Here is a 106,544-nt window from a genome sequence, read left to right as displayed (position 1 = left end):
GAGAGGTGGTGCAGGTCGGCCATGAGGAGCATGTTCTCCTCGCCGGTGATCAGGCCGTCGACGGCGGAGAACTGCCCGGTGACACCGATCGCGGCCCGCACTGCCTGCGGGTCCGCGGCGAGGTCGTGGCCCGCGACCTGCGCCTGCCCGCCGTCCGCGGTGATGAGCGTGGAGAGGATCTTCACGGCGGTGGTCTTGCCCGCGCCGTTCGGACCGAGCAGGGCGAAGACGGACCCCGCCGGGATGTACAGATCGATGCCGTCGAGGACGGTCTTGTCGCCGTAGGACTTGCGCAGACCGACGGCGGAGACGGCGGCGGGCGACTGCGCGCGGGTCTCTCGATTGGACGTGGGCATGACAGACGAAGGCATGGAGCCCTCCCGTTCGAAGGGTGAAGTGGCACGTGGCCGGGGCGTGGTGGGCGAGCAGACGTGACCGGTGTTCAGGCCGTTCAGGCCTTGGCGCGGCGGATGTCGATGTTTCCGTGCCGGGTACGGGCGCGGATCTTGACGGTGTCCTCGGTCCCCTCCGGGGCGTCGGAAGCGGTGAGCGCGTTACGAACCTGGCCCGAGCCGGAGTTGACGTCGAGCCAGGCGGCCGTGCCCGCGCGGACCCCGATGTCGATGGCGCCGTAGCTCGTCTCCAGCTGGGCTGTGCCGCGCGCCACCTCGCCCACGCGGAGGGTGCCGTGGGCGGTGGTGGCGGTGACCGAGTCCTCGGCGCGCCGGATCTCGATGTCGCCGTTGGCGCCGCTCACCCGGACTTCGCCGGTCACGGCGTCGACGGTCGTGGTGCCGTGCGAGTTCTTCAGGACGGCGGGGCCGTCGACGAGGCCGACGCGCAGGCTGCCCGAGCTGGTGGTGATCTCGGCCAGGCCCTCGACCCGGTCCACGCTGATCGAACCGTGGGAGGCCTTGAGCCACAGAGGGCCGGTCGTGTCGAGGCGGACGTCTCCGGACGAGGTCTTCACCCGGACCTCACCGAGCCGGCCCTCGCCGAGCACCTGGGCCCAGGCGCCGGTCATGTCGATGCGGGAGCCCGTGGGCAGTTCGACGGTCACGTCCACGGTGCCGGTGCGGCCGAGCAGGTTGGCCTTGGGCGTCCTGACCGTCAGTGTGCCGCCGGCGTACGTGATCTCGGTCTGGTCCGCCGTCCGCACGTCCATGTCCTTCTTCGGGTCACGGGGCACGACCGCGACCACCGTGTCGAGGCGGTCGCCCGCGGTGAACTGGATGGAACCGGCCTCCACGTGTGCGGAGACAGAGATCGATTCGGGAGTGTCGAAAGAAGGCATGGCTGTCCCGTCCTCTTGGGTCTTCAGGGCGTCCCCGCTGGTGGGACGTGGTGTGGGTGAAGCGGTGCCGGTTTGGGTGCGCTCAGCGCACCCAGCCCGTGAAGCTCTGTCCGACGGTCCGGGTCTTCTCCGTCGTGCGCGGCTGTGCGCCGCCGTCGGCCGCGGCAGACACGGCGCGGACCACCCACGCGTTGACCGACAGGCCCTCGCGGGCCGCTGCCTCCTCCGCGCGGGTCTTGAGGTGGGCCGGCAGGCGCAAATTGACGCGGGCGGTGCCGCCCTCATCGCTGTCGGCCCCGGCCGGGGGTCCGGAGGATTCGAAGGGTGCGGACGGTCCCGTGGAAGCGCCGCTGTCGCCGGGCGGCGGTGTCACCACGAAGTCGGGATCCAGCCCGCGCAGCCGTACGTCGACCGAGCCGGGGGCGAGTTCGCGGGTGATCTCGTCCATCGCGGCGGAGAGCACGTTGAGCATGGTCAGCCGGATCGCCGACTCCAGGGGAGCGGTGAGCCTCTCTGCCAGCTCGCGGGCTTCGTCGCCGCCGGCTTCGGCGGCCACCGCCAGGTCGCGGCGGATGGTGTCGACGTACGGGGTGAGGTCCATGACGCCATCATGGCACCTTCATGGCGCCAAGCGCAAGGGTGGAAAGGTGTTGCTGGATCTGCATGACATTGAAACCGCTCTGACCTGCGAAGATGGCGTGGCGCCTGTGGCGGCTGCGGTGACGCCATGTGTGTGCATGCGTGGTAGGTGGCGCGGAGTGGCGCCAGGTGGTGCCGAGTGGCGCCACCTGGTGCCAGGCGGTGCGGAGGATGTCAGGTCCAACCGGGCACACACGACGCGACGGACGGGACCGGAAGGCTTCGTCAATGAGGCGTCAAGGGTCGGGCGTGCGGAGTCAAGGGTCCGCTAACGGATACCTCCGGCCCGCTGGGGGCGGGCATAGCGTCCTCGGTGTGCCCCCGGCCGCCCGTGGTCCGGGGATGTGTCCGTCTCCATGAGGAGTGCCATGAACGACAGCCAAGGCCTCGACGACCCCGACCCCCTTCAACCGTTCCGGACCGGGGCGTTGTTCGTCCCCGTCCGGCAGGGGCCCGCGGGCTGCTGCGCCCGCCTCTTCCGTACTCCCCTCGGTGCCCGTACCGCGGTCGCGTTCACCGACGAGCGACGGCTGACACTCACCCTGGGGCGGCGGCAGACCTGGATCCGGCTCTCCGAGCCGGCGGTACGCGCCCTCGTCGCGCCTCTGGGAATCGTCGACCTCGTCGTCGATCCGCTGCTCGCAGCCCCAGGGCCCCGTGACGCCTCCACCGCCGGATTCGCCCGCCGTCCGGCCGGGGATCCACGCCCGGCCCGCCCGCTCCGCCCAGCCGCCGCGCGGCCGCTGTCTCCTGCGTCCACCTCTTGACCCGCTGGGGGGAACACCATGACCACAACACTGCCCGGACCGCCGGCCACGCCGCAGGCCGCTTCCGTTCCGCCGGACAACGCCGCGAGTCTGTCCGTCTGGCCCGCTTCGGCGCGACTCGCCCCCCGGGGCGATGTCGCGGTGGGCGGCGTCTCCCTCGTCGAGGCGGCCGAGCGGTTCGGCACCCCCGTCTACCTCCTGGACGAGGGGGAGGTGCGGGACCGCTGCCGCGCCTACGTGCGCGCCTTCCCGGACACCGACGTCGTCTACGCGGCCAAGGCATTCCTGTGCCGTGCCCTCCTGCGCTGGGTACGGGAGGAGGGCCTCGGCCTGGACGTGTGCTCCGCGGGCGAGTTGGAGCTCGCCGTCACCAACGGCTTCCCTCCCGAGCGCATCGTGATGCACGGCAACGCCAAGAGCCCGGACGACCTGAGCGCCGCACTGCGCCTGGGCGTCGGAAGGATCGTCATCGACAGTGCGTGGGAGATCGCACGGCTGTCCGCGCTCGTTCCGGACGGCGCCCGCCAGAAGGTGCTGGTGCGCGTGGTCCCCGGGGTGAGCGCCGGCGGTCACGCGGCGATCCGTACCGGCACGGACGGCCAGAAGTTCGGGCTCTCCCTCACCGACGGAAGCGCCCAGCACGCCGTCGCCCGCATACTCGGTCAGCCGCGCCTGGACCTGGTCGGACTGCACTGCCACATCGGTTCGCAGATCAGCACCGTCAAGCCCTACCTGACCGCGCTCCGGCGGATGGTCGGGCTGCTCGCCCAGATCAGCCACCAGCACGGGGTCGCCCTGCCGGAGCTGGACATGGGAGGCGGACACGGCGTCGCCTACCGGCCGGGGGAGACCTCCCTCGACATCGCGGCACTCGGCGCGCGCATCCGCCGCGAACTGGCGTCGAGCTGTGCGGCGGCCGGTATACCCGTGCCCCGGCTCACCATCGAGCCCGGTCGCGCGGTGGCCGGTCCCGCAGGCGTCGCGCTCTACAGGGTGCTCGCCGTGAAGAGGACGGGTGACAGCCTCTTCGTGGCCGTGGACGGCGGAATGAGCGACAACCCGCGGCCCGCCCTCTACGGCTCCCGCTACGCGCCCCGGCTCATCGGCCGCCGTTCCACCGCCGAGCCGTGCACGGCGACCGTCGTCGGACGGCACTGCGAGGCCGGCGATGTGCTCGCCGCCGGCGCGGCCGTGCCGGGTGACATCCACCCGGGCGATCTCCTGGCCGTTCCGGTCGCCGGTGCCTACCACCTCTCGATGGCGTCCAGCTACAACGCGGTCGGCCGTCCCCCGGTGGTCGCCGTCCACGAAGGCCGCGCGCGGATCCTGATACGCCGCGAATCCCTGGCCGACATCAACGGCCGCGACATCGGGCTGTGAACCATCGACGGAGGTTCGGCGGGACGGGTGCTGGTGGAGGCCGCCACCCGGGACGACGACCTCCTGGCTGTCGGGACGGGGCCGCGCCGACGGCAGCACGACCGTGCCGTGAGGGAAGGCCGTGCGGCCCCTCAGCCGAGCGGCTCGAAGGGGCCCGGGGGTTCGCCCGTCCAGCGGTGCAGGCGGATCGCGCCCTCCTGCTCGACGACGCCGTCCTTCTCCACGGCCCGGCCCTCCGCGACGTAATAGCGGCCATCGCCCAGCGCGTCGAACCCGTAGCTGCCGTGGAACTCCCAGCCGCGGATGCCGGTCGCCTCGTCGCGCAGGCCGGCCTCGCGGAGGGTGAGGAGCCTGCCGGTCTCAGGCGTGGGCTGCCCCTCGATCTCTCCGCGCACCGGCGCGGCGGAGCCGTCGACCGTGAAGAACGAGTAGTTCGGGAAGCCCTCCTTCCTGCCCTTGTATACCGCCATGATCCAGTTCCTGGTGTACGGGTCGTACTGGAGGTTCTGCACGCCGTAGGTGGTGTTGCCGGTGCGGACGAAGAACTTGCCGTCATGGTGCCGGGGGCCGCTGTGGTGCGGGGCGTCCTGGGAGAGAGGTCGTGCGTACCTGCCCCAGGCCCTGATGTCGTACTGCAGGATCACCTGGTGGTCGTTGTCGGCCCGGCCGGTGTGGGAGTAGACGCCGTACGCGACCTTCAGCGTCTGCCTGCCGCCCCGCTCGCCGAACTCGGGGCCGAACGACACCCCGTCGATGCCGCTGCACCCGTAGCGGTGGTCGAGGGTGTCGGCGGTGTCGCCGTCGAAGACGCCGTTGCCGTCCATGTCGGCGGTGAAGTCCTCGGCCACCTCGTCGAGATGGACCGCGGTCACGACGCCGTCCCGCTCCGCGTTCATCCCGACCCGGTCCATCTTCCGAGCGTCGAACACGGCGATGTAGAACGATTCCGCCGCCTTGTACTCGAGCGATCCGTAGACCCTGCCGTCCCGCTCGTCGACGTCGATGTCACCGAGGTGGCCGGTGAGGCCCTCGACGGTCCCGAGGACCTTGCCGGCCAGGTCGGTCTTGACCAGCTGCTGGGTGAACGACCAGTAGACGAAACCGCGCCCCCGGTCCACGGTCACGCCCTGGAGATGGCTGGTCGGCCACGCGCCCCCGTAGACGTAGGACGGCAGCCCGGGCGGTCGGCCGCCGCGGTCGCTCCCGGCGGCGACGCCGGGGGAGGGGGCGGCGAGGAGGAGGGCCGGGACGCCTATCCCGGCGACGAGTACGGTTCGGAACATCCGGAGCTTGCGGCGCACGCGGTTTCCTTTCCACGGGAACGTGGGACTTGCTCCAACTCCCTTCGTACGTCCGTCATGACCAGGTCCGCAGCACCTCCGGGTTCGCACAGTGGGCCGGGGCGCGGCCGGCCAGGAAGCGGGCGACCTCAGCGGCCACGAGGGCCGACGCGTTGTGGGCGGTCTGCTTGCTGGCGCCCGCCAGATGCGGGGTCATGACGACGTTGGGGGTACGCCGGAACCGGGAGCCGGGCGGCAGCGGCTCCTCCGGGTAGACGTCGAAGGCCGCGCCGAAGAGGCGGCCCTCGTCCAGGGCGTCGCAGACGGCGTCGTAGTCGAGCAGGGAGCCACGGGCGCAGTTCACGAGTACGCCGCCGGGCGGCATGAGCCCGATCATTTCTCGGGAGAGCAGGCCCTCGGTCTTCGGAGTGGCCCGGGCGTGCACGGTGACGAAGGACGAGCGGCGCATCAGCTCGGGGAGGTCCACCCGCTCCGCCGGTCCCAGGACGGCGTCGTCGGCGTACGGATCGGCGACCAGGACACGCGCGCCGAAACCCTGGACGATCCGGGCCACCCGGGAGCCGATGGCGCCGTACCCCACGATGCCGACCGTGCCGCCTTCCAGCTCGGGTCCGACGCTGTCGTAGCGGTAGTAGTCGCCCCGCCAGACGCCCGCCGTGAGGTCCTGATGCGTGGCGGGTACGCGGCGGGTGGCGGCCAGCATCAGGGCGACCGTGTGCTCGGCGGTGGCGGTGGCGTTGCGGCCGGGGGCGAAGGTGACCGCGACACCGTGCCGGGTGGCCGCCGTGAGATTGGCGTTGACCGGGCCGCCCCGGCCGACGCAGAAGAGACGGAGCCGTGGGCTCGCGTCGAGGACCCGCTCCGTCAGCGGTGCCATCTGGGTGACGCAGATGTCCACCCCGTCCAGGGCCTCGATGAGCTGGTCCTCCGTGCCGGAGGCCTCGTGGACCTCGGCCACCGCTCCGAAGGGCTCGACGGGCCAGGGCAGGGTGAGTTCACGGAAGGTGGCCTCGGGCGCCACCGGCCGGAGACGGTCGGTGAAGAGGGAGTTACGGACGAAGTGGTCGCCGGCCGCGAGGATCGTGGTCACTCGGGTACTCCTGGGGTCACGTGCTGGTTCAGCGCCAGCAGCGAGGGTGTGCCGTCTCGGAGGATCAGTTCGTTCAACGCGCAGTTGGCCAGGTAGGGGAAGACACGGCGGTAGTCCCGGAGCGGAATGCCGAGCAGCCGGCAGAGGGCGAGCCGGATGGCGGTCGAGTGGGCCACGACGAGGACACGTCCCTCCTGGTGACCGGCCCGCAGACCGGCGAGGAAGCCGGCGTACCGCTCGCTGACGGCGACGGGATCCTCCCCCTCGGGAAAGTGGTTCCCGACCGGGTCGGCCTCGAATGCCTTGAGCGCGCCGGGCAGGCGCTCGCGCATCTCGGCGCGGGTCATTCCTTCGGCGATGCCGAAATCGAGCTCGCGCAGCCGTGGTTCGAGATTCAGCGGCAGACCGGCGCGGGCCGCGCTCCCCTCCGCGGTCTGCCGGCAGCGTCGCATCGGTGAGGACCACACCGCCGTGAGATCCGCCCGGCCCGCCCAGGAAGCGAGCCCGGCGGCCTGGGCGCGGCCGTGCTCGGAGAGAGCGATGTCGGTGGCCCCGGCGTAGCGGTTCTCGGCGTGCCAGACGCTCTCCCCGTGCCGTACGAGGAAGACATGGAGGCTCATCATGCGGTCCCTTCTCGTGCGTGGGCCGCGACGGTCCCGGGCAGCCAGCCACGCTGGACCAGCAGATCGAGCAGCCGGGCGTAGCCCTCGTCATGCGCGGATCGGTCCGAGGTCCGTGGCTCCAGCACCCGGTCGGGCCGCACCATCGCAGTGGCGGCACGGTCCAGACCGCCCGGATCCCCGCAGGCGGATGCGGCGAGAACGGCCATGCCGAGGGCGGGCTGGGCATGGCGGGGCAGGGACACGGGCCGGCGCAGCACATCGGCGCGGAGCTGGTTCCACACCGGGTTGCGGGTCGCGCCGCCGGTGAGGACGACGGTCCCGTCGGTGGGGGCACCGAGCAGGTCCACGTAGTCGAAGCAGAGGCGTTCGAGATAGGCGACGCCCTGCATCAGCGCGGCGAAGTCCTCGGCGCGGCCCGCCGGTTCCCGGCTGCGGAACGCGACGGCCTCCGGGGCGACGAAGGGGAATCGCTCACCCGGTGAGACCAGCGGGTAGCGCAGCAGCCCGGTGGGCAGCAGAGGCGCCGCCTCGTCGGTCAGCAGGTCAAGACCGACGCCGGGGAACTCCCGGGCGACCAGGCCCGCACCGGTGCTGGAGGCCCCGCCGGGCAGCCAGTGGCCGGAGGGCGAGCGGTGGGAGTAGACGACACCGTTCGGGTCGTGCAGCAGTTCCTCGGTGACACCCTTGAGCACGAGCGTGGTGCCCAGGACCGAGTTCCAGCTTCCCACCGCGGTGGCCCCGGAGCCCAGTTGGGCCGCACAGCCGTCCGTCATCCCGGCGACCACGGGAATCCCCGGGACGAGCCCGCACTCCGCCGCGGCACCGGCGCAGACCTCGCCGATCAAGGTGCCGGGCAGCACCAGACCGGGCAGGACACCGGGGGGGATCGCCAGCGCGGCGAAGACCTTCTCCGGCCATGACACCGTCGCGGCGTCGGCCCCGGACTTGAGGGCGTTGCTGGTGTCGGTGGGTACCTCGTGCCCGACGAGCCTGCGGTTGATGACGTCGTTCTGGTGCGCCAGGCGCCAGCCGTCCGCCACCGCGTGCGGATACCGGTCGAGCAGCCAGCGGAGCTTGGGAAGCCCCCAGGAACGCTGCATCCGCCGGTAGCCGGCCTTGGCCCACTGCTCCTCGCCGAGCGCGTTGACCTGCTCCGCCTCCACGGTCGCGCGGCCGTCGTCGTACATGAGACCGGGGGCGGCGCACCTGCCGTGCCGGTCGGTCAGCGTGACTGTTCCGGAGGTCGCGTCGACGGCCACGCCGCGGATGCGGCGCGGGTCGGCGCCCGCGGCGCAGGTCTGCCCCACGGCCGAGCAGACCGCACGCCACCACTGTTCCGGGTCCTGTTCATGGCGCTCGCCCCGCCGGTTGCTGGTCAGCGGCGACGACCCCGACCCGAGCAGCCGGCCGTCCGAGGCCACGGCGACCGCGCGGACCCCCTGGGTGCCCAGGTCGATGCCCAGCCAGAGATCCTGGCCGGCGCCGCTCACGCGCCCGCTCCGCCGACGAGACCCACGCCGTCGCGTCCTAGCGCCCAGATCGGCCGGTGCAGCTCCCGCAGCCGGACGAACTCCTCGTAACGAGCACCCACGGAACGGCCCTTGGCCGGGTCCGGCTCGCAGGTCGCGGAGATCCGTACGTGCCGTGCCGCCGCGGTCGCGAAGTCGGGCTCGCGGCCGGTCGCGACCATGCCGGTCAGCCAGGCTCCCCGGGCCCCGGTCTCCGCGTCGGCGGGGATCGCCACGGGGAGGCCGACCACATCCGCGATCAGCCGCGTCCAGTACGGGCTCCGGGCGCCGCCCCCACTGAGGGTCAGCAGCTCCGGGGTGGCCGCGGAGGCGGCCAGACAGTCGCGGATGGCCATGGTGGCGCCCTCCACCACCGCCCGGGCCACGTCCTCCCGGCCGCTGTCCAGGGACAGGCCGGACAGGGAACCGCGCGCTCCCGGGTCGAAGAACGGGGCGCGTTCCCCGGCCGAGGAGACGTAGGGCAGGAACCGCACTCCGGCCGTGTCCTCGGCACCGCGCTCGGCCAGGGCCATCAGGTCCGCGACCGAATCGAGCCCGAGGAGCCGTGCGCCCCAGTGCAGCATGTCGCCGCCGCTCATGGTGGGGAAGGCGCGCAGGTAGTGCCCGGGGACGCCCAGGGTGACGGTGATGCCCACCGGCTCGTCGGTGAGCACACAGCCGGCCGAGTCGGTGACGATCTCGGTGGACAGCGTCGTGCCGAGCACGGTGCAGGCGCGGCCGGAGCTGACGGCGCCGGAGCCGATGGCGGTGGCGCAGATGTCGTAGGGGGCGAGCACCACCGGGATGCCCTCGGGCAGCCCCGTCGCGGCGGTGGCGGCGGTGCTGAGCGCGGTCACACGGTGGTCGTCGTCCCGCAGCCCGGGCAGCAGGTCACGGGCCCACTCCACGCCGTACAGCTCGAACAGCCGGTCGGACCACGTACGCCGCCCGATGTCCAGGAAGGGCGCCGACGCCTCGGACTCGTCCACGGCCGCTTCCCCGGTGAGCTTCAGGAAGAGCCAGCCGCCGCAGGTCAGCAGGTGGCGGGAGCGGCGCGTCCGGTCCGGGTCGTGCTCCCGCATCCAGGCCAGCACGGCGTTGGGCATGCCGGTGGACAGCCGGGAGCCGCAGATCCTGAAGGCCTCCTCCAGGGTGCCGTCGCGCTCCCACCCGGTGACCAGGTCGGCGGCCCGGCCGTCGTTCCACAGCACGGCGGGGCCGGTGGGCCGGCCCCGGCCGTCGACGAGCCATGCCCCGTCGCCCTGCCCGGTGACAGCGACCAGATCGGGCGGCTCGGGCAGCGCGGCCACGACTTCGCGGACGGCGGAGACGACCGCCTCCCAGACCTGGTCCATGTCCTGCTCCGCCAGACCCGGCCGGGGCCGCAGCACCCGCGTCGGCCGGTGGCAGACCGTCAGTTCCCTTCCGTCCGAGCCGTATCCGACCACCTTGACCGTGGTGGTGCCCGCGTCGATGGCCAGCGACGTCATGCCCTCAGCCCCTTCCGTGCGCCTGCCGCGAGCGGCGGGCGGCGGAGTCCAGGGCGACGGCGACCAGCAGCACGCAGCCCGTGATGATGAAGCGGTACGAGGAATCGAGATTGAGCAGGGTGAGCCCGCTGGAGATCGACTGGATGACGAGCACGCCGAGGAGGGCGGCGAACGCGGAACCACGGCCGCCGAAGAGGCTGGTCCCGCCGATCACCGCCGCGGCGATGGCGTTCAGGTTCACGTCCGAGGTGCCTGTGCTCTGGTTGGCCGCCGCGAGACGGGCGGCGGCCAGGACCCCGCCGGTCGCGGCGAGGGTGGAACACATGACGAACGCCGCGGTGTACACGCCGCGTACGTCGATACCCGCCCTGCGGGCGGCCTCCGCGTTGCCGCCCACCGCGTACAGGGACCGGCCGAACCCGGTCCGGGTGAGGACGTAGTGCAGGACCAGGACCAGGACGACGAAGAGCACGAACATCCACGGCACACCACGGGTGCGGTTCAGGTAGTACGCCGCGAACAGCAGCGCCGCCGCCAGGGCCAGCGACTGGACCGCCAGCCAGCGCGGCGAGACGGACGACAGCCCGGCACGGCGGCGGCTGCGGGAGCGGGCCAGGCCGACGGCGAGGAAACCGCCGGCGGTCAGAAGCATGAGGGCGTAGGCCAGCGCGTCGGGGACGAACCACACCTGGGCGAACTTCACCAGGGCGGAGTCGTACGGCAGATTGATGGCGTTCTGGCCGCGCAGCAGCCAGAGCTGGGTGCCGAGGAAGGCGAGCAGGCCACCGAGGGTGACGACGAAACTGGGCACGCCGAAGCGGTTGAGTATCTGCCCGTAGACCCAGCCGATCAGCGCACCGACACCGGCCGCGATCAGGACCGCCAGCCACACCGACTGCTCGTGACGGACCATCACCACGCCCGTCGTGGCGGCGGCGACCCCGCTCACCGAGCCGACCGACAGGTCGATCTGGCCGACCAGCAGGACGCACACGATCCCGAGAGCGATCACACCCAGGGACACCATGTCGAAGGACAGGTTCACGAGGTTGGTGCTGGACAGGAAGGTCCGGTTCAGCGACTGGAAGATCGTCCAGATCACCACGACACCGGCGACGACCGGCAGCATGCCCAGGTCGCCGGACCGTGCCCGGCGGACCGTGCCCCGGACGCTGTCCCGGAAACCGTGCCGCGCCGCCGGAGGCTCGTCCTGCGGGGCGGTGGCCGCCGCCACCGGAGAACCGAGAGAGGTCACGACTGTCCCTCCTCTTCCCGAGAAGCGACCGCGCGGCGCGCGGCACGCTGCGAAACGGCATTGTCGGAGGCGCCGGTGATCGCGGCGACGACCTCCTCGGACGACACCTCCCGGGCGTCGAACACACCGTTGTTGCGCCCGAGCCGGAGCACGGCCACCCGGTCGGCGACCGCCCGGACGTCCTCCATGTTGTGGCTGATCATGACGACGCCCAGCCCCTTGCCCCTCAGCCGCTCGATGAGGTTGAGCACCTCCGCGGTCTGCGCGACACCGAGGGCTGCCGTCGGTTCGTCGAGCAGGACGACCTCCGGCCAGCCGAGCAGGGCCCGGGCGATCGCCACCGTCTGCCGCTGACCACCCGAGAGAGCGGCCACCGGGACGTCGAGCGTGGGGATCCTGGCCCTCAGCTCACGCAGCAGTTCCCAGGACCGCTTCTCCATGGCGACGTCGTCCAGCATCCAGGGGCGCAGCTCCTGGCCCAGGAAGAGATTCGCCTTCACGTCGAGGTTCTCGCACAGCGCCAGGTCCTGGTAGACCGTCGCGATACCCAGCGCGTGCGCGGCGCCCGGGGAGTCGAACGAGACCTCCCTGCCGTGGAAGGAGACCGTCCCCGCGTCGGGCGCGTACACCCCGGAGAGGATCTTCACGAGCGTCGACTTGCCGGCGCCGTTGTCCCCGACCACGGCCACCACCTCACCGGCCGCGACGTCGAGATCGATGCCGCTGAGCGCGGCGACCGCGCCGAACTGCTTGCTCACACCCCTCAGCGACAGCACGACCGTCCCGTCCGTTCCCGGGCCCGTCCCAGGCGGACCGGAGGCCGCCGGGATCGCGGAGCTCGTCATGGGTCCCCTCTCTCGCTCCGGCACAGGACGCCGCTACTCGATGCCCAGACGCCGGCAGTCGTCGGCGTACACGCGGGTGCAGACATCCGCGGGCTCGAGCACACCGCCGGGGCCGAAGATGACCTCCTTGACGTTCTCCCGCGTTACCACCGTCGGTTCGAACAACCGCGAAGGCGTGTCGAAGAGCGTCGAGTCCCCTTCGGGCTTCTCACCCTCCATCAGCTGATGGGCGGCCTCCGCCGCCGCCTCCGCGACCGTCTTGATGGGCTTGGAGATGGTGTTGTACTGGTCGCCCGATACGACGCGCTGGACCGCCGCCAGCTCGGCGTCGTTACCCGTGACCGGAGGGACCTTCACCTCGGCGCCCTTGAAGGCCGCGATCACTCCGCCCCCGGTGCCGTCGTTGGCGGCCACCACGCCGGCGATCCGGCCGGGGTACTGGGCGATCTGCCCGCTCGCCCACTGCTGCGCCTTCTCCGGTGACCAGTCCGGCGTGTCGTACTCGGCGAGCAGTTCGAATCCGCTGCCGTCGATCGCCTTGTGGATGCCCTTCTTGATCAGCCCGGCAGCAGCGTCGGTCGGAGACCCGTTGACCTGGAGCAGTCCGCCCTTCGCTCCCGTCTTCTCGAGGCGGCCGACCAGCGACCGCCCGATGGATTCGCCGATCGCCTCGTTGTCGAACGAGACATAGAAATCCGCGGCCTTCTTGGTCACCGGGCGGTCGTAGGCGATGACCTTGACGCCCTGGGAATGCGCCATCTGCACGATGGTGGACGCGGAATCGGAGTCGACCGGGTCCAGCACGATGACCTTGGCGCCCTGCGCCATCGCGGAGTTGGCCTGCTGCTGCTGCAACGAGGCGTCACTGTCGGCGTTCTGATAGATGACCTCGCATTCCTGGCAGAGCGCCCCCATGCGCTTCTTGAAGAGGGGGGCGTCGTACTGCTCGTACCGGGTGGAGGCGAGGTCAGGCATCAGGAACGCGACCTTGCCCGGGCCGCTGCCCCCGCCGGAGCCGGCCGTGCCGCCGGGCTCCTCCGCACACGATACGAGCGCGCCCATGGCGAGGATGCCGGTGAGAGCGAGACGTGCCGGTCTTCTCATGTTCCACTCCCTGCGCATCGACACTGAAGGCAACGCTCAGGAAACTCAGATGTTTCATTTGTGTCAACGGACCGCAGTAATTGAACAATTGCTGTGCTGTTTCCCCGGCATTCGATGTTCGCTCGGCGTTTCGGGATCACGGCATGCGGGGTGCGGACTCCGGCCGACGGCCTTCGTTCCGCAACGGGGCCCCGGCGGCGGCAGGGGATGTGCACTTCACAGAAAACGAACAGGAGCGCCCGTGGGAGCAGAGGACCGGCAACCGGCCGACATGAGCGGCAGGAAACCCCGCGAGCGGAGGGAGCGGATCAAAGCCCGTGTCGTTGACAGGGGTTTCGTCCGGATCGAGCAGCTGGCGGACGAGCTGGGCGTGACCGCCATGACCATCCGCCGGGACCTCGACCACCTCCAGGACCGGGGCTGGCTGAGAAAGGTCCGCGGGGGCGCGACCGCACAGCCCTCGACCGCCTTCCACGGCGACGTACGCCACCGTGCCCGCGCCATGACGGCGGCCAAGGAGGCCATCGCCCGCGCCGCCCTGCCTCTGGTCAAGCCCGGCCAGGCGGTCGTCATCGACGACAGTACGACGGCTCTGGCGCTCACCCGTCTCCTGGACCGGCACGCCCCCTTGACCGTCATCACCAACTTCGGTCCCGTCACCCAGACGCTGGCCGGCAGCCCGGGCATCGAGCTCATCTCCCTGGGCGGCACCTACTACCCCGCCTACGACGCCTTTCTCGGCCTGCGCACGGTGGACGCCGTGACCAGTCTCAGCGCCGATCTGCTCTTCGCCTCCACGACCGCCATCACCCGTGGCCACTGCTACCACCAGTCGCAGGAGACGGTGGCGGTGAAGCGAGCATTGATGGAGGCGTGCGCACGCAAGATCCTTCTGGTCGACCACACGAAGTTCCGGCGGCGCGGGCTCTACCAGCTCGCCCCCGTGACCGCCTTCGACCTCGTCATCGTCGACTCGGGCATCCCGGCCTTCGACCTCGACGCCCTCCAGGCCGACGGCGTCGAGGTACTCGTGGCCCGCTCGGAAACGCCGTGGCCGTAGCCGACGGCACGTGGCGTCCGCGGCCCGGTCCAGCGACGGGGGCGGGGCCGACCGGCGCCGGGGGACGGTGGTGGCAGGAGCCCCGCGGCGCGTCGTGGTCGACGACGGCGTGCGGGGCGGGCCGCTGGGATGACGAGCAAAGTCCCGTCGGGCAGGGAGCCGAGCGGGATCTGGCGCAGGTCGCCGCGCAGGACTTCGGGCCGTGCCGTCGAGCCGTCGCCCGGGACGTCGAGGAGCAGCGTGCCGCCTGGCCCAGTACGCGCGCCGCGTCGGCGCCCTCGTGGATGAGCGCGATACCGACCCGGTGCATCTGCGGATGATCCGCGGCAGCCGCCGCCCTTCGACATCATCGATCTCACGGACCTGCACCCGTATCACCACCCCACCCGGAGAGGGTGACTGTCACGCGCGGCAGTGACCCGCTTCAGTTGGCCGGTCAGTGTTCGAGTTGGCCAGTTGGGTCTTCTGGGTCTTCTGCACGAGGGTGATGCTCTGCGGTGATCTGCCAGAACTCACGCAGAGCGCTCACGAGCGCTTCGGGCGCTTCCTCGGCAATGTGGTGGCCGGACTCGATCGGGCCGCCACCCAGCCAATCGCCTGACCAGTCCCGCCACACGTCCAGCACATCGCCGTACAGGTCCGCCATGTCGTCGCGAGTGGCCCACAACACCTGGAGCGGGCACCCGATACGTCGGCCGGACTGCTGGTCGGCGTCGTCGTGCTCCCGGTCGACGCCCAATCCGGCTCTGTAGTCCTCGCACATGGCGTGCACGGTGGCCGGGTCGTGGATGGCACGCCGATAGTCCTCGTACGCTTCGGCCCCCATGTGTTCGGGAGTGGCCTTGTACCAGGCGTCGGGGTCCGCGTTGATGATCCGTTCAGCTGGCTTGTCGGTCTGTCCCAGAAAGAACCAGTGCCACCAGCTCGCGGCGAACTTCGCGTCGCAGCGTCGCAGTGCCTCGCCGATGGGGACGGCGTCTAGCACGGTGAGAGCTGAAACCGCTTCCGGGTGATCCAAGGCGAGGCGAGCGGCTACGTACGCTCCCCGGTCGTGGCCGACAACGGCGAATCGCTCATGGCCCAGGCCTCGCATCAACGCCAAACAGTCCTCGGCCATGGCGCGTTTGGAGTACGGGCGGTGCTCTTCGTCGGTCGGTGGTTTCGAGGACTGACCGTAACCTCGCAGGTCGGGGCAGACGACTGTGTGCCCGGCGGCGACCAGGTGCGGTGCGACGCGGTGCCACGTCGCATGCGTGCGTGGATGACCGTGCAGGAGCAGCACTGCCGGGCCGCTGCCGCCATGACGCACGTGTAACTGCGCCCCGGCCCCCTCATATCGCTTCAGGTCGAACTCAGCGAACATGGACCCTCCTACGACTGTGGTGTCGCCATTCACCTGCCCCTGGATCACTCCCTCCACCCGTGTGTCAGCCGCTCTTCCCGCCGCGCCACTCAGGTGGCCGACTGACACTCTCAGCCACAGCCGCCGGGCGCGGCACCGGCGTCCTGCCCCGGCGAGGGCGGCGTCGTCCGGGAAGGTGCCGAGGGGCCGGGGCGCGTCACCGCAGGGGCCGTCCCGGCGTGCCGGCCCGCAGGGTACGGGTTCGACGGCAACTGATGCTGCCGTCGAACCCGTACCCCTGCGGGCGTGCGGCGCCATGAGCCCTTACCCGGGGAGCACGGACAGGGTCCTGAGGCGTGCGTGACCGCGGGTCCAGCCCGAGACGTCGAGCGCCACGTAGCGTGCCGTGGTGCCGGCTGTGAGGCCGGTCGCGGTGGTGCGGCCCCGCAGGGCCCCACCGGGCCGGTAGGTGACCCCGTCGTCGCTGAACTCGACGGTCGTGTGCGGGATCCTGCTCGTCGTCCACTCCGCGAGGACCCGCTCGACGGGGCGGGCGGAACCGAGGTCCACGACCATCCGGGCCTGGTCGGATCCGGGGGTCCACGACGTCTGCCGGTCACCGTCGACCGCGGCCGACGGGTCCGACATGCCCGCCGGGCGCGGTGCGTTGGGGAACGTGTCGCATCCCAGCGCGGCGTCTTCGAGCGGATAGGGGACGACGCCCCGCACCGACACCGTGGCGGTCCGGCCTCGGCGCAGTCGGACCTTCGTGCGCCGGCCGTCGCCCGCGGTCACGAACAGGTCGCACGACGGCCCGGTGAGCCGTACGGTCGAGGCGTCGACCACCTCTGCCCGGACACCGGGCGGCACCGTTTCTCCTGTCACCGGACGCAGGGTGAACCGGGCCGCGGCGACAACAGCGGTCGCGCCGCCCAGTTCGGCCGCGAAATCGGTGCCGGAGGAGGTCACCGTCTGCGAACCGGCGTAGAGGACGAGGTCGGGGCCCTGCCGGGGCAAGGCCACCACGGTCTTCACGGCGTCGGTGGAGAGGTTGAAGAGACTCAGGTGCCCGCCCGCGGTGCTGGCGTGGACCGCGGAGTTCCCGGCCTGTGGTGCCTCGCGGGACGCCGCCGCCCTCAGCGCGTCGGGGGATCCCGTGGGATGACCCTCGATGGTGAGGGCCTCGGCGGGACCGTCGGACAACACCACCGTGTCGCCGTAGACGGCGAGGGGATTGGAGCCGCCACGGACCACCAGTCCGGCCCTTCCGTCCACGGAGAGCCAGCCGCCGCTGCTCGTGAGTTCGGCCTCGGGGAAGTGGGTCAGTTCGGTCCAGTGCTCGCCGTCGCCGGATGCCTGTATCAGGTACCGGGCCGCCGCCGCGGACTCCCACGCCAGGCTGACCCGGTCGAAGGCGACGGAGCTGCCGAGGTCGACCGTCAGCCAGCTGTCCTGGCGGTTGCGTTCGGCTATGGCGACCGCCCAGCGTGTGGTGGCGTCGCCGTCCAGCACACATGCCGCCTCCCTGCCCGGCGCCGCCGACGAAGCGGTGGCGGTGGTGCCGCGGGCGAGATCGGGTCCGTCCGCGCCGTCCCGGACGGAGAACGCGTAGAGGGAGTACCCGTACTGAGGGTGTCCTGAGACGCCCTGCATGCGGAGGAAGCGGTGCGAGGCGCGGGGGAGCACGAGGGTGTCCACCCGGGGCCCGGCCCCGCCCGAAGTGTTCCCGCTGTCCTTCGACTTCACCTGGACCGAACCCTCGGCAGAGGTGTACGTACGACTGCCGTCCAGACCCGCCAGCCCCGGCATCGTCAGATTGTGAATCTGGAGGTGCCCCTCACCGACGGCCGTGCCGCTCGTCGCGTAGACGACCGCGCCGGACGGCAGGGTGGTGAAACCGGCTGTACCGGACTCGAGTTCGAGCACGGTGGCAGTCGCGTCGATACCGTCCCGGACCTTCCGGTAGGTCGTGACCGAGCGGCGCAGCACCTTGCCGCCGGTCGAAGGCAGGAACATCGGGGTGTTGCCGCTCAGTGCGAACAGCCAGTCGTCATGGGCGGGCTGCCATGCGAACTTGACGAAGCCCGGCTTGCTCACCGACGCCGCCCAGGCCGCCGGGGTCTGCTGGACCACCAGGCCAGGGCCCTCGGCGAAGTCCCGCACCCCGGATGCCTGGGCGTAGAACTCCTCGTCGGACAGCGGTGCCACGGCGCCGCCGTGCGCCGCCCGCCAGCGGTGCAGCAGATAGCTGATGGCGATCTCGGCCCTGGCCTCCGGTTCGTACTTCGCCTCGCCCGAGAACTTGGCGAGCCGGTACTCCGGGGCGTACGCCTGGTAGGGCGCCAGCCGCTTCGCCATCGCCGCCTCCGCCCAGGCGGCGGCGCGGTCCCCGGTCACCTGGGCGAGGAAGGCCAGCGGGATCACATCGCGTCCGTAGAGGTGTTCGCGGTCCGCCACCATGGGCATCAGGGGTTCGCCCGCGTCGCTCATCACCATCAGGAGAGTGCGCCACAACGGCCCCGCGTTCGGCTGCGCCGTCAGGACCTGCGGCATGGGACGGCCCGCGGTGATGAAGTGGGCGGCGTTACGGCCGGAGGTACGCCACAGCTCCTCCTGGTAGTGCGGGCCGAAGGAGTTGTGGTTCTCGACGATGAACGTGTCGTAGAGATTCGTCGCGGTGTTCGCCTGTACGGCGACTCCGTCGACCAGGGCGGGATTGGCCAGGTCCGCGGCGGGCAGGCCTGCTTCGTTCCGGGTCCACCGTCCGAAGGCCGCCGTCCACTCGTCGTGCCGGGCATCGTCGGTGGCCCAGGCGAGGCCCGGTGCGAGCGACTGTGCGTAGACGCCCATCTCCTCAAGCTTCGTGTCACCGACGAAGCCGCCCTCGAGCCCGTTCGGCGTCCAGCTGCCGGAGCCGGGATCGGTCCCGCTGCCGAGGGCGGTGGTGTACTGAGCCTGTTCGCGGGCGATCGTGTCGACATTCCGCTGCGTGGTGGCGTCCAGCTGATCCCAGAGAAGCCGCGCGGCGAGCACGAAGTACAACTGGAAGGTCGTGTCGAAGAACAACGTGCGGCCCCACTCCGTGCCTCCTGTGAGGCGATTGGAGGCGGCGAAGTGCTTGATGGTGGCCATCGTGCGGGAAAGCAGTTCGTCCTTGCCGATGCCGGCACGTCCGGGGTCGTAGGACCCCTGGGTCAGGAGCACGGCGTTGCCGAGCACGACGGCGAAGCCGAAGTCCTTGGCGGTGTAATGGCCGAGAGCGGAGTCCCATTGCGTCTCCGCCCAGCGCGTGTGCGTCAGCAGCACCTGGTAATAGGTCTCTGCGATGTCGTCCGTCTCCGAGGCGCCGTGGTGACCACCGAGGGCGGCAGCCGGATCCGCCACCGCCATACCTGGCAAGGCCAGAGAGCCGGCGGCCAACAGCCCCGTAAGGCCCGCGAGTTGGACGAACCTGCGCCTGTCGAGGGTGGTCGGGTCATCGGTCATGGGGCCCTCCGGAGCTTTGACAACGTTGTCAGGTCGAGATCGTGGTCATCCTTTCCCCTGGCTCTGTGCCCGTCAAGGGGTCTGCCTCGTTACGGCCGCACGGGGAGGGAAGGCGGCGGGGCGGCTGCCTGAAGCGTGGGCCGTGGGGTGGGTGATGTCGAGGAAGTGTGTGCGCCGGATGGCATGTGATCTTCTTATATGAAGTCGGTGTTAGCCTGCCTGCGGTCAAGATCGAACGCATACGGGGGAGACGCGGTGGGCTTCGACGGCTACCAGGCCAAGGCGGGTATGACCGGCCAGGCCCTGCAACTCGACGACGCCGGTACGGATATGGACGGCGTCAGCTCGGCCGTCAGGTCCCGCACCAGTTACTCGTACGACGAGGCCGGCGGCGATGACGCCGCGTCGGCGCTCAACGCGTTCGTCAAGGCATGGGAGGCGGAGGCCAAGACACTGGCATCGGCGTTGCACGAGCTCGGTGGCAAGGTGCAGCTGGCCAAGAAGGCCTACGGCGGTACCGACGGTCTGGTGAGGACAAGCGTGTCCGGTGTCTCCGTCGATGACGTGAGCAGGCCCACCGTCGCACCGACGCAGGGCGGGCGCAGCTCGGTCCTGTCGAGCTACTGAGGAGTGCGCCGGTGTCGTTCTTCCCCTCTCCCTTCGACTCCCCTTCCGTCCGCCTCGCGTGGCTCGCCGGGCTGTCCAAGAAGCTGCTCGGTGCCGGGAGCAAGAACGAGGTCCTCGACCTGATAGACGACGCCCTCTCGGTGCCCGCACCGGGCGGGGACCGAGGCGTCCTGGAAAGCCTGGCAACCCTCTACCGAGGCCAGGTCGGCAACGTCGGCACCGTCTTCGACCAGGTCGACCGGGTGGGCCGCAAAGGCCTTCCGGAGGTGTGGGTCGGCGACACGAGCGTCCTCGCCTCCGACGCGGTGAAGGCCGCCGGACGCGCCGTGACCCAGATGAGCGAGGCGTTCCATGAAGGCGCCTCGGTGCTGCTGACGTTGGCCGACGCGATCGGCGCCGCGCAGCGCCAGGACGAGCGGGGCCGTGGACAGCTGGTGGAGCAGAAGAACGCCCTCGGCGGCAGGGACGGCTTCTTCGACGACATGCACGAGAACGACGAGGAGGAGTGGGACCGCGCGAACGCCGCCCACTACAGCTCCTACGCCGTCGATCTGATGCACACCGCCGTCTCCGACGCGCAGGAGGCCACCCGCGTCGCGGCCCGGGACCTGAACAAACTGGCCGCAGAGGCGCGGGCCGGGAAGATGGACACCAGCGAACTGACCGCCGTCGACAAGCTGATGCTCGCCGACACCGGTGTCGCGGGCGCCGACGCCGAGCTGAACGAGATCCTCACGGCCGCCGAGCTGGAGCGCACGTCGGCGCGTATGGACCTGCTCAGCCTCGACGACGAGATGGCCATGGAGCGGATGCTCGCGAAGTCGGAGACCCCACAGGAGCGGGCCTACCTGATGAAGGCCCTGGCGGCCGGCCACAGCGTCGCCGAGATCGGCACCTTCCAGGACAAGATCCACGGCAAGGACCCCGAGTGGATGCGTCGGCACCTCACTCCGGTGGTCACCGCCACGGACAGCATGAACGACGAGGGCCTGGCGGCGAACGGCTCGAACAACAACACGGACTACGTCACATTCGACGGCCAGCGGTGGATCCAGGGCGGCGACGGCTCCGAGGGCACCTGCGTGGCCTCGTCCACCGTCACCTCACGCGCGATGGTCGACCCCCTGTACGCGCTCGAACTCACCGGCGGTCCCGACGGGCAGGAGGACGACCCCGACGCCTTCAAGCAGCGGCTGGTGGCCGAACAGCACCGGCTGCACACCGAAGGCGAAGGCGGCGAGAAGTGGACCGGCATGGGGCCCGAGGGGCAGGAGCGGATCAACGACTCCGCAGTCGGCGGTGCCACCGGCAGTGACTACGAGCGCCAGGACCTGGACAGCGCCGCCGACCGCAGGGCGGTTCTCACCGAAGTCGAGAAGTCGGTGGCGCAGGGTCATCCGGTGCCGGTCGACGTCTCGGGTAAGGACGGCGCACACGCGATGACCATCATCGCCCAGGAGGGTGACATGCTTCAGGTGTACAACCCCTGGGGCTCGACCACCTGGGTCAGCGAGGACGACTTCATCAACGGCCACATGGGCAAGGCTTCCGACAGTGATCTCCCTGATGCGTACAGCGTCTATCTTCCGCGGTAGCAGGGGCGGTGCCGCGATGGCGGCGGCCGCGCTGCTCGCTCTCGCCACGGGCTGCGGCTCGGGCACCGACGAACCGGCCGGCGGCTCCACGAGTGCCTCGGGCCGCCCCACGAGTTACACGGTGAAGGACACCGACATCACAGCCGAGCCGGGCGAGCGCTTCACGCTCACCGTCGACCAGAACGCCTCCACCCGCGAGTACTGGTACCTGGTCGACCCCGAGCCCGACAGCTCGGTGCTCGTCAGCCACGGCCGTGACCACGTGTCGGACTCCGGCGACGAGCCGGTGGCCGGTGCCGGCGGACGGCTCGCCTTCACCTTCGAGGCCAAGGGCAAGGGGACCACCCACTTCACGCTGCTGCACTGCACCTTCACCACGTGCCAGGGCAACACCTCTGACCTGCCCCCCGAGACGGCCGGGCCCTCCGCCACCCCGACCCCGGGGGCGACCTCTCCCTCCCAGGCTCCCGAGCGCATCACCTACACCGTCACCGTCGACTGAACCGCAGCTGACCGGTCAGCGAAGACGAGATACCCGAGGTCCCGCCATGAACGACGCCCCGCACCCGCCGGACCGCACGGACGACGAGCTGGCCCTGCTCGACATCCCCGTCCTGCTGCGTTACGGCCTGACCGCCGGCCCCGGCCACCGGCGCACCGCTCTGTTCGGCGACGGCGCCGCGGCCGCGGCCGTCGTCCTCGACCGCCTCGGCACCGAGCCGCGCTCGGTCGCCTTCCTCGCCGACACGGTGCGCGCCGGCGGCCTGGCCCACGCCGCGGAGCTGCCCGAGCCCCTGCCCGGCCGGGAGGCGGCCGTACTCGTACGGGAATGGCTGCTGGCCGGCACCGAACTCGTGGGCGGGGTCGCGGCCGACGACACCGCGGCAACGTGGCTCCGCGCTGTCGCGACCGTCATCGAACTGAAGCAGCTGGCCCGGGCGCGGGGCCGAAGTGCGTGATCCGGGCGGTCGATCCGACCCGTCAGCGGGGGACCGGTGGTCCCTGTGCGACGCCGGAGCCGCACGCTAGAAGTAATGCTTACGCCCGCCGACCTTGCGCCCGCTTGCACCGAGGAGCCACAGGATGGCGCCCACCACGACGAGCACACCACCGATGGTCGTCAGCAAGGACATGCCGACCAGCAGGCCGATTATGAGCAGAATGACACCGAGCAGAATCATGGCAGTTCCTGTCGTCGAGGTATGTGGGCGTGTACGGACACCCACTTCGCAGCGGTCTCGTCGCGCCCGACCGGTACGGCCTGGCTGACTTCGAGCCACAGCGGGTGGGTCTCTTGCTGCGCTCATCCTGGTGCCCCGCGACATCACGTTCATGCACACATCACGGTCACAACGAGATCCGTGAGCTTCACGATCGCCCCGAGGAGCAGACAGGGCGTCGAGACGGACACGCGGCGGGCCCCGCCTCACCTGCTCGGGACCCGCCGCGCGCGACGAGGTCTAGACGTACGGGATCTTCACGACCGCCGCGTCCGTGCCGGTCTGCACCTGGGACGTGCCGTTGCCCAGCGCGTTCCAGATCTCCAGGCGGACCGTCCCGCCCCTGAGGTTCCCCAGGCTTCCGGTCACCGCTGAGGTGCCCACGGCCTGGGTGTACTCCTCCCACCCCGTGACCGGGTCGGTCGCGAAGTAGCGGAAGGTCTCGGTCCGGTCGAAGGTGCCGTCGCCGGTGAGGTCGTAGCTGATCCTGACCTGCGGGGCGAGCCCGACCTTCGTACCCGCGTCGACCCGGAGGCGGAACGCGGTGGACGCACCCGCCGCGAGTGTCCCGTCGACCTTCTTGATCTCGTAGACCGTCGGCTTGTACGGCGTACCGTCCCGGTTGACGCCGTCCGCCGAGGCCAGCGTGTCGGCTCCCGCCGCGCCGTCCGTGGCGGTGGTGAGGGTGCCTCCGGACTTCAGCCGGAAGGTGTTGCCGGTGGACGGGCCCGGCTCCTCAGGATCCGGGTCGGGGTCTCCGCCGCCGGCGCCCGTGCCGGTGGCCGTGGAGCGGGCCGGGACGGAGAGGGTCTTGCCGTCGGAGAAGGTGACGGTGCGGGCGGTGGAGTCGTAGTTGTGAGCGGCGTAGGTGCGGACGCCGTTCTTGGTGAAGACGGCGGACGTCGGGATGTTCCCACTGACCGTCATGTCGGGTGCGCCCACGGTGTCGAGCGTGGTGATCCAGTGGTACGTGTGCGCCTTGGACTCACCCTGCTCCGGGGTGTAGCCCGCGTTGCCCGCGTCCCACTTGGCCTTCGCCAGGGCCGGATCGGCCAGCGACTCGAACTGCCACAGCAGGTCGCGCCACTCGACGGCCGGTCCGCCGTTCTCCCGCTCCATCTCGGCGATGTTCCGCTTGACGGCGGCCTTCTCGCGGGCCAGGTGGAGCGAACCTCCGGTGACGGGAAGGACGTTGATGCCGTGGATCTCCTCCGGGTTCGCGGTCCACCAGGTGGAGTACGCGCCGCCGCTGCCCCACACCATGCCGACCGTGTCATGCCCGAAGGAGCCGGGGAAGACCTGCTGGTCCGCGTCGAACCAGTACTGCGTGATCGCTTCCGACTCGGTGGTCAGCAGGAAGCTGCCGAGGTCGCGCAGTCCGGCGTCACCCGTCGCCGCGCCCCACAGGACGAGGCCCGCGCTGAGGTTGACGGACTCCGACGAGGACTCCTGGTTGTTGCCCGCCGCGAAGCCCTGGTGGCCGGAGGCCCAGCTGTGGCCCGCGTACACGTCGAAACCGCGCAGGAACGGGTACGCGGTGTCCGTGCGGCTGGGGTTGGCGGTGTCCCGCACCAGGGTCTTGACCATGGTGCCCCAGGCGGAGTCGGCGGCCCATGCCTGGTCGTACTGGGCGACGATCGCCGCCGCGTACACGTAGTAGCTGTAGTGGAAGTGGTGGTCGTTCAGCTCGGTGTCGCTGCCGTACGAGGCCGGGTAACCGGTGAGCGTCTTCCAGGCCTTGTCGTAGCTGAACTCGCTCGCCCCGCCGGCCGTGAACCACTCCTGGAGCCGGCCCTTCATCAGGCCGAGCAGCTTGTCCCGGATGCCGGTCTGGCCGATCTGGTCGGCGACGGGCACCAACTGGGCGAGTCGGCCGAGCGCCTTGCCTGTCCAGTACGTGTCACTCGCGCCGGAGAACGGGTCCGAGGCGTTCGCCACCTCGTTCAGGTATCCGGTCAGCCGGGCCTTGTCGACCCCGCTGGAGGCGGGCAGGGCGGGCAGCACGCCCTGGTTCTTCTGGCTGGTGGTGAAGGACGCCGACTCCCGCACCTTCATGGTGCCGCGCGGGGAGACGTACGTGTACGGCGTGAGGGCGTCCGTGGTGTGCAGCCACTGGTGGCGGTACAGCGCCTGGAGCGTGCCGCGTTCGGTGCCCTCCTTGGCCTCCGTGGTCAGGCTGTAGGTCGCCTTGACCGTGCCTCCGGTGGATTCCCAGGCCACCTTGGAGCCGGTGACGAAGCTGAAGGCGTACTTCCGGTAGGTCGCGAGCGCGTCCGTGGACGGCAGTACCGCGAGCGAGAAGTAGTCCTTGCCGCCGAGGCCCGCGGTGATCGTGGAGCCGGAGACGGCCCAGTCGCTGCCGGTCGGGGCGAACAGCGCGTAGTGGTGGCCGGAGACGGTGATGCCGAGGACGTTGCCGTTGTCCGCGAAGACCGTGGGGGCGCCGGCCGTGGTGATGCGGGCATCACCGCCGGAGCCCTTGGCGTACACGAAGGGCATGCCGTGCCCGATGGTCGTGCGCAGGGTGCGGGTGCCGTCCGACCAGTAGGGGGTGACCGTCCAGTCGGACCAGTCGTCGGCCTTGGTGTCCGGGGAGTTCAGACCGCTGAGGCCGACCGTGAGGTCCGCCTTGTGCGCGTACTCGTACTGGCGGCCCTCGCCGACGACCGCGGGCGTGGTCGGGTAGCCGACCTCCAGTCCGCCGGAGGTCGCCTGATAGGTCAGCGGGTGCCCGTACATCGGGGTGGAGTGCGGGTTGTCGCCGTAGCGCTGGTAAGCGAGGGAGGACCACCAGTCGTTGGTCGGGACCGGCCTGTCCTTGGCCGCCGCCGTGAGCTTGGGTGTGACCGGCGCGCCGGTGTTGGTGGTGGGGCCGGAGGTACCGGCGGGGCGGCTGTCGGTGTAGCTGCCGGCACCTGCGGGGATGGTGGCGGCTGCCGCGGGGGACGCGGCAGGGCCCAGACCCACAGCGGCCAGAGCGAAGGCCAGGATCGTCGCCGCTACGGGTCTGGAGAGGGAGGCTTGCATGGGCAGCACCTCGTCATGTGGGGACAGAGAGTGCGTGAGAGCGCTCTCAGGTGCCACGGAACGTAAAACCTTTGAAACATGAGTGTCAATAGCGTTGACGCATCCGGTTCTGGGCGTCACGCAGGGGCGTCGTACGTTCGACACTTGACAGGGGGAGGGCGCTCGGAGGCTTTCGGGGGCACAGGTCGTGAGGGCGCGGGTTTTTGGTGGTACTCGCTACCTCTTCGAGGAGGTGCGGGGGTGTGACGGCGGGGGCGGCGGCGACGAGTGGCGTGCACTTCGTTCCGTGGGGACCATGGGTACAGGGCTGCCGGTTCCGCCTCGGCTGCATTCGCCCGGCCGGCACGCTTCAGAGCCTCGAGGAGCGCCGATGGTCGGTCCAGCGGGCGTGTTCGACGCGTTGCGTGAGCGCGCGGGCGAGCTCCTGTTCGAGCGGGTCGCCGGTCCGGACGGCCCCAGGAACAGGGACGCGATCCACAACACGCCTGGCCCTCGCTGGTTCCCGCAGGACAGTCCGGTACGCCGTGTTCACGGGGACAGCGCGATGTTCATCGGCGGACTGTCCGCATTGCTTCTGCAGTCTCTCCATCCCGTGGCCATGGCCGCGGTGTCCGCCCATTCAGGGTTCAGGGGAGACCCCTGGGGGCGGCTGCAGCGCACCAGTACCTTTTTGGCCACCACGACGTACGGCACGGCCGAGCACGCGGAGTCCGCCTGCGAGCGCGTCAGGGGCGTGCACGCGCGGATCCGGGGCGTCACCGACGAGGGCGTGCCGTACCGCGCCTCCGATCCCCACCTGCTGGAGTGGGTGCACGTGGCCGAGACCGAGAGCTTCCTCGGAGCGCACCAGAGGTTCGGGGCGCGGCCCCTGACGGAATGCGAATGCTCCCGGTACGTCGCGGAGATGGCCCGCGTCGCCGAGGCGCTGGGTGTCATCTCCCCGCCTCGATCGACCCAGGCCCTGCGTGCGCGCCTGGAGGAGTACCGAGCGGAGCTGCGCTGTACGCCGCAGGCGCGGGAGACCACTCGGTTTCTGCTCCTGCGGCCACCGGTACCTGTTGTCGCGCTGCCGTTCTACGCGGCCCTGGCGGGCAACGCTGTCGCCCTCCTGCCCCGCTGGGCGACCGGCGAACTGGGCCTTCCGCGCTGGGGGCCGGGGGAGCGTTGGGTGTTGATGCCGGCGGGGCGAGCGGCTACAGGTCTGATCGGATGGGTGATGCGCGGGCCCAGGACGGAAGGCGGTCCTGAGTGACCCGGAGCCGCCTGAGTGTGCCCGGCTCCGGGGCCGGCCCCTCCACCTTCTCGTCCGCTGCCCGCCCGGCCTCACCGGGCCGGAATGTGCGCCGCCGCGAACCGCTGCCCGGCCATGCCGAGGCGTTCGTACGCGCTCCTGGGACACCGCTGTGTCCCAGCACGCATCGCTCACCGCCGGAGAGACGCTGGTCACGGATCCCATGTGCACGGTGCGTCCTGGGCGCCACCGGCCCGCCGGAGCGGCGTCGTGGCGCTCCGCTCCGGCTGGACGCCTTTGTCCGCTATGGTGCGCCGGGTTCGTGTGCGGGTACAGGGCAGCGTGCTGCCGGCAAGGAGCGGACGATGAACGAGGTGGGGGCCCCGGCCGGTGGCGGGCAGTTGAAGCGGCGTCTCGGGACGGGCGACGCGGTGCTGATCGGGCTGGGCTCGATGATCGGGGCCGGTATCTTCGCCGCGCTCGCTCCGGCGGCCCGGGCGGCCGGGTCCGGGCTGCTGCTCGGGCTGGCTCTCGCGGCGGTGGTCGCGTACTGCAACGCGACCTCCTCGGCACGCCTGGCCGCCCGCTACCCGGCCTCCGGCGGCACCTACGTATACGGCCGCGAACGCCTCGGTGACTTCTGGGGATACCTGGCCGGCTGGGCCTTCATCGTCGGCAAGACCGCCTCCTGCGCGGCCATGGCCCTCACCATGGGCACCTACGCCTGGCCCGCACAGGCCCACGCGGTCGCGGTCGCCGCCGTGGTGGCGCTGACCGCGCTGAACTGCACCGGCGTACAGAAGAGTGCGCGGCTGACCCGCGTCATCGTCTCCGTCGTCCTGGCGGTCCTTGCCGCGGTGGCCGTCGCCACGCTGACCTCCGCCGGCGCGGACACCGCCCGGCTGGACATCGGTTCGGACGTCACCACCGGCGGGGTGCTCCAGGCCGCGGGCCTCCTGTTCTTCGCGTTCGCCGGTTACGCGCGCATCGCCACCCTCGGAGAAGAGGTCCGCGACCCGGCCCGCACCATCCCCCGCGCGATCCCTCTCGCCCTGGCCATCACCCTGGTCGTGTACGTCTGTGTGGCCGTCGCGGTCCTGTCGGAGCTCGGGCCCGACCGGCTCGCCCACACCGGCGAACCGCTCGCCGAGGCGGTACGGGCGGCCGGCGTCCCCGCCCTGGCCCCCGTCGTGCGCGTCGGTGCCGCCGTGGCCGCGCTCGGGTCCCTGCTCGCCCTGATCCTCGGTGTCTCTCGCACCACCCTCGCCATGGCCCGCGACCACCATCTGCCCCGCACCCTGGCCGCGGTCCACCCACGCCACGGCGTTCCCCACCACGCTGAATTCGCCGTCGGCGCGGTTGTCGCCATCGCCGCCGCCACCGTCGACGTGCGCGGTGCGATCGGCTTCTCCTCCTTCGGTGTGCTGGCCTACTACGCCATCGCCAACGCTGCCGCCTACACCCTCACCCCGGCCGAGGGCCGCCCGCCGCGCGCCGTGCCGCTCCTCGGCCTGACCGGCTGCGCGGTCCTCGCCTTCGCACTGCCGCCGGCCTCCGTCATCTCCGGCGCCGCCGTCCTCGTCGTCGGCGCTGCCGTCTACGGCGCACGAAAGGGACGCCTACCCAACTGATCACCAACAGGGTCGGGAATGTGCCTCAGAGCCCGAGCTTCGAACAGCGCCCCGGTACTCGGCGGCGTCTAACGGTCTTCAACCGGCGCCGAATGCGCACTCATTCGCCCGAGAAGGGGCCGGCCGGTGCGGCGGGCGCGGGTCGCAGCCAGCCCGCCGAAGATCATGCTGATCAGCCCCACCGTCGGACGAGCCCCGATGAGCCGGTCGTCGCGAGCGTCGCGTTCCTCCCGCGTCTCGCCTTCCCTTTGTCGCTAACGTGCGTCGCCGGCCGGGGAAGCCACCGGGTGAGCCTGTGCGATCAGGAGCGCGACATCGTCGTGGTCGCCCGGGCGCCGCAAGGTGTCCAGGAGGTGCCGGCAGGTCGCGTCGAGAGGCCGGCGTGGTTCGTCGAGCGCCTGGAGCAGGGCGCCGAGACGCTCGTCGATGGCCTGGTCACGCGTCTCGACGAGACCGTCGGTGTAGAGGAGGAGCCTGTCCCCGGGCATCAGGTCGAAGGTGGTGGTGTCGAACCGGACTCCGCCGACGCCAAGGGGCGCCCCGGCTTGGAGGTTCAGGAGTTCGGGGCCTCGGCCCGGGCGTGCCAGGACGGGTGGCAGGTGCCCGGCGTTGGCGACGCGGCAGCAGTGCTGGTGCGGGTCGTAGACGGCGTAGAGACAGGTGGCGAGGGAATGCCCGAGTCCGGCGGTGAGCTTGTCGAGGTGGCGGAGCACCTCCTCGGGCTCCAGGTCGAGGTCGGCGTAGGCGCGGGTGGCTGTGAGCAGGCGCCCCATCGTCGCCGCGGCGTCGATCCCGTTGCCCATCACGTCGCCCACCACCAGGGCGGAGTTGTCGCCGGACAGGGGGATGACGTCGTACCAGTCCCCGCCGATCTCGCTCGATGCCTGCGCCGGCTGGTAGAGCGAGGCGACCTCCAGGCCGGTGAGGCGGGGAGCGTGGGTGGGCAGCACGCTGCGCTGGAGGCTTTCGGCGGAGTCGCGCACGCTCTGGAACCAGCGGGCGTTGTCGATGGCGACGGCGGCCCGGGCCGCCAGTTCCCGGACCAGCAGGAGATCGTCCTCGTCGAAGGGGGCGTCGTTGCGGGCCCGGATGAGGTCGATAGCGCCGAGGACCTGGTCGCGGGCGATCAGCGGCACGGCGAGATAGGAGTGGACGCCGGCACGGGCCAACGCGGCGGCGGCGTCCTGGTCACGTGCGATGCGCAGCAGGTCCTCCGGGCCGGTGCGGGGTACGAGGACGGGCCGGGCGGTGTGCACGCACCGGGTGATCAGGCGGTCCGGGCCGTACGCGGCGACGCTCCCGACCGCGTCCGCGGCGGCGGTGGCCTCGTTGGGGTAGGCGGCTGCGACCGCAAGCGCGCGGAACAGCTCGGGGCCGTCGTGCCGGTCGTCGGTCCGGCGGCAGGCCAGGGCACTGTCGAGGACATCGACCGCCACGACGTCCGCCAGTTCGGGGACGGCGACCTGCGCCAGCTCCTGCGCGGTCCGCTCCACCTCCAGCGTGGTCCCGACGCGTGCGGAGGCATCGGCGATGAGTGCCAGCCTGCGCCGGGCCCGATCCGCCTCCGCCGCCGCCCGGTGGCGCTCGGTGACGTCGACGACGGAGTTCGCCACCCCCACCACCCGCCCGGCGGGGCCGTGGAGCCGGTAGTACGACACCGACCAGGCATGGTCCTCGTCGGGGTCCGCGGGGGTGCGGCCCACGAGATACCGGTCGATCACAGGCGTGCCGGTGGCCAGCACCTCACGCATGACCTCCTCGACGGTGCCGACCGTGGGGGAGCTGTGGACGTCGCGGGGGTGCCGCCCGAGATGGTCGGCGGCCGGGAGCCCGTTCATGCGTTCCAGCGCCGGATTCACCAGAAGATAGCGGAGGTCGGTGTCCAGCAGGGCGATGCCGACGGGCGCCTGGGACACCAGCTGTTCCGACAGCGCCAGCTTGTTCTCCACCCGCTCCAGTACGCGCTGTTCGGCGGCGATACCCAGGGCGTACACATCGCCCAGGTCGTCCTGCAGCCGCACGTTGCGGAATTCCACGAGCTGGGTGCTGCCGTCCTTCCGCCGGACGGGAAACGCACCGGCCCAGCTCTTCCCCGAGCTCATCACCTCGGCGAACAACCTCGTCGCGAGCTCACGGTCCTCCTCACGCAGCAGGAGCCGAGCAGCGTACCGGCCCAGCGCGTCCTGGGAGGAGTAGCCGAAGACGTCGGTGGCCTGCGGGCTCCAGAACACGATCCGTCCGGTGACGTCCAGCACGATCGCCGACACGCCGAGCAGATCGAGCAGCCCTCCTGCCGACGACGACCAGGCCTCGGGCAGACCGGGCGCCGGTCCTCGGCCCTCGCGGGATTCGCGGCTGTTCATCCGCGGGGCCCCCTTCCCTGCGGTGCCCCTGAAGGTCCGCGTCGGCGGCTCATCTCTCCATGGTGCTCTCGGCGCCGCTCCCGCACGAACCGGGTGGCGCGGGGTGCCGGAGGATCACGAGGAGAGGCCAGGCATCCCGCGACCGTCCTCCGACAACGGAGGGGTGACGGCCGGTGGTGGGCCTGGGCGCGGTCGGCGCGGAGCAGGGCGTTGATGCCGGTGGAGTCGGTGAAGGTGACGTGGGAGAAGTCCACGACGGCGCAGGGCAGCCGGCCGGTCGCGGTGATGGCCGTCTCGAGGGCGGGACGCTGTTGTAGTCCATTTCCCCCGCGGGGGCGAGGACCGTGATGCCGCGCTGGGTGACGGACGTACGGATTCGCGTGCGCTCGCTGGGCGAGATGCCACCTTTCCGTGCGGCTGCGTGCCGCCCGCCGCCGTAAGAACCGCCTGACTCAGGTCGGCGCCGTTGTCCTCTCGGTGTGGACTCGGGCAAGGTCCGGCCGGGGCGGGAGATCAGACGACCATGAGGTGGGCGCGTACGGTCTTGCCCCGGTCGTCGGTTTCGATGCTGACCTTGGCGCACAGGGCCAGGACGATCTCCAGTCCGTGCCGGCCGATGCGCCGGGGGTCGAAGGGCTGCGCCCGCGGTGCCCTCCCCAAGGTGTCGGACACGGCGATCTCCAGCACACCGTCCCGCAGGTCGAGGGCGAGCGTGCACGGACCGGGCGCGTGCCGTACCGCATTGGTCACCAGCTCGCTGACCACCAGCAGCGCATCCCCCCGCTTCACACCCGCCACCGCCACGCCCCGCACCACAGCCCGGTCCAGAAACGTCCCGGCAAAGCTGCGTGATTCACCGATCAAGGGCGAACCGTCGTACGAGACCGCTGCCCTCAGCCGGGCCCGCCGGGACATCGTGCTCCTGTCCTGTGGCATCTCCTGCATCACTGCTTCCCCATCTCGCTCGCCGGGCCTCAGCCGGCCGCTCACCGCAAGGCGTGGGCGATAACCGCCGTCCACCGGCCGACTGTCACACCGTCTGCATGCTGTCCGTGCCCCCTGATCTCCATCTCCCTGCATCGCATGTGCCCGCCGTACGGGTTCTCACGTATGGCGGCCGCCGATACCGGTGGTGCTTGCGGTGACGCCTCTACGTCGCCTACGTCGCCTTTCGCATCGCTCGTTCTTGCCCGCCCGTCGTCAGGCGCTCCTCTTCGTCCCTCAGCGAGGTCCTGGCCGCGGTCGTCTCCGTGGCCACCTCGGGCCGCACATGAAGCACCTTCCCACCGGTGTTCGGGCCGGCCCGGCAGGGCTCATCCCACGCCTACCGCTCGACCCGAAGAGGCGTCTTCTAAGCTGTGGACGATCAACACCCCTGGACCTTGCAGGGTGTTGCGCGAGAACCATGGGGAGGGCGGACGATGTCCGGGACCAGTAAGCGGTACGTACGAAGATCGATCGGTGCGGGCCTGTGCACCGCGGTGGTGGGGGGAATCCTGCTGGCCCCGGGGTCAGCCACCGCCTCGGACGCGAAACCCGTCGCGACGGCCCGGGTGCCGTCCGTGCAGGGGGCCGGCGCGGACACGTCGCGGAGTGCCGCTCTCGGCGACGGCGAGCGGCTCAGCCTCGTCGACGGTGATGTGCGCATCACGGACAGCGGCACGGCCGACGCCAGGACTTATGCCTTCGGTTCGGCGAACGGCGCTCTCGAAGTGCGTCCGACCGCTCTGCCGAGCCCGGTACCGCCCACCAAGGTGCCCGTTTCGACCGCCAAGGCGGCCACGCCCGCTGCGGCGGCCTCGTATTCAGTGAAGCTGAACATCACCAACGCCGACGTGACGTCCAAGAGCTTCTACGTCTGGAACAGCAAGACCTGGACGTCGTACGCCGTCGACAGCGATGCCGTCGGCCCGTCCGCGTCCGTCAAGCTTCCGCCGGGCGACTACTTCTCCGTGGCGCTGCACAGCGACTGGCAGCGCCCGTCCTACCTCCTGACCCGCTCCTTCAAGGTTGGAACGGCCGCCACGACCGTCTCCTTCGACGAGCGTGCGGCGAAGGAGACCGGCATCAAGGTCGACGACACGACGGCCGCCCGTGAGTCCTCCGCCGTGTGGATCTCGGTGCCCGGGAACCAGCTCGCCGGATTCGCCGGGTCGGGTGCGGACAAGGTGTACGTCACCCCGTTCTCGCAGACCGGTGTGGCGCTGCGGATCCACGATGTGCTCAGCCGCAAGGGCAGCACCGCGAGCACGCCGAGCCCCTTCCGCTACGACCTCACGCACGCCTTCCGTGACACGGTGCCCGCCGCTCCGTACGCCTCGGTGAAGCGTGCCTCGCTCGCCAAGACGGTCACCCGCGTGAATGCTCCGGGCACCCGGACCACCGCCGTGCTGCAGACGGTTCCGGACGTCGGGGAGTGGACCGGCGTCTATCTGGGCTCGGCCGTGCCCGTGGCGAACTCGGTCACCGAGTACGTCACGCCCGGCGTCTCCTACGGCAGGTTCCTCTCCTACGGAACCGGCGACTACTCCCTGCAGCTACCGACCCGCACCCTGGCCGCCGGCACCGCGCCCCCGGAGACCGTCGGAGCGGCGCCGCTGCAACCGGTCCGTATCGAAGGCGGCGGGTCCCAGCGGCGGGGCAACACCGTCACGCTGAGCGAATCCGCCGGTCTCGGCGACGCCGCCGGACACTACGGCTCCGACAACCGGTCTGCGGTCTCCTACCGGCTGACGGGCGACGGCGTGACCTATGCGGAGAGCACCGGCGCGGCGATCAACCAGTCCCTGGGGGCCCAGGTCCCCTCAGGCTCCAGGACGTACGCCCTGGAACAGACGATCAGTCACCGCGTGCCGTATCGGAAGCTGTCCACGACAGTGCGCAGTGAGTGGACGTTCACGTCCGACACCACCTCCTCGGCGACCGCACTGCCGCTGGTCGACAGCCAGGTGAAACTCACGGGACTCAACGCCTCGAACCGCGCCGTCACGGCCACCCCGGTGACCGTCACCGCCACCGCCGGCACCCTCGCGCCTTCGGCGGCGGCGTCCGTGACCGGCATCGAGTACTCCGTCGACGGCGCGGCATGGACCTCTCTGCCGCTCACCGGCGCCACGGCGTCCCTGACGGTTCCCGCCACCGCGGCCCACGTCTCGCTGCGCGTCACCGCCACCGACGACCGGGGCGGCCGCCTGCGTCGCACCATCGAGCGCGCCTTCGCGGGGCCGGGAACCCAGGGCGACGAGACGGTCGGCTCCACCCGCATCTCGAAGGTCGTGGTCAACGGCGGCAAGGCGGTCGAGTTGTCCGACCAGCCGCTGCAGGAGTTCAAGGCGACGTTCACCGCCACGGATCCGGCGGGCATCGCGAGCGGCGACATGTACCTGTACCACGGCTCGTACGACGCTCCGGACGGCGTGCTCTACGGCTCCTGGCCGGCGACCTGCACCAAGGTCAGCGCGACCACCTCCTCGTGCGAGACCCATTTCGCCTACGTCTCTCCCCGTTGGACCCTCGGTCTCAACGCGCTGGCGGGCACCTGGAAACTCGCGGCCTGGGCGGAGTCGGCGAACAGCAAGAGCCTCACCGACCTCCACGCCGCTGCATCGGTGAACGTCCAGCGCGACTCGGCCCAGACCGCCAATGCCGCGCCGGAACCCGTGGCCAAGGGCAAGACGATCACCGTCACCGGCAAACTCTCACGCGCCAACTGGGAAACGGGCGGCTACCACGGCTACTCCACCCAGCCGGTCCGGCTCCAGTTCCGTAAGAACGGGACGACGACCTACTCGACGGTGAAGACGGTGAACACGGACAGCGTCGGGAACCTCAAGACCACGGTGAAGGCCTCGGTCGACGGGTACTGGCGCTACTCCTTCGCCGGCACCACCACGACCCCGCCGGCCACGGCCGCGGGCGACTTCATCGACGTGCGCTGACGGCGCAGCCGCGTGTGGGAAGGCCCCGTCCGCCGGACCCCGATCACATCGAGGGCCGGCGGCCGGGGCCGTCCGCGTCGCCCCGAAGATCGTCGTGAAAAGCCCGGCACCGGACGCGGCTCCTGCCGACACGCTCGTCCTGGTGGTCTCCGAGCCGGCCGCGCTACCGGACGAGCCACGAGCATGGTCATGAGAGGCGTCGGGAAAGTCGGCAAGTGGTCAGCGTGAGCCCTGAAAAACCTGGGGAGAGCTGACCGGTACATGCGACTCGTTGTAGGGTTGGAAACAGCACTTGACCTGCAAAGCTGCCGTTGTCCGTGTTCAGCAGGGACACCTGGCCTGCCGTGGGGTTGCCGGCGCGGTCGAGGGTCTGACGGCGAGGTTCTTGGCCCGGTCCAGAACCAGAGGTATGCGAAGGCCGCCGGCGCCACCGGTGGCCGTGAGCGCCCCCGAGTACGCCCCGCTCCGGGTGCCGTCGGCGTTCACGGTGAGGGTGACCTTCGCGGAACCACCCGCGGGGAGTTCGACGCGGGACGGAGAGACCGCGATGATCCCGGCCGGGGGCTGGGCGCCCGCGGCGGCCAGGGTGGCCCCGAGGTCGAGCGTGGTGGACGCGCCACCGGTGTTGGTGAGTTCGACGGTGCGGGTGATCGGACCGCCGTTGGCCTCAGCCTTTCCGAAGTCGACCGCGCCGGTGTCTGCCACGACGGTCTGCCTCAGCGCCGCGTCGACGTTCATGACGCCGCTGCCCACCTCGTGGACCCCCTGGTCCGCGGCCGGTGCGGTCGCCGTGGACATGAGGGTGTGCTTGAGCTGGTCGGCCGACCAGTCGGGGTGCTCCTGGGCGAGCACCGCGGCGGCACCGGCCACATGCGGGGCAGCCATCGACGTACCCGAAAGGGCGGTGTAGTGGGGGTCGGACTGGATGGTGCCGATGGCGACCCCCGTGGCGCGGGCGGCGACGATGTTGACGCCGGGAGCCGCGATCTCGGGCTTCACCGTGCCGTTGAAGGACGGGCCGCGCGACGAGAACGACGCGGTGCCACCCACGAAGTCGACGGCCGCGACGGACAGGGCGTGTGGGGCGATGGAAGGGGCCGAGACCGTGGAGACGCCGGGGCCGTTGTTGCCCGCGGACACCACGAACAGGGTGTCGGAGGAGGTCGTCAGGTTCTCCAGAGCCGTGGTCACCGCGTCCGTGCCGTTGGTCGGGCCGCTGCCCAGTGACATGTTGACGACCTTCGCACCCTGCGCGACCGCCCACTCCATGCCCGCGATGACCTGCGAGTCGGAGCCGGAACCGTCATCGCCGAGAACCTTGCCCACGATCAGGTCGGCGTCGTAGGCGACACCGGAACGTACACCGGGAGCACCCGCCCCGCTGCCCGCGACGGTGGCGGCGACGTGCGTGCCGTGGCCCACCTTGTCCAGGACGCCGCCGCTGCCGGTGAAGTCGGCGGTGGCGCCGATGCGGCCCTCGAGGTCGGGGTGGGTCCGGTCGGCGCCCGTGTCGAGGACCGCCACCTTCACACCCTTGCCGGTACGTCCGGCCGCCCACGCCTTGTCCGCGCCGACCTGCGCGAGGTTACGGTCCAGGGCGTCGGCCTTCACCTTGCCGTCGAGCCAGATACGGCTGATGCCCTTGAGCTCACCGGCGTCGGAGCCGAGGACGCGCGGCGCTGAGCCGGCGCTGTAACTCGCCGCGTGCTCCTGACCCGAGCGAGGTGATCCACGCCGGCGGCGGGCCCACGGCCGGCCCGACGTTCTCCGGCTGCGGACAGCCTCCGGCGCAATGGTTCCGCCGTCGCGGCGGCAATGGGTTCGGCCGAGCTGATCGGGCGGGTCGGGCTTCGAGGCCGCGAAGCGGCGGGCGTCATGCCCGTGCTCGGGCTCGGCCCAGGCGGGTGACGCTGTGCCCGCGCTCCGGTACTTACGCCGGCTCGGCGACCCGAGCGGAGCCCGTTCACCTGTTCTCGGGCTACCCCCGTGCGACTGCTGTCACGCCGGCACGTTTCCGCGCAGCAGCAGTGCGGCCAGTGCCAGAGCATTTCCGTGTGGCGAGGAGATGTCGAGGCCGGTGAGCTCGGTGAACCTGGCCAGTCGGTTGTCCACGGTGTTGGGGTGCAGCCTCAGGTGGCGTGCGGTGCTGCGCCGGTCGTGGCGATGTTCGAGATGGACACGCAGGGTTTCGATGAGTTCGGGCCGGTCTCCGACTGGGTCGAGGAGGGCGGCAATGCGGTCGCTGCTTTCGTCGCGGCGCGAGAGGTGGTACTCCAGCAGGACGTCGTCCATACGGTGCAGGCCGGCGGGTCGTCCGCAGGCGCGTGCGACCCGGACGATGTCGGTGGCGGTCCTGGCAGCAGCCGGGACGTCCTGGGGACTCGCAGCGGTGACCGCGGCACATCGCACATCGGGGCCGCAGACCTGCCGGAGCCGGATTGACAGCTCCTCGCAGGCGCGGGTGCCGTCCGTGTCGTCGGCCCGCCGCGGAGCGATGGCGTGACCTCCGTCGACGCTGAGCAGCGACACCGCCTCGGTGCCGAGTACGCGGTCGAGCACGGTCTGGATGCGGCGGACCTGGCGGCGGTCCGCGACGGCCGGAGCCGCCGGGTCCTGATTGCGAGGTATATGCAGGTGAACGACGAGAGAGGGCCCTTCGAGGCCCAGTTCCTCGAAGGCCCGCGCTGGGGGCAGGGAACCGTCCAGCAGCCCGCGTACGAGGGAGCGGTGGTGCTCACGTCGTTCGGCGAAGAGCGCGGTCTGTTCATCGAGGTAGGTCTCGGCCACGGCGCCGATGATGGCTTCGTGGCCGCGCAGGAGGAAGTCGACGAGCTCGATGAGCGCGCCTTCCTCTCCGCTGGTGGCCTCGTCCCGGAGCGTTTGCCACAGGACATAGACGCCCGTGGAGTGGCTGCGCAGAAGCGTGTGCAGGGGCATGCCCTCGTCAGCGCGCTGAGCGGCGCGTTCGCGGAAGAGGCTGTAGTCCCCGGCACGGCCCTGGGTATCGCGTACGCGGCGCAGGAAGAGGCGCAGCCCGTTGCGAACCGTGGCGGCGATCTCCACGTCCTTCACATCGGCGGGGAGCTCGTTGTATCCCGGCAGCTGTTCGAAGGTCTCGCGGGCCATGCGGCGGGCGAGCTCGTTGACGCGACTCTCGCACCGGGCGGCGAGTGCCTGCGCGGCGGGTGACAGCGCCGGATACGCGCCGTGGGCTACGGATGGTGGAACGTTCGACACCGGGGCGATCCTCCGTGAGGGCTGTGATCCGTCACAGTCTACGCGGCGATCGATTGTGAAAGCGGCGGATGTCCCGCCGGCAGGCCGCGACGCAGACTCTATGGAGATCGGCGGGCCACCGCAGGGGGCGGGGAGGGTGGCCCCAGCGTGAGTTTGAGGAGCCGGACATTATGACGGAACACAATTCCAGCGGTTACATGGCGTACGCGGACCGGGTCTGGTCTGGCGAGGCGTCGCTACTGGCCCACTTCACGGGGGAGTTCGCCGGTGGCGGTCTTGTCCAGGTCGGTGAGCGGACCGGGTTCTTCCCCGCCTTCGCGAACGTGGCGGTCTTCGACACCGGGAACGGACTGGTGCTGATCGACTCGGGCGACTTCCGTACCGCCGCCCAGCTGCACGAGTCGGTGCGCGGTCACTCATCGGCTCCGGTGAGCGCGGTGGTGTACACCCACGGCCATGTGGATCACGTCTTCGGCGTGGGGCCCTTCGACAGGGAGGCCGCAGAGGCCGGGACGGCACGTCCTGAGGTTGTCGCGCACGAGGCGGTGGCGGCGCGTTTCGACCGCTACCGCGAGACGGCGGGGTACAACACGTGGGTCAACCGGCGGCAGTTCGGTGTGCCCTCCCTGCAGTGGCCGACGGAGTACCGCTACCCGGACACGACCTACCGCGACCGGCTGTCCCTGCGCAGGGGAGAGCTGACCTTCGAGCTGGTGCACGCCCGCGGTGAGACGGACGACCACACCTACGTGTGGATCCCGGAGCTGAAGACCCTGTGCACGGGCGACCTGTTCATCTGGAACTCGCCGAACGCCGGCAACCCCCAGAAGGTGCAGCGCTACCCGGTGGAATGGGCGCGGGCGCTGCGCGACATGCAGGACCTCGGAGCCGAGGTGCTGCTCCCCGGGCACGGTGTGCCGATCCTCGGCTCCGACCGCATCCGGCAGGCACTCGGCGACACGGCCGAGCTCCTCGAATCCCTGTGCACCCAGACGCGCGATCTGATGAACGCCGGCGCGCGCCTCGACGAGGTGCTGCACGGCGTGAAGGTCCCGCCGGGCCTCTTGGAGAAGCCGTATCTGCACCCGGCGTACGACGAGCCGGAGTTCGTCGTCCGGAACCTGTGGCGCCTGTGGGGCGGCTGGTACGACCAGAACCCGGCGAACCTCAAGCCGGCCCCCGAAGCGGTGCTGGCCGCCGAACTCGCCGACGCGGCCGGCGGTGCGCGGGTGCTGGCGGACCGGGCCGAGCGGCTGCTCGGTCGCGGGGAACTGCGGCTGGCCACGCACCTGGCCGAGACCGCCGCGCTGGCCGCGCCGGACGACCGTGACGTGGCCCGGATCCGGGCCGAGGTCTTCGCCCGCCGGGCCGTGGGCGAGACCTCGACGATGGCGCGCGGCGTCTTCAACTGGGCAGCTGCCGAATCCGCCGCCGTCGCCGCGGGCACGGACGTCGCCACCGAACTGACACGCAGTGACGAGGGGCGACGGCGGGCCGCCGGAGCGATCAGCGTGGGCGTCGTCGACGACGACAGCTGCGGATGCGGCGCTCCCGCGGACGCCGGTGCCGAGCAAGAGGTGCGACCGTGAGAGCAGTCACTGCCGCAGCGCCGCGTACGGGCCCGGCAGACCCGGCACCCGCCGGCCGGCAGGCATGGACGACCACCTGGCTGCTGTTGGCCTTCATGGTGGTGAACTTCGCCGACAAGGCCGTCCTTGGGCTCGCCGGGCCGGAGATCATGAGGGAATTCGGTCTGAGCCGCCAGGAGTTCGGCACGGCCCAGGCCGCCTTCTTCAGCCTCTTCTCGCTGTCCGCACTGGGAGTCTCGTTCCTGACCCGCAAGGTGCGCACATCTGTGCTGCTCCTGGCGATGGGCCTGCTGTGGTCGGCCACCCAGCTGCCGATGCTCTGGGGCGCGGCGGGCTTCGGGATGCTGATCGCGACGAGGGTGCTGCTCGGTATCGCCGAGGGCCCCGCGGCACCCGTGGCGGTCCACCATGTGCACGGCTGGTTCGAGCAGCGGGAGCGCACCCTGCCGACGGCGATCCTCATGGTGGGCGCGGCGGCGGGGGTCGCGGTGGCAGCGCCCACGCTGGGAGCGGTGATCTCCCACTTCGGCTGGCGCTGGGCTTTCGGTGCGGCGGGCATCGCGGGTCTGCTGTGGGCGGCGGTCTGGGCGGTCAAGGGCAAGGAAGGGCCGCTGGCTCCACCGGTCGGCCGTGAAGCACGCGCAGCGGACGCCGGATCCGGGGCCGCAGAGGTACCGCTGCGGGCTGTCTTCCTCTCCGGCACGTTCATCACTGCGGCTTTGGGCGCGTTCGCGGCCTACTGGGTGATGAGCGCCAAACTCACCTGGCTGCCGGACTATTTCCAGACGGTGGTGGGCTGGGACCTCGGGCAGGCCAGTGCGGCGGTCGGCGGAGCTGCCGTGGCCAACGGCGTGGTCCTGCTGGCGCACGGTCTGCTGGCCCGCCGGGCTGCCCGGCGCGGCACCGGAGGCAGGCTGCCCGAAGGCGCCGGTGCCGGTCTGCTGCTGGTGGCCTCGGCGGGTGCGGTGACCGTGTTCGCCACCGTCGACGCCCTGTGGATCAAGGTCCCGATGATGTTCGGCCCCATGGCGGTCGCCCTGGTCATGATCACTGTCGCGCAGACGGCGATCGCGAGGATCACGCCGCCTTCCCAGCGAGGTGTCGTCCTCGGGGCCCTCGTGGCGGTCTTCGCACTGGGCGGCGTGGTGTCGCCCCTGGTCCTCGGCTGGATCGTGGACAGCGCGGCGACAGCGACGTCCGGCTACGAGAACGGCTGGCTCGTCACGGCCGCCCTGCTGCTGATCACCGGCATCCTGGCAGCCCTGTTCATGCGCCCGGAACGGGACGCACGGCGCCTCGGCGTCCCGGAATTCGCCTCCACCGGCGTTGCGGTCAGCCACTGAGAGGCGCCCTGCCACGCCCGACAGCGGTGGGCAGGGCGCGCGGCGATCGAGCTGGGGACGGGACGCCCAGGGTGATGACGGCGGATGAGCCCGAGGCGCAGGTCCACGCCTCACACCGGTCCGCCGGTCGCCGCCGAGGCGGCGTCGTCCACGGTGAGGTGGCGGCCGCGCGGGCCGAGGCGGTCGGCCAGGGCGTGCCGGGTCAGGTCGTGTTCGGCGCGTGCCCGAACGTGAGCCAGGTGCAGGGCGATGTTCTTCCTGGCCAGTTCCTCTCGCAGCTCGTCGAGTGCGTCGAGGACGGGGATCCCGAGGCGGTAGCTGCCGGTCAGATCCAGGACGACGGCTCGCGGAGGAGGAGTGGTGCGCTCGACCTGGTCGCGGACGGCGAGGCGGACGCGGTTGACGTTGCCGAAGAACAGGCTTCCGTCGGGCCGCACGGCGAGTACGCCGGGGATCGTTGCGGCGTCCGGGTGCTGTGCCGTGTCGGCGTACAGACGGGTTCCGGGCAGGCGCCCGAGGACGGCGACGTTGCGGTGGCTCGCCGCGGCGATGAACAGGACGAGGGAGAGCGCCACGGCGAGGAGCAGTCCGGGCAGCAGGTCGAAGAGCAACACCCCGATCAGTGCGGTAAGCGCAACCCACAGACTGCGCCGGTCGTGGGCCGCGTAACGCCGCAGTTCGCCCACCCTCATGAAGCCGCGTACGGCGACGATCACGATGGCGCCCAGGACCGGTTCGGGCAGGTCGGTGAAGAGCGGGGTGAGGAAGGCCCCGGTCAGCAGGATCAGGGCCGCGGCGATCAGGGACACCATGGGGGTACGGGCGCCCGCACCGGTTGCCGCGGCGCTGCGCGACGCGCTGCCCGAGACGACGAAGCCCCGGACCAGGCCGACGGCGATGTTGCTGAGGCCGACCGCGGTCATCTCCCGGTCGGCGTCGACCTCCTGGCCGTGCTCGCGGGCGAAGCGGTTGGCGATGCTGAACGCTTCGGCGAAGACCACCAGGGCGACGCCGAGCGCACCCGCGGCCAGGGCGATCCAGTCCTCGGCCGGGATGCCCGGCAGATGCGGAACCGGGACGGCCGAGGGGATCTTGCCGACGACGTCCACGCCATGGTCCGCCAGGCCCAGCGCCGCGGACAGGACGAGTCCCAGGACGAGCACGATCAGCGCGGCGGGGAGGCGGGGTACGAACCGTTCGAACAGGAACAGCAGCGCCAGTGCGGCCGCTCCGACGCCGAGTGTGGCGAGCGACCAGTCGGGCGCCCTGCTCAGGAGGGTCCACAGTCGCTCGAAGAAGTTGCCGTCCCCGCTGGAGACGCCGACGAGTTTGGCGCCCTGGCGGACGACGATGGTCAGGGCCATCCCGAACAGGAAGCCGACCAGGGCGGGTTCGGCGAGGAAATTGGTGATGAACCCGAGGCGGGCGATGCCGGCGACCAGCAGTACCACTCCGACGATGACCGCGAGGGCGGCCGACAGGCCGACGGCGTCCTTGGGGTCGCCGCTGATCTCGGATACCGCTGCCGCCGACAGGACCGCTGCCGCGGACGTCGCTCCGATGATCAGGAAGTTGGACCGCCCGAACAGCGCGTACACCAGCAGAGCCACCGGGGCGGCGTAGAACGCGTTCTGCGGAGGCACGCCGGCGATCTGCGCGTACGCGACACTCTCCGGGACGATCAGGGCCCACGCCGTGAGTGCCCCGAGCATGTCGCCCCGCAGCATGCCCTTGCGGTAGTTCCCCAGCCAGTCGGCCACCGGCAGGTTCCGTCGGTCCTGCCCGCCGCTCATGTGGACACCCCCGGAAGATCGTTCGTCGCTTGCCCCATGGCTGGCTCCCTCCGACCCGGCGTCCCGTTCATTACGCCTTCTCGTCCGGCCGGGCGCGCACGCGGTAACCCGAACAGGTGAACCGTCGATCCGATTACCTGCGGCAGCGCCACATGAGGCGGTGCGCGGCAGTCCGTGGCCCGACGGGGTGCGGATGCGTAGTGACCCGTCACATGGCATTTTGGGACAGAATGTGAGCTATGGGTGAGGAGGGGGGACGTGCCCGAGGTGAGTGTCGACGAGGCGCGGAAGGCCGCGGCAGAGGGCTGGATCTGGGGATTCGCGCTCCTGGAGAACTACCGAACGATGTACCCCCAGGCGATCGACCCGGAGGACCCCCGGTACGTAGGAGGGTTCGGGCGGTTCAGGCACTACTCGGAGCCGTTCACTCCGGCCAACACGGACGTGGTGACGCCGAACAACGACACCCCGTACTCCTGGGCGTGGCTCGACCTGCGGGCCGAGCCGTGGGTGGTGTCGGTACCGGCCGTGGACCGGTACTACGTGCTGCCGCTGCACGACCTGGATACCTCGTACGTGGGATACATCGGTGCCCGTACGACCGGCCCGGAGGCGGGTGACCATCTGGTCGCCGGGCCCGGCTGGGACGGTGAAGTCCCCCAGGGCATCGCGGGCGTGCTGAGGGCCGATACCTTCCTCGTCGGGATCCTGGGCCGTACGTACCTGGCCGGCCCCGATGACGTACCGGCCCTGCGGGAAATCCAGGCGGGGTACCGGCTGCGCCCCTTGTCGGAGTTCACCGGCTCGGCCGCGTCGCACCCGGTCGACGAGCCGGTGTGGCCGGTCTGGCGGGAGGAGGACCTCGGCACCGTCGAGTTCTTCACCCTGCTGGACTTCCTGCTCCAGTTCTTTCCCGTACTCGACAGCGAACGCGCGCTGCGGGACCGGCTCGCCGCGTCGCTCGGGGTCACGGGCAGCGGCGAGTTCGAGCCCGCCGGGCTGACCCCCGAGATCCGCGCCGCGGTCGAGCAGGGCATCGCGGACGCCCGCGCCCGGCTCGACGAGGCGAAGAAGGACGCGGCCGACTCCACCCACTGGTTCGGCACCCGTGCCGACGGCGGCACCGACTATCTGACCCGGGCGGTCGGCGTCGACAAGGGCCTGTACGGTCTGCCGGCCGCCGAGGCGTGGTACGCGGGCTGGGTCCAGGACGACCTGGGCAACCGGCCGCCGGACGCCGCGACGCACGACCACGTCATCCACTTCGCTCATGGGGCGCTGCCGCCGGCACGGTATTTCTGGTCGGCGACCATCTACCGGCTGCCCGAGCGGCTGCTGGTCGACAACCCCATCGGCCGGTACTCGATCGGCGACCGTACCCCCGGCCTGGTCCACGACGACGACGGCGGCCTGACCCTCTACGTGAGCAAGGACCCGCCGCAGGACCCGAAGCGGGCCGCCAACTGGCTGCCTGCTCCCGACGGCCCCTTCACCATCGCCATTCGCGTCTACGGCCCCGAGGCTTCGGTCCTAGACGGCTCCTGGACGCTGCCCGCCCTGAGCGCCGACGCCCGAAGGAGCCAGCCGTGACCAGCAGGACCGAAAGCCTTGCCGGCCTGGCCGCAGACGCGTACGTCTACGGCTTCCCACTCGTCTTCGACGTGTCGATGATCTCCGCGTTCATGCACAAGGGCTTCGGTTCACTGCCGCCCACCCCGTTCAACCGGTTCGGGCACTCCACGAAACTGGCGACCCCGGACGCCCACTTCGTCTCGGTGAACAACGACACCGTCTACTCGATCGCCCAGGTCGACATCTCCGGCGGTCCGGTCCTGCTTCACGTCCCGGATACCGTCGGCGCGTACTACGTCCTGCAGTTCGTGGACGTGTGGAGCAACAACTTCGCGTACCTGGGACAGCGCGCCACCGGGACGGAAGCAGGTGACTGGCTCGTCGTCCCGCCCGGCTGGTCGGGCACCGCGCCCGACGGCGTGCGTGGGGTGATCGACGCCCCGACCTCGGTGATCTCGATCGTCGGCCGCAACGCCTGCGACGGCCCCGAGGACATGCCCCGGGTGCAGGCCCTGCAACAGCAGCTCACGCTCACCGTGCTCGACCCGGCCAGTCACCGCACGGGTCTGCCGGCGCCGGATCCCGACGTGCCCGAGGAGCTGCGTTTCTTCGAGCGGCTGCGGGTCTGGATGGCGGGTTTCCCGCCCTCCGCACCGGACCAGGACCACCAGGAACGCTTTCAGCCGCTGGGCCTCCTCGAAGAGGGTCCCTCGCCGTACGTGAACGCCGACCCCGCCCTCGTCAAGGCGCTCACCGAAGGGGCCGCGGCAGGGAAGGCGCGCGTCGAGGCCGCGTCGAATCCGCCCGCCGACGGTGCACGCCCGCCGGGTGCCTGGGAGATGAACCCCCACTTGTTCGACTACAACCTCGACCACTACGGGATCGGGACGATCGACTCGCCGCAGTGGCGGATCACCGACCGGGAGGCGTCCTACCTGGTGCGGGCGGCCGCGGCGCGTGCCGCGCTCTGGGGCAACCACGGCTACGAGGCGGTGTACGCGCACACCTTCACCGACGCCGACGGCAAGCAGCTCAACGGCGCCCGGTCCTACTCCCTGCGCTTCGAGCAGCCACCTCCCGTCGAGTCGTTCTGGTCGGTGACCATGTACGACACCCCCGACTACTACCTCGTCGACAACCCGGTCGGCCGGTACTCGCTCGGCGACCGCACTCCTGGCCTGGTGTACGGCGAGGACGGCTCGCTGACCGTCGTCATCCAGCGGGAGCGGCCGGACGACCGGGAAGGAGCGGCGAACTGGCTGCCCGCCCCGGCCGGGGACTTCCGGCCCATGATCCGCCTGTACACGCCAGGGCAGTCCGTCCTCGACGGGACCTACCAGTTGCCGCCCATCGTAGCGAGGGGGTGACGAGCCATGGGAGACGCCATCGGCCAGATGCTTGCTTCCGCGGTGGGCATCGCGATCAGCCCCCTGCCGCTGATCGCAGTGATCCTCATGCTGGCCACGCCCAAAGGGCGGGGTAACGGCATCGCCTTCACGGCGGGCTGGGTGGTCTCGCTCGCCGCCCTCGTCACGGTGGTCGTTCTCGCCGGTTCAGGCGGCGACGCCTCGGGCGGCGACGACGGCCCGGCCTCCTGGACGCTGTGGCTGAAGCTGGGGCTGGGCGTGCTGTTCCTTCTCATGGGCGTCAAGCAGTGGAGGGGTCGGCCGAGGGAGGGGCACGAGGCCGAGTCTCCCGGCTGGATGAAGGCGATCGACAGCTTCACTCCGGGGAAGGCAGCCGGCCTGGCCGCCGTTCTGGCCGTCGCCAACCCCAAGAACCTCGTCCTCGCCGTCGGCGGCGCGGTCTCCATCGCCTCCAGCACAGCCTCGGCCGGAGGCAAGACGGTCGCCGCCGTCCTCATGGTTCTGATCGCATCGCTGTGCACCGCGCTGCCGCTCGGCGTGTACCTCCTGGGCGGTGCGACGTCGACGAAGGTGCTCGGAGAATGGAAGGCGTGGATGGCCGCCCACAACGCGGCCATCATGACGACTGTCCTGGTCATCCTTGGCGCCAAGTACATCGGAGACTCGATCAGTGGGCTGGCGGGCTGAGTTCCGCGGGGACTCCGAACGTGTCTGTGCCGGGGAGAAGCCGCTATGAGCCGAACCGTAGACTGCGGGCCTGGGCAACCCTGAGTGTGCCTGCCGGGTAGGGGAGTCGGGCGCAGAGGGCTGCGGCTCTGTCGAACTCCTCCCCGGCTTCCCGCCACCGCCCCAGGGCCATGAGTGCGGCGGCGTGCACCGTGCGGGCCTCCGTCTCCGAGAGGCGTTCGCCGGTGCGTTCCGCGCGGGCCGTCTCCGCGGCGGCCCGGTGCGCTGCCCGGTCCGGGTGGCCCGACAGGAGCTCCGCCCACGCCACCAGATGGGCGGCGCCCGGGCCCGTGCCGTCCGCAAGCAGGGTCAGTGTCTCCTCGGGCCGGCCGTCACGCACCAGCAGTTCGGCCTGTGCGGTGCGCACCTCGTGCGTCGCCTGCCGGTCCGCTTGCGCTCCGGCCACCTCCGCGGCCCGCGCCAGCAGTTCGGAGCCACCCGGCTCACCGGTTCTGACGCGCACCCGGGCCAGCGCGGCGAGGGCGTACGGGGTGCACCACTCGTCATGCTCGCCCGTGTCCCGCACCGCCGCCTCCGCATGCTCCCGTGCCATGTCGAACTCCATGAGCAACAGGTGCAGTTCGGCCAGGTTGGCGCGCTCGAAGGCGACGGCCGTCGGGTCCCCGGTGTGCTCCGCGAGTCGCAGCGCCCGCTGCCCCGTCGAGACCGCCTCGGCGAGGCGGCCCGAGCGGCGGGCATGCTCCCGGAGCACCGAGAGGATGTTGACGAGCAGATCCTGATCGCCGTACGCCTCCGCGTGCGGCAGCGCCAGATCGGCGGCGGGGCGTGCCTCGGCCAGTCTTCCGGCCAGCCCCAGCGACGTGGCCTGGAGCCCCAGTGCCCGGGCCAGCAGCCCGCGCCGTCCGCTGCCGGGAATGGCGCCGGCGGCCGTCTGTGCGGTGCACGCCGAGGCGTGCGCCTCCTCGTACCGCCCACTGACGAACTGGATCACTCCCGCCGCCAGATGGTGGTTCGCCGTGGTCAGCGGCGGTGTCCGCGGCTGCGGCGGGTAGGTGCGCAGGAGCTCCTCACCCTCGTCGGTCGAGCGGTACTTCACGAGGACTTCGGCCAGCCGGGCGGCGGCCAGCACCTGCCCGTCCCGGTCGCCCCGCCTGACCATGTCGTCCAGCGCCTCGCGCAGCACGTCGACCGCTTCCCGGTAGCGTGCCATCCGGCGCAGTACGGCACCCCGGTCGATCCGGGCCATCGCCGCGTCGGCGGCCAACGCGTCGAGCCGGGCTGTCAGTTCGGCGTAGTAGCGGTCGGCCGTGTCGTTGGCGCAGACGGCGGCGGCCCGCTCGGCGGCCTGCCGCAGATACCGGGTGGCCCGCGGGTCGTCCGCGCGCGTCAGATGCGAGGCCAGGGTGTCGAGCGCGTCGGGCCTGCGCCGCAGAACGGCTTCCGCGTACGCCGAGTGCAGCTGTCTGCGGCGGGCGGCCGACAATCCGTCGTAGCAAGTGAGCCGTACCAGCGGATGCCGGAAGACGAGCCCGGGCAGGGGCTGTCCGCCGACCACCACCGGCCGTTCCTCCACCACCGAGGCCAGCACCGCCCCGTCCACGGCGTCCGTCGCCTCGGCGGCGGAGAGCGGCGGGTGCAGTCCGTGGGCGGCGACATCCATGACCTCGGACAGGGCGGCGGCGCCTCCCGCCACCGATATCGCCTCGACCACACGCCGCGCCGCGGGCCCGAGCCGGGCCAGTCGCGCCCGAACAAGCTGGCGTACGCCCTCCGGGGCGCTGAGCTCGGCCGGGTCGGTGCCCTCGTCGACGGTACGGGCCAGTTCCAGGGCGAAGAGGGGATTGCCGAGCGACAGTTCCCAGACCCGGTCGAGCCCGGTCCGCGCGCCCGCGTCCTCGGCGACGGCCAGACACTCCGCACGTCCGAGCCGACCCACCTCCACTGGTTGCGCGAGCCCTTGGCGTACCAGGATGTCCAGCGCGGTGCGCCGCGGGTCCGTGGCGTCCAGCTCCTCCGCGCGGTACGTCACGGCGAACCGCCAGCTCGTCCCCGTGGTCAACGCGCGCCGGGCCAGATGACTCAGCAGCTGGTACGAGCCGGTGTCGGCGGCGTGCAGATCGTCCAGCACGAGCAGGACGGGAGCGGTCGCCGCGAGATCGCCCAGCAGCCCGGCCGCGGCGCGGAACAAGCGGTCGCGCTCCTCCTCCGGACTGCGTTCCGCACCTGCCCCGATCTGCCCCAGCGAGGGCAGCAAAGAGGCGAGTTCGTGGTACTCGCCGCCGATTCTCGCCCGCTCGGCGGACGGCCGGTCGGCGAGCCAGGCGTCCAGAGCCTCGACGAAGACGCCGTACGGGGTGTGCCCCTCGGCGTCGTGGCCCGCGCCCCACAGCACGGTCGCCCCGGCCTCGGCCGCTCGCAGGGCCGCCTCCGCCGTCAGTCGCGTCTTGCCCACGCCGGCCTCGCCGCCGATCAGCCGCACGGGTGGCCCGTCGGTGGCGAGTAGCAAGCCCAGCTCATCGGCCCTGCCGCGCAGCGGGGGACCGGGCGGGGTGCGGATCGCGGCGGGCAGCACAGGGGCGGACCGGGCGGGCAGCACGGCCGAGGTGGCGTCCAGCGCGAGCAGATGCAGTCGCTCGGTGGCGGGGCCGGGGCGTACGCCGAGTTCGGCGTCGAGTGCTTCCCGGCACAGGTGGTACTGGCGCACGGCCTGTCGGCGCAGCCCCTGGCGCAGGTAGGCGTCGACCAGGACCCGGTGCGCGCGCTCCTCGGCGGGCGCGGCGGCCAGGGCGCGCAGCGCCACCTCGGTGGCCAGCTCGGTCTCGCCCTCCGTCAGGTGGGCCTCGGCGAGTGCGAGCCGCACGCGGTCGCGGAGCAGGCTCAGCTGCTCGCGCCGGGCCTCGGCCCAGGGCGCGTAACGGTCCTCCGGCAGCAGCTCACCGGTGAACGCGGCGAGCGCGGCGGCCAGCGCGTCGGCCGAGCCCCTGGCCAGCGCGCGTTCGGCGAGAGTCTCGGCCACATCGGCGTCGATCACCACGGTCCGCGGATCGAGCCGCAGCAGGGTGCCCTCGCCGGTCAGATAGGACGAGGAGGCGCGGGGCGCCAGCTCCGGCTCGATGGCCCGGCGGGCGGCGTGCAGCGCGACCCGCAGACTGCCGAGCGCCGCCTGGGCGTCGGCGTCCGGCCAGCAGATCTCCATCGCCTGCTCACGGTGGAGGCTGTGACCGGGGGAGACGGCGAGCAGTTTGACGAGGGCGCGGGCGCTGGGGCGGGGCCACTTGTCGGCGAGGGGGGCGCCAGAGTCTCGTTCCACTCTGAATCCACCGAAAAGGTGCACGCGGAGCAAAGGTGGGCCGTCCGGGGCGCTCGGTGCCGTTTCGTACGGATGTGCTGCTGCCATGAGAGCAGCCACTTTAACCACCGAAACCGTGCCCTTGGCCAGGGCACGGTTTCGGCGGAATGGGTGGTACCGGTCAGGAGCTGGTCAGCTTCGCGACGACCAGACCGTGGAGGCCGATGTCCTCCACCCGGTAGCGGGCACCGGAGAGCTCAAGTTTCTGGTCGTGGCCGACCACATCCAGCGTGAGGCCGATGACCTCGTCGACACCGTCACCGTCGAGGTCGGCGGCGATGACGTCGCGGGTTGCGTAGGCGTCCACCTTGGCCAGCGGATTCGGGTAGTTGCCGCCTGCGGTGAGTACCACCGGGTCGTAGACGTAGAAGCCGTTCGCATGGCCGCCGATCAGCAGCCGCCGACCGCTGGGGCCGGTCGCGAAGGCCCCGCTGTGGGTCTCCGGCAGTGTGAAGATCCGGTGGTCTGTGCCGCCCGCCGCGTAGGTCCGGAAGGAGGCCGTGCCGACCAGCAGCAGTCCCTCGTCGCCGGTGAAGTAGTGGCCCAGGGTGTTGAAGCCGCCGGCCTCGGCCGAGTGCAGCACCTCGCCGGTCCGGCCGTCGCGGATCTCCACGAGGGTCGCCGGGCCGACCGCGTTCTGCACGGTCCACGTCATCACCATCGCGTGGCCGTCCCCGTACGGGATCCCGGTGGAGGCGAAGACGCCCTTCTCCAGCTGCGCACCGTAGATCTTCGGGTCGGCGCCCGTGAATTCCGGGTCGGCGGTCCAGGCGACGGTGCCCTTGGCCGCGTTCAACGCCACGCCGTTGGTGACGATGTCGGCGTGCTCCAGTGTGCCGACCGTGTTGTACGTCCCGAAGACCTTGCCGTCGGCGACCGCCAGATCCGAGAAGTTCACCGGGGCACCTTCGGGGGCGTACTCCCACAGCTTGCGTCCGGTGCCGCTGTAGGCGCGGACCTTGTCGGTCGGAACCAGTACCTCGGCCCGGCCGTCGTCGTTGATGTCGGCGCCGGTGACGCTGCGCACGAACGTCCCGCCACCGGCCATGCCTGCCAGCGTGCGGCCGTCACGCGCGGCGAGCACGACCGCTTCGGTCTCCGCCGCGACCAGGATCTCGGGCTTCCCGTCGCCCGTGGTGTCGGCGAGCTCGATCCCGTACACCCGGCCGGGCATGGTCTGCTGCCACAGCAGCTTCGGCTTGCCTGCCACCATGGACGGGCCGTCATAGGCCCAGATGCCGTGGGACTCACCGCCCGCCACGACGTCCTTGATGCCGTCGCCGTTGACATCGACGGCCTGCGCGAAGGACAGATCGCCCTGCACCGGGCTGAGGGCGGCCTGCTTGCCGCTGCGCACCCGGTACGAGCGGATGTTCTGGTCGAGGTCGACGGTACGGGCGTACCAGTCGCCGTCCGTCTGGAACGGCTGGGTGTAGACGGGAGAGGCCACCGCACCGGAGTGGTCCCAGCGGACCTTCCCGTCGCGGCCGGCGAGCGCGGTGATCCGGCCGAAGCGGGAGCCCCCGGTGTTGGCGGCGGTCTCCTTGCCCTCGGTGACGAGGAGGTTGGCGAGCACCCGGCCGTCCACGATCTTCAGACCGAAGGCGGAGGGGCCGTCCTTGGAGTTGCCCTCCTCGCGCTTGACCGTGTGCGACCACAGCTCGGTCGCGCCGTCGCCTCCGTCCAGCGCGCGCACGGTGGTGGCGTTGACCCACAGGTTCTCGTCCAGGGTGTCCTCGCTGACCGTGTACTCCGGCTTGCCGTTCCCGCGCAGATCGCCGACCTCGATGCGGAGCGCCAAGGCGTTGACGCGGGTGTCGAGCGTGGAGCGGCTGCCGTCGCGTACGTCGTACACGGCGAGTTCGTACTTCAGCCCGTCCGTGTAGTCCGCCTCCTCCAGCGCGAGGACGCGCTTGCGGGAGGCGTCGTACCGCAGCTGGCGCGAGTAGAGCGAGCTGTCGGCCTGCCAGAGGACCCGGCCGTCCGTGGAGTCGATCACCAGGGTCTTGCTCGAAGACGCCGAGGTCGCCGTCTTCCGCGTGTTCCGGGAGACTGCGAACAGCCCGCCGCCGAGCTGCTCGACAGCGCCCCAGGTGCCCGCGGGCGCCCCGCTGTCGTACGTCCAGGTGCTGCTCGGGGTGAGCTTGCCGTCCCCGTACGAGAACCGGATGGCCTGGAGGGCGGCGTTGGCACCGGCCGGAGCCGTGCGGTTGCCGACCGGCTGGTCGGCGACGATCAGGGTGCCGTCGATCACCGACACCTGCTGGGCGTCCGCGTAGAGCTTGCTCCACAGCGTCTTGCCGGTCTTCCCGTCGAGGACGGTGACGAAGGTGCCGGTGCTGAGGGTGGATCCGGGCGAGGTGAAGGCGCGGGACGGCTTGACGCCGACCTCGGCCGTGAACGCCACATCGGCGACACCGTCACCGGTCAGATCGCCCGTAGCGTAGCCGTGCTCGGCGCTGTCGGTGAACGGGCTGACCGCGTTGAAGCCCATCGTGATCCGGGCCGGGCCCGGCTCCACCTGGTACGCACGGACCGGCTTGACCTGCCAGTCCGTGTACAGCGAGGCGTTGTCGCGCCTCCACAGCTGCTTGCCGTCCGCGGTGAACGCGGCCACATTGCCGAGGCTGTGAAGCACGGCGTAGCCGCCCTTGGTGCCGGCCAGCTCGGTGGTGGCCGCCATGCCGCGCGCGGTCTCCAGGCTCGTCGCGGCCTTGGCCGAGAGGGTGCCCGTCGTGCCGGCGTCGGCGGTGGCTCGTCCGTCCGTGGCTTCCGCCGTGACCCCGGCGCTCTTGACCTCGGTGTCGGCCGTCGCGTACGGGTCCGCCTGGATCCGCTCCTGAAGGGTCTGTACCTGCGCGGCGGTCAGCTTGCGGGGAGTGGCGTCGGAGTCGGCCTGGGCCGCGCCCGGCAGTACGCCGAGCGTGAGACCGGCCGCGACCAGCGCGGAGGCGAGCTGGAGCGCCCGCCGGGAGTTGGGGGTCATGACGTCGCCTTCGTGGTGATGCGGATGGCGGACAGGTCGGTGAGGACCGCCTCGTTGAAGGAGTACTGAAGGGCATCCGTACCGGCTTGGTTCTCGATGCCGATCGTCGCCTTGGCGCCCGTCTCGGGGGAGGAAGCGGCGATGCCCTGGTACTGGAGCGTGATCGCGCCGGTCGCCTCGTCGAAGAGCACCTCGAAGGTCACCCGGCTCGACGGGGCGGAGACGAAGGCCGCGTTCTCCCAGACGATCGCGAAGGTGCGGTGACCCGTGGTACCGGTGGTCGCCGTCTTCACGCGTGCCCTGGAGTCGATCGTGAGGTCGTCCCAGAGCGCGGCGATGACGCCGTTGGGCTTACCGGCCGAGGGAAGCGCCGTGTTGGTGTAGTCACCGAGGCGCGGCTCCAGGAAGTTCACCAGGCCGTTGGTGGTGACGTTCGCGGTGGTGTAGGGGACCCCGTAGAGCGAGACCGGGAAGGGCAGCTTGACGGCCGTGGCGTTCTCGTCACCGGCCAGCGCGAGCGTGGTGGTGCCCTTGACCCACTTGTAGGAGGCGGGGGCACAGCTGTTGCCCGCGGCGTCGGTACGGTTCGGCAGTCCGGCCGTCACCGTCTCATCCCCGTCGATCGTGACCGGGCTCTTGAAGACGCCGTTGCACAGGACGGGAGCGGCGGGCGTGGCAGTCAGGGAGAAGGAGCCCTCGGCGACCGACGGGAAGCGGAAGATGCCCTTCGAGTCGCTGGTGACGGTGTCGAGCGGCGCGTCCACGAAGCGCACCATGGCGCCAGGCAGGGGCTTGCCGGTGACATCGAGGACAGTGCCGGAGACCGTGTGGACCGGAACCGCGTCGAGCGCGACGTTCTTGGTGACGTGCTCGCCGGTGGCGACGGTGAAGCCCTGCTGGGTGGTGGTCGCGTAGCCGTAACCACTGACCTCGACCGTGTAGGTGTCCGCGTTCAGGTTCAGCTTGTACGTGCCGTCGGCGGCCGTCGTCACCGAGCGCTCGGCCGTGCCCGCCTGGGCCTTGACCGTCATGCCGGAGAGCGGCTTACCGGTGGCCTTGTCCGCCACGGTGCCGGTCACCGTGGCCGCGCTGCGCGGGGCCGCGTCGACCGAGGCGAGGATGTCGAGCTTGCCCTCGCCCCACACGTTGTTCATGTCGGCCGAGCCACCGCAGTGGGTGTCGTCGACATCGATCGCGCCGTCGTTCAGGATGGCCCGGGTCTCGTCGATCTTGCCGATCAGCGAGGGGGCGGCGGACCACAGCAGGGCGACGGCGCCCGCGACGTGCGGGGTCGCCATCGACGTACCGTTGATGGCCTTGTACGTGCTGCCCGGCCACGTGGAGCGGATGTTGACGCCCGGTGCGGAGATGTTCGGCTTGGCCGAGCCGTCGACCAGCGAGGGGCCGAAGCCGGAGAAGTTCGCGATCTTCCCGTTCACGTCGTACGCGCCGACGCCGTACGACGGGGCCTGCGAGCCCGGGGCGTGCGCGGTGGAGCAGGTCGTGCCGTTGCCGTCGTTGCCCGCGGCGAACGCCTCGAAGATCCCGGCCGCGTTCCACGCCTCGACGATGTCCTGGTAGAAGGTCGTGTCACCGCCGCCCCAGGAGTTGTTGACGATGTCCGGGGCCAGCTCGGGCTTCGGGTTGAGACCGTTGTGGTCGGTCGGCGCGAGGATCCACTGACCGGCCGCGAGCAGCGCGGAGTCGGAGCAGCTGCTGGACTCGCAGCCCTTGGCGGCGATCCACTGCGCGCCCGGAGCGACGCCGACACCGTCGGCGCCGACCATGGTGCCCATGGTGTGCGTGCCGTGGCCGTTGTTGTCGCAGGGGTTCCCAGCGGTGCCGCACTGGCCCGTCGGGTCGTACCAGTTGTAGTCGTGGCTGAAGGTGCCGTTGCCCAGGTTGCCCCGGTAGTTGCCGACCAGAGCCGGGTGGTCGTACTGCACGCCCGAGTCGATGTTCGCGATGACGATGCTCTCGCCGCGGTCGTCGTACTGGGACCAGACCTGATCGGCCTTGACGTCCTTGATGCCCCATTCGGGGTCGGCGGTGGTGTTGGGCGACGGGCCGGCGACGGCCGTCTGCTCCACCTCGTCGAGCTTGTAGACGCGCTCCTGGCGGATGCTCTCCACATCACCGCGTGCGGCGAGCTCGGCGACCAACTGCTCGTCACCGGTCACCTTGAGGGCGTTGGCGATCCAGTACGGCTCATAGCCGACCTCGGCCTTGTCCAGGTAGGACCGGATCGATGTCTGGCTGCGGGCCGCCTCCTTGCGCAGCGAGGCGAAGGCCGACTTCGCCTTGTCCTCGTGGGTGCGCTTGTCACGCGCGGCGGAGAGATCCGCCTGCTTTTTCAGCGTGACGAAGAAGGTCGACTCCTTGCCCTTCCCGACGGTGTCGAGAACGGCGGCGTCGACCTGGACGTTGTTGCCGAAGGCGCTGCCGGGCCGGGCCTTCTCAGCGCTGTTCGGCTGCGCGAAGGCGGGGGCAGGCCCGGTGAGGACAGCCGCGGTGATCGCGGCCGCCGCCGCCCACGTGGCAGTTGTGCGCCACGAGGATCGGGGCAGGTACATGGGAGTGCTCCTCCATGGCCGGTACGGGGTCGCCTTCCCCACCGCCCCGGACACCGGGGGTAGGGGAGCGGACTTTTCCGCGACGCTAGGAGGAGGCCGTTACTGGAGCATTACCGGGCAGGGATGCCCTGTGGACCTGCACGTCGTCGACGACAGTGGACGGAGGCGCCCGACCGGGCGGTGGCGGGGTTCTGAGGGCGTGTTGCCCATCCATCACCTGATGGTGTGAAGCCGTGCAACCTTGCGCGGCCTGCGCCGTCACTTCCTCCTTACAGGGGGTAGGCCCACCAGCTGCTGTCAGCGGAGTTCCCACCAGCCTTTGACGGTCAGGTTCGGGTGCTCCGCGCCCCGTGTCCCCTTTGCGGCTCAGCGACTGTTCCGTGGTCGGGAAAGGGTGCCTTCGAACGGTGCACTCCGCCGACGCGGAGGGGGCGACGCGTAGGCCACCCCGTCACGGACGTGGATCGGGTTCACCTCTGCTCGCGCACCCTTTGGTCTGATGCTGATCGCAGCCGGTTCACCTCCGCGCGAGCGGAGGTGAACCGGTGTGGCTCGGCGTGGACAACTTCATGCACGGCGGTACGGGACCCTACGGAATGACCTCGGGGGGAGAGGCGTTCTCGCCGGAGTGCTGCGGTCACTGCCTGCCCTGACCGCCATCGCCTGCTCTACCCCGGCCAGCTATCTGCGGCTTGCACCCTCGGCCTGGGCCGGCGTCTACCGCTGCTGGGGCTGGGAGAACCGGGAGGCAGCGCCGCGGTTCGTCACGAAGACGGTCGGCACCGCATCGCACTGCGCGAACGCCGAACTCAAGTGCTTCGACCAAGCAGACAACCCCTAAGGGTGGTGGGCTCGGTCATCGCCGCCGGCCTGGCAGGATGCGAGGAAACCTTGTACCTTCCTGAGCAATTCCCCAACGTCCCTGCCTACGCGGACCCCGAGGACCTCAAGCGGCGCGGCATCGAACGCCCCCGGCCACCTGGCGGAAGCTGCGGGCACCTCGAGGGTTCGCCGGTGCTGCGCAAGGCGATGGGGGACCACCTGTTCGGCGCTGTACTCGCCGTTCGCTTACGGAGGGCAGGCGCTTCGACGGCCATCCGGAGGGCCGCCCGCCTCGAAAAGGCATTGCAGCTGCGTGGTGATCACCACCAAGGACGTCTGACCACATCCACGGCTCGGTGCCTTCGCCATGCGCATCTACTCCCCGCGAGCATAAGCTGCCGATATGGAATGGAGGAGGAAATCCCCATGCAGAACGTGACCGCGGTACGGCCGAAGCGGGAATCGGGTGCCGAGAGGGCTCTTTCTTTCCCGGATTCCGCGGAGAAGGCACGGAGATTGTGCGTTGTTGTCGGCGGTTGTGCCGGACGACACGAGACGGCGGCTCTGTTGTCCGGGACCGAAGGAACCTCTTCACCGTCGTCCCGTAACACACCCTCGAAGACCCCGCCCTGCAGGAGATGTGCCGCTTCGGCTCTCGACCGGCTCACGGGGGAGGCCATCGGACCGAACACGGCTCAAGGTCTGAGTTTCGTTTCCCGGCGGGATCTTTGCTGTCGGCTGCAAGTGACGCGGTCACTTGATTCATGTCGGAGGAGAGCTGACCCATGCACATATCCTCTGAAAATTCCGCGGTGAAGAACGCTCCCGTACCCGATCTTTCCGATCCCCACTATTTCGGTGCCGGGGATCCCCACCCGGTATGGGCGCGGATGCGAGCCGAGGACCGGGTCCACCGCCAGTGCCCCATGGGTGGCAAGCCGGAATTCTGGGCGGCGACGGGGTACGCGGACGTCTCCAGGGTCCTCTCCCGGCACGGCGAGTTCACGGCCTCGCGGGGAAACATCCTGACCACGCTGGGACGGACGGACATCGCCGGCGGTAAAATGCTGGCGGTCACCGACCCGCCGCTGCACAAGCGGCTCAAGGAGCCCCTCGTCCCGCATCTGGGGCGGCAGGCCGTCGCCGCCTTTGAGCCCCGGCTGAGGGAGTTGTCCCGGCGTCTCCTCTCCCTCAGCGCGCGTCAGGACACCTGGGACTTCGCCGCCCAGGCCGCGTTCTACCCCATCGCGATGGCGGGGCTCCTGCTCGGCATCCCGGAAGCCTCCTGGCACCGGCTCAAGCACTTCACCTACGCGGCCGTGGCCGAGTCGGACCCGGACTACGCCGGCACCGGCGACAGCCGCGCCGCGGTGCTGAGCCGTGCCCACTCCGAGATCTTTCTGCATTTCCACACGGAGCTCACCCGCCCCGGCCGGGCGGACGCGGACGACCTTATCGGCGCACTTCTGCGCGCCACCACGCCGCACGGTGAACCACTGAGCCACGAGGAAGTGCTCCTCAACGTCTACAGCCTGCTCATCGGGGCGACCGTCACCACCTCCCACGCGGCGAGCGCGGGACTGCTCGCCCTGCTGGAGAACCCCGACGAACACACGCACTGGCTCGAGAGCGGCGACACCGCCTCCCTGGTGGAGGAGATCCTGCGCTGGTCCTCGCCCGCCAACCACGCGCTGCGCCACACCACCGGGGAGATTCGTCTGAACGACACGGTCATCGGCGCCGGCAGTCCGGTCACCGCCTGGCTGGGCTCGGCCAATCGCGACGAGAGCGTGTTCCCCGACCCCTTCCGGTTTCGCGTGGACCGCTCCCCAAACCGGCACATCGCGTTCGGGGTGGGTGCGCACCGCTGCGTCGGAGCCCACCTGGCCCGTCTCGCGCTGACCGTGTTGTTCGAGGAGATCGGCAGGAACTTCGAGCGGGTCGAACTCGCCGGAGAACCCCGCCATCTGCACTCCACGTTCATCGCGGGCGTCAAGAGCCTTCCCGTGCGGACGGTACTGCGACCCGAAGGCGCGGCATTGCGGAGTTTTCAACCGCTCGGCGACACCACCGGAGGAGCGCTGTGACAACCTCGGCACACCCGGCCTGCGGGCCCTTCGGCCCCGGGCCCCGCCCGGGGGCGCACCCCTCCCACCACGTGGTGCGGTGCCTGCGGATCGAGGGGGTGTTCGACCCTGACACCGCGCATGGTGCGCTTCGGCTCCTGACCGAGCGGCACGCCGTGCTGCGTACCGTGCTGGAACCCGCCCCGGCGGGGCTCGTACCTACTCCCGCGAGCGAGGTGCGCGCCGATTTCCAGGCGGCATGCGTGTCAAGGGAGGACGCGATCGAGCATGCGGTGCGAGCGGCAGCCGAGCCTTTCGACCTCGCTCACGGACCCCTGCTGCGGCTCCGCGCTCTGCGGATCACCGACCGGGAGTGGCTCCTGCTGGCCGTCGCTCACCGCCTGGCGCTGGACCCCGCGACGCTGGACGCATTCATCGCCGAGCACGCGCTTGCCTACACGGCGGCCCGGCGGAACACGGCAGTCATGGACACCGCCGTCGCCGACACCACGGAGGCGGCGTCCGTCTGGCCCACCGCCGACGAGGTCACCGCCACCCTGGAGTACTGGCGCCGGCGGTTGGCGGACCTCCCCGTGCTCGACCTGCCGACGGACCTGCCGCGCCCGTCCCGCCCCTCACGCACCGGCGCTGTGGAGCGCTTCACTCTCGAAGCCGGGCTCACGGACCGGCTGCGCGCCCTGTCAGGCGAGTCCGGCGGCCACAGCGCTCTGTACGCCGGCGTGGCGGTGTTGCTCGCCCGTCTCACCGGCCAGCGCGCCATACCGCTCCTGCTTGCGGTGCCGTCCACCGTCGTCCCGGGCACCCGTATCGGCCGACCTGAGACCGATGTCGTCCTGATCATCCAGCTGGAGGGCACGGAGACGTTCCAGGAGCTGGCCGGGCGTATTGAAGCCGAACTGGGCCAGGCCCGCACGCACGCCGCCGCACTGCCGCCCGGCTCGCTGGCCGACACGGCTGACGGCTGCGGAGATTCCGGTCGCCGGCCGGTGCCCGTCAGGTGCGCCGCGCGAACCTCACCCGCCCCCGCCGCGTTCCCCGAGTACGACGGGGTGAGGGGCACCCCCGTCCCTGTGCACCCGGGCACGTCGGCCCGGGACCTCTCCTTCACCTTCGACCTGCGCGACGGAACTACGCACGGGGTCCTGGAGTACGACACCGGCCTGTTCGAGCCGGTCACCGCACGACGGATGCCGCGCAGACTGGCGTGTCTGCTGGCCGCGGCCGCGGAGAACCCGCAGGCACAGGTCACCGCACTGCCCGTTCTTCCGCCCGAGGAACGCGAGTTCGTGGTGTCCGAGTGGAACCGCACGGCGCGGGACTTCCCCCGCGACCGCACCACCGCGTCCCTCTTCGAGGAACAGGTCCGCCGCGACCCTGATGCGATCGCCGTGGTGCACGAGGACCTTGAGCTCACCTACGGCGCACTGAACACACGAGCGAACCGGCTGGCCCACCGCCTGATCGACCTGGGTGTGGGACCCGACGTCCGCGTCGGCCTGTGCCTGTCCCCGTCCGTCGACATGATGGTGTCCCTGCTGGGCATCCTCAAGGCCGGCGGCGCCTACCTGCCGCTCGATCCCGAGCATCCCGCGCAGCGGCTCGCCCATGTGGTCCAGGACGCCGGCGCCCGGGCCGTCCTCACCGACACCGCGCATGCGCGCACGTTCGCCGCTACCTCCGCCCAGGTCCTGTGCCTCGACGCACCGGATCCCACGGCGGCCGGCTGGCCGGCGACCGATCCCAGGGTGCCGAGCACCGCCGAGCACCTCGCCTACGTCATCTACACCTCAGGTTCCACCGGGACCCCCAAGGGCGTCGCCGTCACCCACCGAGCACTGAGCCGACTGGTCAAGAACGCCGACTACGCGCGGTTCGGGCCGGGCGAGGTGCACCTCCAGCTCTCGCCTCTCACCTTCGACGCCTCGCTGCTGGAACTGTGGGGTTCGCTGCTGAACGGCGGCACCCTGGTCCTGCCCCCGTCAGGGCTGCCCTTTCCCGACCGGCTGAAGGCCTCACTGCAACGTCACCGCATCACGACCTTGCTGCTCATCTCCCCCCAACTTCACGTCGCAGCCGAGCAGTTCCCCGAGGAGCTCGCACGGGTCGGGCAACTGCTCGTAGGAGGTGACGTGCTCTCGCCCGCCAGTGCGGCGCACCTGCTGCCGTACCTGGACGACACACGGTTCCTGCACGTCTACGGGCCCACGGAATGCACTCTCTTCGCCACCTGGAAGCCGATCGAGGCCAAGGACACCGAGCGGCCCACCATCCCCATCGGCCGCCCCCTCGCCAATACTCAGGCGTATGTCCTCGACCAGGACCTCTCGCCCCTGCCCGTCGGCGTCGTCGGCGGTCTGTGGCTCGGCGGCGACGGGCTGGCCCGGGAGTACCTGGGCCGTCCCGACCTCACTGGCGAACATTTTCTGCCAGACCCCTTCGGCCCGCCCGACAGCCGGATCTACCGCACCGGTGACCTGGCACGCTGGCTGGCGGACGGAAACCTCGAATTCTGCGGCCGCTCCGACGACCAGGCGAAGATCCGGGGCTACCGGATCGAACTCGGAGAGGTGGACGCGGCCTTGGCCGCACATCCCGGTGTCCAGGCCGTGGCCACGGTTGTCCGCGACGACGCGCCCGGCGGGCGGGCCCTGGTCGCCTACATGGTGGGCGACGCCTGTATCGGCGACGCAGACCTACGGGAGCACCTGGGCTCCCGTGTGCCGTCGTACATGATCCCGGCCACCTTCGTCCGACTGGACCAGCTTCCCTTGACCGCGAACGGAAAGGTCGACCGGAAGGCCCTGCCGACGCCGGAGTTCGGAAGAACGTCACGCCAACAGGGTGAGCCGCGCACCCCGCTGGAAGACTCGGTGCTGGCCGTCATCGCCGAGACACTCGGGCTCGATGACGTCGGCCCGCACGACGACTTCTTCGAACTGGGCGGCAACTCCCTGCTGATGGTGGACCTGTTCTCCCGCCTCGAAAAGCTGCGGCCCGACAGCGGCCTGGGCCTCACCGACCTGCTGGATCACCGTACGGGGCGTCGGATCAGCGCACTCCTGCAAGCCTGCGGAGCAGACGCGTGATATCCGGCCCGACGCCCTGGCTGCTAGCTCCCCCAGCCGACGGTGCGGCCGAGGAGCGACTGTTCTGCTTCCCCCACGCGGGAGCCGGGGCGAGCGTCTTCGGCCACTGGCGCGCTCGTATGCCGGACTCGGTGGATCTGTTCCCGGTGCAGCTGCCCGGACGGGAGAACCGCTCGTCCGACCCGATGCCGGACACCCTCGAAGAGCTCACCGAGCAGACAGCCGAGGCGTTGCTGCCATATCTGCGCACGCCGTACGTGCTGCTGGGGCACAGCTTCGGCGGGCTGCTCGCTTACGCGTTGGCCCGACGGCTGCACGAACAGGGGCACCCCCTGCCTCGCAGGCTACTGATCTCCGGCACCCGGCCCCCGCACCTGGCGGCCACGACGTCGTATCACACCCTGTCCCACGACGGGCTTCTCGGCTTCCTGCGCGAGATCAACGCGGTACATGACGTCCTCCTGGAGCACGAGGAGTTCGTGCGTCGGCTGCTGCACGTCCTGCGTACAGACCTGCGGATCGCCGCCGAGTACATGCCGGGCACGGCCACGCCCCTGCCCTGCGACATCCAGGCCTTCGCAGCGGCGGACGATCCCGTGGTCCCGGCCGGTCTGATGGAGCACTGGCGGGACTACACCGTCAGCGAGTTCAGCGTCAGCCGGGCGCCCGGCGGCCACCACACGGTCTACGACGTGTCCGGCGGTCTGTTCGCCGCGATCGTGCGGTCGGGGCTGGCCCGATCCTGAAGGCTCCCGCGAGAGGGACGCCGCTGTGCCGAGAGAACATCGAAGGGAGATACCCAGCATGGAAACCCCCTTGTCCAGCCACACATCCGGAGCACACCCCGGTCGTCCCGGGGCCCCGGACTTCGGCGGTGACCACTCGACCGACGTCCGGCTGCTGAGCGACTGCGCACAGGCCTGCGAGGAGCTCACCGCGGCGCTGCCGCCGCGTCAAGAGCGGTCCCCCTCTCAGCTTGCCGAGGCCGACCGGGCCGAGACGGCCGCCCGACGGGCCCGGCACCGCTTCCTGCAGCTGCACGCCGACCGTGTCCACGACGAAGTGACCGCGGGCAGCAGCCACGACCTCCGACTGGCCGAACTGGCGTTCACGGCTGCGGACCACTATCCCGGACTGGTTCCCAGCCGTGCGCAGATCGACGCCGACCGGCTGCTCCCCCAGGCGGCGAAGTCGGGCGGCGAAGTCGACCAGGGCATCTTCTTCGCACATCTGCTGGCGTCCCGCGACACGGGCGAGCGCCTTCTGCGCTCGATGCTGACACCCACCGCGCGGGCGGTCGACCTGCTCCCCGAGTTCCGCCGGACGGGCCACCTGCGCCTGGGCGAGGCGGTAATCCGCCGGGACGGCCCCGTGGCCGAGGTGACCATCTGCAACCAGCACGTCCTCAACGCCGAGGACGACGCGGTGGTCGAGGCGCTGGAGACCGCTGTGGACCTGGCTCTCCTGGACGACGACGTTTCCGTCGGCGTGCTGCGAGGCAGTGTGCTGTCCCACTCCCGTTACCGCGGACGGCGCGCGTTCGGGGCCGGTATCAACCTCACCCACCTGTACACCGGGAAGATCGGTTTCGTCGACTTCATGCTCCGCCGCGAAACGGGGTACATCCGCAAGCTGATCCACGGTCTGCATCTCGGTTCGGGGCACAGTCCCCTCGAACTGACCGGCGGTAAGCCATGGGTGGGTGCGGTCGACACCTTCGCGATCGGAGGCGCCACCCAGGTCGCCCTGGTGCTCGACCGGGTAATCGTGGGATCCGACGCCTACTTCTCCCTGCCCGCGCTCACCGAGGGCATCGTTCCCGGAGTGGCCAACATGCGCCTGGGACGTCTGGTCGGCCGACGGATGGCCCAACGGCTGATCTTCTTCGGCGAGCGGGTCGCGGCGAACAGCCCCGACGCCCGGGCCCTGTGCGACGAGGTCGTTGCACCCGAGGATATGGACCGGGCCGTGACGGCGGCCGCCGACCGCCTGGTGGATCCGGCCGTACCCAGCAACCGCCGCATGTTGCACCTGGCGGAGGAGTCCGACGACCTCTTCCGTACCTACATGAGCCGGTACGCGCTGGAGCAGTCCGCCAGAATGCACAGCCCCGACGTGGTGGCGAAGCTGGAGCGCACCTGGGTCAACCGGGGGCGCCCTGAGGGTTCCGACGGACTGACCAAGCCGACGCGTGAAGCTACCGCACCCACCTGACCACCCATCGCCCGGGCATTCGCCGGAGAGCGAGTCCCTTCGAGTCCGCCACGGCCCTCCATCGTCCGTACCCCGCCTCCGGCCTCGGCGCCGGCCCTGCTGCTCGGCGGAGATGCCCGTACAGATCGTCACCCAGGCCGGTTCGGTGCCCCCCGCACCCATGTCCCGACCGCCGAGTCTGGCCGGGCGAACACACGTCGTGCCGGCCTGCGCGGAAGGGGCAGGACGAAAACGGCTGCTTCCCACCGCGCGGGCATTTCGTCGGGTGGGCCGGCTGCCGATGACACGCGGGCCCGTCTGATCGCTCCCACCGCTACTGAGAGGCCCCTGATGACTGTGCCGCGCTCACGCACGTTCGCGCAGGTCGACGTCTTCTCCTCGAGTCCCTGTCTCGGTAATCCGGTTGCCGTCGTCCTTGACGGGACGGATCTGAGCGACCAGGAGATGCAGCGCCTCGCCCGTTGGACGAATCTCTCGGAGACGACGTTCGTCCTGCCGCCCACAACAGCGGAGGCAGACTACCGGCTGCGGATCTTCAGCCCTGGTGGCGAACTGCCCTTCGCTGGGCACCCCACTCTCGGGTCCGCCCTCGCGTGGCTGGACAACGGCGGCACCTCGCAGCGCTCCGACCTGATCGTGCAGGAGTGCGCCGTCGGCTCTGTCGGCGTTCGCCGAGGTGAAGGCACCCTGTCCTTCGCCGCCCCGCCGCTCGTCCGCGACGGCACGCTCGACGAGGAGTACCTCGACCGGATCGCCGCCGCCTTCGGTATCAAGCGTGACCGTGTCCTCACCCACCAGTGGGTCGATAACGGACCCGGCTGGGCCGTGGTCCGGTTGCCCACCGCCGAGGAGGTCCTCGCCCTTGAACCCGACTTCTCTCTCATCCCGACCGCGATGGTCGGGGCGATCGGCGCTTACTCTGAAGGGGCCGAGCACGCCTTCGAGCTGCGCACGTTCGCCCCTGGCGTCGGCGTAGCCGAGGACCCCGGGTGCGGCAGCATGAACGCATCCGTCGGGCAGTGGCTCATCTCCACCGGTGGTGCGCCCTCCAGCTATCGAGTCTCCCAGGGCACACGCGTGGGCCGGGCCTGCACCATTGAGGTCACTGCCGACGAGGACGGCACCGTCTGGGTCGGCGGCGCTGCCACCAGTTACATCCGTGGCACCATCACTCTCTGACCTGGTCAGATCATTGCCGTGAGCCCGGACGGTATTCACAAACTTACCGAAGGTTATGCTCGCCCGGATGCCGTGACCTCAGTTCCTCACTCATGTTCTCTGTGTACGACGCCCCGCCGTAGGGCGCGACTCCGGGAGCCGCCCGGTCGCCCGCACGAGACTCTCGCGCTTGTCCTTGGGTACCTCGTCCAGGGTGTAGGCGAAGTCCGCGGCCATGTCATTCCCGAACGGGCCGATATCCCAAGTGCCCATCGTGATCTCCTCGCGTCACAGTGCGGTGATCATCGCATCGGCCACTGACATTGGCTGTCATGAGGCAGGCAGGACACGTTTCCGTAGAAGCGCGAAGCTTGCGCGGCCGAACATCTGGCGCTTGAGCATCTTGATGCGGTGACATGCCCTTCCACGACGCCCGAGCTCCAGGGGAGAGTGAGGCCGGCAGTGACGGCGTCCCGGTCGCGGTCGATGCCCGCGGCGAGGGTGTGGAGGCTGGGTAGATTGTCCTGTCTGACGGCGTCGAGCCAATCCGGCAGGCGCTCGCCTGGCTCTGTTCATCAAAACGGACAGCAGATGTTCACCACTTCAAGAGGCACTGCGCGTGGAGATTGTTCGATTCGCTACGGGCTCAGCACCTCAGAGGGCGCTCCTGCCGGTCCGAGATCCCGGATTCGGCTCTCGTTAGGCTACGAGGACCTCCACGCCGAGTGTCTTGAGTTGCTTGATGACCGTGTCGTGAGGATCGGCGTCGGTGATCAGTCCGGTGATCTTCTCCCACGGCAGGACGCGGTACGGCGAGGCCGTACCGATCTTCTCGCAGGAGGCGAGGATGTAGGTGTCTGCGGCCCGCGCGGACAGGGCACGCTTCATCGCCGCCTCCTCGGCGTTCCCCGTGGTCAGTCCGGTCTCGGGGTGGACGCCGGTGACGCCGAGCAGACACAGATCGGCGGAGACGTTCTGCGCGGCCTCGACCGCGGCGGCGCCGCAGGTGACCGCCGAGTGCTTGAAGACACGCCCCCCGAGGAGGAAGAGCTCCGCCCGCGGGTGGTCGATCAGAGCCGTGGCGATTGTCGGGCTGTGGGTGATCACCGTGCAGGCGAGGTCTTTCGGGAGCGCCCGCGCCACGGCGAGGGCGGTGGTGCCGCCGTCGAGGATCGCCGAACCGCCCGGCCGCACCAGTGCGGCGGCCACTGAGGCGACCTTCCGCTTGCCGTCCGGGGCCACCGTCTGCCGGGCGTCGTAGTCCATGACTGCGGGAGACGCGGGCAGCGCGCCACCGTACACCCTTTGGCACAACCCCTCGGCGGCGAGATCGCGAAGGTCACGCCGCACGCTGTCCTCGGAAAGGCCCAGTTCGGCGGCGACATCCTTGGCCACGATCTTTCCCGTGCGGGCGAGCAATTCGAGCAGGTGCCTGCGTCGTTCAGCAGCCAGCATTAACGTTCCTTCCTGTTCTTGCACGATTCTGCATGTATCTTAGCCGCCATGACCGACAAGCCCCTGCTCATCCTCATCGCAGGTCCCTATCGTTCCGGCACCGACGGCGACCCGCAGGCCATGGCCGCCAACCTCGCCCGCCTGGAAACTGCGGCCTGGCCCGTCTTCACGGCCGGGCATCTCCCCGTGATCGGCGAGTGGATCGCCCTTCCCGTCCTCCGCTCCGCCGGCGCGGGCCCCACCGAGCTCCTCGCCGACCAGGTGCTCTACCCGACCGCCGACCGGCTGCTCGCCCATTGCGACGCCGTGCTACGCCTGCCGGGCGCATCCGCTGGCGCCGACCAGGACGTCGCCACCGCCCGCCGCCGCGGCCTGCCCGTCTACCACGACGTCGCCGAGATTCCGCGCCGTACCACGCAGGAGTCCGTGTGACGAGCAGCCCGGGTGTCGACACCCCCGATCACCGCGGACGCACCGATCTCCACCTCGCCGGACGCGACCTCGACCGCAACCCTGACGTCCGGATACGCGACGTCGAACTCACCTCCCAGGGCTGGCACGTCCTGCGCCGCACCACCTTCGACTACCGGCGCCGCGACGGACGGTGGGAGACCCAGCAGCGCGAGACCTACGACCGCGGCAACGGCGCCGTCGTCCTGCCCTACGACACCGAACGCAGCCGTGTCCTGCTCACCCGCCAGTTCCGCTACCCGGCGTACGTGAACGGCCACCCCGACGGCATGCTCATCGAGGCGGCGGCCGGACTGCTCGACGCGCAAGACCCGCACACCGCGATCCGCCGCGAGAGCGCCGAAGAACTCGGCATCAGACTCGGCCCGCTCACCCAGGTGCTCGACGCCTACATGAGCCCGGGCTCCGTCACCGAGCGCCTCCACTTCTTCGCCGCCCCCTACACCCCGGCCGACCGGACCGGCACGGGCGGAGGACTCGAGGAAGAGGGCGAGGACATCGAAGTCCTCGAACTTCCCTTTGCCGAGGCCCTCGCCATGACCCGCGACGGACGCATCACCGACGGCAAGACCATCCTGCTCCTGCAATGGGCAGCCCTGTGCGGGCCCTTCGCCCGACAGCAGAACGCCTGAAAGTCCGCCTTCGTCAGATACCCCCAGGAAGGCAGAGCGTTCGATTTCCGGGACGGCTCAGGTGCCGCCCGAAGTGGTGAACATTTACTGTCCGTTCTGATGAACAGAGCCACTCGCCCTGGCGCTTGGTGAGCATGGTCGCGAAGGGCCGGACGTGCCTGGTGAGGGCGTCGATTTCGGGGCAGTTGGCCAGGACGTTCTTCAGGTGGAGGTATGCGGTCTCGGAGAGGGTTTCCGGGCGGCGGAGGACCCACCCGGCGACGGCCCGGGGCGAGGGCGGACGGGCTGTTACGGGCCGTGGCGAGGTGCGCTTCTGTCGTAGGTAGGCGCGAACGCGCTGGTAGCTGCCCTGATAGCCGAGCGGGACGATCTCTTCCCACAGTTTCCAGGCGTTGGTGCGGCCCTCGTTCCAGCGGTCGTCGAGGTAGGGCTTGTACTCGTCGAGCCACGGTGAGCCGGACGATTCCTCAGTCGGGTCGGTTTCCGTCTCGGCGGGGCCCACCGGTCCGGGTGGCACCACGGGCTCATGTCCCTGGGTACGCCGGCGGTGTGCCCGTGTTCCGGGCGTCTGGGACAGCCACGCGGCCAGGCTCGATGACTCCCGGTCGGGCAGCAGATCGATGGGGCGGCGGGTTTCGACGTCGACGAGGACGGTGCCGTAGTGGCGGCCTTTGCGGGTGGCGTATTCGTCGACGCCGACCACCCGTGGAGCGGGCGCTTCCGGCTCGGGAAGTGCGTCGACCAGCCGCAGGACGGTGCTGCGACTGACAGGCGCACCGACGATGGCGGCCAGGCGGGAGCCGGCCCGGCCCGCGAGGGCGAGACCGATCGAGGTCAGGGTCGAGCTCAGCCGTTCGGTCCGCTGGCCGTTCCTTCGGGTGAGGCCAGGTAGCTGCTCGACGAACGTGCGACGTCCGCATTCGGCGTTCCGGCAGGTGAACCGGCGAACCCGCAGTTGGAGTACGACACTTCGTCCCGCACTCGGAACATCAGCAGGAAACCGTAGGTAGGAACCGTGAACCCGGGCAGACCACGCTCCACAACCCGGACACACGAGGCACCCGCGGCCGTGCACCGCACATCAACACGCACGATCGCGATGTTCACGTCCACAGACAGCACCGCGACGTCCGCGATCGACGGGAACAACAACTCATCCAGCCGGAGCAAGATCTCATTCACAGCACCGAACTGTCAGCCCAGTCACTCGCGCCACTGCTCGTTTTGAGGCAACTTCCCGAGGTGCCACGAGAGGTTCAGTCGTTACTCACAGTGCTCGGACCACGCAACCTTGAGCCAGAACCACTACTCGTGAAATCAAGCCACATCCGTCAATCACCCGAAGCCGCCTTGCACGCCTCCTCGGCCAAGGCTTCCTCACCCAACCCGGACGAGGCCGCTACCAGAAACGGACTTAACGTCCACTCAGAGGCTTCGGAGCAGCTCGTAGGCCGTCGGCTGGAGGGTGCTGACGCGGCGATACCGGCGGGTGGCGATCGCGGCCAGGGCAGTGCCGGTGTCGGGTTTGTAGCCGAGAAAGACCTCCTGGCCCATGGTCGCGCCGCCATGGAAGAGCAGAGGCCCGGAGTCGGTGCGGTGGCAGAACCAGCCGAGGGTGTGCGCCTCCTGGCGGCCGGAGCCGCGCCGCAGCAGCGGCTGCCGCACGGCCAGCAGCGCCTCGCGTAGCGCCGGCTGGCGCTCGGGGCGCAGGTGGGCTTCCAGGTAGCCGAGCAGGTCGCCGGGCGTGGCGCGGACGGCGCCGGCGGCGGCGAAGGCTCCGGCGTCGAAGGGTGGCAGAGGGGTGCGGCCGGCGGCGTCGTGCCCGGTCGCGTCCAGCAGCAATCCGCCGGGGGCGAGCGCCGTGCCGCTCAGCCTCAGCGGCGCGAGGACGTGGGCAACCATCAGTTCCTCGAACGGGGTGGCGGTGGCGTGGGCGAGGGCCGGGCCGAGCAGGGCGACCGCGAAGTTGGAGTAATGCCACCGGGTCCCGGGTCGGCTGCGTGGCCGGCTGCGGGCGAAGGCGTCCAGCAGCAGGGGCTGCGGGTAGTGGATGTACGGGTTGGTGCGCCAGTGCCGCAGCGAGTGGCGGTACATGTCGCGCGGCAGGCGGGGCAGCCCGGAGGTGTGGGTCATCAGGTGGAAGAGGCTGACCGCGTCGCGGTGGGCGTCCGCGGGGGCGGTGACGGGCAGGCAGGAGACGGCGGGCGTGCCCGGGTGGACGGCCCGCCGGTGCGCGAGGTCGGCGAGCAGCAGCGCGGTGAATGTCTTGGAGGCGGAGCCGATCTCGTACCGCAGCTCTTCGCGCCGGCTGGCGGGCCGGTGGGCGCCGCCGCCGGTGACGACGGTGCGTCGGCCGTCCCGAGAGAGGGCGAGCACGACGTCGGGCGCGTCCACGGCGCGGACGAGGTCGTGCAGTTGCTCCGGCCCGGCGGCGGTCACGGCGCGCCCAGGGCGGCGAGCGAGCGGGAGGTGGCCATCGCGGAGGCGAGGAGGGCGACCAGTGTTGGGTGGTGGACCACGTCGAAGACGTCGTCGGGGTCACCGACGGGCATGCCCCGCTGGATCGGCATCGCGCCGTCGGGGCTCTGCGCCGCGGCGTAGCGTTGCCAGACGTCGGGGTGGAGCGCCGGGCGGGGCAGGCAGGCGTCGACGACGAGGAGTTCGCCGAGCAGGTCCCAGTGCTCGGCGTGGCGCCACTCGTCGATCCAGGCCGGCAGCCACAGCTCCACGTAGCGGGCGATGTTGTCGGGGAGCCGGTCGGGGCTGCGGCCCCAGTCGGTGAGGTGGAAGACGGTATGGGTGACGGCGTAGGCGGTGTGGTAGTCGACGGCCCACGGCTCGGGTGTCCGCCCGAGCCAGGTGCGGCGCAGGGCCTCGGCGGTGGGGGTGGCGGGCGTGAGGCCGGCCCGGGCCTCGAAGCGGCTGATCCCGAGCCGCCGGTTGGGCTGGGCCTCCAGAACCCCCCAGGCGGTGGTCGCCTGGACGAGCCGCGTGTGCTCCTCGACGGCGGGGTGGCGGTACCCGAGCTCGTGGAACGGCACGTACAGCTCCAGCGGTACGGGTGAGAACGGCTCCTGGTCCTGGAGCCAGGCCAGCAGGCCGCCGCTGTCCAGCACGTCGTGCCATGCGAAGTCGAGCAGCTTGCTCAGCTGCTCGTTCTGCCGGCGGCCGACGACGCCCTCACGCCGTACCACCGAGCCGATCAGGCCGAGCTCGCCGACGGGTTTGAACCGTTCCTTGACCTCCGCGGCGGGGGTGTGCGGGCCGGTGCGGGCGCGGAAGCGGGCGCGGTTGGCGTCGAGCCAGTCGAGCGCCCCGGCGCCGACGCGGTGTAGCAGGGCGGTCTGCGCGGCGGCGGTCACCTTGCGTCCTCTCGCAGTGCTGTCGGCGGCACGGCAGTGGGGGCGGCCGCCATGGTGACGGCCGCGGCGAAGGCGGCAACCAGAGTGGAGTGGTAGTAGGCGTGGAAGGCGACCGGCCCGGTCGGCGCGCCGTGCTCGGGGACGGAACCGTCCGGTCGCTGGGCCCGGCCGAGGGCCGTCCACGCCTCGGCGGCACCGGGCAGCTGCGGCAGCAGGGCGGCGACGGCGAGGAGTTCGCCGGTGAGGTCCCAGTCGGCCGCCTCGACGGTGCAGTCCAGCCAGGCCGGCAGCCACAGCCGCAGGTGGTCGGCGATGGCCGGGGACAGCAGATCCGGGCGGGTGCACCAGTCGGTGAGGTGGAAGACAGTGTGGGTGGCGGCGTACCCGGCGTGGGTGGTGAACGACCAGGGCTCGGCCAGGCCGCCGAGCCAGGTGCGGGCCCGGGCCTCGCGCGGGTCGCAGTGCGGCGGCAGCCCGAGCCTGCGTTCGGCGTGGAGGACGGCCAGGGTGCGGGTGGCGTTCCGTTCGGCCAGCCGCCAAGAGCGCGTCGCCGCGACCTCCCGCACCTGTGCCTCGAAGCCCTGGTGCACCAGGCCGGCCTGGGCGAAGGCGGCGTACATCTCCAGTGGGTAGGTGGCGTGCGGCTCCCGGCGCGCCAGCGCGGCGAAGACCTCGCCGCGGCCGCTCTCCTGCCAGGCGAAGTCGAACAGCGCCCGGGCCGGCCGCCCGGCCGCGCCGGCGCCGGCGACATCGGCGATGGTGCGGCTGAGCTGCGCCAGCTCGCCGAGCGGTTTCAGGGTGGCGTTGCGGTCGTGCCCGGGGGCCGTCGGGTCGTCGGGGAGCCGGAAGTCGTCGCGGCGCCGGTGCAGCCACCGCAGCGCGGCCAGACAGATGCCCTCCAGCGGGGCGGCGGTGGTCACCGGGCGGCCCCCGCGAGCAGCACGCGGGCGGCCGTCGTGTGCAGGAGCACCCGGGCGTCCTGCGCGCCCATCCGTGCGACGAGGGCGAGCCCGTGCTCCAGGCCGAGCGTCTCGGGGACGGCCCGGCCCTGCGCGGCCAGCCAGCGACCGGCGCCGGCCGCCTGTAGCCAGTCGCGGCGGCGTACGGCGCGCACGAAGCCCCGGGCGAGGTCCTCGACCCGGCCGAGCGCGGCGGCGGCCGGGGCACAGGGCGTGGGCAGCCCGGCCAGCGCCGCCAGGGGGGCCAGGCGCTGGGTGAGCTGCTGCCAGCTCTGCCCGGTGGGCCAGGAGGTCTCGAGTTCGGGGGCCGGGCTGTCGCCGCGGAGGAGCTGGAGCGCGGCGGTCATGCCCCAGTGGCTCCACGCGACGGACGGCGACTGCCCGGTCGGCGGGAAGGCCTGGACCGCCGCCGCCACCAGGTCCGAGTCGGCCGGGCCGACGGGGATGCCGAGCAGCGTGCTGGGCGCCAGCAAGTCGGCGCCCAGCACCCGGGCTGCGGCGAGCGACACGGCGTCGTGCGCGGCGGGCGGCACGGCCGGGGCCAGGGCCTCACCACGGTTGCCCCCGCCCTGGAGGGCGGAGGCAACCGTACGGGCGAGATCCTGAACCGTGTCGGCCAGAAGGGCCGGCGTGTTCAGTCTCTCCTCCACCGTCAGCCCTTCTTCGGGCGCGGGGTCGGCGGCGAGAGCAGGACCGCTCCGGCGGTCAGGAGCAGACTGTTGCACTCGGGGGAGTCGTGGAAGACGCCCTCCGTCTCCTGCGGGTCCAGCAGGGCCTCGACCTGTGCGGCCAGGCGGCCGGTGTCGGTCGACAGGTCGCACGGGGTTTCGACGGGAACCATGGGATGAACTCCTTCCGGGAGCGCGGGACCAGCCGGAGGCGGACGCGGCCGGTGGGGCCGGGCCACGACGGTTCGTCCACGCGGTTTCTTCCTCCTCCCAGAAGAGTCCCTTCCGATCGACGCTGCAAGTCGGACCGCCGCGCCGCCTCCGGCCGCCGCGCTGAGAGGCGGTGACCGCAACCGACCTAACGGCGGGACACCCGGGCGCGGTCTCACGGCCTGTCACCGTGCGGCCGGGGAGAGCCGGTGGGCGGTGGTCAGCGGGTGACGGGGCAGCACGCAATCCCTGTTCCCGACTCGTCAGGCCGAGGCGTAGCAGGCTTCCGCCGACGACCGGCGCGGTGAGGGCGTCGTACTGGGCGGGACTGAGCACGGCGACAGCGTTTGTCGACGGGTTCCGACGGCAGTTGGGGGTCGATGGGTCCGTGGATGTTGAGCAGAAATGACGGCGTTGACTCTGCTGGTTGGTGCCGGTGGCGGGCGCCTTGAGGTCTCGGTGCTGTTCGGGCCGGGGCATCATCGCTGGATGGGATCGATTTATCGCGGCGCGTCCCGCTGCGCGCACCGAACCCGGTCTACCCGCACACGCTGATGTCCGCATCGGATTTCAGCACCCCGTGCTGATCCGCGGAATCCCGCGGTCCTGACCTACCGGGATGGATGCTTCGGGGGAACCCCACTGGTGCCTTCACTCCGAAAGGCGACCGGAAGGCGGCCTCCGGTATCTGCTGGGTGCTTTTGGCCGTATGCGTGATCGTTTCTGTGCTGATCCTCGTCGCCCGTCCGGGTGACACCTCCGCCGTCTCTCACCGGGTGGGGCGGGCTGGACGGCTATCCATGAGGCGTGAGGGGCTACATGACGTGCTAAGGGCTGTCCCGCAAAGATCGTCTGGTGCGCCCGGCCTCAGGGGCGCGGGGCCAGGGCGGCATGATGTCCCTGTGATGAATAGTGCAGACCTGCAGCCTGCCCGGATACCGGGTTACGACGGCGGCCCCCTCACGTACCAGGCCGGGCTCCTGGACGAGCCGCTCTTCTGGCTGGGGCACCTCTACTCGTGCATCCAGAGCGAGGATGCCGAGGAACGGCTGTTCGGTGCGGACTACGACGAGGCCGGCGACTTCCAGCGGCGGCTGTGGACGCGGGCCGAGTGGCCGGCATTCACGGTTCCCCTCGCTGCTGCTCACCGTCTTCACGTGGTCTACCGCACGGTCGCAGACGACAGCGGCACGGACTACCTCCTCCACCACCCCGACTGGGACCAGGCCGAACTCCTGGCCAGGGATGACGGGCACTTCATGGGACCGGGCCTGTCCTGGCCCGAGCTCGTGGCAGCAGCGGACAACGCCCTGCCCGGCGGCAGCACCACCGATCCCCACTCCCGCCTGCTGCTCCTGCTGCCTGCGTTCGGCGACGATGCAGTACCCGACGATGCCATTGGCCGTCTGGCAGGTGCGCTGCACGCTCGCACGAGCGTGGAAGACCCTGAAGCCCTCGCCTCTGCTCTCCTGCAGGACCAAGGGGCCCCCGGCCCCGCGCGCTGGACGATAGCCGGGCACGGTTTCTCCGTGAACGACGGCGAGTACTCCTTCCGCAACCCCACCAACCTCTTCGCCCTGTCAGCCGATCGCCTGGCCCGGGTGGCAGCCGCGCTGACGCCCTGACCCACACGCCCACTCCCAACGGCAAGTGGGCATGTTGGAACGATCCTGCCGTGACTGCTGTGATCACGGCTACGCAGCCGGCGTGGATAACTCCGTTCACCGGACTGAGCCCGCGCTCTTTCAGCAAGTTGGTGACGATGCTGCGGCGTGACGGGGCGGCCGCGGTTCGCAAGGGCCGACCGTGGAGCCTGCCGCTGGAGGACCGGGTACTGCTGGTCACGGCGTACTGGCGCACGAACTTGACGATGCGCCAGCTCGCCCCGCTGTTCGGCATCTCGAAGTCCGCAGCTGACCGCATCATCAACCACCTCGGGCCCCTGCTCGCGCTCCAGCCCCGGAAGCGGTTCCGCAAGGACACCGTGCTCATCGGCCGCTTCCAGGTAACCGCAACGACTGCAAGGCATGGGAGGAATCCGGGACTAAGGCCGCCGTCGGCAGATACGCGCCCGCGTTGAACACACCTTCGCCCGAATGAAGAGCTGGAAGATCCTTCGTGACTGCCGCCTCAAGGGCAACGGAGTCCACCACGCCATGCTCGGGATCGCCCGCCTGCACAACCTCGCCCTCGCCGGATAGATAGCGGGACAAGCCTTAGGGAGCCGCGCTGCTTCGAAGGTTTTTGCGGAGGCGGGGTCCTCGTGTGGGTCGGGGGCGTCGTCACGCTCTCGGGGTGACGATGATCACGAGTGCTCTTGGGAGAAGTGCTGCGTAGGCTCGTGAGCGTCGTCGGGGCGGAGGGCAGGAGAGTCCATCGTTGCCTGATGATGCGTCAGGAAAGTCGGCAAGTGGTCAGCATGGGTCCTGAAAAACCTGGGGACAGCTGCCTGAACTCGCGACTCGCTGTAGACTGTGGAAACAGCACTTGACCTGCAAAAATGCAGGCAGGGAGCCTATGTCCAGGAGTACTCCGATGATACGAACAATGTTCAAATCCAAGATTCACCGAGCCACGGTGACCCAGGCCGACCTGCACTACGTCGGCTCCGTCACCGTCGACGCCGACCTGATGGATGCCGCGGACCTGCTGCCCGGCGAGCTCGTGCACATCGTGGACATCGACAACGGCGCACGTCTGGAGACGTACGTCATCGAGGGCGAGCGCGGCTCCGGCGTCATCGGGATCAATGGCGCCGCCGCCCACCTCGTACACCCCGGTGACCTGGTCATCCTCATCAGCTACGCCCAGGTCGACGACGCCGAGGCCCGCGCCCTCGTGCCGAGCGTCGTGCACGTGGACGCCGAGAACCGCATCGTCGCCCTGGGCGCCGACGCCTCCGCCCCCGTGCCGGGTACGCGCACCGAGCGCAGCCCGCAGGCCGTCGTCCCCGCCGGGGGCTGAGCCCGTTCGTGGACTCTCCCCGGCCGGCCCCGAGCCGGCCGGGGGACGTCCCGGGCCAGGAGACGGTGCGTACGTGTGGACTCGGCAGGCGAGGGAAGCCGCACGGGGAGACGGTGGAGAGGAGATCCACTCGTCCCGTCCGTCGCACCTGGAGGACCGAGATGACGCACCCCAGTCCCGACCCCGTGCCGCCCGCGCCGACACCCCCGCCCGTGCCGGGGCCGCCGACGCCGGTGCCCTCCCCGCCGCCCGTACCGCCGGGCCCCGTGCCGCCCGGGCCCGCGCCCGACCCGATTCCGCAGCCGCCGAGCCCGAACCCCGATCCGGTGCCCGAGCCGGAGCCTTCGCCCCAGCCCGCCGGATGAGCCGGGGCTTCTAGGGTCTCTCGCGGAGTTCCGTCAGCGCGTCCGCGTGGCGCAGCCCGCTCTCCGCCGCCACCGAGTCGAGCGACTGTGCCTCGCGCACCGGGGCGAAGCGCAGGCCGCCGGATTCCCCGGCGAAGCCGTACACGGCCGGCCGGGGCAGGCTGTTGTAGGCCCACGGAGTGGAGAAGTAGTACGCCCCGGTGTCGTAGAGGGCGACGAAGTCGCCTTCCCGCAGCTCGGGAAGCTCACGGCCGTGGGCCACGACGTCCCCGGCGAAGCAGCACGGCCCGGCGATGTCCTGGACCATCGGCGGCCCGCTCCGGGGGCGGCCCTCCCCGTCGAACGCGCCGACCCTGAGCGGCCAGGCGTCGGGCATGAGGACGGTGCGGGTGGCGATCTGGGCCCCCGCGTGGGTGAGCGCGATGCGGCGGCCCCCGGCGTCCTTCGTGTACTCCACGCGCGCCCCGATGAAGCCGTTCTTGGCCAGCAGGGACCTGCCGAATTCGGTGACCAGGTCGTAGTGTCCCTCGAAGATTCCCGGGACCGCGGCCCGGAGCGCCGCCACGTACTCCCCGAAGGCGGGGCGGGTCTCATCGTCGTCGAAGTTGACCGGCAGCCCTCCGCCGATGTCGATCCCCGTGACCTGGCGCCTGCCCAGCGCGTCGTTGATCTCCTCGGCGAGGCGGTACGTCTCGGCGATGCCGGCCGCGATGAGCTCGAGCGGGCAGCCCTGCGAGCCGACGTGGGCGTGCAGACGGGTCAGCCAGGGATGCTCCGCGAAGGTCTGGACGACCCGCTCACGGGCGCCGGGGTCCCGCAGGGCCACCCCGAACTTCGAGGTGGCTCTCGCTGTGCTCATGGCATCGATCGTGCCGCCTCCCACCTGCGGGTTCACCCGCAGCCCCAGGACGGATGCCGACCCGGCGGAGCGGAGCCCCTCGATCCGGCGGATCTCGCCGAAGCTGTCGGCGTTCACGCCGATACCGAGCGCCAGCGCCAGCCGGAGCTCGTCGCGGGTCTTGGCGGGGGAGTCCAGGACGATCCGGGACGGGGCGAAACCGGCCTCCACCGCGAGCCTCAGTTCGCCCGGGCCCGCCACCTCGCAGCCCATGCCGCAGTCGGCGAGCAGCCGCAGCACCGGGATCAGCGACGCGGCCTTCGCGGCGAAGGTGTGCTGCACCCGTACCCCCGGCTCGGCGGCGAAGGCCTCCCGCAGCGCGTCGACGGAGTCGAGTATCCCGTCCGCGTCGAGGAACCCCGCGAGGGGCCGCTCCTCGCCGAGCAGCCCTTCCGCCACCGCGAGGCGTAGCGCCTCCGCGAATCTGGCGGAGCGCGGCGGGGAGGAGGGCACGGTCACGGATTGCCTCGGTGGCGTACGGCGGGTGGCGTCGATGAGAGCCTCGCAGGTCGGTGCCGTCAGGCGATGAGCGGGACCACGGCCTCGGGCGTCAGCATCCGGAACGTGAACGCCTGGTGGAAGTAGAGCCGGATGCTCGTCGCGTCGTGGTCCAGATACCCGATGGACAGGTCCTGGCCCAGACACAGTTCGAAGTCACCCCCGCGGGTGGAGAGCAGGACCCCGCCGGCGACGGCGGGCGCCCACAGGATGGGTTCGTCGAGCTGCCGCGCCAGATGGGTGGTCACGGGATAGCCGTGGTCGGACGTCTCGGAGGCCTCGGTGAACGCGTCGGCGCCGAGCAGCAGCCGGTACGGCCCGTCGACCCCCGCGAGCCGCAGCCGGGTCAGGGCCTGGCTCACCGTCGCCGGATAGTCCCGCGCGTCCGCGGGCAGCGGCAGCGGTGTGTGCGAGGACCCGTCACGCAGGCCCGTGATGCCGGCCGCCGCGTACCCGTCGATGACGGCCATGTCCTCGGCGAAGGCACAGGTGCGGGCCGCGTCCTTGACCGGCTGCCAGTCGCTGTCCTCGGAGCCGCGTTCCACGTCGTCGACAGCCGCCCTGGCCACGGTGAAGGGCACTCGCCACTCGATGACCGGAGTCGCCGTCCGCGCACGCGCGAACACGTCGGGGGTGGGCGGGTCGATGTCCCGCAGATGTCCGTCGCCGATCGCGGCCAGCTCCGGCCCCTGCGGATCGCTGACGTCCACGACCCGGCGCCCCGCCACATGACGGCTGAAGGTGCGTCTGGCCTCTTCCTCGATCTGGCCCCAGGCGGAGTCGGTGACGGGGGCGAGCTCGCGGTGCAGATTGTTCATCACGGGGCGCTTTCTTGCAGGCTGCCGATGCGCAGCGAACCGTCGCGGACCACCGGCGCCCCCGGGGAGCGCCGCTCCGCGGGCTGCGGCTCCGGGACGGCTGTGGTCCCGGCGGGGGAGGGCGGCGGAGGCGGAGCGTCGAGGAAATCGGCGCTGGGGGCGTGGAAGAGCGTGCCGGTGACCGCCGTGGAGAAGTCGAGGATGCGGTCGTGGTTTCCGGGCGGGCTGCCCAGGAACATGTTGCGGAGCATCTGCTCGGTGACCCCGGGATCGGCCGCGTACCCGATGAAGTACGTCCCGAACTCGCCCTCCCGGAAGCTGCCGAAGGGCATGTTGGCGCGCAGGATGTCGCGTTCGCTGCCGTCGTCCTCGGTGATGGTGTTCAGGGCGACGTGCGAATTCGCCGGCTTGACGTCCTCGGCGAGCTCCATGTCGGTGAACTTCGTACGGCCGATGATCCGTTCCTGCTCCTCGGTGCTCAGCCCGTTCCAGCCGGCCAGGTCGTGCAGGTACTTCTGCACGACGACGTAACTGCCGCCCTCGAAGTCCGGGTCCTCCGGGCCGACGATGGCCGCGGCCTTCGCCTCGTCGCCCACCGGGTTCTCCGTACCGTCGACGAAGCCGAGCAGGTCGCGGTGGTCGAAGTAGCGGAAGGCCTGGACCTCGTCCACCACCCTCACCGCACCGCCGAGCCGTCCGAGGAGCTGGGAGGCCCACTCGTAGCAGACGTCCATCTGCTCGGCGCGGACGTGGAACAGCAGATCGCCCGGTGTCGCCGGAGCACGGTGGACGGGCCCCCGCAACTCCTGGAACGGATGGAGAAGCGCAGGCCTGGGGCCGGCGAACAGCCGGTCCCAGGCGTCGGATCCGAAGCCCGTCACGCAGGCGAGTCCGGCGCTCGGCACCCGGAAGCCGATCGACCGCGCGAACGCCGCGAGATCCGGCAGTACGTCCCGAACGGCGGACTCGCCGCCCGGTTCGATCGTGGCGACCAGCACCACCGCGGCACTGGTCAGCGGTGCCACGACGGGCTGGACCACGACGGGTTCCGGTACGGCGTCGGACATGCGCGCACTCCGTGGACGGTGGACAGGGCTCCCCGCCACTTATCCACACCACGCTCCGGGCCGCACGCCGGGCCGGACCGGCCGGGCGACGTGCAGGGCCGGGCGGGCCGTGGTCTCCGGCCTGTCGCCCGAGGCCCTGCCGCTACGATGGGAGCCGCTTGTCCGCAGGGAGTTGCATATGCCGAGCCGTCGCCCGGAGGGGGCTGCCCCCGGCACGCCCTGGAACCAGACGTTCAGCCACTCCATGTGGCGGGCGAACAACTCCGTGCACCGCGCCCTGAACGAACGGCTGCGCCCTCTGGACGTCACGATGACGCAGTTCGGCATCGTGATGACGCTCGACCGGCACGGGCCGCTGTCCGGGGCGGATCTGGCCCGGATGCAGAACATCACGCCGCAGAGCGTGACGACGGCGCTCTCGCACCTGGAGCGGATCGGGTGGATCGAGCGGCATCCGCACCCCGTGCACGGGCGGGTCGTGCTGGTCGAGCCGACCGAGGCCGGGCTCAGGGGCATGGCCGAGGGGCGGCGGCTCGTCGAAGCGGTCGTGGAGCGGCTCTGCGACGTGGTCGGCGGGCCCGAGGAACTGGAACGTCTGACGCTCGGCATGCGTCGCATCGCCATCACTCTCGACGGCCCCGATTCCCCTGTGGCCCGCATGTGGCCGGACCCGCCCAGGACCGGCTGAGTCCGTTCCGCCACCGGGCCGTGCGGCCGGATCCGGACCGGCGATGTCACCGGTGGACGGACGGTGCCTGCGGGCACCTCCCAGGTGGTCACGCCCGCACCCCCTGATCTCAGCCATTTGGGACCATGACAGGCAACTGATAACTTGGCCGCCGCGTTCGATCCGGAGGTCCGTCTCACCATGTCCGCGATATCACCCCCCCACCGCGCCGTCGCGCGCCCGGCGCTGACCACCGTGCTGGCATGCCTCGGGATGTTCGCCGCATACGTGCCCATCGGCAGCGTCTCGGTGTCCCTGTCGCGCATCCAGCAGGGACTCGGCGCTTCCACATCCGACCTGCAATGGGTCTCCGACGCGTTCATCCTGCCGATGGCAGCACTGATCCTCACCTTCGGCCTGATCGGCGACCTCTACGGCCGCAAGAAGGCCTATCTCGCCGGCATGCTCCTGTTCGCCGCCGGTTCCGTGACCTCCCTGACCGCGCACAGTGTCGAACAGGTCTGGGTGGGCCAGGCCATCGCCGGCGCGGGCGCCGCGGCCCTCGCCTCCTCCACGCTGGCCCTGATCAGCCACGCCTACCCGGACTTCCGGGCCCGCGCCAAGGCCATCGCCGCCTGGGCCGCGTCCCTGAGCATCGGCATGGCACTCGGCCCGCTGATCAGCGGCGTCATCCTGGAGCACACCACCTGGCGCTGGATCTTCCTGCCGGCGGCCGTCATCACCGCTGTCACCGGTCTGGTGGCCGTGCGGATGCTGGAGGACTCGCGCTCCGCGCACGGCCGCGCCATCGACGTCCCCGGCCAGATCGCCGCGATCGTCTTCATCGTCGGCCTGATCTACGGCGTGATCGAAGGCGGCGGGGCCGGTGGCTGGGGCCAGACCGAGGTCGTCGTCGCGTTCGCCGCCGCCGCGCTCGGCCTGATCGCCTTCATCGTCGCCGAGTTGCGCTCCGCCTCGCCGATGCTCTCCCTCAAGCTGTTCGCGGTGCGTCCCTTCACCGGCGCCGGTGTCGTCAACGCGCTCGTGATGTTCGGGATGATCGGCTCCGTATTCACCCTGAGCCTCTTCTTCGGCAGTGTCCAGCAGCTCTCCGTCCTCGACATCGCCTGGCGGATGCTGGTCTTCAACGGCGTCTCCGTCGTCACCGGCCCGCTCGTCGGCCGTCTGATGGGCAAGGTCGCACCCGGCGTGCTCCTGTGCGTCGGCCTGCTCGGTGTCGGGGGTGCCATGCTGTGGCTGACCGGTCTGGAGACGGACTCCGGGTTCGGCGCGATGGCCGGGCCGCTCGCCCTGTTCGGCCTCGGTATGGGCTTCGTGATGACGCCGATCAGCGCGGTCGCCGTCGGCAGCGTGCCGCACCACCTGGCAGGCATGGCGGGCGCGGGCAACAACACCCTGCGGCAGCTCGGTGGTGCGCTCGGTCCCGCGGTCCTCGGCGCCGTACTCACCAGCCGGCTCACCTCCGCACTGCCCGGGCACCTCGCGGACTCGGGGCTGACCGCCGCCGACCAGCAGCGGGTGGGCGAGGCCCTCGCGGAGGGCGGCGTGGGCGCCGCGGGCCACCTGGGGCTCGCCCCCGAGGCGACAGCCCCCGCGCTCGGAGCGATCGGCGCGAGCTTCACCGACGCCGTCCACGTCTGCATGACCGTCGGCGCCGCCGGGATGCTGGTGGCTCTGATCGCCACGGCCACCCTGATCGGCTTCCGCCGCCCGCAGCCTGCGACACCGGCCCCCGCGGGTGAACCGTCCCCGGCACCCGCCCCGGCAGCAACCGGCGGTACGCGGCTGAACCAGGCAGGTCAGGCAGCCGTCCAGGACGGTCCCGCCCTCCATGGTCATGTCCGCGGCTCCACCGGTGCCACCCGCCCCACAGTCACCCTGATCTCCCTGACGGGGCGTCAACTGGGCCGGACCGTGGCCGGGTCCGACGGTGCCTACGAGCTCGCCGTACCCGGCGCCGGCACCTATGTGCTGATCGCCGCAGCCGACGGGCATCAGCCACAGGCGGCCACCGTGGTCGTCGGCGACGACCGGCTCGCGTACGACATCCTGCTCTCCGGCGTGCAGGGGCTGAGCGGGGTCGTCAGCGGCGCCGACGGGCTGCCGGCCGTCGGCGCCACGGTGATCGTGACCGATGTACGTGGCGAGGTGCTCGGCACCGGACGGACCGGCCCGGAGGGGGAGTTCGCCTTCCGGGAGCTGCCCGCGGGTGAGTTCACGGTCGCCGTGAACGCGGCGGGGCACCGGCCGGCAGCCGTTCCCGTCACGGTCGGCGACGGCGGATCCGGCCGGGTGGAGATCGCCCTCGTCGCGGGCGCCCGGCTCCAGGGCGCGGTGCGTTCCGGTGCCGACCTGCGCCCGCTGCCGGACGCCCGCGTCACGCTCGTAGACGCGGCGGGCAACGTCACCGCGACGGCCACCACCGGCGCGGACGGCGTGTACGCCTTCGCCGACCTGGACTCCGGTGAATACTCCGTCGTCGCCAGCGGCTACCCGCCCGTCGCCACCGCCTTGCGCGTGACGGGCTCTGGGGCCGATGCCCTCGACATCGAACTGTCCCACCCGGTGGCCTGAGCCCGGCCCCGCCCGGGCCGGCCCGGGAACCGTTCCCCCGGGTCCTGCGTGACCACTGGTGTTGCCGGCTGAGGGTGGGGGGACCGAATGAGGGCTCGGACGATGGTGAGCGTGGCGGTATCGGCCTGTGTGGCGCTGGTGGCGTGCGGTCCGGAGGAGACCCGGAAGGACGCGGACGCGAAGCCTTCGCGGTCGTCCGCGTCCCCCCGGGCGGAAGAACCCTCGGCCACGCCGTCGGCGTCCGCCCGGCCGGCGAAGCCGACGGCGGCGCCGACCGCCGACACGCCCGCCCCCAGGACGGAGGCGGGCGCGGTCCGGCGTTACGGGCAATACCTCCACGCCCTGGGCCGCGAGGACATCGACACCGTCTGCGAAGTGGCCGGCCCCGCCGCGCGGAAGGCGCAGGACCAGGGGCTCGGCCCGTGCACATCGACGTACGCCCTTGTGGTCCAAATGATCTCGCCCGAGCAGAAGAAGGCCCTGCGGACCGCGACGGTCGACCCTCAGCGCATCGTCGTGCGTACGCCCGACACGATCGAGATGCCGGTCGAAGCGGTCAGGGCTTCCGCGACCTTCTCCGAGAGCGACCTCGGCAGCTACACCCTGGAGTACATCGAGGACGACTGGTACATCACCGACTGAGAGCGAAGGGGCGACGGGTGCGGCCGCAGTCCGTCACACCGGTTCGACCGGGAGCCACAGTTCGCAGGTCGCGGTGCTGAAGTCCTCCGCCCGGTCGAGGACCGCGACGATCGAGGGCCCCGGCCGCAGACGCCAGGGGTTGGAGGGGAACCACTCGGTCGCGGTCGCGGACCAGGCCGTCTGCAGGGCCTGCGGATGCGGTCCCGCGGTGCGGAAGACCGCCCACCTGCCGGCCGGTACCTCGATGGCGTCGAGGCCGTCGGGGGCCGACGTGTCGCGGGAGACGGCGACCCCGTGCAGGTAGGTCAGTTCGCTGCCCTCCGCCCCGTCCGGGTCGAGGCCGTCGCAGACCTGAAGCAGGCCTCCCGGCTCGGTGTCACCGAGGGCCTTGAGCCGGATGTGCTCCTCCGGCGGCAGTGCGGTGATGTGCTGCTGGATGTGCGGGTTGACACCCTGGTGGATGAGCGGAACCCGGGCCGCGTGTCCGACCAGCCGGAACCCGGGGCGGTCGACGAGACGAGTTTCCATGGGGGTGCTCCCTTCGACGGTCAGGCGGAACCTGAGCCGTGGTTGTGTGCGCAAGGGGCCCCCGTCACGGCGCACGTCACGGGGACCGGCGCCGTGGACCGCGCGGAACGCGCGTCCGAACGCCTCGGTCGAGCCGTAGCCGTGCCTGACGGCGATACTCAGCAGATCGGCCTCGCCGCGGACGACCTCGGCGGCGGCCACGGTCATGCGGCGCCGGCGCACATACTCCGACAGCGGCATGCCTGCCAGCGACGAGAACATCCTGCGCAGGTGGTACTCGGTCGTGCCGAGCCCGCCGGCCAGTCCCTCGACATCGAGATCCTCGGCGAGGTGCTCCTCGACGAGATCGACAAGCTGGTTGAGAACCGAGATCACGAGGCCCCCTTTCGATGTCCACCCTGCCGCAAGCATCCCGGCCGCACCCGACCCTTGCGGTCCGATCCGATCAGGTGACCGGCGATCACGTGACTGACGACCGCTCGTGCGGCTGGTCCGGTGCGACGCGGGTCAGCGGCGGGGCAGTACGCCCAGGAGGGTCGCCGTCAGGGCCGCCCTCAAGGAGTCCTTCAGCTCCAGATGGAAGCGGGCCAGTTCGGGCTCGGCCCGGTAGGCGGCCTGCAGGCTGGGCGGAGGTGTGCTGTACGCCGACAGCGCGCCGGCCATCACCATGGTTTGCAGGCTGAACAGTGTCGCGTTCTCGCCCAGCTCCGGCAGGTACTTCCGGATCAGGGCCGTCATGGTTGTCAGGCGGTCCAGGGAGGCGCGCTTGTAGCGTGCTACGACCTCGACGGAGACGTTGTGTTCCAGGACGCTGCCCTGTGCGCCGAAGAGGTCGCACAGCACTACCCGGCCGGAGAGTGAGCGGCTGAGGACCTCGGCCACCGCTGCCGCTCGCTCGGCCATGGGCAGTTCTTCGTCGATGACGGCCAACTCACCTGCCAGTTCCGTCAGCCACTCCCGCAGGAAACGGTCCAGCAGTTCCAGCAGTACTGCCTCGCGCGACTCGAAGTAGCGCAGCACGTTCGGCTTCGCCAGGCCTACCCGGCGGCTGAGCTCGTTCAGGGTGACCGCGGCCACAGGCATCTCGTCGAGCATCGCCGACGCCATGTCGAGAATCGCCCGTCGGCGGATCTCCCGCTGCTCTTCGGTCCGCGCCCGCTGGAAAGTCACGATCGCCACCCTAACTTAGGTACCTGCGGTACGTTGACAACATACCAAGAGTACTTTAATGTCGTCCCTAGAAGATACCTTCGGTACTTTAGTTGGGGAGCCTGGCATGAGTGAGAAGTGGACGACGGCGAACATTCCGGACCAGCGCGGGCGGGTGGCTGTGGTGACCGGGGCCAACACGGGGCTGGGGTACGAGACAGCCAGAGCGCTCGCTGAGCGCGGGGCGTCCGTGGTGCTCGCCGTGCGCGACGTCGAGAAGGGCGAGCGGGCCGCGGCCGGCATGACCGGCGACGTGACCGTGCAGGCGTTGGACCTGACCTCGCTCGATTCCGTCCGCACCGCGGCGGCGGCGCTGCGGTCCCGGCTCGACCGGATCGACCTGCTGATCAACAACGCCGGCGTGATGTACACCCCGAAGCAGACCACCCGGGACGGCTTCGAGATGCAGTTCGGCACCAACCATCTCGGCCACTTCGCGCTCACCGGGCTGCTGCTGGACCTGATGCTGCCGGTACCCGGCTCGCGCGTGGTGACCGTCAGCAGCACCGGCCACCGCATCCGGGCCGCGATCCACTTCGACGACCTGCAGTGGGAGCGGTCGTACGGCCGGGCCGCCGCCTACGGTCAGTCCAAGCTGGCCAACCTGATGTTCACGTACGAGCTCCAGCGCCGGCTCGCCACGCACGGCACCACTGTCGCCGTGGCCGCGCACCCCGGTATGTCCCACACCGAGCTCGCCCGCAACAGCCCCGCGGCTCTCCGACTTCCGCTCACCTGGCTCGCGCCGCTGATCACCCAGACACCGGCGATGGGCGCCCTGCCGACCCTGCGCGCCGCCACCGACCCCGCCACGCTCGGCGGCCAGTACTACGGCCCCGGCGGACGCAACGAGGTCAAGGGCCACCCCCGGCTGGTCACCTCCAGCCCGGAGTCGTACGAGGTGGCCGTCCAGCAGCGGCTGTGGGCCGTCTCCGAAGACCTCACCGGGGTGAGGTTCCCCGTCGCCCGGTCCGAGCAGAACTCGTCTCCCTCCGGATCGGCCCTCGCGCATTAGCCTGCGCGGGTAGGAGGCGCCGGCTCGTCGCCGTGCAGGGCGGGTGCGGTGCGTACGCCACGTGCAGGCGGTGCTCCGGGCGGGCCGGGCGTCTCCGGGGCATCGGGTGCGGGGCAATGTGTGGCCTTTCGCCGGCTCCACCGCTACCCCGTCCGACGTCTCGCTCCACCCTCGGACACGCAGCTCCATCGCCTGTGCGGGAGCAGCAACCTGCGGGGCGAGACCGGTGCCGCCCGGTTACGCTCGATGACGTGCTGCGGAACCGATCTACGGAGGCTCGCATGACCATGGCGTTTGAACCGCGAGATGTGGCCCCTCGTCTCCTCGTCGGCTCGTTCATCCTGAACTCCGGCCTGAGCAAGTTGAAGGCGGACGAGGAAACCGCTCAGGGCCTGCACGGCATGGCCTGCACCGCGTATCCGTTTCTCAAGAAGCTCGAAGCCGGACGCTTCACCCGACTGCTCGCCTGTGCGGAGATCGCCGTCAGCGGGGCCCTTCTTGCTCCGTTCGTGCCGACCCGACTGGCCGGAGCGATGCTGACCGGTTTCTCCGGAGGGCTTGTCGGTCTGTATCTGCGGGTCCCGGGGATGCGGCAGGAGGGCAGCCTGCTCCCCACGCAGGACGGCATCGCGCTTGCCAAGGACACCTGGTTGCTCGGAATCGGGCTCGGTTTCATGAGTGCGGGGACGCGCCGCCGAGGCGCGGCGGCTTCCCGCGGCTCTCGGCGTCAGTGCCGGCGCTGACGCTCCGGCGTTTTCGGGTGCAGGAGGCGACCGTCGGCCGGCTCACCCTGTTGGACGGCGATGACGTACTTCCCGCCGCAGGCGTTGTCCGTGCGCCCGCGCCGTCAGTCGAACCGCTCAACCGTGCTTTCGGACGGCGCCGGCTCCGGGCCGCCACCTTTCATTGTTCCCACATTCTGCCGTGACCTCGGCCGCCGCCTGAGCCGCGGTGAAGGCCATCGGCAGCCGCCTGGGTCTGCCCCGTGAGCGTTCCCGCGGACGTGCTGATGGCGCCGGGATACTTCGGGTTCCTCGCGAACATAGTCACGCAGAGCTACCCGGCGTCCAACCTCATCACCCGCCGGGCCTTCGGGGCCGGGAGCCGGCTCGGCCCGGCCTGCTAGCCGGTTTGGACAACGGCCACTACTTCTCCGCCAGTTGACGGCAGGCCCGCCATGGGGCATCGGCCTCGCGCCCGAGGCTTCGCTGCGTGCGCCGGCCGCCCGAGGCTTCGCTGCGTGCGCCGGCCGCCCGAGGCGGTCCCGGTCTGTCCTGGATGCCGCCCGGCGGGCCTGTTGACATCCTCACCGCACCAGGGCGACTATGAAAATGCCATTTTCACTAGAGGTGCATGCACTCCCGTTCGAAGGAGAACGACCCGTGGAGAAGATCTGGGCAAACTCAGGCGACTCGCATTTCCTGGAGCCGGACGATCTGTGGCGCAGCAATCTGCCCAAGCACCTGGCCGACCTGATGCCCCGCGCCGAGAAGGACGCCGACGGCGCTTGGGAGACGGTGCACATCGACGGGATGTCGTTCCGCCGCAAACTGCCCACCATGGCGCAGCGGGAGTTCTACGAGGCGTCCAGCCGTGCGCCCGGCGCGCGTGACCTCAAGCTCCGCATGAAGGACCTCGACAACGAGGGCATCTGGGGTGAGCTCGTCTTCCCCTCGCTGGGCATGTGGAGCTCTTCGTTCCGTACGCCCGAGGCGCTGCGCGAGGCCCTGCGCGTGAGCAACGACTGGGCCTGGGACACCATCGAGAAGCCCTACCCGCGCCTGGTGGCCACCGCGCAGGTCTCCACCCTGGATGTGGGCGACGCGGTGCACGAACTCAAGCGCGTGGCCGAGATGGGCTACCGCGCGGTGTTCATGCCGACGACCCCGCATCCCCTGCAGAAGGACTACAACCACGACGTGTGGGAGCCCTTCTGGGCGACCGCCGAAGAGGCCGGCATCGTCATCGCCTTCCACATCGGCACGGACCCGATCGACCTGGCCGACGGCGCCGCGGCAGGCGTGGTCTACCGCGGTCCCGGAGGCGCGGTGCTCAACTACACGGAGACCACCTACTCCGGTCAGCGCGCGGTGACCAAGATGGTCGCCTCCGGCGCCCTGGACCGCCACCAGGACCTCAAGGTCCTGGTCTCCGAAGGTGGTGCCACCTGGGTGCCGTTCGTCGCCGACCGTATCGAGGAGGGCTACCGGCAGCACGCGGCCATGGTGCGGCCCAAGCTCAAGCGCTCCCCGCGCGAGATCATCTACTCCCAGGTCTACGCGTCCTTCCAGCACGACCAGTCCGCCGTCGCGGCGGCGGCCTCGATGGGCTACAGGAATGTGATGTGGGGCAGCGACTACCCGCACATGGAAGGCACCTTCGGGCACACGCAGGAGACCCTGCACGGGCTCTTCGACGGAGTCGACCCGAAGCTGCAGGAGCGGATCACGGTCGGTGCCTTCGCCGAGCTCTTCCCTGACGTCCCGGCACTGCCCAACGCCACGGCCGTCTGAACGGGCCACACATCCGACAGGTGGTTGAAAGAACATGTCTGACAACGTGATGTACGACTCGCCGACGGAGTTCCTCCACGAGGTCGCCGGCGCCGGCGCCTGTGTGGCCCAGTCGGTGATCCCCCGCGACGACGGCACGTATGTGTGCGCCTGCTCCTGCGAGAACTGGAAGGTCACGGCCCCCGGCCGTGAGGAGGGCCTGGCCCTGGCCCGCCGGCACACCGGTTCGGTGGTCTGATCCAGCACCGGCCGGCCCCGCCCCGTCGAGGGTGCGGGGCCGGCCGCGCGTCGGTTCCGCCCCGTTCAACTCAAGGAGGCGCCCATGGCGCTGATGCCCATCGAGCGCGGCAAGATCCGTGAGTACGCCGTGGCCACGGAGAACGGCCGCCCGGAGTACCTGGACGATCCCCGGGCCTCCGTACCGCCGACGTTCCTGGCGACGGTGGTCTTCTGGGAACAGCTCACCGAGGCGGTACGGAGCCCCCGTGCCGAGCGGGCCTTCACGGAGCTCGGTATCCGGCCCGACGTACGCCGGCTGCTCTCGGCCGAGCAGGAGTACCTCTTCCACGGCCCGCCGCCCCGTGCCGGCGACCAGTTGCTCACCTCACTCCGCTTCGACCGGGTCTCGGAGAAGTCGGGACGGCACGGGCGCATGCTGTTCGTGTACTTCACGGTCGAGTTCCACGACGCCACCGGCGCCCTGCGCGCCGAGTGCCGCTACACCTCGGCGTATCTCACGGGGGACGGGGGCGTGACGGGGAGGAGCACCCGGGCGCCGTCCGGTGGCACCGGCCCGGCGCGCTCCGGCGCCGTCCGGGGCGCACTCCCGGAACGCTGGTTCGGACCGGTCACGCTGACCGACATCGTGCGCTACCAGGGCGCCAGCGGCGACCTGAACCCCATGCATCACGACGACGATCTGGCCAGGTCCGCGGGATACCCCGAAGCGTTCAGCGTGGGCATGCTGGGGGCCGGTTACCTGGCCACGTACTGCACCGACCGATACGCCCCCGACTCCGTACGCCGCTTCCGCAGCCGCTTCCGTGAACTGGTGTGGCGGGGCGACCGGTTGCTGGCCACGGGCCGGGTGGCCGACGAGCGCACCGTGAACGGCGAACGGCGGGATGTCCTGGAACTGCGGCTCACCACGGACACCGGTGCGGTCGCTGTCGAGGGCACCGCGGAGTTCGCGTCCGGCTGACGTACGGCCCGCAGCGGCGCCCGGCCCGCCACCGGAGCTACCGGCAGCGGGCCGACCGCGTCGCGGCCCGGCGTCAGCCGACGATTCCGCGCTCCCTCAGGGCGGACACGGCCGTGTCGTCGTAGCCGATCTCCCGCAGCACCTTGTCCGTGTGGTCGCCGGCGAGACACGCGCCGTTCGCACGCGTGGCCGACCGGGAGAAACGTACGGCGGGAGCCAGGCGCAGATGCTCGTCGAAGACGGGGCTGACCGTCGTCCGCGTGTATTCGTCGACCAGTTCCCGCTCCGTCTGGAGCAGGATCTCCGGCGCTGTCTCTCTCACCACGGCACAGCCCACGTCGACCGCTGTCAGCCGCTCCTCCCATCCGGCCGCCGGGCCCCCGGCGAAGATGCCCGCCAGCACCCCGGTGAGCTCCTCGTCATGGGCGGTCCGGCTCTCCGGCGTGGCGAACCGCTCGTCCTCGGCAAGGCCGGCCTCACCGGCGAGCACGCCTGCCAGTGGTCCCCACTCGCCGGGCGCGGGAGCGGCCAGGAAGATCCAGCCGTCGGACGCCCGGTACATGCGGTACAGCGCGCTGAAGCCGCAGCCGTCCTCGTCGACGAGGGGACCCGCCGGACGGCCTTCGTAGTCGACCGTGCGGTCGATGAGGGCGAGTGACGTGGTGGCGAGCATGGTGGTGGTCATGCCCGTCAGCGGCCGCTCGCGGGCCCGTGCCAGCAGCCCCAGGAGCATGGCCGAGGCGACGCCGAGCGCGGATATGCCGTCCGCTTGCAGGGACGGCTTGGCCGTGGCCGCGTTGAGCCGGATGGCACCGCTCTTGATCTCGGACAGGCTGCCGGTGGCTTCGGCGGCGTGCGGGGCGTCGGTGAGCGCGAGGCCCGTGGCGGCGCCGATCGAGGGGGCGTAGGCGGGGCGATGCCCGTAGGGCCCATCGGTGCCGTAGCCGGGGGCGCTGAGATAGACGAGGTCCGGGTTGATCTTCTTCAACGTGGCCTCGTCGACGCCCGCACGCTCGGCGGCGCCCGCCCGGAAGGTCTGCAGTACCACGTCACAGCGAGCCGCCAGTTCGTGGACGATCTTCCGGCCCTCTTCGGTGCGCAGGTCCAGGCAGATGCTCTCCTTGCCCTGCATCACCTTGACGCCGCCGGCCTCCGGAAAGGCCATGACCCGGCGGATGGTGTCGCCTTCGAGGCTCTCCACCTTGATGACGCGGGCACCCAGGTCGGTCAGGAGCGTCGAGCCGAAGGGCCCGGCGAACATCAGGCCGAACTCGAGCACGGTCAGCCCCTCCAGGGGCAGCTTCCCGCTGGGAGCCTGGGAAGCTGTCGGTGGCACGGCCCGGTCGTTCTCCCCGGCGCTCGCCCGGATCCGCTCCCCGTCCTCGTCGAGCCGGGGCGCCGGGCGCAGGCGGGTCAACGGACCGTCGGCCGTGTGGATGAGCGTGGACGGCTGACGGACCGTTCCGTGCTCGGGGTCGGTGACTTCGGCGACCCGGCCCTCGTGCACCAACTGCGGGTGGTTCAGAGCTTCCCTGCCCGCGCGGTACGGCTCGGCGGAGACGTTGGCGTTGGTCTCGAAGACGTGGGCCCACTCGTCGAAGGTGCGCTCGCCGACCTTACGGAGCATGATCTCCCAGAGTTCGGTGCGCCGTTCCTGGGACTCCAGCGCGGGCATCCCCTTCCACTTGGGGTCGGTCCACATCCAGCTGAGCCCGAGCTCCTCGATCATGGCCTTGAACAGGCGGGGCTCGGTCTGCGCGAACTGCAGCCAGCGTCCGTCCTTGGTGGGCGCCGCCAGCAGGGGGTAGATCAGCGGGGAAAGGACCTCGCCGTCATCGGTGAAGGCTTCCACGATGTCGTACGCGCCGGGCCAGCGGATGCCGACCAGTTCCGTGAACCAGGCCCAGGTGTCGATGGTCGTGGCTCCACGCACCAGGTCGGCTTCGACATGCTGGCCCCTGCCCGTGGATTCCCGTTCCAGCAGCGCGGTCAGGGTGCCGTGCAGCGCTGTCTGCCCGGCACCCCAGGAGGCGAACGGCGCAGACAGGAAAGCGGGCCCCTCGCGGCCTGTGATCGCCTTCTTCACGTTGAACATGCCGAGCTTGGCCATGACCACGCCCTCGTAGCCCTTGATGTCCCGCCAGGGGCCGGTGGCGCCGAAGCCCGTGATCGAGGCGCTGACCAGCCGGGGGTTGAGTTCGGCCAGTGTCCCGGCGTCCAGGCCCAGACGCTCGGCGGTGCCCGGACGGAACGTGGTGACCAGGACGTCGGCCGAGGCCGCCAGGCCACGGACCGCCGTCCGCCCCCCTTCGTCACGCAGATCCAGCACGGCACTGCGCCGGCCGCGCCCGATGGCCGGCCAGCCGGGATGGGCGCGCAACGGGCTGCCTCCCGGGGGCTCCACCCCGATCACGTCAGCTCCCGCATCGGCGAGGAACTGCGTGGCGAAGGCCCCGGGGAGGGTGGTCGACAGGTCGACGACGGTGAGCCCCTCCAGCGGGCCGCTGGGACCTCGCCGCGCGTCAGCGCTGTGGTGCCCGAGGACTGCTTTGGACATGGTCCACCCCACACGGTGTTGAAAACGGGATTCTCGTTTGGAGTCTGGACACCCGCTCCGGAGAGCGTCAAGACTTCTCACCACGACCCATGGAACCGTCGGCGCCGGAACGCGCCCCACCGGAACTTCTGACACCCTCGGCGACCTGCGCGTATGCGCTCCGGGTGGACGGATTTACTCATGGTTAACCTAGTTGGAACTTTATTTCCGACCAGAAGGGCCGACGCGGCCACACGGGTGTGATCGGTCAGTGCGCCGCGCCCGCCAGGACCACCACGTCCGCCAGCGACCGCAGCTGGTCGTTGAGATGCGTGCACGTGGAGATGCCACGGAAGTCGGTACGGACCTCCTGGCGGATGTCCAGCAGGCTGCGCCCCACCAGCCGGCCGGCCGAGTCCGCCGCGGACGGGCATTCCCGCCAGGGCAGCACGCGAGGGGTCGCGGACGCCTTCAGCACGCGCCAACTGTCCGGCTCGACCACTGCGCGGACCTCGTACTCGTGGATGACGCTCTCGCGGCCGTCCTCGCCGACGTGGCTGTCGCGGAAGTAGGACTCCACCGTGACCACTGCCTTCTCCGGGATCACGTCCAGGCGCCGCACCCGTCGCATGCCGTGGCGCGGCAGGGGTTCCAAGGTGTGCCAGGCATGCGGATCGGCGGGGTTGTCCAGCGAGGGCGCGGGCGGGCCGGTGACCACCGGGGCCCGGCCCCTGCGGCCGATCTCGATCATGATCGTGCCGCCGGAGCGGAACCCGGAGCACTGGTCGGGCCGGGGCCGGTACGACGAGCGAGCGCTGACATCGATGTTCTGGTGCTCGGTGGCGGAACCCACCGAGTAGCCCGAGACCAGGGCGGCTCCTGGCACGTCGTCCAGCAACAGGTGCAGCAGCGAGCGCGCGTCCCGCTCCCGCGCCGCCACCTCGCCGAGCCTGGCCCGGAAACCGCCGGCCGCGGGCACGCCGATCAGCTCCTGGAGAGCGGGCAGTTGCGGGTCGGAGGTGACCCCGGTGACCTTCCGTCCGTCGAGAAAGGCCACGTCGAGCCGGGTGGTGGCCTCGGCCAGGACCTCCGCCCCGCCGTCGGGTCCTGTGCGCAGGTCGCGCCCCAGGCCGTACAGGACGAGCGGCCCGAGCACACCGTCCGGCCGGAGCATGGAGGTACTCGCGGTGCGCCGAACGGACCCCGGGGCGCGTGGTGGCGTCCCCGAGCCCGGATCGTGGGTGCCGTGCCGTGGGTCGAGCGGGCGGGTGCCGCTGGGAGTCACCGGTCCACCGCGGTGGCTTCCGCCGGGCGGAAGACCGGGAGCAGCCAGTCGTCGGAGATGGGGTGGAAGGCCACCCGGAGCTCCATCCCGATGGTCACGTCCTCCGGTGCGACGTCGATGACGTTGCTGACGAGCCGGGCGCCGGGCGCATCGGGAAGGTCGACCACGACCGGGACGAGGACGATGTCCTTCAGCCCCGGGAAGCCTCGCACCACCGAGAAGGAGAAGACGGTGGCCCGTCCCGAGAGCTCGACCCAGTTCACCTCCTGTGACTGGCACTCGGGGCAGAAAGGGGTGGGGGGCAGCCGGAAATGGCCGCAGGAGCCGCAGCTCGGCGCGGTCAGGCGCTTCTCGCGGGCGGCTGTCCAGAACGGTTCGGTGTGGGTGTCGGTGGTGATGTGGACATACTCGGAGGGGAGCGCCTGGGCGGTCACGATGCCGGTACTCATGCGTCACGCCCCAGGATCAGACCGCTGGTGGGGATGGCGGCCGGGCCGCCTGTGGCCAGCGCCAGTTCGGCGCCCGCCACCTGGTTCACAGCCGTGCCGCGCATCTGCTCGACCGCCTCCATGATGTGGGTCATTCCGATGATGTACGCCTCCGAGAGCTGCCCGCCGTGGGTGTTGACGGGGAGCGAACCGCCCTTGTAGCGGATCGCTCCGCTCTCCACGAACGCCCCGCCTTCGCCCTTGGGGCAGAAGCCGTAGTCCTCCAGCTGCATGAGGACCATCGGGGAGAAGTGGTCGTAGAGCAGCGCGACGTCGATGTCGGAGGGCGTGACGCCCGCCTTCGCGTAGAGCCGCTTGGCGACCGCGGCGTGTCCGGACGAGGCGAAGGTCTCCTCCGGCATGCCCATCCAGCCGAAGGCGCGGCCCCAGTCACGGTGGCCGCCGTGGGCGGCCGCGACGACCGGGACCGGCTTCTGGCGCAGATCGCGGGCGCGCTCGAGGCTGGTGGTGATCACGGCGACCGCGCCGTCGGTCTCCAGGCAGAAGTCGTAGAGACAGAGCGGCTCGGCGATCATCCGCGCGTTGAAGTAGTCGTCCGGGGTGAGCGGCTCACGCATGAGGGCCTTGGGACGGTTGGCCGCGTTCTCCCGCTGGGAGAGGGCGATCTCGGCGAACGCCTCACGCCGAGTGCCGTACATGTGCATGTGGCGGCGGGCCAGTACGGACATCAGGTGGCCGGGGCCGACGAGGCCGGACGGCTGGAGGAACGCCTTCTCGGGCGTCGGCGGGACCTTGCCGAACACGGTGCCCAGCCGCCGGTCGGCGGGCTGTTGCAGTGCCATCACGGTGACCACCGTGGTGGCGTCGCCCGCGACGATGGCCGCGCGGGCGAGCCCGATGGAGCCGGCGGCGCCGCCACCGCCCGAGGTCAGCGTGGCGGTGAAGGTGACCTCGGGGATGCCCAGGGTCTCCATGAAGCTGGCCGTGTCCATGCCCGCCCCGTAGCCGGCGCCCGCACCGGAGTAGTAGGCGAAGCCGTCGATGTCCTTGACCGACAGACCGGCATCCGCGCAGGCGGCGAGGATCGCCTTACCGGCGAGTTCGTCGATGGTCTGGGGGTGGGACCGGCCTCGGCGGTAGTAGGGCGTCGCGCCGATGCCCACGATCGCCGTGTCGGGTGTCCGCGTGGCCATCAGGCACCACGTCCCGAGCGCCTCACAGTATTCGCCACTGCTGTCTCCTTCACCGGGGGAGTACCCCTTGAAGTAAATGACCTAGTTATCTAGGTCGGAGATTAGTTCCTCGGATACCCCCGGGCAATACCCGTGCCCGTGCCACCTGCGGAGCCATCCGGCTACGGCGTCCGCGGGACCGGCCGGAAGGTGCGTCGAGAGGGATGTGAGGCCGGGATCGCGGACAGCAGCTCACGGGTGTACTCGTGGGCCGGCCTCTCGAACAGCTCCCGGGTGGTGGCGCACTCGACGATCCGGCCCTGACGCATCACGGCCACCCGGTCCGCGATGACCCGCACCAAGGACATGTCGTGCGAGATGAACAGGTACGCCAGACCTCGTTCCCGTTGCAGTTCCCGCAGCAGGTTGATCACGTGCGAGCGTATCGACATGTCGAGCGCCGCGACCGGTTCGTCGCACACCATCACCTCGGGGCCGGTGGACAGGGCCCGCGCGATGGCCACCCGCTGGAGCTGGCCGCCGGACATCTCGTACGGATAGCGGTCCAGGTAGTGCGGCGCGAGTCCGACCCGGTCCATCAGCGCCGATATCGTCTCCTCCCGCTCGTCGCGGGACGTGCCTCCCTGGGCGAGCAGCGGCTCCGCCACCGAGTAGCGGATCAGCGCCTTCGGATCGAGGGACTTGTACGGGTCCTGGAAGATCATGGTGGCCCGGGCCCGGATGGCCTTGAGCTCCTTGCGGCCCAGACCCATGATGTCCTGGCCGAGCACGCTGATCCGGCCCGAGTCCGGCTGGATCAGCCGCAGCGCGAGCCGGCCCACCGTCGACTTCCCGGCACCGGACTCCCCGACGAGAGCCACCGTCTCACCCGGCGCCACCGCGATGTCCAAGCCACGTACGGCATCCACCGTGCGCACGACCCGCCCCAGGGCGTTGCGTTCGGCCGGGTAGGACTTCGCCAGCCCTTGGATCTCCAGGGCCGGCTGCGGCCCCGGCACGTCGCCCGCGGTGTTCCTTGCTTCCGCGGGGCGGTTTTCCTCAGTCATAGAACGCGTCCCCCAGCTCGATCTCTCCGGTTCTGGCGCACCGCACCGAGTGGTCCGGCCCTGTCTGCCGCAGCGGCACGACGTCCTGCGAGCACTCCTCGACGGCGTACGGGCAGCGCGGCGCGAAGCGGCAGGCCTGCGGGAACTCGTGCGGCGGCGGCACCCGTCCGGGGATGACCGCCATGCGCTCCGCGTGCCGCACGGGGTCCGGCATGGCGTGCAGCAGCCCCGCCGTGTAGGGGTGGCCCGGCGCGTCGAACAACTGCGTGACCGGAGCCTCCTCGACGATGCGCCCGGCGTACATGACGGCCGCGCGGTCACACACCTCGGCCACGACACCGAGGTCATGGGTGATCAGCAGCACGCCGAGCCCGAGCTGTTGCTGGATGTCGTGGATCAGGGACAGCACCTGACGCTGCACCGTGACGTCCAGAGCGGTGGTCGGCTCGTCGGCGATGAGCACCTTCGGGTCACAGGCCAGGGCCATCGCGAGCATGACCCGCTGACACATGCCTCCGCTGAACTCGTGCGGGTGGTTGTGCGCCCGCCGGCCCGGGTCGGGGATGCCGACCAGGTCGAGGAGTTCGACCGCCCGTGCCCAGGCCTCCTTGCGACTCGCGCCACGGTGTCGGCGGACCGATTCGGCCACCTGTTCACCGACGGTGAAGACCGGATTGAGGCTGCGGCGCGGCTCCTGGAAGATCATCGCCATCTCGACGCCGCGTACCCGGTCCAGCTCCTTCTCGGGAAGAGACATGATGTCCCGGTCACCGAGCCGCACCGCACCGCTGATCCGGGCGTTGTCCGGGAGCAGCCGCATGACGGCCAGTGAGGTGACGGTCTTGCCGGAGCCGGACTCGCCCACCAGCCCGACGGTCTCTCCGGCGTGCACGGCGAGATTCACGCCGTCCACGATCCCGGTCCAGCCGTGCTCGGTCCTGATCCGGACCGACAGGTCGCGGACATCCAGCACCAGGGTGCCTCGGCCCGTCGGCGGTCGCTGCTGTGCCGTCGTCGTCATCACTTGCTCCCGCTCTGTCGGCCGACCGCGTCGCGCAGACTGTCTCCGAGCAGTGACAGCACCAGAATCGTGAGCACGATCAGGGCTGCGGGCGGCAGGATCATCCAGCTGGTCTGCGCCAGGTTGTCGAAGCCCTCCTTGACCATGGACCCCCAGCTCGCGGTGGGCGGCTGGGCCCCCAGGCCCAGGAAGCTCAGCCCCGACTCGGCCACGACGGCCACGGCCACGCCGAAGGAGATCTGGATCAGCAGCGGCGACAGGATGTTCGGCAGCACATGGCGCAGGAGGATACGGACCGGTCCTGCTCCGGAGGCGCGTGCGGCCTCCGCGAAGTCCTCGTGGACGATCTCCTGGGTGCTGACCCGCACCATCCGGAAGAACCGTGGCAGCAGCAGCACACCCAGCGCGATCATGGCATTGGTCAGGGACGGGCCGAGAGCACCGACGATGGCCACCGCGAACAGCAGCGGCGGAAGGGACAGCAGGACGTCGGCGATCCTGCTCAGTACGGAGTCGACCCAGCCACCGGCATAACCGGCGATCAGCCCGAGCACGGTGCCCGTGACCAGGCCGAGGACCACGGCCAGCGATGACGAGGTGATGGCCACCCAGGTGGCGACCATCAGCCTGCTGAGCACATCGCGACCCAGGTTGTCGGTGCCCAGCAGATGCTCGGAGGAGGGCCCCTGGAGGCGGCCCAACAGGTCCTGGTCCGCGGGATCCTGCGGCGTCCAGACCTGGGACAGTGCCCCGGCCAGGAGGATCAGGACCAGTACTCCCAGGCAGACCAGTCCGGAACGGTCCCGGCGGAAACGGCGCATGGCGCGGCCCGGGCGGTAGGTGACGATGCCGGCCGACGACCGCTTGCGAACCGGTGGCTGGTGCGGGGTAACCGTGGTTGTCATCGTGTCCGAATCCTCGGGTTGAGATAGCCGTAACTGATGTCGACCAGGAGATTGACCACGAGCACGATCAGGCCGCTGATCAGGACCACGCCCTGCATGGTGGGCAGGTCGCGGGTGAGCACGGACGTGACGCCGAGCTGTCCGAAACCCTGGAGGTTGAAAATGGCCTCGACGATCACCGCGGCGCCGACGATCCGGCCCACGTTCAGTCCCAGGATCGTGATGTAGGGGACCGCCGCGTTCTTGGCGGCGTGCTTGCCCACGGTCCGCCACCGGCCGAGCCCCTTGGCCTTGGCCGTGCGGACGTAGTCCTCCTCCAAGGTGTCCACCAGCGATCCGCGGGCCTGGCGGGTCAGTTCGGCGAGGCTGATGGTGGCGATGGCGATGGCCGGCAGGGTGGCGAACCTCAGCCACTCGGAGACGCTCTCGCTCATCGGCACGTAGCCGGTCGGCGGCAGTATCCGCAGGCCGCCGAGAGCCAGGTAGTTCACCAGCAGCGCCGCGAGCACGAACGGTGGGACGGCCAGGAGGAAGACGGAACTCCCGGTCACGAAGCGGTCGGTGAAGCGGCCGCGCCGCAGGGCGGCCAGCAGGCCGAAGGGGATGCTCAGCACGACGGAGATGAGGAGCGCGTACGCCGAGATGGTGGCGGTGCGCGGCAGCCTGCGCGCGATGACCTCACTGACGGGCTCGTCGGTCAGGTACGACGTGCCCAGGTCACCCTGGAGGAGGCTCGTGAGGTAGGAGAAGTAGCGTTCGTGGAGGGGGCGGTCCAGTCCCAGTTCCTGCCGGAGCCCCGCGACCGACTCCGGCGATGCCTCGGGTCCGGCGATGATCGCGGCCGGGTCGCCCGGGGCGATCTCCACCAGGGCGAAGACGACGACGGTGAGCAGGAACAGCATCGGGATGAGTGTGGCCACCCGGGTAGCGATGAAGCGCAGCATGCACGGGCCTTTCAACGGGATGCGAGGGCGGGGTGCTGCTACTCGGCGGCCTTGGCGACGTAACGCAGGTCGTACGGCCCGAAGGTGGTGCTGTAGTCCATGTCCTCGTTGAAGTTCAGGACCTTTTCGCTCATCACCCAGGGGTAGTTGATCCAGGCGACGGGGGCCGACCAGGCCTGCTCGACGAGGAAACGGTTGAGCTTCCGGTAGCGCTCGTCGCGCTCCTCGGCGCTCAGCCGGCTGTCGGAGGCGGCCGCGTACATCCGGTCGAACTCCGGTGTGGTGCCGGCGGGGTTCATCTGCGGCGGGTACCAGCGGGCACTGACGCCCGCCCCGAAGTCGGTACCGGTCTGCACGTAGTGCAGGAGAAGCGGCACCTTGCCACCGGCGAACTGGGTGACCGCCTCGGCGTAGTCGACCAGCACGGGAGTGACCTTGATGCCGGCCTCGCCGAGCTGTTCCTGGATCACATCCCCGAGGCCCGGCGGATTGGAAGCGGGGACGAGCATTTTGCCCAGGTCCACGCCCTCCGGGTGGCCCGCCTCGGCCAGCAGCTTCCTGGCCTTGCCCAGATCCCGCTCGTAGCTGCCTTCCAGCCCGGGATCGTAGCCGTTGAGCGAGCTGCGGGTGTGCTGGTAGGCGGGGACGGACCCGGGGAAGATGGCGTCGGTGATGGCCTTGCGGTCATAGGCGTAGTTGACCGCTCGGCGTACGTCCAGGTCCTTCAGCGCACCGGAGTTCCGGTTGAACAGGATCTGCATCCCGGTCCCGTGCTCCACGCGTACGGTCTTGAGGCCGCCGCGTCCCTCCAGCCCGAGGACGTTGTGCGGCAAGAGGGACCCGAGGTCGATCTGGCCGCCGGCGAGAGCGTTGGAGAAGGCCTGGAAGTCCGAGACGGTCCGGTGCTCGATCCTCTCGACGCGAGCGGCCTTCTCGTCCCAGTAGTCGTCCCGGTCACGTTCGAGGACGATGCGCTCGCCGGGGAGCCACTTCACGATGCGGTAGGCGCCCGACCCCTCGGCCTTCTTGGAAGGATCACCGTTCTTGATCAGATCCGGATGGAGTATGAAGCCGGACACCTCGGAGAGGATGTTCGGCACGGTGGCACTGGGCCGCTCAAGGGTGAGCGCCACCTCGTAGTCCTTCACCACGTCCACGCGTGAGACGACGGCCATGCGCTTCTTGACGACCGGGCTGTCCAGGGTGCGGGCCCGGTCCAGGCTGGTCTTGACGGCGGCGGCGTCCAGCGGAGTGCCGTCGCGGAAGGTCACGTCCTCGCGGAGCTTCAACGTGAGCGTCCGGCCGCCCTTCCCGTACGCCCAGTCCTTGACGAGCATCCCCTTCACCTCGCCCCGGGCGTCGACGGTGAAGAGCCGGTCGTAGACCGAGGCGAGGCCGTAACGGAACGTCAGGATCTCGCTCTGTGCCATGTGCGGGTCGATCGAGGTGAGGCCCTGGGTCCACCCCACCCGCAGGGTGGCCGAGGGGTCCGGCGGACCGGGGTCCTGACGGGCCCGGTCGGCGGCGCCTCCGCAGCCGCTCGCCAGGACGATCCCGGCGGCAAGGAAAAGCCTGGTCCACCAGTGGTGTCGTCTCTTCACAGCAGGTCCTCTCTCCGGGGCCCGCAGGGGCCTGTCGGCCTCGCGGAGGCCATCCGGTTCTCGGCCGCACGCGGCTCTGCCGCGGGTTCAGCTGCTGGGGCATTCCCGGATCACGAAGCGTCCGGAAGACACGACACACTGTGGTCGGATGCGTTGGAGACGGTCAAGATGTATTCACTAACTGATTTAATTGACTGTTCTCTATGTGGGAGATCCCCGTCGGACATGACGGAAGAGAGCCTCCTGGGCGAAGCTCGCCACCAGGCGTCCCGAGGTGTCGAAGACGGACCCCGTGTACCAGCCGCGCCCGCCCGCGGCGCTGTGCGGGACGACCTCCGTCAGGGTCCAGTCGTCCATGCGGACGGGACGGTGGAACCAGACGGCGTGGTCCAGGCTCGCCGAGGCCCGTGCGTCGTCGTCCTCAATCGCGTGGAGACCGCTGGAGATGTCCGACAGGTAGGTCAGCACGCAGGCATGCAGCAGCTGGCCGTCCTCGGCCGACGAGGCCGTGGACCGTGCCCAGAACCGCATGGGCACGATCTCGTGCGGTCTGCGCACTCCGCTGCTACGGCCCTCCATGGAGAACAGCCGGGGGAGGGTGAAGGGGGCGCATTCCTCGGGGGAGGGGAACGGCCCGGCCTTCGTGACCTGCTCGTCGGGACCCTCCTGTACCGCGTGGAAGGACGCCGACAGCGTGAAGATGGCCTTGCCGTCCTGGACGGCGACCACCCTGCGCGCCGAGTACGAGCGGCCGTCGCGGTCGCGGTGGACCTGGAAGACGGTGGGGCGCGAGGCGTCGCCGGGCCTGAGGAAGTAGCTGTGCAGGGAATGCGGAAGCCGGTCCGGTGGCACTGTCAGGCCGGCCGCTCTGAGCGCCTGGGCCGCCACTTGACCGCCGTAGAGCGCGTAGTGGTCGGTGAACAGCAACCGGGATCGGTAGAGATCGGTCTCGACCTCCTCCAGGTCCAGCAGGTCCTTCAGCGGGTCACCGGGATGACCGTCGAGCTCCGGGGCCGGTACGAAGGTGAAGGACGCCCGGCTCACGCTCCGACCTCCTTGAGTGTGGCGATGTCGGCGACCCGGCGCTCGTGCGTGGGGGCCAGCGGCTTGGCGTTGAGGGTGGTGACGCCGGTCGCCGCGAAGGCCTCGACCCGCTCCTTGATCCAGTTCTTCGGCCCGATCATCGACACCCCGTCCACCAAGGCGTCGGGCACGGCGGCGGCGGCCTCGGCCTTGCGGCCGTCGAGGAAGAGGTCCTGGATGGTGTCGGCGGCGTCCTCGAAGCCGTAGCGGCGAGCCAGGTCGTTGTAGAAGTTCTTGCCCCGGGAGCCCATGCCGCCGACGTAGAGGGCGAGATGCTCGCGGACCTGCTGCATCGCCGCCTCCCGGTCCTCGTCGTTCTCCGTGACCGCTACATGCGTGTCGACGACGATCTGCAGGGGGCCGAGTGTGGCGTCGCGGCGGGAGAGCCCGGCTTCGAGAGCGTCCCCGAAGGCGTCCTCGGCGCCCTCGGGGTAGTAGAAGATGGGCTCCCAGCCCTCGAACAGCTCGGCCGCCAGGGCGACGTTCTTCGGTCCGAGCGCGGCCAGCACCATGGGCACGCGCTCACGCACGGGGTGGTTGATCAGTTTGAGCGGCTTGCCCACGCCCGAACCGCCCTGCTCCTTCGTCAGCGGGAGGTGGTAGAGCGGACCGTCGTGGACCACGCGCTCCCTGCGCCACACCGCACGGCAGATGCTCGCGACCTCCCGGGTCCGGGCGAGGGGTGCGTGATACGGCAAGCCGTGGAAACCCTCGACCACTTGCGGACCGGAGGCGCCCAGCCCGAGGACGAAGCGTCCCCCGGAGACGTAGTCCAGGCCGGCCGCGGTCATCGCGAGCAGCGCAGGTGTGCGTGAGTAGATGTTGAGGATGCCGGCCGCGATCTCCACCGTGGTGGTGCGCGCGGCCAGGAACCCCAGCTGGCTGACGGAGTCGAAGCTGTAGGCCTCCGGGACGTGTACGACGTCCAGCCCGGCCCGTTCGTAGTCGACGAGCTGCTCCACCGTCTCGGTGAACCCTCCGCTGTAAGCCATGGGCATGCCGATCCGCATGTGTGCCGTCCTCTCTTGTTCAGACCGGGCGGCGCTCTCGCCGCCGAGGCTCTATCGTATTACTGTTTTAACTTAGATCCCATGAGTGGAGGTTCGCGCGGAGGGGCGTGTGGAGCGCTTCGTGGCATGCGTGGGTGTCGGCCGGGTGTCCGTGGCGCTGAACCCTTGCTCGCTCACCTTAATCAGTTATATCTTTGATCTACATTCTAGGAGGTGGCTCATGGGGGCTCGCAGTCGTCTTGCCGAACTGCTGAGCAAGGCACCGGCGGAAGCCCAGGCCGTGGAGTTCGAGGATGCCTGGTGGACCTGGGGGGCGCTCGCTTCACTCGCACGCCGGCTCGACCGGCAACTCGACGGTGCGGCGATGGGCGAGGGCTCTCGCGTCGGCCTGGTCCTGGAGAACCGGCCGGAGCACGTGGGCGCGCTCATCGCGATCCTGGCCACCGGCCGGTGCGTGGTGACCCTGAGCCCGCTCCAGCCGCCCGAGCGGCTGGCCGCGGACATCGCCCGCAGCGGTGCCCCCGTCGTCATCGGCTCGCCGGACGTGCTCAACCGTCCCGGGGTGCTCGACGCCGTCACCGGCGCGGGGCTCGCGCTCCGGCTCGGCCCCGACGGCACCGTCGAGGAGGCCGGCGGCACCGCTCCGCGAGGATCCGGGCAGGCGCCCGGTGTCACCATCGAGATGCTGACGTCGGGCACGACCGGACCGCCCAAGCGGGTACGGCTGAACGACACGCAGTTCGACGCCGCGATCCACTCCAGCGGTCAGGTCCCCAAGGAAGGCGTACTGCTGCGCAGGGGGCTCAGTGTGGTCTCCACGCCGTTGGTGCACATCGGCGGACTCTGGGGCGCGGTGTCCGCGCTGCACGCGGGCCGTCGCATCGCGCTGCTGCCCCGCTTCACTCTGGACCCCTGGGTCCGCGTCATCGAACGTCACCGGCCACCGGCCGCCGGCCTGGTCCCGGCCGCCCTGCGTACCGTGCTGGACGCGGGTGTGGAGCCGGAGAAGCTGTCCAGCCTGAGGGTCATCACCTGTGGTACGGCGTTCTGCCCGCCGGAGCTGGCCGAACGCTTCCACCGTACGTACGGCGCCCGGGTCCTGATGACCTACGGGGCCACCGAGTTCGCCGGAGCAGTCGCCACCTGGACGCTGCCCATGCACGAGAAGTGGTGGGACAGCAAGGCCGGCAGCGCGGGCCGTACCGTGCCCGGAGTGGAGATGCGGGCCGTGGACACGGACGGCATCCCGCTGCCCGACGGGCAGACCGGAAACCTGGAAGTCCGCACCGTGCAGTCCTCCCTGGGCGGCGACGTGTGGACCCGCACGAGCGACCTGGGCCACGTCGACACCGACGGCTTCGTCTGGATCGAGGGCCGCGCGGACGACGCCATCATCCGAGGCGGCTTCAAGGTCCAGCCCGACCAGGTGCGCAAGGCGCTGGAGCGTCACCCGGCAGTCCAGGAGGCCGCTGTCGCGGGCCTCCCCGACGCCCGTCTGGGACACGTGCCGGTGGCGGCCGTCGAGCTCAGGGCCGGAGCGCGGCGACCGCCGACAGCCGAACTCGTCGCCTGCTGCAGGGAATCGCTCACGCCCTACGAAGTGCCGGTGCACATCGTCATCGCCGACGAACTGCCGCGGACACCCTCGTCCAAGGTGAGCAGGGTCGAACTGCTGGAACTGGTCAAGGAATCCATCGAAGCGAAGGAGCTTCTGTGAAACCACGAGTCGGACAGACACTCTCCTCCACCGTCGACGACACGACCGTCATCGTGGTGCGCGCTCCCCTGACGGACGTGACGATCACCTGCGGCGGCGCCGAGATGGCGGACCCGAAGAGCGGAGCCGCGCCCGGCACCGCCGACTCCGCACAGATGGACGGCACGCAGCTCGGCAAACGCTATGCCGACGACGAGCTCGGCATCGAGCTGCTCTGCACGAAGCCGGGCAAGGGCAGCCTCGCCGTCGACGGCAACCCCCTCCCGGTCAAGGGCGCCAAGGCGCTCCCCGCATCCGACTGACCCGGTCGCCGGACAGGAGCCACCCGCATGAATGTGACGATGCTGCTCGACATGGCCGTCGAGGGCTTCGGCGACCGCGTGGTCGTCGGGCACCACGAGGACGGCCTCACCGCGGCCGGGCTCCGGGACCGCGCAGCGGCCGGGGCGGCCGCGATCCGGGCGGCCGACGCGGACGCCGTGATCTACCTGGACGTCAACGGCCCGGCGTTCCCGGTCGCGCTCTTCGCGGCCGCTCGCGCCGGCGTTCCGCTGGTCCCGGTCAACTACCGACTCGGCAGGGAACAACTGGACTCCCTGCTCGCCAACCATCCGAAGGCCCTGGGCATCGCCGCACCCGAACAGGCCGACGCCCTGGAGCGGGCCGGCATTCCGGCGCGTACCCCCGCGGAGTGGCTGGAGTCCACCGCCGGCGGCGCCGCCTTCGACGGCGACGCGCAGGACGACGAGGGCGCGGCCGTGGTCATCTACACCAGCGGCACCACGTCGGAACCCAAGGGCGTCCTGCTGCGCCATCACAACCTGGTCTCCTACGTCCTGGGATCGGTGGAGTTCGCCGGGGCCGAGGCCGAGGAAGCCGCACTGGTCAGTGTCCCGCCCTACCACATTGCCGCGGTCGCCAACGTCCTGACGAATCTCTACGCGGGCCGCCGCACCGTCGTACTGGAGCGGTTCACGCCCCAGCAGTGGCTGGAGACGGTCCGCGACCAGGGCATCACCAACGCGATGGTCGTCCCGACCATGCTGGCCCGGATCGTCGAGGCGGGCCAGGGAACACCGCTGCCCGGCCTCCGGTCCCTGGCCTACGGGGGCGCGCCCATGCCGGCCCCCGTCATCGAACGCGCCCTGCGGAACTGGCCGGACGTCGGCTTCGTCAACGCCTACGGACTGACCGAGACCAGCTCCACCATCGCTGTCCTCGGCCCCGAGGACCACCGTACGGCGCTGGCGAGTGACGACCCCGCCGTGCGAGCCAGGCTCGGTTCGGTCGGCCGCGTCCTTCCCGCTGTCGAGGTCCAGGTCCGCGGCCCCGACGGCGAACCGGCGGCACCCGGCGAGACCGGCTTCATCTGCGTACGGGGTGAGCAGGTGTCGGCCGAGTACGCGGGCGCCGGCCGCCTCACGGACGAGCAGGGGTGGTTCGACACCCGCGACCAGGGTCACATGGACGAGGACGGCTATCTCTTCGTCGGCGGCCGGGTCGACGACACCATCATCCGGGGCGCGGAGAACATCGCCCCGGCGGAGATCGAGGACGTCCTGCTGCGTCATCCGTCGGTCCTGGACGCCGTCGTGGTGGGTGTGCCGGACGACGAGTGGGGGCAGCGGATCGAGGCAGCCGTCGTCATCCGGCCGGGCAGCGATGTGGAGGGCGAGGAACTGCGCGACTTCGTACGCGGGACGCTGCGCGGCAGCAAGACCCCGGACCGCGTCGCGTGCTGGGAGGAGCTGCCCAGGACGCCGACGGGCAAGCTCATACGCCGGCACGTGGTCAGCCGGCTGGCCGCGGACTCCCGGGTCTCCTGAGGCCCTGTACGTCAGGCGGAACCACGGCCGTCCGGCGCATGCGAGCGGCCGGACGTACGACAACGGCGGCTCCTGTGCACGGTGCGTGACCACCGTGTACAGGAGCCGCCGTCGTCGTACTCCGGGCCGGAGCGTGTCAGGCCCTTGCGGGCGCCGCCTCCGCGCGGTCCGCGAGAAGCAGCGCGCACAGGCGCTCCCGGTGCTCCGCCGAGCCCCCGTAAAGGAGCTCGTCGGTCTTCACACGCCTGAGGAGGAGATGCAGATCGTGCTCCCAGGTGAAGCCGATCCCGCCGTGGGTCTGCAGCGCCTCGCCCGCGACCTGGCTCATCCCCCGCGAAGCGAAGGACTTGGCCACCGAGGCCGCCCGTGACGCACCGGGATCGCCCGCGTCCCACGCCATGGCGGCGTAGTGCACCGCCGCCCGGGCGGCGTGGACCTGCATCAGCATGGTGGCGCACTTGTGCTTGACGGCCTGGAAGCTGCCGATGGCGCGGCCGAACTGCCGGCGCACC

General features: G+C 70.7%; 85 protein-coding genes and 2 pseudogenes (1 of these 87 running past the window's edge). 38 read left to right on the top strand and 49 right to left on the bottom strand.

Features of this window, described 5'->3' with window-relative positions; all coding sequences use genetic code 11:
* The 3 genes from ACIP63_RS22435 to ACIP63_RS22425 all read right to left on the bottom strand — a co-directional run.
* On the bottom strand, positions 1 to 371 hold a 371-nt coding region (locus tag ACIP63_RS22435), incomplete at its 3' end, for an ATP-binding cassette domain-containing protein (protein WP_401518232.1).
* Between the two features lie 80 nt (positions 372 to 451).
* On the bottom strand, positions 452 to 1,294 hold the full coding sequence (locus ACIP63_RS22430) for a DUF4097 family beta strand repeat-containing protein (protein WP_401518229.1): 843 nt from the start codon (positions 1,292 to 1,294) through the stop codon (positions 452 to 454).
* An 82-nt stretch (positions 1,295 to 1,376) separates the two neighbouring features.
* A complete protein-coding gene (locus ACIP63_RS22425) occupies positions 1,377 to 1,895 on the bottom strand; it encodes a YlcI/YnfO family protein (protein WP_401518226.1) in 519 nt (172 codons plus the stop codon).
* Between the two features lie 406 nt (positions 1,896 to 2,301).
* On the opposite strand from ACIP63_RS22425, the gene ACIP63_RS22420 reads away from it, so the two are divergent.
* Together ACIP63_RS22420 and lysA are read left to right on the top strand one after the other, a co-directional pair.
* Positions 2,302 to 2,700, top strand: a complete 399-nt coding sequence (locus tag ACIP63_RS22420) for an SAV_915 family protein (RefSeq protein WP_401518224.1) — start codon at positions 2,302 to 2,304, stop codon at positions 2,698 to 2,700.
* A gap of 18 nt (positions 2,701 to 2,718) precedes the next feature.
* Positions 2,719 to 4,080: a diaminopimelate decarboxylase gene (gene lysA / locus ACIP63_RS22415; RefSeq protein ID WP_401518222.1), complete on the top strand. Its 1,362-nt coding sequence runs from the start codon at positions 2,719 to 2,721 to the stop codon at positions 4,078 to 4,080.
* Positions 4,081 to 4,211: 131 nt separating this feature from the next.
* On the opposite strand, the gene ACIP63_RS22410 is transcribed toward lysA, so the two are convergent.
* From ACIP63_RS22410 to ACIP63_RS22375, 8 genes are read right to left on the bottom strand one after another with little or no spacing between them, the layout of a single operon-like run.
* Positions 4,212 to 5,381 (bottom strand): hypothetical protein, encoded by a 1,170-nt coding sequence (locus tag ACIP63_RS22410; protein WP_401518220.1) that lies wholly within the window; start codon positions 5,379 to 5,381, stop codon positions 4,212 to 4,214.
* Between the two features lie 55 nt (positions 5,382 to 5,436).
* Positions 5,437 to 6,471 (bottom strand): 2-hydroxyacid dehydrogenase, encoded by a 1,035-nt coding sequence (locus ACIP63_RS22405; protein ID WP_401518218.1) that lies wholly within the window; start codon positions 6,469 to 6,471, stop codon positions 5,437 to 5,439.
* Entirely contained in the window at positions 6,468 to 7,091 is a 624-nt protein-coding gene (locus ACIP63_RS22400; protein WP_401518299.1) for a histidine phosphatase family protein, read from the bottom strand. Before ACIP63_RS22400 ends, ACIP63_RS22405 begins: the two co-directional genes overlap by 4 nt.
* Positions 7,091 to 8,584, bottom strand: a complete 1,494-nt coding sequence (locus ACIP63_RS22395) for an FGGY-family carbohydrate kinase (protein WP_401518215.1) — start codon at positions 8,582 to 8,584, stop codon at positions 7,091 to 7,093. The genes ACIP63_RS22400 and ACIP63_RS22395 overlap by 1 nt, the downstream gene beginning before the upstream one ends.
* Positions 8,581 to 10,092, bottom strand: coding sequence for an FGGY family carbohydrate kinase (locus tag ACIP63_RS22390; protein ID WP_401518212.1), 1,512 nt, complete (start codon positions 10,090 to 10,092; stop codon positions 8,581 to 8,583). The genes ACIP63_RS22395 and ACIP63_RS22390 overlap by 4 nt, the downstream gene beginning before the upstream one ends.
* A gap of 4 nt (positions 10,093 to 10,096) precedes the next feature.
* On the bottom strand, positions 10,097 to 11,347 hold the full coding sequence (locus ACIP63_RS22385; protein WP_401518210.1) for a sugar ABC transporter permease: 1,251 nt from the start codon (positions 11,345 to 11,347) through the stop codon (positions 10,097 to 10,099).
* Positions 11,344 to 12,192, bottom strand: coding sequence for an ATP-binding cassette domain-containing protein (locus ACIP63_RS22380; protein ID WP_401518209.1), 849 nt, complete (start codon positions 12,190 to 12,192; stop codon positions 11,344 to 11,346). The genes ACIP63_RS22385 and ACIP63_RS22380 overlap by 4 nt, the downstream gene beginning before the upstream one ends.
* A gap of 33 nt (positions 12,193 to 12,225) precedes the next feature.
* Complete coding sequence (locus ACIP63_RS22375; protein ID WP_401518206.1) at positions 12,226 to 13,296, bottom strand: sugar ABC transporter substrate-binding protein; 1,071 nt, start codon at positions 13,294 to 13,296, stop codon at positions 12,226 to 12,228.
* 271 nt (positions 13,297 to 13,567) lie between these two features.
* Here ACIP63_RS22375 and ACIP63_RS22370 point away from each other — a divergent pair, with 271 nt between their 5' ends.
* The gene (locus tag ACIP63_RS22370; RefSeq protein WP_401518298.1) at positions 13,568 to 14,356 is read left to right on the top strand and encodes a DeoR/GlpR family DNA-binding transcription regulator; all 789 of its coding nucleotides are present in this window, start codon (positions 13,568 to 13,570) and stop codon (positions 14,354 to 14,356) included.
* Positions 14,357 to 14,792: 436 nt separating this feature from the next.
* Here ACIP63_RS22370 and ACIP63_RS22365 read toward each other — a convergent pair whose 3' ends face one another.
* Both ACIP63_RS22365 and ACIP63_RS22360 read right to left on the bottom strand, forming a co-directional pair.
* Positions 14,793 to 15,719, bottom strand: a complete 927-nt coding sequence (locus ACIP63_RS22365) for an alpha/beta fold hydrolase (RefSeq protein WP_401518204.1) — start codon at positions 15,717 to 15,719, stop codon at positions 14,793 to 14,795.
* A gap of 303 nt (positions 15,720 to 16,022) precedes the next feature.
* Positions 16,023 to 19,184, bottom strand: coding sequence for a discoidin domain-containing protein (locus tag ACIP63_RS22360; protein ID WP_401518202.1), 3,162 nt, complete (start codon positions 19,182 to 19,184; stop codon positions 16,023 to 16,025).
* Between the two features lie 255 nt (positions 19,185 to 19,439).
* On the opposite strand from ACIP63_RS22360, the gene ACIP63_RS22355 reads away from it, so the two are divergent.
* The 4 genes from ACIP63_RS22355 to ACIP63_RS22340 are packed head-to-tail and all read left to right on the top strand — an operon-like array spanning position 19,440 to position 22,365.
* Positions 19,440 to 19,811, top strand: a complete 372-nt coding sequence (locus tag ACIP63_RS22355; RefSeq protein ID WP_401518200.1) for a hypothetical protein — start codon at positions 19,440 to 19,442, stop codon at positions 19,809 to 19,811.
* Between the two features lie 11 nt (positions 19,812 to 19,822).
* Complete coding sequence (locus tag ACIP63_RS22350; RefSeq protein WP_401518198.1) at positions 19,823 to 21,406, top strand: peptidoglycan-binding protein; 1,584 nt, start codon at positions 19,823 to 19,825, stop codon at positions 21,404 to 21,406.
* Positions 21,378 to 21,908, top strand: coding sequence for a protease inhibitor I42 family protein (locus ACIP63_RS22345; protein ID WP_401518195.1), 531 nt, complete (start codon positions 21,378 to 21,380; stop codon positions 21,906 to 21,908). Before ACIP63_RS22350 ends, ACIP63_RS22345 begins: the two co-directional genes overlap by 29 nt.
* A 46-nt stretch (positions 21,909 to 21,954) precedes the next feature.
* Positions 21,955 to 22,365 (top strand): hypothetical protein, encoded by a 411-nt coding sequence (locus tag ACIP63_RS22340; protein WP_401518193.1) that lies wholly within the window; start codon positions 21,955 to 21,957, stop codon positions 22,363 to 22,365.
* A 66-nt stretch (positions 22,366 to 22,431) separates the two neighbouring features.
* Here ACIP63_RS22340 and ACIP63_RS22335 read toward each other — a convergent pair whose 3' ends face one another.
* Both ACIP63_RS22335 and ACIP63_RS22330 read right to left on the bottom strand, forming a co-directional pair.
* Positions 22,432 to 22,587, bottom strand: a complete 156-nt coding sequence (locus tag ACIP63_RS22335; protein ID WP_401518191.1) for a hypothetical protein — start codon at positions 22,585 to 22,587, stop codon at positions 22,432 to 22,434.
* Between the two features lie 279 nt (positions 22,588 to 22,866).
* Positions 22,867 to 25,653, bottom strand: coding sequence for a glycosyl hydrolase (locus tag ACIP63_RS22330; RefSeq protein WP_401518189.1), 2,787 nt, complete (start codon positions 25,651 to 25,653; stop codon positions 22,867 to 22,869).
* Between the two features lie 370 nt (positions 25,654 to 26,023).
* On the opposite strand from ACIP63_RS22330, the gene ACIP63_RS22325 reads away from it, so the two are divergent.
* Entirely contained in the window at positions 26,024 to 26,905 is an 882-nt protein-coding gene (locus ACIP63_RS22325) for an oxygenase MpaB family protein (RefSeq protein ID WP_401518186.1), read from the top strand.
* 344 nt (positions 26,906 to 27,249) lie between these two features.
* Complete coding sequence (locus tag ACIP63_RS22320) at positions 27,250 to 28,515, top strand: APC family permease (protein ID WP_401518185.1); 1,266 nt, start codon at positions 27,250 to 27,252, stop codon at positions 28,513 to 28,515.
* A 254-nt stretch (positions 28,516 to 28,769) separates the two neighbouring features.
* On the opposite strand, the gene ACIP63_RS22315 is transcribed toward ACIP63_RS22320, so the two are convergent.
* On the bottom strand, positions 28,770 to 30,878 hold the full coding sequence (locus ACIP63_RS22315; RefSeq protein ID WP_401518182.1) for a SpoIIE family protein phosphatase: 2,109 nt from the start codon (positions 30,876 to 30,878) through the stop codon (positions 28,770 to 28,772).
* 513 nt (positions 30,879 to 31,391) lie between these two features.
* Positions 31,392 to 31,823 carry an ATP-binding protein gene (locus ACIP63_RS22310; RefSeq protein ID WP_401518180.1) on the bottom strand — a complete coding sequence of 144 codons (432 nt, stop codon included), beginning with the start codon at positions 31,821 to 31,823 and terminating at the stop codon, positions 31,392 to 31,394.
* Between the two features lie 476 nt (positions 31,824 to 32,299).
* On the opposite strand from ACIP63_RS22310, the gene ACIP63_RS22305 reads away from it, so the two are divergent.
* Positions 32,300 to 34,816, top strand: coding sequence for a hypothetical protein (locus tag ACIP63_RS22305; protein ID WP_401518179.1), 2,517 nt, complete (start codon positions 32,300 to 32,302; stop codon positions 34,814 to 34,816).
* A 321-nt stretch (positions 34,817 to 35,137) separates the two neighbouring features.
* Here the strand turns inward: ACIP63_RS22305 and ACIP63_RS22300 are convergent, their stop codons facing one another.
* Both ACIP63_RS22300 and ACIP63_RS22295 read right to left on the bottom strand, forming a co-directional pair.
* A complete protein-coding gene (locus tag ACIP63_RS22300; RefSeq protein ID WP_401518177.1) occupies positions 35,138 to 36,427 on the bottom strand; it encodes a S8 family serine peptidase in 1,290 nt (429 codons plus the stop codon).
* A 387-nt stretch (positions 36,428 to 36,814) separates the two neighbouring features.
* Complete coding sequence (locus ACIP63_RS22295; protein ID WP_401518175.1) at positions 36,815 to 38,053, bottom strand: helix-turn-helix domain-containing protein; 1,239 nt, start codon at positions 38,051 to 38,053, stop codon at positions 36,815 to 36,817.
* A gap of 170 nt (positions 38,054 to 38,223) precedes the next feature.
* On the opposite strand from ACIP63_RS22295, the gene ACIP63_RS22290 reads away from it, so the two are divergent.
* A complete protein-coding gene (locus tag ACIP63_RS22290) occupies positions 38,224 to 39,642 on the top strand; it encodes an alkyl sulfatase dimerization domain-containing protein (protein WP_401518173.1) in 1,419 nt (472 codons plus the stop codon).
* Complete coding sequence (locus ACIP63_RS22285; protein WP_401518170.1) at positions 39,639 to 40,985, top strand: MFS transporter; 1,347 nt, start codon at positions 39,639 to 39,641, stop codon at positions 40,983 to 40,985. Before ACIP63_RS22290 ends, ACIP63_RS22285 begins: the two co-directional genes overlap by 4 nt.
* Positions 40,986 to 41,095: 110 nt before the next feature.
* Here ACIP63_RS22285 and ACIP63_RS22280 read toward each other — a convergent pair whose 3' ends face one another.
* Positions 41,096 to 42,778: a SulP family inorganic anion transporter gene (locus tag ACIP63_RS22280; RefSeq protein ID WP_401518168.1), complete on the bottom strand. Its 1,683-nt coding sequence runs from the start codon at positions 42,776 to 42,778 to the stop codon at positions 41,096 to 41,098.
* Positions 42,779 to 43,036: 258 nt separating this feature from the next.
* Here ACIP63_RS22280 and ACIP63_RS22275 point away from each other — a divergent pair, with 258 nt between their 5' ends.
* Genes ACIP63_RS22275 through ACIP63_RS22265 form a run of 3 tightly spaced genes read left to right on the top strand, consistent with a single transcriptional unit; the run spans position 43,037 to position 46,404 of the window.
* Entirely contained in the window at positions 43,037 to 44,368 is a 1,332-nt protein-coding gene (locus ACIP63_RS22275; protein WP_401518165.1) for a DUF1254 domain-containing protein, read from the top strand.
* The gene (locus tag ACIP63_RS22270; RefSeq protein WP_401518162.1) at positions 44,365 to 45,717 is read left to right on the top strand and encodes a DUF1254 domain-containing protein; all 1,353 of its coding nucleotides are present in this window, start codon (positions 44,365 to 44,367) and stop codon (positions 45,715 to 45,717) included. The genes ACIP63_RS22275 and ACIP63_RS22270 overlap by 4 nt, the downstream gene beginning before the upstream one ends.
* Positions 45,718 to 45,723: 6 nt before the next feature.
* Complete coding sequence (locus ACIP63_RS22265; protein ID WP_401518159.1) at positions 45,724 to 46,404, top strand: GAP family protein; 681 nt, start codon at positions 45,724 to 45,726, stop codon at positions 46,402 to 46,404.
* Positions 46,405 to 46,447: 43 nt separating this feature from the next.
* On the opposite strand, the gene ACIP63_RS22260 is transcribed toward ACIP63_RS22265, so the two are convergent.
* From ACIP63_RS22260 to ACIP63_RS22250, 3 genes are all read right to left on the bottom strand, one after another.
* Positions 46,448 to 49,714, bottom strand: coding sequence for an ATP-binding protein (locus ACIP63_RS22260; protein WP_401518158.1), 3,267 nt, complete (start codon positions 49,712 to 49,714; stop codon positions 46,448 to 46,450).
* 160 nt (positions 49,715 to 49,874) lie between these two features.
* Positions 49,875 to 52,739 (bottom strand): FG-GAP repeat domain-containing protein, encoded by a 2,865-nt coding sequence (locus tag ACIP63_RS22255; protein ID WP_401518156.1) that lies wholly within the window; start codon positions 52,737 to 52,739, stop codon positions 49,875 to 49,877.
* The gene (locus tag ACIP63_RS22250) at positions 52,736 to 55,312 is read right to left on the bottom strand and encodes a S8 family serine peptidase (RefSeq protein WP_401518153.1); all 2,577 of its coding nucleotides are present in this window, start codon (positions 55,310 to 55,312) and stop codon (positions 52,736 to 52,738) included. The genes ACIP63_RS22255 and ACIP63_RS22250 overlap by 4 nt, the downstream gene beginning before the upstream one ends.
* A gap of 547 nt (positions 55,313 to 55,859) precedes the next feature.
* Between ACIP63_RS22250 and ACIP63_RS22245 the strand changes: the two genes are divergently transcribed.
* The 6 genes from ACIP63_RS22245 to ACIP63_RS22220 all read left to right on the top strand — a co-directional run bounded on the left by ACIP63_RS22245 (position 55,860) and on the right by ACIP63_RS22220 (position 64,700).
* Positions 55,860 to 56,153: a hypothetical protein gene (locus ACIP63_RS22245; RefSeq protein ID WP_401518150.1), complete on the top strand. Its 294-nt coding sequence runs from the start codon at positions 55,860 to 55,862 to the stop codon at positions 56,151 to 56,153.
* A gap of 766 nt (positions 56,154 to 56,919) precedes the next feature.
* Positions 56,920 to 58,221 carry a cytochrome P450 gene (locus ACIP63_RS22240; protein WP_401518147.1) on the top strand — a complete coding sequence of 434 codons (1,302 nt, stop codon included), beginning with the start codon at positions 56,920 to 56,922 and terminating at the stop codon, positions 58,219 to 58,221.
* Complete coding sequence (locus tag ACIP63_RS22235) at positions 58,218 to 61,307, top strand: amino acid adenylation domain-containing protein (RefSeq protein ID WP_401518144.1); 3,090 nt, start codon at positions 58,218 to 58,220, stop codon at positions 61,305 to 61,307. The genes ACIP63_RS22240 and ACIP63_RS22235 overlap by 4 nt, the downstream gene beginning before the upstream one ends.
* Positions 61,304 to 62,053, top strand: a complete 750-nt coding sequence (locus ACIP63_RS22230) for a thioesterase II family protein (RefSeq protein ID WP_401518141.1) — start codon at positions 61,304 to 61,306, stop codon at positions 62,051 to 62,053. Before ACIP63_RS22235 ends, ACIP63_RS22230 begins: the two co-directional genes overlap by 4 nt.
* 58 nt (positions 62,054 to 62,111) lie before the next feature.
* Positions 62,112 to 63,521 (top strand): enoyl-CoA hydratase/isomerase family protein, encoded by a 1,410-nt coding sequence (locus ACIP63_RS22225; protein WP_401518138.1) that lies wholly within the window; start codon positions 62,112 to 62,114, stop codon positions 63,519 to 63,521.
* Between the two features lie 330 nt (positions 63,522 to 63,851).
* The gene (locus tag ACIP63_RS22220; protein ID WP_401518135.1) at positions 63,852 to 64,700 is read left to right on the top strand and encodes a PhzF family phenazine biosynthesis protein; all 849 of its coding nucleotides are present in this window, start codon (positions 63,852 to 63,854) and stop codon (positions 64,698 to 64,700) included.
* A 90-nt stretch (positions 64,701 to 64,790) separates the two neighbouring features.
* Here ACIP63_RS22220 and ACIP63_RS22215 read toward each other — a convergent pair whose 3' ends face one another.
* Both ACIP63_RS22215 and ACIP63_RS22210 read right to left on the bottom strand, forming a co-directional pair.
* Positions 64,791 to 64,952, bottom strand: a complete 162-nt coding sequence (locus ACIP63_RS22215) for a DUF4259 domain-containing protein (RefSeq protein ID WP_401518133.1) — start codon at positions 64,950 to 64,952, stop codon at positions 64,791 to 64,793.
* A 426-nt stretch (positions 64,953 to 65,378) separates the two neighbouring features.
* Positions 65,379 to 66,134: a DeoR/GlpR family DNA-binding transcription regulator gene (locus tag ACIP63_RS22210; protein ID WP_401518130.1), complete on the bottom strand. Its 756-nt coding sequence runs from the start codon at positions 66,132 to 66,134 to the stop codon at positions 65,379 to 65,381.
* Positions 66,135 to 66,182: 48 nt separating this feature from the next.
* Here ACIP63_RS22210 and ACIP63_RS22205 point away from each other — a divergent pair, with 48 nt between their 5' ends.
* Positions 66,183 to 66,566 (top strand): DUF4406 domain-containing protein, encoded by a 384-nt coding sequence (locus ACIP63_RS22205; RefSeq protein WP_401518128.1) that lies wholly within the window; start codon positions 66,183 to 66,185, stop codon positions 66,564 to 66,566.
* Positions 66,563 to 67,237: an NUDIX domain-containing protein gene (locus tag ACIP63_RS22200; protein ID WP_401518126.1), complete on the top strand. Its 675-nt coding sequence runs from the start codon at positions 66,563 to 66,565 to the stop codon at positions 67,235 to 67,237. The genes ACIP63_RS22205 and ACIP63_RS22200 overlap by 4 nt, the downstream gene beginning before the upstream one ends.
* 13 nt (positions 67,238 to 67,250) lie before the next feature.
* Here ACIP63_RS22200 and ACIP63_RS22195 read toward each other — a convergent pair whose 3' ends face one another.
* The 7 genes and pseudogenes from ACIP63_RS22195 to ACIP63_RS22165 form a co-directional block, all read right to left on the bottom strand.
* On the bottom strand, positions 67,251 to 67,940 hold the full coding sequence (locus ACIP63_RS22195; RefSeq protein WP_401518297.1) for a transposase: 690 nt from the start codon (positions 67,938 to 67,940) through the stop codon (positions 67,251 to 67,253).
* 282 nt (positions 67,941 to 68,222) lie between these two features.
* A pseudogene (locus tag ACIP63_RS22190) lies at positions 68,223 to 68,291 on the bottom strand (hypothetical protein); the annotation flags it as partial.
* Between the two features lie 371 nt (positions 68,292 to 68,662).
* Positions 68,663 to 69,676 carry a serine hydrolase domain-containing protein gene (locus ACIP63_RS22185; RefSeq protein ID WP_401518124.1) on the bottom strand — a complete coding sequence of 338 codons (1,014 nt, stop codon included), beginning with the start codon at positions 69,674 to 69,676 and terminating at the stop codon, positions 68,663 to 68,665.
* Positions 69,673 to 70,599 carry a DUF6895 family protein gene (locus ACIP63_RS22180; RefSeq protein WP_401518121.1) on the bottom strand — a complete coding sequence of 309 codons (927 nt, stop codon included), beginning with the start codon at positions 70,597 to 70,599 and terminating at the stop codon, positions 69,673 to 69,675. Before ACIP63_RS22180 ends, ACIP63_RS22185 begins: the two co-directional genes overlap by 4 nt.
* Positions 70,596 to 71,519, bottom strand: coding sequence for a DUF6895 family protein (locus ACIP63_RS22175; protein WP_401518119.1), 924 nt, complete (start codon positions 71,517 to 71,519; stop codon positions 70,596 to 70,598). The genes ACIP63_RS22180 and ACIP63_RS22175 overlap by 4 nt, the downstream gene beginning before the upstream one ends.
* Positions 71,516 to 72,208 carry a hypothetical protein gene (locus ACIP63_RS22170; RefSeq protein WP_401518116.1) on the bottom strand — a complete coding sequence of 231 codons (693 nt, stop codon included), beginning with the start codon at positions 72,206 to 72,208 and terminating at the stop codon, positions 71,516 to 71,518. Before ACIP63_RS22170 ends, ACIP63_RS22175 begins: the two co-directional genes overlap by 4 nt.
* 2 nt (positions 72,209 to 72,210) lie before the next feature.
* Positions 72,211 to 72,399, bottom strand: a complete 189-nt coding sequence (locus ACIP63_RS22165) for a hypothetical protein (RefSeq protein WP_401518113.1) — start codon at positions 72,397 to 72,399, stop codon at positions 72,211 to 72,213.
* Positions 72,400 to 73,341: 942 nt separating this feature from the next.
* On the opposite strand from ACIP63_RS22165, the gene ACIP63_RS22160 reads away from it, so the two are divergent.
* The 3 genes and pseudogenes from ACIP63_RS22160 to panD all read left to right on the top strand — a co-directional run bounded on the left by ACIP63_RS22160 (position 73,342) and on the right by panD (position 75,400).
* Positions 73,342 to 74,061, top strand: coding sequence for a hypothetical protein (locus tag ACIP63_RS22160; RefSeq protein WP_401518295.1), 720 nt, complete (start codon positions 73,342 to 73,344; stop codon positions 74,059 to 74,061).
* Positions 74,062 to 74,111: 50 nt separating this feature from the next.
* Positions 74,112 to 74,637, top strand: a pseudogene (locus ACIP63_RS22155) (transposase family protein).
* Positions 74,638 to 74,971: 334 nt separating this feature from the next.
* Positions 74,972 to 75,400: an aspartate 1-decarboxylase gene (gene panD, locus ACIP63_RS22150; protein ID WP_401518110.1), complete on the top strand. Its 429-nt coding sequence runs from the start codon at positions 74,972 to 74,974 to the stop codon at positions 75,398 to 75,400.
* A gap of 375 nt (positions 75,401 to 75,775) precedes the next feature.
* Here the strand turns inward: panD and ACIP63_RS22145 are convergent, their stop codons facing one another.
* The 3 genes from ACIP63_RS22145 to ACIP63_RS22135 are packed head-to-tail and all read right to left on the bottom strand — an operon-like array spanning position 75,776 to position 79,046.
* Positions 75,776 to 77,122, bottom strand: a complete 1,347-nt coding sequence (locus tag ACIP63_RS22145; RefSeq protein ID WP_401518107.1) for a diaminopimelate decarboxylase — start codon at positions 77,120 to 77,122, stop codon at positions 75,776 to 75,778.
* Positions 77,123 to 77,181: 59 nt separating this feature from the next.
* Positions 77,182 to 77,979, bottom strand: coding sequence for a family 1 encapsulin nanocompartment shell protein (locus tag ACIP63_RS22140; protein WP_401518105.1), 798 nt, complete (start codon positions 77,977 to 77,979; stop codon positions 77,182 to 77,184).
* Entirely contained in the window at positions 77,979 to 79,046 is a 1,068-nt protein-coding gene (locus ACIP63_RS22135) for a Dyp-type peroxidase (protein ID WP_401518103.1), read from the bottom strand. The genes ACIP63_RS22140 and ACIP63_RS22135 overlap by 1 nt, the downstream gene beginning before the upstream one ends.
* A gap of 178 nt (positions 79,047 to 79,224) precedes the next feature.
* Between ACIP63_RS22135 and ACIP63_RS22130 the strand changes: the two genes are divergently transcribed.
* From ACIP63_RS22130 to ACIP63_RS22120, 3 genes are all read left to right on the top strand, one after another.
* The gene (locus ACIP63_RS22130) at positions 79,225 to 79,734 is read left to right on the top strand and encodes a MarR family winged helix-turn-helix transcriptional regulator (RefSeq protein WP_401518101.1); all 510 of its coding nucleotides are present in this window, start codon (positions 79,225 to 79,227) and stop codon (positions 79,732 to 79,734) included.
* A 180-nt stretch (positions 79,735 to 79,914) separates the two neighbouring features.
* Positions 79,915 to 82,308 (top strand): MFS transporter, encoded by a 2,394-nt coding sequence (locus ACIP63_RS22125; protein WP_401518098.1) that lies wholly within the window; start codon positions 79,915 to 79,917, stop codon positions 82,306 to 82,308.
* A 111-nt stretch (positions 82,309 to 82,419) separates the two neighbouring features.
* Positions 82,420 to 82,950: a hypothetical protein gene (locus tag ACIP63_RS22120; RefSeq protein ID WP_401518096.1), complete on the top strand. Its 531-nt coding sequence runs from the start codon at positions 82,420 to 82,422 to the stop codon at positions 82,948 to 82,950.
* Positions 82,951 to 82,983: 33 nt separating this feature from the next.
* On the opposite strand, the gene ACIP63_RS22115 is transcribed toward ACIP63_RS22120, so the two are convergent.
* Complete coding sequence (locus ACIP63_RS22115) at positions 82,984 to 83,853, bottom strand: GyrI-like domain-containing protein (RefSeq protein WP_401518093.1); 870 nt, start codon at positions 83,851 to 83,853, stop codon at positions 82,984 to 82,986.
* Between the two features lie 132 nt (positions 83,854 to 83,985).
* Positions 83,986 to 84,648 (bottom strand): TetR/AcrR family transcriptional regulator, encoded by a 663-nt coding sequence (locus ACIP63_RS22110; RefSeq protein WP_401518091.1) that lies wholly within the window; start codon positions 84,646 to 84,648, stop codon positions 83,986 to 83,988.
* Between the two features lie 106 nt (positions 84,649 to 84,754).
* Between ACIP63_RS22110 and ACIP63_RS22105 the strand changes: the two genes are divergently transcribed.
* The 6 genes from ACIP63_RS22105 to ACIP63_RS22080 all read left to right on the top strand — a co-directional run bounded on the left by ACIP63_RS22105 (position 84,755) and on the right by ACIP63_RS22080 (position 89,416).
* Complete coding sequence (locus tag ACIP63_RS22105; RefSeq protein ID WP_401518089.1) at positions 84,755 to 85,702, top strand: SDR family NAD(P)-dependent oxidoreductase; 948 nt, start codon at positions 84,755 to 84,757, stop codon at positions 85,700 to 85,702.
* 281 nt (positions 85,703 to 85,983) lie between these two features.
* The gene (locus ACIP63_RS22100) at positions 85,984 to 86,445 is read left to right on the top strand and encodes a hypothetical protein (RefSeq protein ID WP_401518086.1); all 462 of its coding nucleotides are present in this window, start codon (positions 85,984 to 85,986) and stop codon (positions 86,443 to 86,445) included.
* Between the two features lie 242 nt (positions 86,446 to 86,687).
* Positions 86,688 to 86,828, top strand: coding sequence for a hypothetical protein (locus ACIP63_RS22095; protein WP_401518085.1), 141 nt, complete (start codon positions 86,688 to 86,690; stop codon positions 86,826 to 86,828).
* 256 nt (positions 86,829 to 87,084) lie between these two features.
* The gene (locus tag ACIP63_RS22090) at positions 87,085 to 88,215 is read left to right on the top strand and encodes an amidohydrolase family protein (protein ID WP_401518082.1); all 1,131 of its coding nucleotides are present in this window, start codon (positions 87,085 to 87,087) and stop codon (positions 88,213 to 88,215) included.
* Between the two features lie 34 nt (positions 88,216 to 88,249).
* Positions 88,250 to 88,453: a hypothetical protein gene (locus ACIP63_RS22085; RefSeq protein ID WP_401518080.1), complete on the top strand. Its 204-nt coding sequence runs from the start codon at positions 88,250 to 88,252 to the stop codon at positions 88,451 to 88,453.
* A gap of 84 nt (positions 88,454 to 88,537) precedes the next feature.
* Positions 88,538 to 89,416 carry a MaoC family dehydratase N-terminal domain-containing protein gene (locus tag ACIP63_RS22080; protein WP_401518077.1) on the top strand — a complete coding sequence of 293 codons (879 nt, stop codon included), beginning with the start codon at positions 88,538 to 88,540 and terminating at the stop codon, positions 89,414 to 89,416.
* Between the two features lie 73 nt (positions 89,417 to 89,489).
* Here ACIP63_RS22080 and ACIP63_RS22075 read toward each other — a convergent pair whose 3' ends face one another.
* The 11 genes from ACIP63_RS22075 to ACIP63_RS22025 form a co-directional block, all read right to left on the bottom strand.
* Positions 89,490 to 91,973, bottom strand: coding sequence for a CaiB/BaiF CoA transferase family protein (locus ACIP63_RS22075; protein WP_401518076.1), 2,484 nt, complete (start codon positions 91,971 to 91,973; stop codon positions 89,490 to 89,492).
* 247 nt (positions 91,974 to 92,220) lie between these two features.
* Positions 92,221 to 93,126 (bottom strand): DUF2889 domain-containing protein, encoded by a 906-nt coding sequence (locus ACIP63_RS22070; protein ID WP_401518074.1) that lies wholly within the window; start codon positions 93,124 to 93,126, stop codon positions 92,221 to 92,223.
* 107 nt (positions 93,127 to 93,233) lie between these two features.
* The gene (locus tag ACIP63_RS22065) at positions 93,234 to 93,686 is read right to left on the bottom strand and encodes a Zn-ribbon domain-containing OB-fold protein (RefSeq protein ID WP_401518071.1); all 453 of its coding nucleotides are present in this window, start codon (positions 93,684 to 93,686) and stop codon (positions 93,234 to 93,236) included.
* On the bottom strand, positions 93,683 to 94,879 hold the full coding sequence (locus ACIP63_RS22060; protein ID WP_401518069.1) for a thiolase C-terminal domain-containing protein: 1,197 nt from the start codon (positions 94,877 to 94,879) through the stop codon (positions 93,683 to 93,685). Before ACIP63_RS22060 ends, ACIP63_RS22065 begins: the two co-directional genes overlap by 4 nt.
* 161 nt (positions 94,880 to 95,040) lie before the next feature.
* Positions 95,041 to 95,925 (bottom strand): ATP-binding cassette domain-containing protein, encoded by an 885-nt coding sequence (locus tag ACIP63_RS22055; RefSeq protein WP_401518066.1) that lies wholly within the window; start codon positions 95,923 to 95,925, stop codon positions 95,041 to 95,043.
* Positions 95,918 to 96,946 (bottom strand): ABC transporter ATP-binding protein, encoded by a 1,029-nt coding sequence (locus ACIP63_RS22050; RefSeq protein ID WP_401518064.1) that lies wholly within the window; start codon positions 96,944 to 96,946, stop codon positions 95,918 to 95,920. Before ACIP63_RS22050 ends, ACIP63_RS22055 begins: the two co-directional genes overlap by 8 nt.
* Entirely contained in the window at positions 96,946 to 97,851 is a 906-nt protein-coding gene (locus tag ACIP63_RS22045; RefSeq protein WP_401518062.1) for an ABC transporter permease, read from the bottom strand. The genes ACIP63_RS22050 and ACIP63_RS22045 overlap by 1 nt, the downstream gene beginning before the upstream one ends.
* Positions 97,848 to 98,795, bottom strand: coding sequence for an ABC transporter permease (locus tag ACIP63_RS22040; protein WP_401518059.1), 948 nt, complete (start codon positions 98,793 to 98,795; stop codon positions 97,848 to 97,850). Before ACIP63_RS22040 ends, ACIP63_RS22045 begins: the two co-directional genes overlap by 4 nt.
* 38 nt (positions 98,796 to 98,833) lie before the next feature.
* Entirely contained in the window at positions 98,834 to 100,396 is a 1,563-nt protein-coding gene (locus ACIP63_RS22035) for an ABC transporter substrate-binding protein (RefSeq protein ID WP_401518058.1), read from the bottom strand.
* A 201-nt stretch (positions 100,397 to 100,597) separates the two neighbouring features.
* Positions 100,598 to 101,440 (bottom strand): acyl-CoA thioesterase, encoded by an 843-nt coding sequence (locus ACIP63_RS22030; protein ID WP_401518056.1) that lies wholly within the window; start codon positions 101,438 to 101,440, stop codon positions 100,598 to 100,600.
* Positions 101,437 to 102,489, bottom strand: a complete 1,053-nt coding sequence (locus ACIP63_RS22025) for an LLM class F420-dependent oxidoreductase (RefSeq protein ID WP_401518054.1) — start codon at positions 102,487 to 102,489, stop codon at positions 101,437 to 101,439. The genes ACIP63_RS22030 and ACIP63_RS22025 overlap by 4 nt, the downstream gene beginning before the upstream one ends.
* Positions 102,490 to 102,709: 220 nt before the next feature.
* On the opposite strand from ACIP63_RS22025, the gene ACIP63_RS22020 reads away from it, so the two are divergent.
* The 3 genes from ACIP63_RS22020 to ACIP63_RS22010 are packed head-to-tail and all read left to right on the top strand — an operon-like array spanning position 102,710 to position 106,032.
* Positions 102,710 to 104,206, top strand: coding sequence for a class I adenylate-forming enzyme family protein (locus tag ACIP63_RS22020; protein ID WP_401518050.1), 1,497 nt, complete (start codon positions 102,710 to 102,712; stop codon positions 104,204 to 104,206).
* Entirely contained in the window at positions 104,203 to 104,508 is a 306-nt protein-coding gene (locus ACIP63_RS22015) for a hypothetical protein (protein WP_401518049.1), read from the top strand. Before ACIP63_RS22020 ends, ACIP63_RS22015 begins: the two co-directional genes overlap by 4 nt.
* 27 nt (positions 104,509 to 104,535) lie before the next feature.
* The gene (locus ACIP63_RS22010; RefSeq protein WP_401518047.1) at positions 104,536 to 106,032 is read left to right on the top strand and encodes a class I adenylate-forming enzyme family protein; all 1,497 of its coding nucleotides are present in this window, start codon (positions 104,536 to 104,538) and stop codon (positions 106,030 to 106,032) included.
* 136 nt (positions 106,033 to 106,168) lie between these two features.
* Here the strand turns inward: ACIP63_RS22010 and ACIP63_RS22005 are convergent, their stop codons facing one another.
* On the bottom strand, positions 106,169 to 106,544 hold the 3' end of the coding sequence (locus ACIP63_RS22005) for an acyl-CoA dehydrogenase family protein (protein WP_401518045.1). It continues 764 nt past the right edge of the window; only the last 376 of its 1,140 coding nucleotides appear in the window; its start codon lies off the right edge, out of view; its stop codon occupies positions 106,169 to 106,171.

Source organism: Streptomyces sp. NPDC088746, assembly GCF_044751065.1.
Taxonomy (GTDB): Bacteria; Actinomycetota; Actinomycetes; order Streptomycetales; family Streptomycetaceae; genus Streptomyces.
This window is presented reverse-complemented; position numbering and strand designations above follow the sequence as displayed.

What these genes read in the sequence shown, in the direction of transcription:
- ACIP63_RS22430 (WP_401518229.1), bottom strand. Translation starts at nt 1,294, where the DNA reads ATGCCTTCTTTCGACACTCCCGAATCGATCTCTGTCTCCGCACACGTG.
- ACIP63_RS22425 (WP_401518226.1), bottom strand. Translation starts at nt 1,895, where the DNA reads ATGGACCTCACCCCGTACGTCGACACCATCCGCCGCGACCTGGCGGTG.
- ACIP63_RS22420 (WP_401518224.1), top strand. Translation starts at nt 2,302, where the DNA reads ATGAACGACAGCCAAGGCCTCGACGACCCCGACCCCCTTCAACCGTTC.
- lysA (WP_401518222.1), top strand. Translation starts at nt 2,719, where the DNA reads ATGACCACAACACTGCCCGGACCGCCGGCCACGCCGCAGGCCGCTTCC.
- ACIP63_RS22400 (WP_401518299.1), bottom strand. Translation starts at nt 7,091, where the DNA reads ATGAGCCTCCATGTCTTCCTCGTACGGCACGGGGAGAGCGTCTGGCAC.
- ACIP63_RS22390 (WP_401518212.1), bottom strand. Translation starts at nt 10,092, where the DNA reads ATGACGTCGCTGGCCATCGACGCGGGCACCACCACGGTCAAGGTGGTC.
- ACIP63_RS22380 (WP_401518209.1), bottom strand. Translation starts at nt 12,192, where the DNA reads ATGACGAGCTCCGCGATCCCGGCGGCCTCCGGTCCGCCTGGGACGGGC.
- ACIP63_RS22375 (WP_401518206.1), bottom strand. Translation starts at nt 13,296, where the DNA reads ATGAGAAGACCGGCACGTCTCGCTCTCACCGGCATCCTCGCCATGGGC.
- ACIP63_RS22370 (WP_401518298.1), top strand. Translation starts at nt 13,568, where the DNA reads ATGAGCGGCAGGAAACCCCGCGAGCGGAGGGAGCGGATCAAAGCCCGT.
- ACIP63_RS22365 (WP_401518204.1), bottom strand. Translation starts at nt 15,719, where the DNA reads ATGTTCGCTGAGTTCGACCTGAAGCGATATGAGGGGGCCGGGGCGCAG.
- ACIP63_RS22360 (WP_401518202.1), bottom strand. Translation starts at nt 19,184, where the DNA reads ATGACCGATGACCCGACCACCCTCGACAGGCGCAGGTTCGTCCAACTC.
- ACIP63_RS22345 (WP_401518195.1), top strand. Translation starts at nt 21,378, where the DNA reads ATGCGTACAGCGTCTATCTTCCGCGGTAGCAGGGGCGGTGCCGCGATG.
- ACIP63_RS22340 (WP_401518193.1), top strand. Translation starts at nt 21,955, where the DNA reads ATGAACGACGCCCCGCACCCGCCGGACCGCACGGACGACGAGCTGGCC.
- ACIP63_RS22335 (WP_401518191.1), bottom strand. Translation starts at nt 22,587, where the DNA reads ATGATTCTGCTCGGTGTCATTCTGCTCATAATCGGCCTGCTGGTCGGC.
- ACIP63_RS22330 (WP_401518189.1), bottom strand. Translation starts at nt 25,653, where the DNA reads ATGCAAGCCTCCCTCTCCAGACCCGTAGCGGCGACGATCCTGGCCTTC.
- ACIP63_RS22325 (WP_401518186.1), top strand. Translation starts at nt 26,024, where the DNA reads ATGGTCGGTCCAGCGGGCGTGTTCGACGCGTTGCGTGAGCGCGCGGGC.
- ACIP63_RS22320 (WP_401518185.1), top strand. Translation starts at nt 27,250, where the DNA reads ATGAACGAGGTGGGGGCCCCGGCCGGTGGCGGGCAGTTGAAGCGGCGT.
- ACIP63_RS22315 (WP_401518182.1), bottom strand. Translation starts at nt 30,878, where the DNA reads ATGAACAGCCGCGAATCCCGCGAGGGCCGAGGACCGGCGCCCGGTCTG.
- ACIP63_RS22310 (WP_401518180.1), bottom strand. Translation starts at nt 31,823, where the DNA reads ATGCAGGAGATGCCACAGGACAGGAGCACGATGTCCCGGCGGGCCCGG.
- ACIP63_RS22305 (WP_401518179.1), top strand. Translation starts at nt 32,300, where the DNA reads ATGTCCGGGACCAGTAAGCGGTACGTACGAAGATCGATCGGTGCGGGC.
- ACIP63_RS22290 (WP_401518173.1), top strand. Translation starts at nt 38,224, where the DNA reads ATGACGGAACACAATTCCAGCGGTTACATGGCGTACGCGGACCGGGTC.
- ACIP63_RS22280 (WP_401518168.1), bottom strand. Translation starts at nt 42,778, where the DNA reads ATGAGCGGCGGGCAGGACCGACGGAACCTGCCGGTGGCCGACTGGCTG.
- ACIP63_RS22265 (WP_401518159.1), top strand. Translation starts at nt 45,724, where the DNA reads ATGGGAGACGCCATCGGCCAGATGCTTGCTTCCGCGGTGGGCATCGCG.
- ACIP63_RS22255 (WP_401518156.1), bottom strand. Translation starts at nt 52,739, where the DNA reads ATGACCCCCAACTCCCGGCGGGCGCTCCAGCTCGCCTCCGCGCTGGTC.
- ACIP63_RS22250 (WP_401518153.1), bottom strand. Translation starts at nt 55,312, where the DNA reads ATGTACCTGCCCCGATCCTCGTGGCGCACAACTGCCACGTGGGCGGCG.
- ACIP63_RS22240 (WP_401518147.1), top strand. Translation starts at nt 56,920, where the DNA reads ATGCACATATCCTCTGAAAATTCCGCGGTGAAGAACGCTCCCGTACCC.
- ACIP63_RS22225 (WP_401518138.1), top strand. Translation starts at nt 62,112, where the DNA reads ATGGAAACCCCCTTGTCCAGCCACACATCCGGAGCACACCCCGGTCGT.
- ACIP63_RS22220 (WP_401518135.1), top strand. Translation starts at nt 63,852, where the DNA reads ATGACTGTGCCGCGCTCACGCACGTTCGCGCAGGTCGACGTCTTCTCC.
- ACIP63_RS22215 (WP_401518133.1), bottom strand. Translation starts at nt 64,952, where the DNA reads ATGGGCACTTGGGATATCGGCCCGTTCGGGAATGACATGGCCGCGGAC.
- ACIP63_RS22210 (WP_401518130.1), bottom strand. Translation starts at nt 66,134, where the DNA reads ATGCTGGCTGCTGAACGACGCAGGCACCTGCTCGAATTGCTCGCCCGC.
- ACIP63_RS22205 (WP_401518128.1), top strand. Translation starts at nt 66,183, where the DNA reads ATGACCGACAAGCCCCTGCTCATCCTCATCGCAGGTCCCTATCGTTCC.
- ACIP63_RS22165 (WP_401518113.1), bottom strand. Translation starts at nt 72,399, where the DNA reads ATGGTTCCCGTCGAAACCCCGTGCGACCTGTCGACCGACACCGGCCGC.
- ACIP63_RS22160 (WP_401518295.1), top strand. Translation starts at nt 73,342, where the DNA reads ATGAATAGTGCAGACCTGCAGCCTGCCCGGATACCGGGTTACGACGGC.
- panD (WP_401518110.1), top strand. Translation starts at nt 74,972, where the DNA reads ATGATACGAACAATGTTCAAATCCAAGATTCACCGAGCCACGGTGACC.
- ACIP63_RS22140 (WP_401518105.1), bottom strand. Translation starts at nt 77,979, where the DNA reads ATGAACAATCTGCACCGCGAGCTCGCCCCCGTCACCGACTCCGCCTGG.
- ACIP63_RS22135 (WP_401518103.1), bottom strand. Translation starts at nt 79,046, where the DNA reads ATGTCCGACGCCGTACCGGAACCCGTCGTGGTCCAGCCCGTCGTGGCA.
- ACIP63_RS22130 (WP_401518101.1), top strand. Translation starts at nt 79,225, where the DNA reads ATGCCGAGCCGTCGCCCGGAGGGGGCTGCCCCCGGCACGCCCTGGAAC.
- ACIP63_RS22125 (WP_401518098.1), top strand. Translation starts at nt 79,915, where the DNA reads ATGTCCGCGATATCACCCCCCCACCGCGCCGTCGCGCGCCCGGCGCTG.
- ACIP63_RS22105 (WP_401518089.1), top strand. Translation starts at nt 84,755, where the DNA reads ATGAGTGAGAAGTGGACGACGGCGAACATTCCGGACCAGCGCGGGCGG.
- ACIP63_RS22100 (WP_401518086.1), top strand. Translation starts at nt 85,984, where the DNA reads ATGACCATGGCGTTTGAACCGCGAGATGTGGCCCCTCGTCTCCTCGTC.
- ACIP63_RS22085 (WP_401518080.1), top strand. Translation starts at nt 88,250, where the DNA reads ATGTCTGACAACGTGATGTACGACTCGCCGACGGAGTTCCTCCACGAG.
- ACIP63_RS22080 (WP_401518077.1), top strand. Translation starts at nt 88,538, where the DNA reads ATGGCGCTGATGCCCATCGAGCGCGGCAAGATCCGTGAGTACGCCGTG.
- ACIP63_RS22075 (WP_401518076.1), bottom strand. Translation starts at nt 91,973, where the DNA reads ATGTCCAAAGCAGTCCTCGGGCACCACAGCGCTGACGCGCGGCGAGGT.
- ACIP63_RS22070 (WP_401518074.1), bottom strand. Translation starts at nt 93,126, where the DNA reads ATGCTCCGGCCGGACGGTGTGCTCGGGCCGCTCGTCCTGTACGGCCTG.
- ACIP63_RS22065 (WP_401518071.1), bottom strand. Translation starts at nt 93,686, where the DNA reads ATGAGTACCGGCATCGTGACCGCCCAGGCGCTCCCCTCCGAGTATGTC.
- ACIP63_RS22060 (WP_401518069.1), bottom strand. Translation starts at nt 94,879, where the DNA reads ATGGCCACGCGGACACCCGACACGGCGATCGTGGGCATCGGCGCGACG.
- ACIP63_RS22055 (WP_401518066.1), bottom strand. Translation starts at nt 95,925, where the DNA reads ATGACTGAGGAAAACCGCCCCGCGGAAGCAAGGAACACCGCGGGCGAC.
- ACIP63_RS22050 (WP_401518064.1), bottom strand. Translation starts at nt 96,946, where the DNA reads ATGACGACGACGGCACAGCAGCGACCGCCGACGGGCCGAGGCACCCTG.
- ACIP63_RS22045 (WP_401518062.1), bottom strand. Translation starts at nt 97,851, where the DNA reads ATGACAACCACGGTTACCCCGCACCAGCCACCGGTTCGCAAGCGGTCG.
- ACIP63_RS22040 (WP_401518059.1), bottom strand. Translation starts at nt 98,795, where the DNA reads ATGCTGCGCTTCATCGCTACCCGGGTGGCCACACTCATCCCGATGCTG.
- ACIP63_RS22025 (WP_401518054.1), bottom strand. Translation starts at nt 102,489, where the DNA reads ATGCGGATCGGCATGCCCATGGCTTACAGCGGAGGGTTCACCGAGACG.
- ACIP63_RS22020 (WP_401518050.1), top strand. Translation starts at nt 102,710, where the DNA reads ATGGGGGCTCGCAGTCGTCTTGCCGAACTGCTGAGCAAGGCACCGGCG.
- ACIP63_RS22010 (WP_401518047.1), top strand. Translation starts at nt 104,536, where the DNA reads ATGAATGTGACGATGCTGCTCGACATGGCCGTCGAGGGCTTCGGCGAC.